The organism is Streptomyces sp. NPDC002566 (assembly GCF_042889585.1).
Taxonomy (GTDB): domain Bacteria; phylum Actinomycetota; class Actinomycetes; order Streptomycetales; family Streptomycetaceae; genus Streptomyces.
This window is the reverse complement of the sequence record NZ_JBIARD010000005.1, coordinates 412433-526475: the sequence shown is the minus strand read 5'-3', so window position 1 is coordinate 526475 and position 114043 is coordinate 412433. Positions and strand designations below refer to the sequence as shown.

At 72.0% G+C, this 114043-nt stretch carries 101 protein-coding genes, 2 tRNA genes, 1 pseudogene and 1 riboswitch (1 of these 105 only partly in view); of the genes and pseudogenes, 47 read left to right on the top strand and 57 right to left on the bottom strand.

Annotation, left to right across the window (positions count from 1 at the left end; genetic code table 11):
- The 4 genes from ACFYXA_RS23930 to ACFYXA_RS23915 all read right to left on the bottom strand — a co-directional run.
- Positions 1-456: the 5' end (the start) of a hypothetical protein gene (locus ACFYXA_RS23930; RefSeq protein WP_389036056.1), read on the bottom strand. Its footprint begins 804 nt before the window's first position; only the first 456 of its 1260 coding nucleotides appear in the window; the start codon lies at positions 454-456; its stop codon lies off the left edge, out of view.
- A gap of 41 nt (positions 457-497) precedes the next feature.
- Positions 498-1244 carry a peptidase gene (locus tag ACFYXA_RS23925; protein ID WP_389036053.1) on the bottom strand — a complete coding sequence of 249 codons (747 nt, stop codon included), beginning with the start codon at positions 1242-1244 and terminating at the stop codon, positions 498-500.
- A gap of 588 nt (positions 1245-1832) precedes the next feature.
- A complete protein-coding gene (locus ACFYXA_RS23920; RefSeq protein WP_130442496.1) occupies positions 1833-2315 on the bottom strand; it encodes an ATP-binding protein in 483 nt (160 codons plus the stop codon).
- Between the two features lie 427 nt (positions 2316-2742).
- Positions 2743-3120 carry an STAS domain-containing protein gene (locus ACFYXA_RS23915; RefSeq protein ID WP_130442494.1) on the bottom strand — a complete coding sequence of 126 codons (378 nt, stop codon included), beginning with the start codon at positions 3118-3120 and terminating at the stop codon, positions 2743-2745.
- Between the two features lie 248 nt (positions 3121-3368).
- Here ACFYXA_RS23915 and ACFYXA_RS23910 point away from each other — a divergent pair, with 248 nt between their 5' ends.
- Both ACFYXA_RS23910 and ACFYXA_RS23905 read left to right on the top strand, forming a co-directional pair.
- Positions 3369-4274: an RNA polymerase sigma factor SigF gene (locus ACFYXA_RS23910; protein WP_352247737.1), complete on the top strand. Its 906-nt coding sequence runs from the start codon at positions 3369-3371 to the stop codon at positions 4272-4274.
- Between the two features lie 250 nt (positions 4275-4524).
- Entirely contained in the window at positions 4525-6084 is a 1560-nt protein-coding gene (locus ACFYXA_RS23905; RefSeq protein ID WP_389036048.1) for an RICIN domain-containing protein, read from the top strand.
- Between the two features lie 46 nt (positions 6085-6130).
- Here the strand turns inward: ACFYXA_RS23905 and hutI are convergent, their stop codons facing one another.
- The 4 genes from hutI to hutU form a co-directional block, all read right to left on the bottom strand.
- Positions 6131-7426 carry an imidazolonepropionase gene (gene hutI, locus ACFYXA_RS23900; protein ID WP_389036045.1) on the bottom strand — a complete coding sequence of 432 codons (1296 nt, stop codon included), beginning with the start codon at positions 7424-7426 and terminating at the stop codon, positions 6131-6133.
- On the bottom strand, positions 7423-8802 hold the full coding sequence (locus tag ACFYXA_RS23895) for a formimidoylglutamate deiminase (protein ID WP_389036042.1): 1380 nt from the start codon (positions 8800-8802) through the stop codon (positions 7423-7425). Before ACFYXA_RS23895 ends, hutI begins: the two co-directional genes overlap by 4 nt.
- Positions 8799-10007 carry an allantoate amidohydrolase gene (locus tag ACFYXA_RS23890; RefSeq protein ID WP_352247790.1) on the bottom strand — a complete coding sequence of 403 codons (1209 nt, stop codon included), beginning with the start codon at positions 10005-10007 and terminating at the stop codon, positions 8799-8801. Before ACFYXA_RS23890 ends, ACFYXA_RS23895 begins: the two co-directional genes overlap by 4 nt.
- 74 nt (positions 10008-10081) lie before the next feature.
- A complete protein-coding gene (gene hutU / locus ACFYXA_RS23885) occupies positions 10082-11746 on the bottom strand; it encodes a urocanate hydratase (protein ID WP_352247741.1) in 1665 nt (554 codons plus the stop codon).
- 419 nt (positions 11747-12165) lie between these two features.
- On the opposite strand from hutU, the gene ACFYXA_RS23880 reads away from it, so the two are divergent.
- The 4 genes from ACFYXA_RS23880 to ACFYXA_RS23865 are packed head-to-tail and all read left to right on the top strand — an operon-like array spanning position 12166 to position 14303.
- Positions 12166-12555, top strand: a complete 390-nt coding sequence (locus ACFYXA_RS23880; protein WP_130442484.1) for a hypothetical protein — start codon at positions 12166-12168, stop codon at positions 12553-12555.
- On the top strand, positions 12552-13373 hold the full coding sequence (locus ACFYXA_RS23875; protein WP_352247742.1) for a transcriptional regulator: 822 nt from the start codon (positions 12552-12554) through the stop codon (positions 13371-13373). Before ACFYXA_RS23880 ends, ACFYXA_RS23875 begins: the two co-directional genes overlap by 4 nt.
- Positions 13374-13407: 34 nt before the next feature.
- Entirely contained in the window at positions 13408-13953 is a 546-nt protein-coding gene (locus ACFYXA_RS23870) for a roadblock/LC7 domain-containing protein (protein ID WP_389036037.1), read from the top strand.
- Positions 13929-14303 carry a hypothetical protein gene (locus ACFYXA_RS23865; RefSeq protein ID WP_352247744.1) on the top strand — a complete coding sequence of 125 codons (375 nt, stop codon included), beginning with the start codon at positions 13929-13931 and terminating at the stop codon, positions 14301-14303. Before ACFYXA_RS23870 ends, ACFYXA_RS23865 begins: the two co-directional genes overlap by 25 nt.
- Before the next feature lie 14 nt (positions 14304-14317).
- Here ACFYXA_RS23865 and ACFYXA_RS23860 read toward each other — a convergent pair whose 3' ends face one another.
- Both ACFYXA_RS23860 and ACFYXA_RS23855 read right to left on the bottom strand, forming a co-directional pair.
- Entirely contained in the window at positions 14318-14911 is a 594-nt protein-coding gene (locus ACFYXA_RS23860; protein WP_389036034.1) for a hypothetical protein, read from the bottom strand.
- A 130-nt stretch (positions 14912-15041) separates the two neighbouring features.
- Positions 15042-15920, bottom strand: coding sequence for a MurR/RpiR family transcriptional regulator (locus ACFYXA_RS23855; protein ID WP_352247746.1), 879 nt, complete (start codon positions 15918-15920; stop codon positions 15042-15044).
- Positions 15921-16103: 183 nt separating this feature from the next.
- Between ACFYXA_RS23855 and ACFYXA_RS23850 the strand changes: the two genes are divergently transcribed.
- Positions 16104-16532, top strand: a complete 429-nt coding sequence (locus ACFYXA_RS23850; RefSeq protein ID WP_352247791.1) for a hypothetical protein — start codon at positions 16104-16106, stop codon at positions 16530-16532.
- Between the two features lie 378 nt (positions 16533-16910).
- Here the strand turns inward: ACFYXA_RS23850 and ACFYXA_RS23845 are convergent, their stop codons facing one another.
- Positions 16911-18299, bottom strand: coding sequence for a cystathionine beta-synthase (locus tag ACFYXA_RS23845; protein WP_352247747.1), 1389 nt, complete (start codon positions 18297-18299; stop codon positions 16911-16913).
- 148 nt (positions 18300-18447) lie between these two features.
- Between ACFYXA_RS23845 and ACFYXA_RS23840 the strand changes: the two genes are divergently transcribed.
- The 3 genes from ACFYXA_RS23840 to ACFYXA_RS23830 all read left to right on the top strand — a co-directional run bounded on the left by ACFYXA_RS23840 (position 18448) and on the right by ACFYXA_RS23830 (position 22025).
- Entirely contained in the window at positions 18448-19476 is a 1029-nt protein-coding gene (locus tag ACFYXA_RS23840) for an SGNH/GDSL hydrolase family protein (protein WP_352247748.1), read from the top strand.
- Between the two features lie 251 nt (positions 19477-19727).
- On the top strand, positions 19728-20945 hold the full coding sequence (locus ACFYXA_RS23835; RefSeq protein ID WP_352247749.1) for an acetyl-CoA C-acetyltransferase: 1218 nt from the start codon (positions 19728-19730) through the stop codon (positions 20943-20945).
- 291 nt (positions 20946-21236) lie between these two features.
- Entirely contained in the window at positions 21237-22025 is a 789-nt protein-coding gene (locus tag ACFYXA_RS23830) for a hypothetical protein (protein WP_351098402.1), read from the top strand.
- Positions 22026-22036: 11 nt separating this feature from the next.
- On the opposite strand, the gene ACFYXA_RS23825 is transcribed toward ACFYXA_RS23830, so the two are convergent.
- The gene (locus tag ACFYXA_RS23825; protein WP_352247750.1) at positions 22037-22318 is read right to left on the bottom strand and encodes a hypothetical protein; all 282 of its coding nucleotides are present in this window, start codon (positions 22316-22318) and stop codon (positions 22037-22039) included.
- A 133-nt stretch (positions 22319-22451) separates the two neighbouring features.
- On the opposite strand from ACFYXA_RS23825, the gene ACFYXA_RS23820 reads away from it, so the two are divergent.
- The gene (locus ACFYXA_RS23820; protein WP_130442465.1) at positions 22452-22679 is read left to right on the top strand and encodes a DUF4287 domain-containing protein; all 228 of its coding nucleotides are present in this window, start codon (positions 22452-22454) and stop codon (positions 22677-22679) included.
- Positions 22680-22758: 79 nt separating this feature from the next.
- Here ACFYXA_RS23820 and ACFYXA_RS23815 read toward each other — a convergent pair whose 3' ends face one another.
- The 3 genes from ACFYXA_RS23815 to ACFYXA_RS23805 form a co-directional block, all read right to left on the bottom strand.
- Positions 22759-23652 carry a Bax inhibitor-1/YccA family protein gene (locus tag ACFYXA_RS23815; protein WP_130442463.1) on the bottom strand — a complete coding sequence of 298 codons (894 nt, stop codon included), beginning with the start codon at positions 23650-23652 and terminating at the stop codon, positions 22759-22761.
- Positions 23653-23879: 227 nt separating this feature from the next.
- A complete protein-coding gene (locus ACFYXA_RS23810; RefSeq protein WP_389036025.1) occupies positions 23880-25055 on the bottom strand; it encodes a 4-hydroxybenzoate 3-monooxygenase in 1176 nt (391 codons plus the stop codon).
- A 238-nt stretch (positions 25056-25293) separates the two neighbouring features.
- Positions 25294-25376, bottom strand: a tRNA-Leu gene (locus tag ACFYXA_RS23805).
- 393 nt (positions 25377-25769) lie between these two features.
- Here ACFYXA_RS23805 and ACFYXA_RS23800 point away from each other — a divergent pair.
- Both ACFYXA_RS23800 and ACFYXA_RS23795 read left to right on the top strand, forming a co-directional pair.
- Positions 25770-26540: an ABC transporter ATP-binding protein gene (locus ACFYXA_RS23800; RefSeq protein ID WP_352247752.1), complete on the top strand. Its 771-nt coding sequence runs from the start codon at positions 25770-25772 to the stop codon at positions 26538-26540.
- 75 nt (positions 26541-26615) lie between these two features.
- Entirely contained in the window at positions 26616-29144 is a 2529-nt protein-coding gene (locus ACFYXA_RS23795; protein WP_389036021.1) for an ABC transporter permease, read from the top strand.
- A 61-nt stretch (positions 29145-29205) separates the two neighbouring features.
- Here the strand turns inward: ACFYXA_RS23795 and ACFYXA_RS23790 are convergent, their stop codons facing one another.
- From ACFYXA_RS23790 to ACFYXA_RS23735, 12 genes are all read right to left on the bottom strand, one after another.
- Entirely contained in the window at positions 29206-30507 is a 1302-nt protein-coding gene (locus ACFYXA_RS23790; protein WP_389036019.1) for a class I SAM-dependent methyltransferase, read from the bottom strand.
- A 495-nt stretch (positions 30508-31002) separates the two neighbouring features.
- Positions 31003-32388: an NAD(P)/FAD-dependent oxidoreductase gene (locus tag ACFYXA_RS23785; RefSeq protein WP_352247755.1), complete on the bottom strand. Its 1386-nt coding sequence runs from the start codon at positions 32386-32388 to the stop codon at positions 31003-31005.
- 473 nt (positions 32389-32861) lie between these two features.
- Entirely contained in the window at positions 32862-33803 is a 942-nt protein-coding gene (locus ACFYXA_RS23780; protein ID WP_389036016.1) for an exopolyphosphatase, read from the bottom strand.
- The gene (locus ACFYXA_RS23775) at positions 33800-34345 is read right to left on the bottom strand and encodes a DUF501 domain-containing protein (RefSeq protein ID WP_351098345.1); all 546 of its coding nucleotides are present in this window, start codon (positions 34343-34345) and stop codon (positions 33800-33802) included. The genes ACFYXA_RS23780 and ACFYXA_RS23775 overlap by 4 nt, the downstream gene beginning before the upstream one ends.
- Before the next feature lie 21 nt (positions 34346-34366).
- Positions 34367-34843, bottom strand: coding sequence for a septum formation initiator family protein (locus tag ACFYXA_RS23770; RefSeq protein WP_130442447.1), 477 nt, complete (start codon positions 34841-34843; stop codon positions 34367-34369).
- 142 nt (positions 34844-34985) lie between these two features.
- Positions 34986-36272, bottom strand: a complete 1287-nt coding sequence (gene eno / locus ACFYXA_RS23765; RefSeq protein ID WP_130442670.1) for a phosphopyruvate hydratase — start codon at positions 36270-36272, stop codon at positions 34986-34988.
- A 315-nt stretch (positions 36273-36587) separates the two neighbouring features.
- Positions 36588-37298 (bottom strand): transglycosylase family protein, encoded by a 711-nt coding sequence (locus ACFYXA_RS23760; protein ID WP_389036013.1) that lies wholly within the window; start codon positions 37296-37298, stop codon positions 36588-36590.
- Between the two features lie 3 nt (positions 37299-37301).
- Positions 37302-37470, bottom strand: a riboswitch (cyclic di-AMP (ydaO/yuaA leader).
- Positions 37471-37699: 229 nt separating this feature from the next.
- Positions 37700-38761, bottom strand: a complete 1062-nt coding sequence (locus ACFYXA_RS23755) for a transglycosylase family protein (RefSeq protein WP_389036009.1) — start codon at positions 38759-38761, stop codon at positions 37700-37702.
- Positions 38762-38972: 211 nt separating this feature from the next.
- Entirely contained in the window at positions 38973-40259 is a 1287-nt protein-coding gene (locus tag ACFYXA_RS23750; RefSeq protein ID WP_389036006.1) for a cytochrome P450, read from the bottom strand.
- 84 nt (positions 40260-40343) lie between these two features.
- A complete protein-coding gene (locus ACFYXA_RS23745) occupies positions 40344-41348 on the bottom strand; it encodes a nucleoside triphosphate pyrophosphohydrolase (RefSeq protein ID WP_389036003.1) in 1005 nt (334 codons plus the stop codon).
- A 125-nt stretch (positions 41349-41473) separates the two neighbouring features.
- Positions 41474-42124, bottom strand: coding sequence for a SurA N-terminal domain-containing protein (locus ACFYXA_RS23740; protein ID WP_389036000.1), 651 nt, complete (start codon positions 42122-42124; stop codon positions 41474-41476).
- Positions 42125-42270: 146 nt separating this feature from the next.
- A complete protein-coding gene (locus ACFYXA_RS23735; RefSeq protein ID WP_389035997.1) occupies positions 42271-43101 on the bottom strand; it encodes a glycoside hydrolase domain-containing protein in 831 nt (276 codons plus the stop codon).
- A gap of 110 nt (positions 43102-43211) precedes the next feature.
- On the opposite strand from ACFYXA_RS23735, the gene ACFYXA_RS23730 reads away from it, so the two are divergent.
- Positions 43212-43604, top strand: coding sequence for a hypothetical protein (locus ACFYXA_RS23730; RefSeq protein ID WP_389035994.1), 393 nt, complete (start codon positions 43212-43214; stop codon positions 43602-43604).
- Positions 43605-43617: 13 nt separating this feature from the next.
- On the opposite strand, the gene ACFYXA_RS23725 is transcribed toward ACFYXA_RS23730, so the two are convergent.
- Entirely contained in the window at positions 43618-44361 is a 744-nt protein-coding gene (locus ACFYXA_RS23725; RefSeq protein WP_352247764.1) for a GNAT family N-acetyltransferase, read from the bottom strand.
- Between the two features lie 90 nt (positions 44362-44451).
- Positions 44452-45237 carry an HNH endonuclease family protein gene (locus ACFYXA_RS23720; protein WP_352247765.1) on the bottom strand — a complete coding sequence of 262 codons (786 nt, stop codon included), beginning with the start codon at positions 45235-45237 and terminating at the stop codon, positions 44452-44454.
- Positions 45238-45468: 231 nt separating this feature from the next.
- Between ACFYXA_RS23720 and ACFYXA_RS23715 the strand changes: the two genes are divergently transcribed.
- The gene (locus ACFYXA_RS23715) at positions 45469-45654 is read left to right on the top strand and encodes an antitoxin (RefSeq protein ID WP_352247766.1); all 186 of its coding nucleotides are present in this window, start codon (positions 45469-45471) and stop codon (positions 45652-45654) included.
- A 58-nt stretch (positions 45655-45712) separates the two neighbouring features.
- Here ACFYXA_RS23715 and mfd read toward each other — a convergent pair whose 3' ends face one another.
- The 6 genes from mfd to ACFYXA_RS23685 all read right to left on the bottom strand — a co-directional run bounded on the left by mfd (position 45713) and on the right by ACFYXA_RS23685 (position 58916).
- On the bottom strand, positions 45713-49246 hold the full coding sequence (mfd, locus tag ACFYXA_RS23710) for a transcription-repair coupling factor (protein WP_389035989.1): 3534 nt from the start codon (positions 49244-49246) through the stop codon (positions 45713-45715).
- Between the two features lie 234 nt (positions 49247-49480).
- The gene (locus tag ACFYXA_RS23705) at positions 49481-52060 is read right to left on the bottom strand and encodes an ABC transporter permease (protein ID WP_389035986.1); all 2580 of its coding nucleotides are present in this window, start codon (positions 52058-52060) and stop codon (positions 49481-49483) included.
- Complete coding sequence (locus tag ACFYXA_RS23700) at positions 52057-52845, bottom strand: ABC transporter ATP-binding protein (RefSeq protein ID WP_351098331.1); 789 nt, start codon at positions 52843-52845, stop codon at positions 52057-52059. The genes ACFYXA_RS23705 and ACFYXA_RS23700 overlap by 4 nt, the downstream gene beginning before the upstream one ends.
- 1372 nt (positions 52846-54217) lie before the next feature.
- Positions 54218-55111, bottom strand: coding sequence for a cellulose-binding protein (locus ACFYXA_RS23695; protein WP_352247769.1), 894 nt, complete (start codon positions 55109-55111; stop codon positions 54218-54220).
- Between the two features lie 204 nt (positions 55112-55315).
- Positions 55316-57895: an SUKH-4 family immunity protein gene (locus ACFYXA_RS23690; RefSeq protein WP_389035982.1), complete on the bottom strand. Its 2580-nt coding sequence runs from the start codon at positions 57893-57895 to the stop codon at positions 55316-55318.
- A 7-nt stretch (positions 57896-57902) separates the two neighbouring features.
- Entirely contained in the window at positions 57903-58916 is a 1014-nt protein-coding gene (locus ACFYXA_RS23685) for an SMI1/KNR4 family protein (RefSeq protein WP_389035979.1), read from the bottom strand.
- 307 nt (positions 58917-59223) lie between these two features.
- Between ACFYXA_RS23685 and ACFYXA_RS23680 the strand changes: the two genes are divergently transcribed.
- Positions 59224-59739, top strand: coding sequence for a YwqJ-related putative deaminase (locus ACFYXA_RS23680; protein ID WP_130442417.1), 516 nt, complete (start codon positions 59224-59226; stop codon positions 59737-59739).
- A gap of 83 nt (positions 59740-59822) precedes the next feature.
- Positions 59823-60320: an SUKH-3 domain-containing protein gene (locus ACFYXA_RS23675; RefSeq protein WP_351099992.1), complete on the top strand. Its 498-nt coding sequence runs from the start codon at positions 59823-59825 to the stop codon at positions 60318-60320.
- Positions 60321-60393: 73 nt separating this feature from the next.
- Here ACFYXA_RS23675 and ACFYXA_RS23670 read toward each other — a convergent pair whose 3' ends face one another.
- Positions 60394-61680, bottom strand: a complete 1287-nt coding sequence (locus tag ACFYXA_RS23670) for a histidine kinase (RefSeq protein ID WP_352247771.1) — start codon at positions 61678-61680, stop codon at positions 60394-60396.
- A 166-nt stretch (positions 61681-61846) separates the two neighbouring features.
- Between ACFYXA_RS23670 and ACFYXA_RS23665 the strand changes: the two genes are divergently transcribed.
- From ACFYXA_RS23665 to ACFYXA_RS23635, 7 genes are all read left to right on the top strand, one after another.
- Complete coding sequence (locus ACFYXA_RS23665) at positions 61847-62695, top strand: hypothetical protein (protein WP_389036203.1); 849 nt, start codon at positions 61847-61849, stop codon at positions 62693-62695.
- 14 nt (positions 62696-62709) lie between these two features.
- Positions 62710-62785 (top strand) — tRNA-Gln (locus ACFYXA_RS23660).
- 110 nt (positions 62786-62895) lie between these two features.
- Complete coding sequence (glmU, locus tag ACFYXA_RS23655) at positions 62896-64344, top strand: bifunctional UDP-N-acetylglucosamine diphosphorylase/glucosamine-1-phosphate N-acetyltransferase GlmU (RefSeq protein ID WP_352247773.1); 1449 nt, start codon at positions 62896-62898, stop codon at positions 64342-64344.
- Positions 64345-64479: 135 nt separating this feature from the next.
- A complete protein-coding gene (locus tag ACFYXA_RS23650; protein WP_130442412.1) occupies positions 64480-65454 on the top strand; it encodes a ribose-phosphate diphosphokinase in 975 nt (324 codons plus the stop codon).
- A gap of 187 nt (positions 65455-65641) precedes the next feature.
- The gene (locus ACFYXA_RS23645) at positions 65642-66241 is read left to right on the top strand and encodes a 50S ribosomal protein L25/general stress protein Ctc (RefSeq protein WP_352247774.1); all 600 of its coding nucleotides are present in this window, start codon (positions 65642-65644) and stop codon (positions 66239-66241) included.
- A gap of 84 nt (positions 66242-66325) precedes the next feature.
- Positions 66326-66922, top strand: coding sequence for an aminoacyl-tRNA hydrolase (gene pth / locus ACFYXA_RS23640; RefSeq protein ID WP_352247775.1), 597 nt, complete (start codon positions 66326-66328; stop codon positions 66920-66922).
- A gap of 65 nt (positions 66923-66987) precedes the next feature.
- Positions 66988-67536, top strand: coding sequence for a hypothetical protein (locus ACFYXA_RS23635; RefSeq protein WP_352247776.1), 549 nt, complete (start codon positions 66988-66990; stop codon positions 67534-67536).
- Positions 67537-67614: 78 nt separating this feature from the next.
- Here ACFYXA_RS23635 and ppc read toward each other — a convergent pair whose 3' ends face one another.
- Complete coding sequence (gene ppc / locus ACFYXA_RS23630; RefSeq protein WP_352247777.1) at positions 67615-70344, bottom strand: phosphoenolpyruvate carboxylase; 2730 nt, start codon at positions 70342-70344, stop codon at positions 67615-67617.
- A gap of 298 nt (positions 70345-70642) precedes the next feature.
- On the opposite strand from ppc, the gene ACFYXA_RS23625 reads away from it, so the two are divergent.
- Both ACFYXA_RS23625 and ACFYXA_RS23620 read left to right on the top strand, forming a co-directional pair.
- Positions 70643-71653 carry an acyl-CoA desaturase gene (locus tag ACFYXA_RS23625; RefSeq protein WP_389035972.1) on the top strand — a complete coding sequence of 337 codons (1011 nt, stop codon included), beginning with the start codon at positions 70643-70645 and terminating at the stop codon, positions 71651-71653.
- Positions 71650-72330 (top strand): TetR/AcrR family transcriptional regulator, encoded by a 681-nt coding sequence (locus ACFYXA_RS23620; RefSeq protein WP_352247779.1) that lies wholly within the window; start codon positions 71650-71652, stop codon positions 72328-72330. The genes ACFYXA_RS23625 and ACFYXA_RS23620 overlap by 4 nt, the downstream gene beginning before the upstream one ends.
- A 64-nt stretch (positions 72331-72394) precedes the next feature.
- Here ACFYXA_RS23620 and ACFYXA_RS23615 read toward each other — a convergent pair whose 3' ends face one another.
- Positions 72395-72568, bottom strand: a complete 174-nt coding sequence (locus tag ACFYXA_RS23615) for a CsbD family protein (protein ID WP_352247780.1) — start codon at positions 72566-72568, stop codon at positions 72395-72397.
- 119 nt (positions 72569-72687) lie between these two features.
- Here ACFYXA_RS23615 and ACFYXA_RS23610 point away from each other — a divergent pair, with 119 nt between their 5' ends.
- Entirely contained in the window at positions 72688-72930 is a 243-nt protein-coding gene (locus tag ACFYXA_RS23610) for a type II toxin-antitoxin system prevent-host-death family antitoxin (protein WP_352247792.1), read from the top strand.
- Between the two features lie 64 nt (positions 72931-72994).
- Here ACFYXA_RS23610 and ACFYXA_RS23605 read toward each other — a convergent pair whose 3' ends face one another.
- Positions 72995-73798 (bottom strand): trans-aconitate 2-methyltransferase, encoded by an 804-nt coding sequence (locus tag ACFYXA_RS23605; RefSeq protein ID WP_352247781.1) that lies wholly within the window; start codon positions 73796-73798, stop codon positions 72995-72997.
- Between the two features lie 89 nt (positions 73799-73887).
- On the opposite strand from ACFYXA_RS23605, the gene ACFYXA_RS23600 reads away from it, so the two are divergent.
- Positions 73888-74385: a MarR family winged helix-turn-helix transcriptional regulator gene (locus ACFYXA_RS23600; protein WP_130442390.1), complete on the top strand. Its 498-nt coding sequence runs from the start codon at positions 73888-73890 to the stop codon at positions 74383-74385.
- Here ACFYXA_RS23600 and ACFYXA_RS23595 read toward each other — a convergent pair.
- Positions 74344-75132 carry a response regulator transcription factor gene (locus ACFYXA_RS23595; protein ID WP_352247782.1) on the bottom strand — a complete coding sequence of 263 codons (789 nt, stop codon included), beginning with the start codon at positions 75130-75132 and terminating at the stop codon, positions 74344-74346. The two genes, ACFYXA_RS23600 and ACFYXA_RS23595, sit on opposite strands and share 42 nt — an antisense overlap.
- A 261-nt stretch (positions 75133-75393) precedes the next feature.
- Between ACFYXA_RS23595 and ACFYXA_RS23590 the strand changes: the two genes are divergently transcribed.
- Positions 75394-75849, top strand: a complete 456-nt coding sequence (locus tag ACFYXA_RS23590; RefSeq protein ID WP_389036199.1) for a GNAT family N-acetyltransferase — start codon at positions 75394-75396, stop codon at positions 75847-75849.
- Between the two features lie 68 nt (positions 75850-75917).
- On the opposite strand, the gene galK is transcribed toward ACFYXA_RS23590, so the two are convergent.
- The 3 genes from galK to galT are packed head-to-tail and all read right to left on the bottom strand — an operon-like array spanning position 75918 to position 79122.
- The gene (gene galK / locus ACFYXA_RS23585) at positions 75918-77072 is read right to left on the bottom strand and encodes a galactokinase (RefSeq protein ID WP_389035967.1); all 1155 of its coding nucleotides are present in this window, start codon (positions 77070-77072) and stop codon (positions 75918-75920) included.
- Positions 77072-78064, bottom strand: a complete 993-nt coding sequence (galE, locus tag ACFYXA_RS23580; RefSeq protein ID WP_351099948.1) for a UDP-glucose 4-epimerase GalE — start codon at positions 78062-78064, stop codon at positions 77072-77074. The genes galK and galE overlap by 1 nt, the downstream gene beginning before the upstream one ends.
- Positions 78061-79122 (bottom strand): galactose-1-phosphate uridylyltransferase, encoded by a 1062-nt coding sequence (galT, locus tag ACFYXA_RS23575; RefSeq protein WP_389035963.1) that lies wholly within the window; start codon positions 79120-79122, stop codon positions 78061-78063. Before galT ends, galE begins: the two co-directional genes overlap by 4 nt.
- Before the next feature lie 119 nt (positions 79123-79241).
- Between galT and ACFYXA_RS23570 the strand changes: the two genes are divergently transcribed.
- Positions 79242-80945, top strand: coding sequence for a sodium:solute symporter family protein (locus ACFYXA_RS23570; protein ID WP_389035960.1), 1704 nt, complete (start codon positions 79242-79244; stop codon positions 80943-80945).
- Positions 80946-80981: 36 nt separating this feature from the next.
- The gene (locus tag ACFYXA_RS23565) at positions 80982-81380 is read left to right on the top strand and encodes a hypothetical protein (RefSeq protein WP_389035957.1); all 399 of its coding nucleotides are present in this window, start codon (positions 80982-80984) and stop codon (positions 81378-81380) included.
- Between the two features lie 73 nt (positions 81381-81453).
- On the opposite strand, the gene ACFYXA_RS23560 is transcribed toward ACFYXA_RS23565, so the two are convergent.
- The 5 genes and pseudogenes from ACFYXA_RS23560 to ACFYXA_RS23540 form a co-directional block, all read right to left on the bottom strand.
- Entirely contained in the window at positions 81454-81783 is a 330-nt protein-coding gene (locus tag ACFYXA_RS23560; protein ID WP_352247786.1) for a hypothetical protein, read from the bottom strand.
- A gap of 179 nt (positions 81784-81962) precedes the next feature.
- Complete coding sequence (locus tag ACFYXA_RS23555; RefSeq protein WP_352247787.1) at positions 81963-82670, bottom strand: response regulator transcription factor; 708 nt, start codon at positions 82668-82670, stop codon at positions 81963-81965.
- A gap of 227 nt (positions 82671-82897) precedes the next feature.
- Positions 82898-84895, bottom strand: a pseudogene (locus ACFYXA_RS23550) (PQQ-binding-like beta-propeller repeat protein); the annotation flags it as partial.
- A gap of 909 nt (positions 84896-85804) precedes the next feature.
- Positions 85805-87709 carry a PQQ-binding-like beta-propeller repeat protein gene (locus ACFYXA_RS23545; protein ID WP_389035953.1) on the bottom strand — a complete coding sequence of 635 codons (1905 nt, stop codon included), beginning with the start codon at positions 87707-87709 and terminating at the stop codon, positions 85805-85807.
- Positions 87710-88008: 299 nt separating this feature from the next.
- Positions 88009-89814, bottom strand: a complete 1806-nt coding sequence (locus tag ACFYXA_RS23540) for an ABC-F family ATP-binding cassette domain-containing protein (protein WP_352246366.1) — start codon at positions 89812-89814, stop codon at positions 88009-88011.
- A gap of 157 nt (positions 89815-89971) precedes the next feature.
- On the opposite strand from ACFYXA_RS23540, the gene ACFYXA_RS23535 reads away from it, so the two are divergent.
- Positions 89972-90562 (top strand): Uma2 family endonuclease, encoded by a 591-nt coding sequence (locus ACFYXA_RS23535; protein WP_389035950.1) that lies wholly within the window; start codon positions 89972-89974, stop codon positions 90560-90562.
- A 36-nt stretch (positions 90563-90598) separates the two neighbouring features.
- Here the strand turns inward: ACFYXA_RS23535 and ACFYXA_RS23530 are convergent, their stop codons facing one another.
- Positions 90599-90958 carry a hypothetical protein gene (locus ACFYXA_RS23530; RefSeq protein ID WP_389035947.1) on the bottom strand — a complete coding sequence of 120 codons (360 nt, stop codon included), beginning with the start codon at positions 90956-90958 and terminating at the stop codon, positions 90599-90601.
- Positions 90959-91236: 278 nt separating this feature from the next.
- Between ACFYXA_RS23530 and ACFYXA_RS23525 the strand changes: the two genes are divergently transcribed.
- On the top strand, positions 91237-92166 hold the full coding sequence (locus tag ACFYXA_RS23525) for a LysR family transcriptional regulator (RefSeq protein WP_352246369.1): 930 nt from the start codon (positions 91237-91239) through the stop codon (positions 92164-92166).
- 42 nt (positions 92167-92208) lie between these two features.
- Here the strand turns inward: ACFYXA_RS23525 and ACFYXA_RS23520 are convergent, their stop codons facing one another.
- The 6 genes from ACFYXA_RS23520 to rsmI form a co-directional block, all read right to left on the bottom strand.
- Positions 92209-93102 (bottom strand): 4-(cytidine 5'-diphospho)-2-C-methyl-D-erythritol kinase, encoded by an 894-nt coding sequence (locus ACFYXA_RS23520; protein ID WP_389035944.1) that lies wholly within the window; start codon positions 93100-93102, stop codon positions 92209-92211.
- Complete coding sequence (gene rsmA, locus ACFYXA_RS23515) at positions 93099-93971, bottom strand: 16S rRNA (adenine(1518)-N(6)/adenine(1519)-N(6))-dimethyltransferase RsmA (RefSeq protein ID WP_351340490.1); 873 nt, start codon at positions 93969-93971, stop codon at positions 93099-93101. Before rsmA ends, ACFYXA_RS23520 begins: the two co-directional genes overlap by 4 nt.
- A gap of 72 nt (positions 93972-94043) precedes the next feature.
- A complete protein-coding gene (locus ACFYXA_RS23510) occupies positions 94044-95615 on the bottom strand; it encodes a ubiquitin-like domain-containing protein (RefSeq protein WP_389035940.1) in 1572 nt (523 codons plus the stop codon).
- A gap of 120 nt (positions 95616-95735) precedes the next feature.
- Positions 95736-96623: a TatD family hydrolase gene (locus ACFYXA_RS23505; protein ID WP_351091310.1), complete on the bottom strand. Its 888-nt coding sequence runs from the start codon at positions 96621-96623 to the stop codon at positions 95736-95738.
- Positions 96624-96663: 40 nt separating this feature from the next.
- Positions 96664-97062: a hypothetical protein gene (locus tag ACFYXA_RS23500; RefSeq protein ID WP_352246372.1), complete on the bottom strand. Its 399-nt coding sequence runs from the start codon at positions 97060-97062 to the stop codon at positions 96664-96666.
- A 225-nt stretch (positions 97063-97287) separates the two neighbouring features.
- Positions 97288-98145 (bottom strand): 16S rRNA (cytidine(1402)-2'-O)-methyltransferase, encoded by an 858-nt coding sequence (gene rsmI / locus ACFYXA_RS23495; RefSeq protein ID WP_352246373.1) that lies wholly within the window; start codon positions 98143-98145, stop codon positions 97288-97290.
- Positions 98146-98218: 73 nt separating this feature from the next.
- Here rsmI and ACFYXA_RS23490 point away from each other — a divergent pair, with 73 nt between their 5' ends.
- The 3 genes from ACFYXA_RS23490 to ACFYXA_RS23480 all read left to right on the top strand — a co-directional run bounded on the left by ACFYXA_RS23490 (position 98219) and on the right by ACFYXA_RS23480 (position 103739).
- The gene (locus ACFYXA_RS23490; protein ID WP_389035936.1) at positions 98219-99979 is read left to right on the top strand and encodes a dolichyl-phosphate-mannose--protein mannosyltransferase; all 1761 of its coding nucleotides are present in this window, start codon (positions 98219-98221) and stop codon (positions 99977-99979) included.
- Between the two features lie 220 nt (positions 99980-100199).
- Positions 100200-101840: a penicillin-binding transpeptidase domain-containing protein gene (locus ACFYXA_RS23485; protein WP_389035933.1), complete on the top strand. Its 1641-nt coding sequence runs from the start codon at positions 100200-100202 to the stop codon at positions 101838-101840.
- Positions 101841-102068: 228 nt separating this feature from the next.
- Positions 102069-103739, top strand: a complete 1671-nt coding sequence (locus ACFYXA_RS23480) for a penicillin-binding transpeptidase domain-containing protein (RefSeq protein WP_389035930.1) — start codon at positions 102069-102071, stop codon at positions 103737-103739.
- Between the two features lie 40 nt (positions 103740-103779).
- Here the strand turns inward: ACFYXA_RS23480 and ACFYXA_RS23475 are convergent, their stop codons facing one another.
- Complete coding sequence (locus tag ACFYXA_RS23475) at positions 103780-104136, bottom strand: SsgA family sporulation/cell division regulator (RefSeq protein WP_389035927.1); 357 nt, start codon at positions 104134-104136, stop codon at positions 103780-103782.
- Positions 104137-104318: 182 nt separating this feature from the next.
- Between ACFYXA_RS23475 and ACFYXA_RS23470 the strand changes: the two genes are divergently transcribed.
- The 6 genes from ACFYXA_RS23470 to ACFYXA_RS23445 all read left to right on the top strand — a co-directional run bounded on the left by ACFYXA_RS23470 (position 104319) and on the right by ACFYXA_RS23445 (position 109360).
- Complete coding sequence (locus tag ACFYXA_RS23470) at positions 104319-105374, top strand: energy-coupling factor ABC transporter permease (RefSeq protein WP_389035924.1); 1056 nt, start codon at positions 104319-104321, stop codon at positions 105372-105374.
- Between the two features lie 2 nt (positions 105375-105376).
- Positions 105377-106138: a cobalt ECF transporter T component CbiQ gene (gene cbiQ, locus ACFYXA_RS23465; protein ID WP_352246378.1), complete on the top strand. Its 762-nt coding sequence runs from the start codon at positions 105377-105379 to the stop codon at positions 106136-106138.
- Complete coding sequence (locus tag ACFYXA_RS23460) at positions 106135-106920, top strand: ABC transporter ATP-binding protein (protein WP_352246379.1); 786 nt, start codon at positions 106135-106137, stop codon at positions 106918-106920. Before cbiQ ends, ACFYXA_RS23460 begins: the two co-directional genes overlap by 4 nt.
- A 149-nt stretch (positions 106921-107069) precedes the next feature.
- On the top strand, positions 107070-107504 hold the full coding sequence (locus tag ACFYXA_RS23455; protein ID WP_352246531.1) for a MarR family transcriptional regulator: 435 nt from the start codon (positions 107070-107072) through the stop codon (positions 107502-107504).
- Between the two features lie 197 nt (positions 107505-107701).
- Positions 107702-108106: an organic hydroperoxide resistance protein gene (locus ACFYXA_RS23450; RefSeq protein ID WP_389036195.1), complete on the top strand. Its 405-nt coding sequence runs from the start codon at positions 107702-107704 to the stop codon at positions 108104-108106.
- An 84-nt stretch (positions 108107-108190) separates the two neighbouring features.
- A complete protein-coding gene (locus ACFYXA_RS23445; protein WP_389035919.1) occupies positions 108191-109360 on the top strand; it encodes a serine hydrolase domain-containing protein in 1170 nt (389 codons plus the stop codon).
- A gap of 8 nt (positions 109361-109368) precedes the next feature.
- On the opposite strand, the gene ACFYXA_RS23440 is transcribed toward ACFYXA_RS23445, so the two are convergent.
- A complete protein-coding gene (locus tag ACFYXA_RS23440) occupies positions 109369-109644 on the bottom strand; it encodes a DUF1876 domain-containing protein (protein WP_130442344.1) in 276 nt (91 codons plus the stop codon).
- 230 nt (positions 109645-109874) lie between these two features.
- Here ACFYXA_RS23440 and ACFYXA_RS23435 point away from each other — a divergent pair, with 230 nt between their 5' ends.
- From ACFYXA_RS23435 to ACFYXA_RS23415, 5 genes are all read left to right on the top strand, one after another.
- Complete coding sequence (locus tag ACFYXA_RS23435; protein WP_352246382.1) at positions 109875-110273, top strand: VOC family protein; 399 nt, start codon at positions 109875-109877, stop codon at positions 110271-110273.
- 252 nt (positions 110274-110525) lie between these two features.
- Positions 110526-110951, top strand: a complete 426-nt coding sequence (locus ACFYXA_RS23430) for a hypothetical protein (protein ID WP_356680050.1) — start codon at positions 110526-110528, stop codon at positions 110949-110951.
- Positions 110952-111004: 53 nt separating this feature from the next.
- Complete coding sequence (locus tag ACFYXA_RS23425) at positions 111005-111871, top strand: ATP-binding cassette domain-containing protein (RefSeq protein WP_389035915.1); 867 nt, start codon at positions 111005-111007, stop codon at positions 111869-111871.
- A 5-nt stretch (positions 111872-111876) separates the two neighbouring features.
- Complete coding sequence (locus tag ACFYXA_RS23420; RefSeq protein ID WP_389035912.1) at positions 111877-113205, top strand: hypothetical protein; 1329 nt, start codon at positions 111877-111879, stop codon at positions 113203-113205.
- Complete coding sequence (locus tag ACFYXA_RS23415; protein WP_352246385.1) at positions 113202-113852, top strand: hypothetical protein; 651 nt, start codon at positions 113202-113204, stop codon at positions 113850-113852. The genes ACFYXA_RS23420 and ACFYXA_RS23415 overlap by 4 nt, the downstream gene beginning before the upstream one ends.
- Positions 113853-114043 lie beyond the last annotated feature (191 nt).

Below are 114043 nucleotides of genomic sequence, written 5' to 3'. Positions count from 1 at the left end.
GGCCTTCGCCCCGGTGGTGGTGGCCACGTGCACCACGCAGGGGCACGGCGCGGGCGGCGCGGACACCGGCAGCGCGCGGCTGAACCGGCCGTCGGCGTCGGTGGTGACGGCCCGGCCGTCGGCGTTGGCGCAGGAGTTGGTGCCGCCGAGGACGCCCCTGGCCGGGGTGGCCTGTCCGCAGATCAGCAGCGTCAGCAGTGCGTGCGGCCGCCAGCCGCCGCCGGTCACGGTGAGCGAGCCGCCCGCGCCCGCCTGGGGCAAGGACAGCCGCACGGTGGGCTGTCCGGCCGCTGCGGCCGCTCCAGCCCGGGCGGGCGGAAGCAGGGAGGCCAGCAGCAGGGCCAGCGCCAGGGCGGCCAGGGCCGACACCGTGCGCTGCGGCGTGCGGCGCGATGTCCGGCGCGGCGTGCGCGGCTCGCCGTTCACGCCGGCTCGCCCTCCGTCTTCGTACGGCATCGGCGGCTCCAACGGTCGTACGGGGGCACGTGCGCGTGGGATCAGGGTGTGCGGGTCCGCCGGGTCAGCCAGAGGGCGCCCGCCGCGCCCGTGAGGAGGACGGTGCCGCCGAGGGTGGCGAGGGCGATCGCGGAGTCCTCGGGGCCGGTCTGCGGGAGGGAGCCGCCGCCCGTCGATCCGCCGCCGGCGCTGCCTCCGCCCGTGCTTCCGCCGCCTGTGCTGCCTCCGCCCGTGCTTCCGCCGCCTGTGCCGCCTCCGCCCGTCGATCCGCCGCCGTCCTTCGCCGTCACGTCGAGGGTGAGGGCCGGCGGGGGGCTGTTGGTGGGGGTGCAGGTGGTGGTCGTGCCGAGGGCCTTGATGGTGAGCACCCCGGGCGTGAAGGTGACCTTGCCGGTCTTCTTCGGGGTGTACGTGCCGCTCAGGTCGTTGATCTTGATGGGGGTCTCGGCGGGGATCGCCGCCTGGTTGGCGGGCCCGGTGACGGTCATCGTGCCGCTGTCGGCGCCGCCCAGTCTGATCGTGGCGCTCGGCTTCATCGCGCCCTTGCCGAGCTCGACGGGGCTGGAGGAGACGCCCTTCTGCCAGGACATGGTGATCTTGTAGGCGCCGCCGCTCGCCACGCCCTTGATGTCGATGGGCGAGAGGGCGCTCTTGTCGCCGATGGGCGTCTTGCAGGCGTAGTTGACGTCCACGACCTGCGCACTGGCCGCGGGGGCGGCCGCCCACACCGCCGGGCCGGCCAGAGCCGCGACAGTCGCGAGCGCGGCGGTTCGCTTCCGGTACGACACGGTCCCCTCATTCCCGACAGGCGCTCGTCGTTCGTCTTCCGCCATTTGCTGACGGCGCATCAGACAGGGCCGTCAAGGTACGCCGGGCACCGTGAGGAAGGAAGGGGAGGAACACACCGGAGTTACGCCCGCCCCGCGCGAGGGCACGAGGGGCGTGACGTGACGGAACCGCGGGCGGGGGCGGGCCCCGTAACGGCCCGGGACCGCAGGCCGGGGCGCTTCCCGTAACGGCTCGGGAGCGCAGGCGGGGGCGGGGGCGGACGGCTCGGGACCACGGCGGGGCTCGCCTCCCGCACCGGCCCGGGACCGCAGGCCGGAGCGGCTTCACGCACCGGCCCAGGACGGCAGGCGGGGCGGCTTCCCGTAACGCCCCCGGACCGCGGGCGGGGGCGGGGGCGGGCGGCCCGGGACCACGGCGGGGCTCGCCTCCCGCAACGGCCCGGGACCGCAGGCCGGAGCGGCCTCACGCAACGGCCCGGGACCGCAGGCCACGGCTTCCCGTAACCCCGGAACTACGGGCGGAGCCCCCGCACCGGCGCAGGGCTCGTGCCGGCGGTCGTCCGGAGGGCCGGGCGCCGGGCGGGTGTGTCAGGCGGGGGCGCCCAGTTCCGCCCAGACCGTCTTGCCGGCGACGCCGGGCGCGCGTACGACTCCCCAGTCCAGGCACAGGCGCTGGACGATGAACATGCCGTGGCCGCCGGGGCGGCCGGCGCGGTGCGGGGTGCGGGGGGCCGGCTGGCCCGTGCCGCGGTCGGAGACCTCGACGCGGATCACCTTGTTGTCGCACCCGATCAGCAGTTCCTCGGGCCCCTCGGCATGGAGGCAGGCGTTGGTGACCAGTTCGGAGACGACGAGCAGCACGTCCTCGGCGGCCGCCCGCTGGTCGGCGGTGGCGGCGGGCAGCCAGCCCCACGCGTACAGCGCCTGGCGGGCGAAGTCCCGCGCCATCGGGACGACCCCGCTCGCGCCGTCGAAGCTCAGCCTGCGGACCTCGCGGCCCGTCGACGCCCCGGAAGCGCCGCTGGGCTCAGGGCCGCGGTCGCCCGGCGAGCAAGGCCGGGTGGTGCTCATCAGCGCTTCACCTCACCGATTCACCAATACATGGTTCACACGATTCACTTCACTCACACGGTTCACACGACTCACATGGCCCCCATGAATCACACGGCCGGCAGGGCCCGTATGACTCACGCGGTCTCCGACTTCGAGCGTGCAGGAACCAGTACACACGCTCAGCGGCCGCCGCACGGTCGGTCTGCGCATCCCGCCCCCGTCCCCTTCTCGTACCGTTGCCGCCTACATCCACGTTCAGGATGTCTCCTGCCCGACGGAACCGGCGGAACACCCCCTGTTCGCCCGGAGGTGACCCGGCCCGTCCCTCACACGGCGTCGAGACGCACGCAACGGCACCCGATCGGCCGGTCGTGCGAACTCCCGGGAGACGGCCGGAACCGGGCCCGGGCCGCCGTCGACCTCGGACCGTCCCGGCGCGGGCGGGTCAGCCGTCCCCGTCGGCGAGGGCCGCCTCGACCGTGTCGTGCACGGTGAAGACGGCGTCCGCGCCGGTGATCTCGAAGACTCTGGCCACCACGGGCAGCATGCCCGCGAGGTGCACCCCGCCGCCGGCGGCCTCCGCCTTCAGGCGGGCGCCGAGGAGGACGTTGAGCCCCGTGGAGTCGCAGAACTCCAGCCTCGAGCAGTCCACCACCAGCCGGCTGACACCCTTGGCGAGGCAGTCGTCGAGTGGCTCACGCAACAATTCGGCCGTGTGGTGATCCAACTCACCGGCCGGGGTCACGACGGCGCTGGAGCCCTCTTCCCGCACCTCCACCAGAAGTCGGCCAGACTGTGCGCTGCCGACCGTCCCGTGGTCCATGCCGTGTCTCTCCCGAGGTCGTGACTGCTACCTGACGCCCTCGAACACTACGCCTTCGATACGCACTCCAACAGCCGAACAATCACCCACAAACGGACATAACCGACCAGATCGCACTTGCGATCGGTCGAGTAAAGCCGATAGGGCTAGAGGAGCACGTATCCGACACGGCCGGCTTTGGAGGCGCCGCACACCGCAGTGCACGCACAGGCTTCGGCAGCCGTATGCCGAGAACGATGGAGGACATCATGTCACCCCGGCTCGACGCACCGCATACCCCCAACGCGACGTCGACACTCCCTCTGGATGGTCCGAATTCCCTCGCGCCGGGTCTGGAGCCCGCCGACGCGCTCGCCGGACTCCCGGAGATCCCCCCGTACGACGAGGTGGGCGCCGTCGACGCACGCGCTCTGTCCAAGACCCTCTTCGAGCGCCTCGAGTCGCTGGAGGAAGGGACGCACGAGTACGCGTACGTCCGCAACACCCTCGTCGAACTGAACCTCGCGCTGGTCAAGTTCGCCGCCTCCCGCTTCCGCTCCCGCAGCGAGCCCATGGAGGACATCATCCAGGTCGGCACGATCGGCCTGATCAAGGCGATCGACCGCTTCGAGCTCAGCCGGGGTGTGGAGTTCCCCACCTTCGCGATGCCAACCATCGTCGGCGAGATCAAGCGCTTCTTCCGGGACACCTCGTGGTCCGTGCGCGTGCCGCGCCGGCTTCAGGAGCTGCGGCTCGACCTGGCCAAGGCCGGCGACGAACTGTCCCAGAAGCTCGACCGCGCCCCCACGGTGGCCGAGCTCGCGGAGCGCCTCGGCATCTCCAACGACCAGGTCGTCGAGGGCATGGCCGCCTCCAACGCCTACACCGCCGCCTCGCTGGACGCCCAGCCCGAGGAGGACGACACCGAGGGCGCCCTCGCGGACCGCATCGGCTACGAGGACCACGGCATCGAGGGCATCGAGTACGTCGAGTCACTGAAGCCGCTGATCGCCGAGCTGGCGCCCCGCGACCGCCAGATCCTCTCCCTGCGCTTCGTGGCCGGCCTGACCCAGTCGGAGATCGGCGAGGAGCTCGGCATCTCGCAGATGCACGTCTCCCGGCTGCTCTCGCGCACCCTGGTCAAGCTCCGCAAGGGCCTGACCGTGGAGGAGTGAGCTCCCTCCCCAGCGCTGGAAAACCTCCCCGCACGCACTCGTGCCCGGGGCGCCCGTCTGTGGGGCGCCCCGGGCACGGTCGCGTCCGCACCGGCACGCACCCGCGCCCGCGCGAAAGCGCCCCGGAAAGACCCGCCGACGCCTGCCCATCGGGCCCCCTTCGCCACTAGGGTCACCCTCACCACAGACTGACCAGTACGTCAGCAACCGGAGCGCCGACCACGACGCGTCCGGCGAGGAGGCGACCACCATGGTCCGTGCCGAGGGGAACGGCCGGGGGACGGACGACGACACCGGGACCGGGGCCGACGAGCGGCTGGCCGGGCTGTTGCGCGCGGATCCCGCAACCGCCTACCCGGCACTGCGCGCGCTCCGCGCCCGTCACCAGCCCGCCGTCCTCGCCTACGCCCGACTGTGCACCACCGGCGAGCCCGGCGCCCGCCAGCTCGCTGCCCAGGCCTTCACGCTCGCCGCCCGCGAGACCGCCCGCGGCAACGACCCCGGCGGCCCCTGGCGCCACCAGCTCCTCCTGCTGACCGCGCGGGTCGCGGGCAGCTGGGCCGCGGACGACCGGGCCGGCGGCCTGGACGCGGGACTGCTCCTCGTCCTGAACACGGCCGGGCCCCACGGCCCCGTACCGCCGCTGCTCAGCGCCTTCCGCTCGCTGCCCTCCAGCGCGCAGGGCCTGCTCTGGTACGGCGTCGTCGAGCGGGAGCCCGCCGACCGGACGGCCGCGCTGCTCGACCTGACCCCGCAGGACGTCGCCCACGGCACCGCACCGGCCCTCCAGTCCCTGGCCCGAGCCTCCCTGCGGCTGCGCCTCGCCGCCTCCGAGGACCCGCGCTGCGGCGACTTCCACCGGCTGATCGAGGAGTCCGTACGACCGGACGCCCCGCGCCACAGCGCCGACCTGGAGACGCACCGGGCGCACTGTCCGCACTGCGCGACCGCCTACGAGGAGCAGTGCGCCCTGCGGGACGACCCCCGCGGCACCCTCGCGGAAGGCCTGCTCCCCTGGGCGGGGACGGCGTACGCACGGCACACCCACGCACCCCGGCCCTCCGCACGGAACACACGGAACGCACAGCGCGCCCGGAACGCCCGGAACAGCTCCTGGCCGCCGTCCCGCCGCTTCATACTGACCTCGGCGGCGCTGGGAGCGGCACTGGCGCCGCTGCTGACACTGCTCCTGTCCCCCGGAGACCCGCCCGCCCCGTCCAGCCAGGACACGGCGGTCATCGGCCCGCCGGCCGTCCCGCAGGTCACCGTGACGACGACGGCGACCGCGACGGCGACCGCGACCGCCCCGGCCCCCACCCCGAGCGCCGGCTCCCCCACGCCCAGCCCGTCCCCGCCCCGCACCACCACACCCCCGCTGCCCCGCCCCACGCCCTCCCCCGCGCGGCCGCCCGGCGCGGCCTACGCCCAGATCGTGAACGTCGCCACGGGCCGTTGCCTGGAGGTGGCCGGCGACTTCGACAAAGGCACGGACGTGGTCACCGTCCCCTGCTCCGCCTCCCCCAGTCAGCGCTGGCGTGTCGACTCCGCCCGCGGGGTGGTCCAGTCGTACGCGGCCCCCGACTTCTGCCTGGACAGCCGCGGAGCGACCGACAAGGGCGTCGGCGTCTGGCCGTGCTCCTCCGTCGACGGACGCAACGGCCGCAACCTGACGTTCACCGTCGACGACGCCGGCGCCATCCACCCGGCGATCGCCGTCGAGACGGCCCTGACAGCGACGGCCGACGGCGCCCTCTCCCTGGACGCACAGAGCGGGGCCACGACCCAACGCTGGCGCGCCGGCTCGGCCTGACCGCGCCGGTCGCCCGGAGGACGAGGCGGGCGGCCGGCGAGCCGGGTCAGGCCACGCGGGCGCCTCGGCGCCAGACCTGGGAGGCCAGCGGCACTCCCGGGCGGTAGGCCAGGTGGACGTGGCTGGGGGCGTCGAGCAGGACGAGGTCGGCGTAGGCGCCGGGCGTGAGGCGGCCCACGTCCGTGCGGCGCAGCGCCGCCGCTCCGCCGGCCGTGGCCGACCAGAGGGCCTCGTCCGGGGTCATCCGCATGTCCCGCACGGCGAGCGCGATGCAGAAGGGGACGGACGAGGTGAACGACGAGCCCGGGTTGCAGTCCGTGGAGAGCGCCACGGTGACGCCGGCGTCCAGGAGGCGGCGGGCGTCCGGCCAGGCGGCGCGGGTGGAGAACTCGGCGCCGGGCAGGAGGGTGGCGACGGTGTCGCCGGCGGCGAGCGCGTCCACGTCGGCGTCGGTCAGGTGGGTGCAGTGGTCGGCGCTTGCCGCGTCGAGCTCCACGGCGAGCTGCACGCCGGGGCCGTGGGTGAGCTGGTTGGCGTGGACGCGGGGGTGCAGTCCCCTGGCCTTGCCGGCGGTGAGGATCGCGCGCGCCTGGTCGCCGTCGAAGGCCCCCTTCTCGCAGAACACGTCGATCCAGCGGGCGTGCGGGGCGCACGCGTCGAGCATCTCGCCGGTGACGAGGGCGACGTAGGCGGCCGGGTCGTCTGCGTGCTCCGGGGAGACGACGTGGGCGCCGAGGTAGGTGACCTCGTCGGTGTGGCGGGCGGCGAGGCGCAGGGCGCGGGCCTCGTCCTCGACGGTCAGGCCGTAGCCCGACTTCGTCTCGAAGGTCGTCGTGCCCTGGCGGAGCGCCTCGGCGAGATGGCGGGTGAGGTTCGCCTCCAGTTCCGCGTCGGTGGCGGCGCGGGTGGCGGCGACGGTGGTGCGGATGCCGCCGGCCGTGTAGGGGCGGCCGGACATGCGGGCGTTGAACTCCTCGGTGCGGTCGCCCGCGAAGACGAGGTGGGAGTGGGAGTCCACGAAGCCGGGGATCACCGCCCGCCCGCCGGCGTCGACCCGATTGTCAGTGGTGGGTGCTTTGCTTGATTCACCGGTCCACACGACACGGTCGCCTTCGATGACGACGGCCGCGTCCTGGATCAGTCCGAGGGGAGAACTGTCACTCAGGGAGGGGTCGTTGGTGACCAGGGCGGCGATGTTGGTGATGAGCGTGCTCGCGGTGCTCGCGGAGTGGGCGGGGCTGACGGTCGTCGCGTTGCTCATGGCGTCCTTGCTGGCCTGGTCGGCGGTGGGATGGGGGTCGGGGGCGGAAGCGGAGCGCGGGAGCGGTCGGCGGGGCGTCATCCGCGCAGGGCTGCGACGGCGTCCGCGAGGGCCCGCGGCACATCCGGTACAAGCCGGTGCACCCCGTCGCGCACGATGTGCCGCCCTGCCACGACCGTGTGCGTCACATCCGCTGCCGACGCGGCGAATACGGCCGTCTCGGCGCCGAGTCGCGGAAGCGGCCCTGCCGTTCTGACCGAGTCGAGGGCGATCGTCGTGAAGTCGGCCGCCGCGCCCGCCTCCAGCGTGCCCGCGTCGTCGCGGCCCAGGGCCGCGTGACCGTCGGCTGAGGCGGCGCGCAGCAGGGCGGCGGCGGTCCAGTGGCCCCGGGTGCGGGTGCGCAGGCGCTCGTTCAGCTCCATCGCGCGGGCCTCTTCGAGCAGGTCGATCACGGCGTGGCTGTCGGAGCCGAGGGAGAGCGGCGAGCCCGCTTTCTGCAGGGCGGCGGCCGGGCCGATGCCGTCGGCGAGGTCCCGTTCGGTGGTCGGGCACATGCAGGTGCCGGTGCCGGAGCGGCCGAGGAGGGCGATGTCCTCGTCGGTGAGGTGGGTGTTGTGGACCCCTGTGGTGCGCGGGCCGAGGACGCCGTGCTCGGCGAGGAGCTGGGTCGGCGTGCACCCGTGGGCCTCACGGCAGGCGTCGTTCTCGGCGGTCTGCTCGGACAGGTGCACGTGCAGCGGAGCCCCGCGCTCCTCGGCCCACCGGGCCACGGTCGCCAGCTGGTCGGCTGGCACGGCCCGTACGGAGTGGACGGCCGCACCGATCCGTGCGTGATCCCGTTCCTTGAGAAGTGAACAGCGTTCGGCCCAGGCGTCCGCGCTGCCGTCGCGGAAGCGGAGCTGGTGGGCGTTGGGCGGCTGTCCGAAGCCGGAGGAGAGGTAGACGGTGTCGAGGAGGGTGATGCGGATGCCGGCGTCGGCGGCGGCCTCTATGAGGGCCTCGCCCATCGCGTTCGGGTCGGCGTAGGGGGTGCCGCCGGGGGCGTGGTGGACGTAGTGGAACTCGCCGACGGCGGTGATACCGGCGAGGGCCATCTCGGCGTACACCGCGCGGGCCAGCCGGTGGTAGGTCTCCGGGGTGAGCCGGTCGGCCACGGTGTACATGACCTCGCGCCAGGTCCAGAAGGTGCCGGAGCCGACCTGGACGGTGCCGCGCAGGGCGCGGTGGAAGGCGTGGCTGTGGGCGTTGGCCAGGCCGGGCAGGGTGAGGCCGCGCAGAATCTCCGCGCCGGGCGGCGGGGCGGGGGTGTCGGTGCGGACGGCGGTGATCCGTCCGTCCCGCGTCTGGAGGACGACGCCCGGCTCGACGCGCGTGTCGAGCCAGGCGTGCTCCAGCCAGTACGTCTTTGTCGGCTGTGCGGGGGTCGGCTGTCCGGGGGTCGGCTGTGCGGGGGTCACGTGTGGGCCAGCCCTTCCAGTACGTCGGCGAGTGCGCGCACCCCGGCCACGCAGTCGTCCTCGGCGGCGAACTCGGCCGGGGAGTGCGAGACGCCCGTGGGGTTGCGCACGAACAGCATGGCGGTCGGGACGCTCCCCGAGAGGATCCCGGCGTCGTGTCCCGCGCCGGTGCCGAGGACGGGCACCTTGAGGTCGGGCTCCGCCTTCTCGCCGAGGATGCGGGCCAGTTCGTCGCGCAGGGCGTGGTCGAACTCGACGACGGGTGTGAACGACTCCCGGACGACGTCGAGGTCGACGCCGTGGGCGGCGGCGTGCTCCCGGGCCGCCTTCTCGACGCCGGCGAGCACCTGGTCCAGGCTCGTCTGGTCGGCGGCGCGGGAGTCGAGCCAGCCGCGCACCAGGGAGGGGATGGCGTTGACGCCGTTGGGCTCCACGGCGATCTTGCCGAAGGTGGCGACGGCTCCGGCGAGCCGCGCCTCGCGCCGGGCGGCGAGCACGGTCTCGGCGTACGGGAGCATCGGGTCGCGCCGGTCCGTCAGCCGGGTGGTGCCGGCGTGGTTGGCCTCGCCGCGGAAGTCGAACCGCCAGCGTCCGTGCGGCCAGATGGCGGCGGCGATGCCGACCGGGTCGCCGCTGAGGTCGAGGGCGCGGCCCTGCTCGACGTGGAGTTCGACGAAGGCGCCGATGCGGGCGAGCCGCTCCGGGTCCGGTCCGATGGCGTCGGGGTCGTAACCGGCCGCCTCCATGGCGCGCGGGAGCGTGACGCCGTCGCCGTCGGTCAGCCGGTGGGCCTGCTCGACGCCGAGGTGCCCGGCGGCGAGCCGGGAGCCGACGCAGGCCAGGCCGAAGCGGGCGCCCTCCTCGTCGGCGAAGTTGACGATGGCGAGGGGCTTGCCCAACCGGGCGTTCCGGCCGCGCAGTTCGTCGAGCGCGGCGAAGGAGGACACCACGCCCAGGGGACCGTCGAAGGCGCCGCCGTCGGGCACGGAGTCGAGGTGCGACCCGGTCACGACGGCGTCCCCGGCGGCGGGGTCGCCGAGCCACGCCCACTGGTTGCCGTTGCGGTCGAGCTCGTACGTCAGGCCGCGCGTCTCGGCCTGCGCCCGGAACCAGGCCCGGCATTCTGCGTCGGCACCGGTCCAGGCGTAACGGCGGTAGCCGCCGGACCCGGGGTGCCGCCCGACGGCGGCCAGCTCCCGCCACATGTCCTGGAAGGAGGCGCCGGTGCCCGCGTCCGGGGACGGGGGCCGGGCTTCTGACAGGGAGTCGCCGCGCTCCGTCACGAGGGATCACCTTCACGCATCGGAACCCGCACGCCGCGATCGTCGGCGACCGACTCCGCGATGTCGTACCCGGCGTCGACATGCCGGATGACGCCCATCCCGGGGTCGTTGGTCAGCACGCGCCGGATCTTCTCGCCGGCGAGCTTCGTGCCGTCGGCCACGGAGACCTGCCCCGCGTGGATGGACCGGCCCATGCCGACGCCGCCGCCGTGGTGGAGGGAGACCCAGGAGGCGCCGGAGGCGACGTTCACCATGGCGTTCAGCAGCGGCCAGTCGGCGATCGCGTCGGAGCCGTCGAGCATGGCCTCGGTCTCGCGGTAGGGGGAGGCGACGGACCCGCAGTCGAGGTGGTCGCGGCCGATCGCCAGCGGCGCCGCCAGCTCACCGCTCGCGACCATGTCGTTGAACCGCTCGCCGGCCTTGTCGCGCTCGCCGTAGCCGAGCCAGCAGATACGGGCGGGCAGGCCCTGGAAGTGCACGCGCTCGCCGGCGAGCTTGATCCAGCGGGCCAGGGACTCGTTCTCCGGGAAGAGGTCGAGGATCGCCTTGTCGGTCTTGGCGATGTCGGAGGCCTCGCCGGACAGGGCCGCCCAGCGGAAGGGGCCCTTGCCCTCGCAGAACAGCGGGCGGATGTAGGCGGGGACGAAACCGGGGAAGGCGAACGCCCGCTCGTACCCGGCGAGTTGCGCCTCGCCGCGGATGGAGTTGCCGTAGTCGAAGACCTCGGCGCCGGCGTCCTGGAAGCCGACCATCGCCTCGACGTGCCGTGCCATCGACTCCCGCGCGCGGGCGGTGAAGCCGGCCGGGTCCTTGGCGGCGGCGTCGGCCATGTCCTCGAAGGCGATCCCGGTGGGCAGGTAGGCCAGCGGGTCGTGGGCGGAGGTCTGGTCGGTGACGATGTCGATCGGGGCGCCCATGGCGAGGAGCTGCGGGACCAGTACGGCGGCGTTGCCGAGGACGCCGATGGACAGCGGGCGGCGGGCGTCGCGCGCCTCGGTCGCCAGCTGGAGGGCGTGGTCGAGGGAGTCGGCCTTCACGTCGAGGTACCGGTGCTCGATGCGGCGCTCGATGGCGCGCGGGTCGCAGTCGATGCAGATCGCCACACCGTCGTTCATCGTGACGGCGAGCGGCTGGGCGCCGCCCATGCCGCCGAGGCCGGCGGTGAGGGTGACGGTGCCGGCGAGGGAGCCGCCGAACTTCTTGGCGGCGACGGCGGCGAAGGTCTCGTAGGTGCCCTGGAGGATGCCCTGGGTGCCGATGTAGATCCAGGAGCCGGCGGTCATCTGGCCGTACATGGTCAGCCCGAGCTGCTCCAGGCGGCGGAACTCCTCCCAGTTGGCCCAGTCGCCGACGAGGTTGGAGTTGGCGATGAGGACGCGCGGGGCCCACTCGTGGGTCTGCATGACGCCGACGGGGCGGCCGGACTGGACGAGCATGGTCTCGTCCTGCTTGAGCGTCCTGAGCGTGCGGACCATCGCGTCGAAGGAGCGCCAGTCGCGGGCCGCCTTGCCGGTGCCGCCGTAGACGACGAGCTTGTCGGGGTGCTCGGCGACCTCGGGGTCGAGGTTGTTCTGCAGCATCCGCAGGGCGGCTTCCTGCTGCCATCCCAGGGCGCTCAGTTCCGTACCGCGGGGCGCTCGTACGGGGCGGGGTCCTGACATGGTCTGCCTCCTTGCGGATGGGATGGTCCCGGCGGAGTGTTGCTGTGTCTATTCACATCCTGGACGTCTGAATAGGACTAGTCAACACACCGGCGGCATGACGGAGCCCCCGGGCCGGGCAGGAAGGAGCCGGGAAGCACGAAGCCCGGAGACGGGAAATGGGTGGCGCCGAAACCGGGGCGCACGGAAACAGGGGGCGCGCGGCACCGCCACTCACCACCCGCAGTACCCTCGCAACCCCCTTGGCGCACGCCCCGGGCGCGGTGTTGAACGGGCGGGGAGAAATCGGGGTCAGTCGACCCACACTAGTCACCGGGGCGCATGTTCCGCTGGAAAATGCCAGAACACTCCCTCAACGCGGACACGTTGCGTAGCTTCTTCCTCACTCAGCCGAACCGCAGGCGGGAGGGGAGCCAACGGTGCCCGGAATCGACGAGTGTCTCCTGGAGGCCATGCGCCTGCCCGGAGCCCGGGGGGCCGCACTGGTCGACTGGACCAGCGGGCTGGCCCTGGGCGCGGTCGGAGAGTTCCCGGGCGGCGACCACGAGGCGGCGGCCGCCGAGGCCGCGGAGGTCGCACGGCTCACGGCCGAACAACGGGCGTTCACCCCGGAGACGGACGCGGACGCGGACCCCCCGGTGGAGGACCTGATCATCAGCAACCGGGACAGCTACCACGTCCTGCGGTTCGTGCCGACGTCCTTCGACAGCAGTGTGTTCCTGCACGTGTGGCTGGCCCGGCCGGACGGCAATCTCGCCCTGGCCCGGATCCGGCTGGGCGAGATGGCCGGACGGCTGGTGCTGGGATGACGGTCGTGGACACCACCCCGCCGCCCCGGCTGCCGGTGCGGGACAGAGCGGCGGCCCGCGACCACGCCGGCGGTGTCTCCCCGATGCTGAGCCGGCTCGCCGCCGAGCGCGCCACCGGCGTCCTGGAGCGCGAGCGCGGCGCGATCTATCTCGCCGACGGCTGGGTGGTGCACGCCGAGAGCTCCCACTCCCCTGGTCTGGAGGTGCTGCTGCTGACCCACGGCACGCTCGATCCCGGCGTCTGGCGGGATGCGGTGGAACACGCCGACGAGGAGCGGGGCGCCGCCGGGCTGCTGCTGGAGGCCGGCCTGATCGGCCGGGGCGCGCTGGAACTGTGCCATCTGGGAGCGATGTTCGACGCGGCGTACTTCGCCCTCGCCCCGAGCAGCACACCGGGCCGCTTCCGCTACGGCCCCGGGAACTGGTTCGGCGTCCTGCGGCCGGTGCCGGTGGCCGCGGTGGAGCGGGAGACGCTGCGCCGCCGCGAGCTGCTGGACCGGCTGTGGCCCGACCCGCTGCCGGACAGCGCGCCGCTGCTGCCTGCCGAGCCCGTCGCCGCACCGGGGCTCACCGCCCGGCAGCGCGCGGTGCTGGCGCTGGTGGACGGGGCGCGCACCGCGTCGGACATCGCCCGCGAGCTGGGCCGGCAGGCCTTCGCGACGCTGGTGGACGTCCGCCGGCTGGCGGCGGCGGGGCTGCTCACCGCCCAGTTCCCGCCGCCCGTCCCGCTCCCCGCGCCGGGCCTGGCCCTGCCGCGCGTCAACGACCCCGACATCACGTTGCTGAAGAGGCTCAGGGATGCGCTGGAGGCCCTTTGAACGGCAGCGACCGCGCGCCGAGAGGAGCGAGCTGATGGCGGCGGAGCCCGACATCCGCGCCGAGCTGCGTCGGCTGCGGGCCCGGGTGCCCCAGCTGACCGGGGCGCTCGCGGCGGGCGTGGACGGGCTCGTCCTGGCCCACGACACACCGGGCGTGGAGGCCGAGAGCGTGGCCGCGCTCACCTCCACGGCCCTCGGGGTGGCGGTGCGGATGGCCGACGCGACCGGGCAGGGCGACTTCCGCGAGCTGCTCGTGCGCGGGGTGTACGGCTACGTCGCCACCTACGCGGCGGGCAAGAGCGCCGTGCTGACGGTGCTCGCGCAGGACCGCGTCAACGTCGGCCGGCTGCACCTGGAGGCCCGCCGGGCCGGCGTCCGCATCGGGGAGCTGGTCGACGCCGGGCCCCCCGCTCCGAAGGGGACGGCGGCGCCCCCCAGGAGCCGGAACACGCGCCGCCAGACCACCGGCCGGCCGGGCCGACCGCCCGGTGACCCCGGCCCGCACAGCCAGCACAGGCAGAACCCACAGATCACGGACAACGAGGAGATCCAGCCATGGCCAACACCGAAACCGCGCTGAAGGAAGCCCTGGCCACCATCGAGGGCGCCAACGGCGTCGCGCTCGTCGACTACACCAGCGGCATGGCGCTGGGCACCATGGGCGGCGGGAAGACCTTCGACCTCAATGTGGCCGCCGCGGGCAACACGGACGTGGTGCGCGCCAAGATGCGCACCATGGAGCACCTGGGGCTGAAGGCGCAGATCGAGGACATCCTGATCACGCTGTCCGACCAGTACCACCTGATCCGGCTGATCAGCGGTCGCGGCGGCAACGGTCTCTTCCTCTACCTGGTGCTGGACGCCAAGCGGGCCAACCTGGCGATGGCCCGCCACCAACTGCGCAAGATCGAGGAGGACCTGGAGGTCTGAGCGGCGCGCAGCGCCTACACGAGTGCCGCGGTGCGGCGGCGGGCTCCACCGGGGGCCGCGTCGCCCGCCGCGATGCCCGTGCTGCGGTAGACCTCGACCGCCTTGCCGGCGGGACGGCCGCCGTTCGCGGAGAGCCGGTCGACCCGCACCCACAGCAGCAGGTCCCCGGCCCGCTCCCGTCGCCCGAGCCAGGCGGCCTTCAGCCGGAGCCCCGCACCGCACCCGGCGAGCAGCAGCCCGCCGGCGGCGGGCACGGCGAACGCGCTGCCCAGCGCGGCGGCGAAGGCGAGCAGGAGCCACCAGCGGTGCCCGCGGCGCCACACCCGTGCGGTCACCGCGCGGTCCTGGAGGACGTCGTGCCGGCCCGCGCGGACCGCGCCGCGCGCGAGTTCCGCGTACCGCCCACGCCGCGTCAGCGCCACGACCGCGGCGGCGACGAGGAACAGCGCCGCCCCGGCCAGCACCCCGATCCGCCGGCCCGTGAAGCCGGGCGGCAGGACGCCGGCCCCGGCCGCGATCACACCGGCCCACCACAGCGGGCCGGCCCCGGCCCGTACGACGACGGCCACCCGAGCCAGACCCTGAGCTCTGTGATCCCCGCGTGCCACGTCCCGCCTCCTCGTCGCCTCGACAACTCCCGTACGCATGACGCTGGTCGAGCACGGTAGCCAGGAAACGTGAGACGGACATGAGAACGACGGCGCCGGTTCGTCACTCCAGGACGGCCCGGCGATGCCGTCAGTCCACGAACAGCCCTCGCGCCGCCGCCCTGGCGTCGAACTCCTCCAAGCGGGCCTGGGCCTCCGGCAGGCCGTCGCACATCGCCTCCAGCAGCACCCGCCCGAGCAGCATCGGCGCGCACGCCGTGTCGAAGGCGAGGCCGGTGCCGACGGCGGCCGGCAGCAGCAGGTCGGAGACCTTGGCGACGGGCGCGAAGGCGGAGTCGGCGACCGTCACCACGGTCAGCCCCGCCTCCTTGGCGTAGGCGAGGGCGTCGACGACCTCGCGGGGGTGGCGTGGCAGCGCGAAGCAAAGCAGGGCGGTGGCGCCCGCGTGTACGGCCGCGTCGACCCGGTCGTGCAGCATGGTGCCGCCCTCGTGCAGCAGCCGTACGTCCGGGTGGACCTTGGCGGCGAAGTACGCGAAGCCGTGGGCCTGGGCGGCGGCGGCGCGCAGGCCGAGCACCGGCAGCGGCCGTGAGGCGGCGAGGAGCCGCCCCGCCCGCTCCACGGGCCTCGGGTCGGCGAGCACCTGCGCGAGGTGCCGCAGGTTCTCGATCTCGGCCTCGACGGCCTGCTGGTACTCGTTGTACGGGACGCCGCCCGCGGGCTGTTCGGCCGGCGCGACCTCTCGCAGGTGCCTGCGCAGGGCGGGGTAGCCGTCGAAGCCGAGGGCGACCGCGAAGCGGGTGACGGAGGGCTGGCTGACCCCGGCCAGCTCGGCCAGCTCGACGCTGGACAGGAACGGCACGTCGGCGGCGCGCCGCACCATGCTGTGCGCGATGCGCCGCTGGGTCGGGGTCAGCCGGTGCCCCTCGAACAGCGCCTGGAGCCGCCCGGCGGGACTCTCCCCCACGCCGCCTCCCGTCCCCCGGTCCGCGCCGCCGCCCTCGCCCATGCCGCTCCCCCTCCGCACCCGGTCGTCTATTCACTCACCCAGAACTCTGCATGACGCTATACAGCCAGGCAAGGCGACGGACGCCGGTGCTCCCGCCCGCTTCGGGCGAAGACGGGGGACAGCCCCAGTGCCACCGGCCCGGCCCGTTCCTACCGTTGAGGCATGACGGGACGGGAGACCAGCATGGACGCACAGGACACCGAGCTGAAGAAGGAGCTTGACGCCGCCCTCAAGGCGCGCAGGGAGCTGGGTGAGGAGTACGAGTCGGCGCTGGTGGACTCGTTCCTGGAGAAGGTGGACCTGCGGATCGACGGCGCGGTCGAGCGCCGGGTGCGCCGTCAGTTCGCGGAGCAGCAGGTGGCGACGGCCCGGGGCGGTCGGGCAGCCGAGGAGCGGGACTCCTGGGGTGAGCGTTTCGGCTTCGGCATCGTCTCGCTGGTGCTGGCGATCCCGCTGTCGGCGATCGGCGCGGCCAACGCCGGCCTGCCGGGCCTGATCGTCGCCTGGGCGGGCATCGTGGGCGTCAACGTGGTCCAGGCCGCCCGCGCACATCCGAACCTGTTCGGCGGGCGCCTGCGCGGCAGGTCGCGCGAGGGCGGCTGGGAGGACTGAGCGAGCCGCGGGCTCGCGAGAGGTGTGCGCGGGGACCGCCGCACCCCCGTATCGGGGGGCGGGACGACGGCGGTCCCCGCGAGGGACGCGGGCCGGGTCGGGCCGGGCCCCCGCGTCCGTGGCGTCCATGGAGGTCCGGGAGCCGCTCCGGAGGTCCTTGACGCCGTTCGGGTGCCGGCCGGGGCCGGGAGCCTTCCCGGTGCTCTGCGCCTGGGAGGTGTCTCCGCTGCCCTGCCGACACCCACCAATGTGCCGGACGCGTGTTAAGCGGGTGCTGCGCGGACGTGACGCGCTCGTACCACTTCCGCGAAGTCCGCCGGCTCGGCGAATGAACGCGAACGTCCGCCGCGGAACCGGCGGTTCACCGGACGTTCGCCGTCACTTGCCGCCCTTGGCCAGGAAGGCCAGCAGGTCCTGGCGGCTGACGACGCCGGTGGGCTTGCCCTCCACGAGGACGATCGCCGCGTCCGCCGAGCCCAGCACGGACATCAGGTCGCCGACCGGCTCACCGGAGCCGACCTGCGGCAGCGGGGCCGACATGTGCTTCTCCAGCGGGTCCTCGAGCGAGGCCTTCTTGCTGAACAGGGCGTCCAGCAGCTCGCGTTCGACGACCGAGCCGACGACCTCGGCGGCCATGACGTCCGGGTGACCGGCGCCGGGCTTGACGACGGGCATCTGCGAGACGCCGTACTCGCGCAGCACCTCGATGGCCTGGCCGACCGTCTCGTCCGGGTGCATGTGCACGAGGGAGGGCATGGCGCCGTGCACCTTGTCGTTGAGGACGTCGGCGACGCGGGCGCTGGGGCCCTCGTCCTCGAGGAAGCCGTAGTCCGCCATCCACTCGTCGTTGAAGATCTTGCTCAGGTAGCCGCGGCCGCTGTCGGGCAGCAGGACGACGACCACGTCGTCGGGGCCGAGCCGTTCGGCGACCCGGAGCGCGGCGACGACGGCCATGCCGCAGGAACCGCCGACGAGCAGCCCCTCCTCCTTGGCCAGACGGCGCGTCATCTGGAAGGAGTCCTTGTCGGACACGGGCACGATCTCGTCGGCGACGGTCCGGTCGTAGGCGGTCGGCCAGAAGTCCTCACCGACGCCCTCGACGAGGTACGGCCGCCCGGAGCCGCCCGAGTAGACGGAGCCCTCGGGGTCCGCGCCCACGACCTTGACCTTGCCGTCGCTGGCTTCCTTCAGGTAGCGGCCGGTGCCGGAGATGGTGCCGCCCGTGCCGACGCCGGCCACGAAGTGGGTGATCCGCCCCTCGGTCTGCTCCCAGAGCTCCGGGCCGGTGGAGTGGTAGTGGGAGAGCGGGTTGTTGGCGTTGGAGTACTGGTCGGGCTTCCACGCGCCCGGCGTCTCGCGCACCAGCCGGTCGGAGACGTTGTAGTACGAGTCCGGGTGCTCGGGGTCGACGGCGGTGGGGCAGACGACGACCTCGGCGCCGTAGGCGCGCAGTACGTTGATCTTGTCGGTGCTCACCTTGTCGGGGCACACGAAGATGCACTTGTACCCCTTCTGCTGGGCCACGATGGCCAGCCCCACGCCGGTGTTGCCGCTGGTCGGCTCGACGATGGTCCCCCCGGGCTTGAGCTCTCCGCTCTGCTCGGCCGCCTCGATCATGCGCAGCGCGATGCGGTCCTTCACGGAGCCGCCGGGGTTGAAGTACTCCACCTTGGCCAGGACGGTGGCCTTGATGCCCTTGGTGACGTTGTTGAGCCTGACCAGCGGGGTGTTGCCGACGAGGCTGATCATCGAGTCGTGGAAATGCACCGTTGTCTCCGGTTGCTTGCAAAGACTGTGTCGAAGTGGTCCCGCCAGCCTAAGGCGTGCCCCGCACGTTCACTCACCGTCGAGATTGGCCGACGGTCCGTACGGGGCAAGGAGTGGGTGTACGGACACGAGGAGGTGGCGTCGAGGCATGACGAGCATGTCCAGGGCAAGGGTGGCCCGGCGCATCGCGGCCGGCGCGGCCTACGGCGGAGGCGGGATCGGTCTGGCCGGCGCGGCGGTGGTCGGGCTGCTGCTGGCGGAGGCGCAGTTGGCGCGACGCCACGTGAACGGCAACGGGGCGCATCCGCGTGTTCCGCACGCGGACGGTCTGTACGGCAGGGCGTACGCGGTCCCCGGCGAGGAGGCGCTGCGGCTGACGCTGCTCGGCGACTCCACGGCGGCGGGCCAGGGCGTCCACCGGGCGGGGCAGACGCCGGGGGCGCTGCTGGCGTCGGGGCTGGCGGCGGTGGCGGAGCGGCCGGTGAAGCTGCGGAACGTGGCGCTGCCCGGCGCCCAGTCCGACGATCTCGACCGGCAGGTCGCGGCGGTCCTCGGCAACGCGGGCCGGGTGCCCGACGTGTGCGTGATCATGATCGGCGCGAACGACGTCACCCAGCGCATGCCGCCCACCCGTTCGGTACGGCATCTGTCCGCGGCGGTACGGCGGCTGCGCACCGCCGGTGCGGAGGTGGTCGTCGGCACCTGTCCCGACCTGGGCACGATCGAGCCGGTCGGGCAGCCCCTGCGCTGGCTGGCCCGGCGCGCCTCCCGTCAGCTGGCGGCGGCCCAGACGATCGGCGTGATCGAGCAGGGCGGGCGCACGGTGTCGCTGGGCGACCTGCTGGGGCCGGAGTTCGAGGCGAACCCGCGGGAGTTGTTCGGGCCGGACCACTACCACCCTTCGGCGGAGGGGTACGCCACGGCGGCGATGGCGGTGCTGCCGACGGTCTGTGCGGCGCTGGGGCTGTGGCCGGCGGAGGAGGAGCGGCCGGACGCCTTCCGCCGCGAGGGTTTCCTGCCGGTGGCCCGGGCCGCGGCGGAGGCTGCGGCGGAGGCCGGCACCGAGGTCACGGCGGCGATGCCGACGGGGCCTCGGGGGCCGTGGGCCCTGCTGAAGCGACGCCGCCGCCGCAGGGTCCCCGAACAGGAACCCACCCCAGCCACCCCGTCCCCGTGACGGGGGGCTCGGCCCCGCCACCCCCTGGGGGCTCCGCCCCCAGACCCCCGACCTGTGCCCACCCACCACCCGACTCGCTCGGCAGAAAAGCGGGACCGACCCAGCCGGTCCGGCGTCCGAAGGCCAAAGCAAGCGCTTAGTAAATTGCGGTCAGGGTCACACCGGCATCCTCGTGACCCGGGCCATACGTACCGGTAACTTCCCAACCAGCCAACCGGTACGAAGAATCCCCGCATGCCAATGGAGCCGTGATGCCCGAAGCCGTCATCGTCTCGACCGCCCGCTCCCCCATCGGCCGCGCCGTCAAGGGCTCCCTCAAGGACCTGCGCCCGGACGACCTCACCGCCACGATCATCCAGGCGGCGCTCGCCAAGATCCCAGAGCTGGACCCGAGGGACATCGACGACCTGATGCTCGGCTGCGGCCTCCCCGGCGGCCAGCAGGGCCACAACCTGGGCCGGATCGTCGCCGTGCAGATGGGCATGGACCACCTGCCCGGCTGCACGATCACCCGCTACTGTTCCTCCTCGCTGCAGACCAGCCGCATGGCCCTGCACGCCATCAAGGCCGGCGAGGGCGACGTCTTCATCTCGGCCGGCGTCGAGATGGTCTCCAGCTACGCCAACGGCACCTCCGACATGCCGGGCACCCACAACCCCCTCTTCGCCGAGGCCGAGGCCCGCACGGAGGCGACCGCGCAGCAGGAGGGCACCTCCTGGCACGACCCGCGCGAGGACGGCCTGCTGCCCGACCCGTACATCGCGATGGGCCAGACCGCGGAGAACCTCGCCCGCGCCAAGGGCATCACCCGCCAGGACATGGACGAGTTCGGCGTCCGCTCCCAGAACCTCGCCGAGGAAGCCATCAAGAACGGCTTCTGGGCGCGCGAGATCACCCCGGTGACGCTGCCCGACGGCACGGTCGTCAGCCAGGACGACGGTCCGCGCGCCGGCGTCACCCTCGAAGGCGTCCAGGGCCTGAAGCCGGTGTTCCGCCCCGACGGCCTGGTCACCGCCGGCAACTGCTGCCCCCTCAACGACGGCGCCGCCGCGGTCGTCGTCATGAGCGACACCAAGGCCCGCGAGCTGGGCCTCACCCCGCTCGCCCGCATCGTGTCGACCGGTGTCTCCGGCCTCTCCCCCGAGATCATGGGCCTCGGCCCGGTCGAGGCGTCCCAGCAGGCCCTGCGCCGCGCCGGTCTCACCATCGACGACATCGACCTGGTCGAGATCAACGAGGCGTTCGCCGCCCAGGTGATCCCCTCCTACCGGGAGCTCGGCATCGACCTGGACAAGCTGAACGTCAACGGCGGCGCCATCGCCGTCGGCCACCCCTTCGGCATGACGGGCGCCCGCATCACCGGCACGCTCATCAACTCCCTCCAGTTCCACGACAAGCAGTTCGGCCTGGAGACGATGTGCGTCGGCGGCGGTCAGGGCATGGCGATGGTCATCGAGCGCCTCAGCTGAGGCTCGTGACGACCTCTCGGTAGCCGCCGAGGCACCCACCGTGAGCCGATGGCCCGGAGTCCGGGAAACCCCTGGATTCCGGGCCGTTCTGTGATCCAATCTCCCCCAGGATGTGACCTATCTCCCTCGCCGTAGGGATTTACGCAGCTCAGAGCAGATTCACCCACGGGCGCCGGGCCAAAGTCCTGTCCGTTTCGTGACGTTACGCACTGACAGCTGGATAGTCCGCCCTTCAAGCTGATGTAGGAAGTCGGGGGTCGACTTGAAACCGGGAGTACGTCAGTGAGCGCCTTGCCGATCGCCTTGCTGGTCACCACGGCCGCCACGGGCGCCGTGGGTGTCGCCGTCCTGCGCACCCTCTTGCAACTGCGCCGTGATGTCGCGGCCCTGCACGTCCAGCTCGCCGAGAACGGCCGGAACACCGCCGGGACGCAGGGTCTCGTACCGGCCGCCCGGACCACGGCGGACACGGACGGGATACGCGCCGCGGTCGCCGAGGCGCTCGCGGAGGAGCGGGAGCGGGAGCTGGCCGAGGCGCGCGCGTTCTGGGCCGCGCAGGAGGCCCGTGACGCCTCCGACGCGCCCTCCCTGCTGGGCCTGCCCGACAGCGAGCTGTTCCTGCCCCGGCAGGCGGACCTGGTGGGTCTGGAGCACCTGGAGCCGGTGAGCGAGCCGACCGGGGAGAACGACGAGTTCGCCGGGGAGTCCGCCGAGCTGGCCGCGGCCCGCCGCCGTCACCCCTCCCACCCGGACTTCGTCCCGGTGCAGTCGCCGGTCGTCGACGACCACGAGCGCACGGTCGCGGCGCTGGAGGATCTGGCCGCCTCCCGCACCGAGCTGACCGACGTCCGCCCGGGCCCGCTGGGCACCCTCGACGTGTACGTCTTCGCCGACGGCACCACGCTGTGCATGACCCCGGGCCACCGTGAGACGGCGGACCGGCTCTCCACGGCCCTCGCGGCCGGCGAGACCCCGTACCTCCTGGGCGGCTCCGGCATCTCCGGCGCGTACACGCTGACCTTCGCCTGCGGCGGGGAGAGCGTCTACATCCTGGCGGACCGGGTCATAGCGAGCCTCTGAGCGACCCTTCCTCAGACGCCGGCCCGTTTCTGGGCCTCCTCCACCAGCCGCACCGCCTCCGCGATGTCGTCGGCGTCCGTCAGCGCGACGGCCAGGTCGTGACCCGCGACGGTGATCTGGTCGGCGGCGGCGAACATGCCGGCGTCGGGCATCTCGCGGGGCTCTGTGCCGGGTTCCTCCACGCGTTGCGTCCAGCGGGCCAACTCCCTGGCCAGCGCCAGCGCCTCCGCGGCGGCGCCCCGCTGGAGCCGGGACTGCGGCGCCGCCCGCAAACGATCGGCAAAGTGATCCACCGCACGGATCAAAGGCGTCGTATCAACCACGCGGTGAGCGTACAGCGCCGTGCCCGGACTGTTGCCAACCGGCGAACGCTCAGGCACGGTGACCTGTAGGACCGGCTTACACCCATGCGTACCGGAGGCGCCGATGTCCCAAGTCTTCTCCGAGGAGACCCATCGCAACCTGCTAGCCCGCATCCCCCACTGCACCGGTCGTGAAGTCGCCGACTGGCTGCGCACCGTCGACGAAGGCCCTGCTCTCCGCTTCGAGGAGAAGGTCAGCTGGCTGCGCTACGAGCACAACCTCTCGTACGGCCATGCCAAGGCGATCATCCATGAGTACGACCTGAGGAGGGCGGCGCGCAAGCTGCTCTGAGAGCGGCCCCTCACCAACGCGAGGCGCCCGGCCGGAGATTCTCCGGCCGGGCGCCTCGGGCGTTCTCGAGGGGGGTTCGTCAGTCGCTGTTCAGGATGGACAGCAGCCGCAGGAACTCCATGTAGATCCACACCAGCGTCAGCGTGAGACCGAAGGCCGCGAGCCAGGCCTCCTCGCGCGGGGCGCCGTAGGCCACGCCGTCCTCGACCTGCTTGAAGTCGAGGGCGAGGAAGCAGGCGCCGAGGATGATGCCGATGACGCCGAAGACGATGCCGAGGGCGCCGCTGCGGAAGCCGAGACCGTCACCGCCGCCGAAGACGGCGAACAGCATGTTCACGGCCATCAGCAGCACGAAGCCGAGCGCGGCCGCCATCACGAAGCCGTAGAAGCGGCGGTTGACGCGGATCCAGCCCGCCTTGTAGGCCACCAGCACGCCGGCGAAGACCGCCATGGTGCCGAGGACCGCCTGGGCGACGACGCCGTCCGCGATGTACGTGGACACCGCGCTGGAGATCACGCCGAGGAAGACGCCCTCGAAGGCGGCGTACGACAGGATCAGCGCGGGCGTGGGACGGCGCTTGAAGGACTGGACCAGCGCCAGCACCATGGCCACCAGGCCGGCGCCGACGCCGATGGCGTACGACTTGCCGAGGTTGGCCTCGTCGACCGGCAGCAGCAGCCACGACAGGACGGCGGTGACGACCACCGTGCCGAGGGTCATGGCGGTGCGCGCGACCACGTCGTCCATGGTCATCACGCCGCGGGCGGTGACCGGGGTCTGCGGGGCGCCGTACTGCAGATCCTGCTGGGCGTAAGGGTTCTGCGCGTACGGGTTGCCGGCCGGCTGGGCGTAAGGATTGCCCTGCTGCGTACCGCCAGCGGGACCCCCGGCCTGCGGCGCGGCGTTGAAGCCCGCGTAGCCGTTGTCGCGGCTGAACCCCCGTCGCGAGAAGACCGGGTTGTTGCTCCTCATTTCACTCCTCCATGGCCACACAGCGTGGCCTTGGCTCAAGAGTAATAGGTAGGCAAAGGATTGACCCTACTGCTTGGGGAGGATCTTTCCCTCGTCGTGCTGCGCAACACGCTATGTCCCCGCTTGATTCCCGGCATCGCCCGGCGTCATTCATGACCGTTCCGGTACACGTCCGGAACCGGTCGGAGATCACACACGCGCGCGTGGTCCGCGTCCGGCTGCCGGCGTCACTCGAACGGGAAGCCGGTGTACGCCTCGGCGAGGTCGGTATCGGCGGCGCGTGAGGAGGCGAGGCGCTCCAGGCGGGCGAGCTGGAGGCGGTCGTCGAAGGGGTCGCCGCCGGGGGCGCGGTGGAGGAGCGTCGTCATGTCGTGGGAGAAACGCTCGGCCTGCCAGACGCGGCGCAGGCAGGTGGCGGAGTACGCGTCGAGCAGTTCCGCCGAACCGGTGAGCCGGCGGTGGGCCAGGGCGCGCGCGAAGGTGACGACGTCGCCGACGGCCAGGTTCAGGCCCTTGGCGCCGGTCGGCGGCACGATGTGCGCGGCGTCGCCGGCCAGGAAGAGACGGCCGTACCGCATGGGCTCGTGGACGAAGGAGCGCATGGGGGTGACCGACTTCTGGGTGATGGGCCCGCGCTCCAGCCGCCAGTCGTCGTCGGTGGCAAAGCGGCGCTCCAGCTCCGCCCAGATCGCGTCGTCGCTCCAGGACCGGGCGTCGGTGTCCCGCGGCACCTGGAGGTAGAGGCGTGAGACGACGGGGGAGCGCATGGACAGCAGGGCGAAGCCGCGGTCGTGGCGGGCGTAGACCAGTTCGTCGTGGAAGGGCGGCACGTCGGCGAGGACGCCGAGCCAGCCGAAGGGGTACGTCCGTTCGAAGACGCGGCCGGTTCCGGCGGGGACGGCCCGGCGGGAGACTCCCCGGAAGCCGTCGCAGCCGACGACGTAGTCGCAGACGAGGACGTCCTCGCGGCCCTCGTGCCGGAAGGGGACGCGGGGGCGGTCGGTGCCGGCGTCCTCGACGGCGAGCGCCTCCGCCTCGAAGAGCAGCGGGCCGCCCTCCTTCGACTGGAGGGCGATGAGGTCCTTGCACACCTCGGTCTGCGCGTAGACGGTCACCGACCGGCCGCCGGTCAGGGCGGGGAAGTCCACCCGGTGGCGCCGCCGGGCGAACCGCAGCTCGACGCCGTCGTGGCGCAGCCCTTCCCGGTCCATGCGCTCGCCGGCGCCGGCCGCGCGCAGCACGTCCGTCGTGCCCTGCTCCAGGATCCCGGCGCGCTGACGCTGCTCGACGTAGGCGCGGTCGCGGCTCTCCAGGACGACGGAGTCGATGCCGGCGACGTGCAGGAGGCGGGCGAGAAGCAGGCCGGCGGGGCCGGCGCCGATGATGCCGACGGTGGTGCGCATCGGGCGTTCCCTTCGACGGGGCGTCGCCGCCACGGCGGTCGGTGTTCACGCGCTTCATCGTTCACGCGTTGCACACGGTTCGCACAGTGAAGTTTTCTTCACTTATGCTGGACGCGAGTCTGGGCGCGGAGTCAGCCGGTGTCAATGGTTGTGCGCACGGACGGCCCGTCGGCGGGTGAGGCGGTCAAGGCCTCCATGGAGGATGCAACGACACGGACGTGTCGGCAGGCGTCGGAGATGCCCGGAACCGGACTTGAACCGGTACGCCCGCGAGGGGCAGCGAGGTTTAAGCTCGCCGTGTCTGCATTCCACCATCCGGGCAGGCCATGGGCTCCGCGCTGAAGCTCCGACCCTATCGGGACGCGCCCCTCGAACACCGGCCCAGCGAACCGATGTTGTCTTATTTTATTGACGTCTGAGGGTGCATCAGCCCCGTGAACTGTCCATCCGCACTTGCCAGTAGCGTCCCCTGCGAGCATCGGCCCTGTATGCGGAATGACGGAATTTCACCGTACGAACGAGGGTGCTCCACCGGTTCTTGACGTTTGACCCCGTCGGGGTCGCGTGTCATCCCCAGGTATGACGTGGCGTGCTCCGGTCCGACCGGAGTCGGCCTTCGGAACCGGAACAACGGGTGACTACACGGCGGCAGGGGGCCGCGACGATGGATCACGTAAACCCGGCACCACCCTCGTCCCGACAGGAGCCCCACCCGTGACCACTGCCCCCCTCGCCGACCGGACCACCGACGTGGCCGCACGCGCCACGGACCTGTCGAAGACGTACGGGGAGGGCGAGACCCGGGTGGTCGCCCTGGACCGGGTCTCCGTCGACTTCCGGCGTGCCGAGTTCACCGCGATCATGGGGCCCTCCGGCTCGGGCAAGTCGACGCTCATGCACTGCGTCGCCGGCCTCGACACCTTCTCCTCCGGCTCCGTGCGCATCGGCGACACCGAGCTGGGCTCCCTGAAGGACAAGCACCTCACCAAGCTGCGCCGGGACAAGATCGGCTTCATCTTCCAGGCGTTCAACCTGCTGCCCACGCTCACCGCCCTGGAGAACATCACCCTCCCGATGGACATCGCGGGCCGCAAGCCGGACAAGCAGTGGCTCGACACGGTGATCGAGATGGTGGGCCTGTCCGGCCGGCTCGGCCACCGGCCCTCGCAGCTCTCCGGCGGCCAGCAGCAGCGCGTCGCCGTGGCCCGCGCCCTCGCCTCCCGGCCGGAGATCATCTTCGGTGACGAGCCGACCGGAAACCTCGACTCGCGCTCCGGCGCCGAGGTGCTGGGCTTCCTGCGCAACTCGGTGCGCGAACTGAAGCAGACGGTGGTGATGGTGACCCACGACCCGGTGGCCGCCGCCTACGCGGACCGGGTGGTCTTCCTCGCGGACGGCCGGATCGTCGACGAGGTCCACGGGCCGACCGCCGAGTCGGTGCTGGACCGCATGAAGCGGTTCGACACCAAGGGCCGCACGAGCTGACGAAACGTCACTCCCCTTGCCTCAGGGCGACTTGATCGCCTTCCGACCTCCGGACCACCTGGACTGAAGAAACCCATGTTCCGTACCGCCTTGCGCAATGTCTCCGCGCACAAGGCCCGGCTCCTGATGACCGTGCTCGCCGTGATGCTCGGCGTGGCCTTCGTGTCGGGGACCCTGGTCTTCACCAACACCATCTCCGAGGCGCTCCAGAAGAGCTCCGCCAAGGGCTTCGACCACGTCGACGTCGCCGTCACGCCCAGGGTCCCGGAGGACGAGGGCAACCGGATCAGCAAACTCCCCGACCTCACCGACGCGGTGCTCGACCGCAGCGCGCACGTGCCGGGCGCCGCCTCCGCCGTCGGCGTCGTACGCGGCTTCACCGCGATCGCCGGCAAGGACGGCAAGCTGGCCGGCGGCGGCTTCCAGTCGGAAGGCGGGAACTACTGGGGTGCGAAGGACGCGCGCTACCCGCTCGCGGAGGGGCGCGCACCGAAGGGCGACGGCGAGGTGCTCATCGACTCCGCGACCGCGAAGCGCACCGGGTACGAGGTCGGCGACACCGTACGGATCTCGGTGAACGGCCCCGTCCTCACCCCGAGGATCACCGGCGTGTTCACCACCGACGACGGCAACGTCGCGGCCGGCGGCAGCCTCGCCCTCTTCGACACCGCCACCGCGCAGAAGCTGTTCGGCAAGCCCGGCACCTACCACGAGATCGACGTGACGGCGAAGCCCGGCGTCAGCCAGGCCGCGCTGCGCGCCGAGCTGGACAAGGCGCTGCCGAAGGGTCTCTCGGAGACCGCCACCGGCGAGCAACTCGCCGCCGACCAGGCGGAGATGATCTCCCGGCAGATGTCCGGCCTCAAGCAGACGCTGCTGGTCTTCGCCGGCATCGCGCTCTTCGTCGGCACCTTCATCATCGCCAACACCTTCACCATGCTGGTCGCCCAGCGCACCAAGGAGCTCGCACTGATGCGCGCGGTCGGCGCCTCCCGGCGGCAGATCACCCGCTCGGTGCTGATCGAGGCGTTCGTGGTGGGAACGGCCGCCGCCGTGACCGGACTGGTCGCGGGCATCGGCATCGGGGCGGGGCTGCGCTCGCTCATCAGCTCGCTCGGCGCCGTCGTCCCGGCCGGACCGCTGGTGGTCTCCCCCTCCACCGTCGGCACGGCCTTCGCGGTGGGCGTCCTCGTCACCATGCTCGCCGCCTGGCTGCCGGGCCGCCGGGCCGCGAAGATCCCGCCGGTCGCTGCGATGAGCAGCGTGCACACCCCGGCCACCGGCAGGTCGCTGGTGCTGCGCAACACGCTGGGCGCGCTGTTCTCCGCCGCGGGGGCCGCCGCCGTCCTGGCCGCGACCACGATGAAGGGCAGCGACGGGCAGGCGCCCATGAGCATCGGTGCGATGCTCCTGGTCATCGGCGTCTTCATCCTGACTCCGCTGCTGTCGCGCCCGCTCGTCGCGGCCGCGGCACCGGCCCTGCGCGTGTTCGGCGTCTCGGGCAAGCTGGCCCGGCAGAACGCGGTGCGCAACCCGCGCCGCACGGCGGCCACCGCCTCCGCGCTGATGATCGGCCTCACCCTCATCACCGGTATGACGGTCATGGCGGGCAGCCTCCAGAGGTCGATCGACAAGATGGCGTCGGCGGCGATCCGCGCCGACTACGTGGTGTCCATGGCGAACGGCAACGAGCTCTCACCGGACGTCGAGAAGAAGCTGAAGGACGTCGAAGGCGTCACCGCCACCAGCCCGATGCGCAACGGCTACGCCCGGATCGACGAGGGAACCGAGTACCTCACCGGCGTCGACGGGCGCACGTTCGGCGAGCTGACCGACCTGAAGGTCGAGGGCGGCGCCTTCACGGTCCGCGGGGCGCAGGTCGTCGTCGACAGCGTCACCGCCGAGGCGCACGGCTGGAAGGCGGGCTCGGGGTTCACCGCCCACTACGAGGACGGCAAGTCGCAGCGGCTGACCGTCGCCGGCGTCTACGAGGGCAACGAGATGATCCAGGGCATCATCCTGGACAGCTCCGTCCTCTCCCCGCACCTGAGCGACCCGGCCGACATGCAGGTCTTCGTGAAGACCTCGGGCGGCGCGACGGACGCGGCGAAGGACCGGCTGGAGAAGGCCCTCGGCTCCAACCCTGCCGTGAAGGTCCGGGACAAGAAGGACCTCTCCGACGAGATCGCGAAGATGTTCACGCTGATGCTGAACATGGTCTACGGCCTGCTGGCCATGGCCGTGATCGTCGCGGTCATCGGCGTCGTCAACACCCTGGCCATGTCGGTGTTCGAGCGCTCCCAGGAGATCGGCATGCTGCGGGCGATCGGCCTGGACCGCACCGGCATCAAGCGGATGGTCCGGCTGGAGTCCCTGGTGATCTCCCTGTTCGGCGCGGTGCTCGGCATCGGGCTCGGTGTGTTCTTCGGCTGGGCGGCCGGTGAGCTGCTCGGGACGAGGATGGCGACGTACGAACTCGTCCTGCCGTGGGGCCGTATGGCCCTGTTCCTGGTGCTGGCCGCCGCGGTGGGCGTGCTGGCGGCGCTGTGGCCGGCGCGGCGGGCGGCGCGGCTGAACATGCTGGCGGCGATCAAGTCGGAGTGAGCGGTGCCCGAGGGACCCCGTCGCGGTGTGCGGCGGGGTCCCTCGTCGTCTCCCCGCGCCGTCAGTTCCAGGTGCGGGCGCGCAGGGGCATGCCGGAGGCGCCGGAGTCCGGGGTGCGGACGGCCAGGACCTGGTTGACGGAGATGCGGTTGCGCTCGAACGCGAGGGCGGACGCCGCCATGTAGAGGAGCCAGACGCGGGCCCGGCCGGGGCTGGTCAGGGCGGTGGCCCGCGACCATCCCGCGTCCAGGTTGGCGACCCAGCGGCGCAGGGTGAGGGCGTAGTGCTCGCGGATCGACTCCACGTCACGGACCTCGAAGCCGGCGCGTTCCAGGTGGGTGACCGTGGTGCCGACGGGGGAGAGCTCGCCGCCGGGGAAGACGTAGGCGTCGATGAAGGCGTCGAGGCGGTATTCGCTCTCGTCCTGCTGGGGGCGGCGGGCGATCTGGTGGTTGAGCAGCCGCCCGCCGGGGCGCAGGAGCGTGTGCAGGGCGGCCGCGTACTCCAGGTACTTCTCCGCTCCGACGTGCTCGGCCATGCCGATGGACGAGATCGCGTCGTACGGGCCGTCGGTGACGTCGCGGTAGTCCTGGACGCGGATCTCGACCACGTCGGTGAGGCCGGCGTCCGCGACGCGCTTGCGGGCGTAGGTCGCCTGCTCCCGGGAGAGCGTGACGCCGACGACGCGCACGCCGTGCTCGCGCGCCGCGTGGATCGCCATCGAGCCCCAGCCGCAGCCGACGTCCAGCAGCCGCTGACCGGGCGTCAGGGCGAGCTTGCGGCAGACGAGTTCGAGCTTGTCGTGCTGGGCCCGCTCCAGCGTGACCTCGGGGGATCGCTCGGGGGAATCCCAGTAGGCGCAGGAGTACACCATGGACGGGCCGAGGACGAGTTCGTAGAAGTCGTTGCCCACGTCGTAGTGGTGGCTGATGGCGCGGCGGTCGGAGCGGCGGGTGTGGAGGTGGCCGGGGCGGCGGACCTCCTCCGGCGGCGGGGCGGGCGGCAGCGGCGGGCCGGCGAGTGCGAACAGACCGCGGACGGCCTCGCGGAAGCGGGGGTCGCGCAGGGCCTCGGTGAGGGGTCTCGCGTCCTCGTCCCGCTGCCAGACGGGGCCGGAGATGCGTTCCAGGGCGGTGTAGAGGTCGCCCTCGATCTCCAGGTCTCCGGCCACCCAGGCGCGGGCCAGGCCCAGTTCGCCCGGCTTGAACAGGAAACGGCGCAGGGCCCTGCGGTTGTGTACGACGAGGGTCGGCGCGTCGGGCGGGCCGGCCTGCGAACCGTCCCAGGCGCGGATGCGGAGCCGGAAGGGGGCGGCCAGCAACTGTTCGACGAGGGCGTGGAGCCGCGGGGCGGCGTCAGCCATGATGCACACCTCCGTGAGGGGTGATCCCGGAATGTCCTGACACCACGAAAGCACTTGGGGGGCTGTGTGCCAGCGGTTGGCTCCGCCGGTTGTGAAGTTTTTTGCCCACCCACCCACCCGCCTCGCTCGGACATGGATGGCACCCCCCGCGGGGCTACGCCCCACACCCCCTGCGGACGCCCCCCGGTTGCGCAGATTTTTGCCCACCCACCCGCCCGACTCGCTCGGACGTGGACCGTACCCTCCGTGGGGCCACGCCCCACACCCCCGGCAGGCGCTCCGCCCGTCGCGCAGATTCCCGCCCGTCCGACTCGCCCGGACGCAGAACGCGCCCCTCCGTCGAGCTGCGCCCCGCAGCCCGGCGGGGGGCGTAGTCCCCACCGGGCCGCCGGGCTCGGTGGGGGCTGCGGTGCCCGGGGCACGTCCCCGGAGGGGGTATGCGGAAGGGCCGCCCGCACCACGGATGGCGGGCGGCCCTTTCGGGGGTGTGCGGGGTCAGGAAGCCTTGACCTCGGTCTTCTCCTGCTTGGGGGGCGCTGCGACCGGGGCCGGCTTCGCGGCCTCGTAGAACTCCTCGCGCGGGGACTCCAGCGCGCCGAGGGCGACGACCTCACGCTTGAGGAACATGCCGAGGGTCCAGTCCGCGAAGACACGGATCTTCCGGTTCCACGTCGGCATCGCCAGGCCGTGGTAGCCGCGGTGCATGTACCACGCCAGCCGGCCCTTGAGCTTGATCTTCATCTTGCCCATGACGATCATCGCGACGCCCTTGTGCAGGCCGAGACCCGCAACCGCGCCCTTGTTGGAGTGCGAGTACTCCTTCTGCGGGAAGCCCCGCATGCCGGAGACCACGTTGTCGCCGAGCACCTTGGCCTGGCGCAGCGCGTGCTGCGCGTTCGGCGGGCACCAGGCGTTCTCCACGCCGGCCTTGCGGGCGGCGACGTCCGGGACCTGGGCGTTGTCGCCGGCGGCCCAGATGTAGTCGGTGCCCTGCACCTGGAGCGTCGGCGCGCAGTCGACGTGACCGCGCGGGCCGAGCGGCAGGCCGTAGCGGCCGAGGACCGGGTTGGGCTTGACGCCCGCGGTCCACACGATCGTGCTGGAGTCGACCTCCAGTCCGTTCTTCAGGACGACGTGGCCGTCGACGCAGGAGTCCATCGAGGTGGAGAGGTAGACCTCCACACCGCGGCCCTCCAGGTGCTCCTTGCCGTACTGGCCGAGCTTGGGGCCGACCTCGGGGAGGATCTTGTCGGCGGCGTCCACGAGGATGAAGCGCATGTCCTCACGGGACACGTTCTTGTAGTACTTGGCCGCGTCGCGGGCCATGTCCTCGACCTCGCCGATCGTCTCCGCACCGGCGAAGCCTCCGCCGATGAAGACGAAGGTGAGCGCCTTGCGGCGGATCTCCTCGTCGTTGGTCGAGTCGGCCTTGTCGAGCTGCTCCAGGACGTGGTTGCGCAGGCCGATGGCCTCCTCGATGCCCTTCATGCCGATGCCCTGCTCGGCGAGGCCGGGGATCGGGAAGGTGCGGGAGACCGCGCCGAGCGCGACGACCAGGTAGTCGAAGGGCAGCTCGTACGCCTCGCCGACGAGGGGGGCGATCGTGGCGACCTTGCGGTCCTGGTCGATGGTGGTGACGCGGCCGGTGAGGACCTCCGCCTTGGGCAGCACGCGTCGCAGCGGGACGACGACGTGCCGCGGGGAGATGTTGCCGGCGGCGGTTTCGGGGAGGAAGGGCTGGTAGGTCATGTACGACCGGGGGTCGACGACCGTGACGGTCGCCTCGCCGTAGCGCATCTTCTTGAGGATGCGCCGAGCTGCGTACAGGCCTACGTACCCACCGCCTACTACGAGGATCCTGGGACGCTCCGTGGTGCTCATGCCATCGAGTATCCACCCGCCTCAGGGGGGTAGCTCGTGCGCCCCTTCACAAGCTCGCTCAGGGTGTGTGCTATCCTCCGCGGCCCACGTGATCCAGATCATGGCGGCGAAGGGGAACCAGCAGGCACCCCGCACCGTTGTCAATGCCGCGTGAGCTGCCTCTCCGATGGTGAACGGCCCGGGTGAGCCGTCCGAAACACCCCTCCTCCAGCCCTTCGCGAAACGTCCACCCACGCGCCTTTTGAACATGTTCACAGGGCCGTTGGGCCCCCGGAAGGGCCAACCGGGGTCGATCCACGCTCCCACCGGCCCCATTTCCTTGTGAAGAACTTCACGAAGTTTTTCGGGGCGGCTCCCCGGAGTGCGGAAAAGGGGCTCCGAAGAGCCCCTTCGACCCGCTCAAACGTTGTCCGCACTGCTCAGCAGAGTGCCACGGCAGCGTCGCCGCAACCCCCTCGCGGGCACGGTTCGGCTCAGGCCACCGACCATGCGATGCCGTCGAGGATGTCGTGCTCGCTCACCACGACCTCCTCCGCTCCGATCCGGTCCATGATCGAGAGCAGTACCAGGGCGCCGGCGGCGATGACGTCCACCCGGCCCGGGTGCATCGACGGGACGGCCGCGCGCTCGGCGTGGGTGGAGCGCAGCAGCCACTCGGCGATCTCGCGGACCCGCTCACGCGGGACACGGGAGTGGTGGATGGCCGCCGAGTCGTACTCCGGCAGCTCCTGCGCGATCGCCGACACCGTCGTCACCGAGCCCGCCAGACCCACCAGCGTGCGCGCCTCGCGCAGCGGGACCGTCTCCTCGGCGAGGTCGAGCGCGGCCTCGATGTCGGCGCGTATCGCCGCGATCTGCTCCGCGGTGGGCGGGTCGCTGACCGCGCCGTCCACCACGAGGTGCCGCTCGGTCATCCGCACACAGCCGACGTCCACCGAACGCGCCGCCCGCACCCGGTCGTCGCCGACCACGAACTCCGTCGAGCCGCCGCCGATGTCCACCACCAGGTAGGGCCTCGCCAGGTCGTCACGGCCCGTCAGTTCCCGCGTCGCCCCGGTGAAGGAGAACTCCGCCTCCTGGTCGCCGGAGATGACCTCCGGCTCCACACCGAGGATGTCCAGCACCCCGCGCACGAACTCGTCCCGGTTCTCGGCGTCACGGGAGGCGGAGGTGGCGACGAAGCGCAGCCGCTCGGCGCCGTGCTCCTTTATCACCGCCGCGTACTCCCGGCACGCGGCGAAGGTCCGCTCCAGCGCCTCGGGCGCCAGCCGGCCGGTGCGGTCGACGCCCTGCCCGAGGCGGACGATCGTCATACGCCGGTCCAGCTCGACGAGTTCACCGCTCGCGGGGTCCGCGTCGGCGACGAGCAGCCGGATCGAGTTCGTACCGCAGTCGACGGCGGCGACGCGGCTCACTGGGCCTCCCCCTCGCCGGACGGCGGCTCCGGCAGCGTCACGCAGGCGCCCTTGGCCCACCACTGGGGCAGCATCGCCAGCGCCTCGTCCCCGAGCGGGTTCACCCCGGGGCCCGCGGCCAGCGAGTGCGCCACGAGGACGTGCAGGCACTTCACCCGGTCCGGCATGCCGCCCGCGCTCGGGAAGCCCTTCAGCTCCTCGATCTCGTCGCGCCGCCGGACGTAGTCCTCGTGCGCGGCCCGGTAGGCGGCGGCGAGCTCCGGGTCCGTCCCCAGCCGCTCCGTCATCTCCTTCATCACGCCGTTCGCCTCCAGCGTGCCGATCGCGGAGTTCGCCTTGGGGCACGTCAGGTAGTACAGCGTCGGGAAGGGCGTGCCGTCGGGCAGACGGGGGGCCGTCTCGACGACGTCCGGCTGCCCGCAGGGGCAGCGGTGGGCGATCGCGCGCAGACCGCGCGGCGGGCGTCCGAGCTGCTGCCGGAAGGCCTCGACGTCCGCGTCGGTGGGCTCGGTGCGCTCGGTGGTCGGCGGGGGCGTTTCCATGACTGTCTTTCTATCGGTCATTCACTGGTCGGCGGCGTCGGACTTGTCGACCCCGTCCCAGACGTTCGAGTACCAGGGGCGGTCGGCGGCGCCGAGGTCGGTACGGGACTTCCTGGCGGCGCCCGGGTCGATGACGACGAAGCCCGTCTCCCCCGGCATCACGTAGTGCAGCCGCTCCCGGATCCGCTGCTCGGCATAGGCGTCGTCCTGCCACCGTGCCTTGAGGTCGCGCAGTTCCTCCACCCGCTGCCGGGCCTGCTCCCGCTCGCGCTGGAGGTCGGCGATCTCGGCGCGCTGGGAGACGTACTGGCGCATCGGGTAGGCGAGGGCCACCACGAGCGAGCACAGGACGAGCGCGAGCAGGGCGGCGCGGCCGGTGAGGCGGGAGCGGCGGGCCTGCCGTTTGGTCTGCGAGCGGTAGACACGGGCCGCCGTCTGCTCGCCGAGCAGCCTGATCCTGGTCGTGGTGGAGAACCGGTCCCGGTCCCTCACGGACATGTCCCCGCCTCCCGTCTCGTCCCGCGTGGCACGTGTTCCGTCCCGCGTCACACGCGCGTACGTCCCCGCACACGGTACGGGACCGGGTACGGGGACGTACGTACGACGCTGCCTGATGAGGACGTCAGGCCGTGGCCGCGTCTCAGTTCGTGAAGCGGAACCGGGGGAAGGCGCTGCGGCCGGCGTACACCGCGGCGTCGTCGAGGATCTCCTCGATGCGCAGCAGCTGGTTGTACTTGGCGACGCGGTCCGAGCGGGCCGGGGCGCCGGTCTTGATCTGACCGCAGTTCACGGCGACGGCGAGGTCGGCGATGGTGACGTCCTCGGTCTCGCCGGAGCGGTGGGACATCATGCACTTGAAGCCGTTGCGCTGGGCGAGCTCGACGGCGTCGAGGGTCTCGGTCAGCGAGCCGATCTGGTTCACCTTGACCAGCAGGGCGTTGGCGGCGCCCTCCTCGATGCCGCGGGCGAGGCGCTCGGGGTTGGTGACGAACAGGTCGTCGCCGACGAGCTGGACCTTGTCGCCGAGGCGCTCGGTGATGGTCTTCCAGCCCTCCCAGTCGTCCTCGAACAGCGGGTCCTCGATGGAGACCAGCGGGTACGCCTCGACGAGCTCGGCGTAGTAGTCGGTCATCTCGGCGGCGGAGCGCTCCTTGCCCTCGAAGACGTAGACGCCGTCCTTGTAGAACTCGGAGGCGGCGACGTCGAGCGCCAGGGCGATCTGCTCGCCGGGGGTGTAGCCGGCCTCCTTGACGGCCTCGAGGATGAGGTCGAGGGCGGCACGGTTGGAGTCCAGGTTCGGGGCGAAGCCGCCCTCGTCGCCGAGGCCGGTGCTCAGGCCCTTGCGCTTCAGCACCTTCTTGAGGGTGTGGTAGACCTCGGCGCCCCAGCGCAGGGCCTCGGAGAAGGACTCCGCGCCGATCGGGGCGATCATGAACTCCTGGATGTCCACGTTGGTGTCGGCGTGCGAGCCGCCGTTCAGGATGTTCATCATCGGCACCGGCAGCAGGTGCGCGTTGGGGCCGCCCAGGTAGCGGAACAGCGGCAGGTCGCTGGCCTCGGAGGCGGCGTGGGCGACGGCGAGGGAGACGCCGAGGATGGCGTTGGCGCCGAGGGAGCCCTTGTTGTCGGTGGCGTCCAGGTCGAACATGGCCTGGTCGATCAGGCGCTGCTCGGTGGCGTCGTAGCCGACGAGCTCGGGGCCGATCTGCTCGATGACGGCGAGGACGGCCTTCTCGACACCCTTGCCGAGGTAGCGGTCGGGGTCACCGTCGCGGAGTTCGACGGCCTCGAAGGCGCCGGTGGAAGCGCCGGAGGGGACGGCGGCACGACCCGTGCTGCCGTCGTCGAGGCCGACCTCGACCTCGACCGTGGGGTTGCCTCGGGAGTCCAGGATTTCCCGGGCTACGACGACGTCGATGGACGGCACGAGCATCTCCTTCATGGGATGTGACGCTGGTTCGACTAGAGCCTAACCGCCCCGGGGCCGTCGGCAGCCGACCGACCGTCCCGTGGACAGACAGACGGTACACATTGTTCCCGGCCGGAACAAAGAGGGGTGGCGAGGAAGGCGGGCGAACACCGGGAGAACGCCCGGCGGCGGGAAGAACGAACCCCGCCCCGGTGCGTACGGGGGAGAACGCACCGGGGCGGGGAGCCTGTGGGGACGGGGGCGGCCCTCACGAGGCCCCGGGTGTGCGGGCCTCGCTCGTGAGGACGCTGCGGCTTCGGCCGGAGCCGGGCGTCACTTCAGGTGAAGCTGCTGGCCCGGGTAGATGAGGTTGGCGTCCTCGACGATGTCCTTGTTCAGCTCGAAGAGCTTGGCCCAGCCGCCGGCGACCTTCTGCTTGGTGGCGATGGTGCTCAGGGTGTCGCCCTCGACGACCTTGTACTCGCCGTCGCCCTTCTTGACCTTCTCGCCGGTCGGCGTGGTGACCGTCTTCTGGCTCTTGACGGCCGGACGCTCGGTCGAGCGGGAGGCGCTCTGCTTCTCGGTGGAGCGGCTGCCCGAGTCCGAGGAGCCGGAACCGCTGCCGGAGGAGCCGGAACCGGAGCCGCTGCCGGAGGAGCCGCCGGTGTACGCGGCGCCGGACAGGCCCTTGCCGCAGACCGGCCATGCGCCCTTGCCCTGGCTCGACAGGACCTTCTCGGCGACCTGGATCTGCTGCGACTTGCTCGCCTTGTCGGCGGTGGAGGCGTACTGCGTGCCGCCGTACGCGGACCAGGTGGAGGCGGAGAACTGCAGCCCGCCGTAGTAGCCGTTGCCGGTGTTGATGGACCAGTTGCCGCCCGACTCGCACTGGGCGACGGCGTCCCACTCGGAGGAGGTGGCGGCGGAGGCGTTGCCCGCGGCCATCAGCGGGGCGGCGATGGCGACGCCGGTGACACCGGCCAGCGCGGCGGCACGGGTGGCCTTGGCGGGACGACGGTGCTTGCCCTTGGCGGAAAACAGCATGGTGGATCCCCTCACCGACGCCTACGAGGTGAGCTGTCGGGTTCGGGCCGGTTGGGTTGCCCGGCCACTCCTCCGTCGGAGGCGTGGCTTCACCCCTAGCCGGATCCAGCTGAACCGCTGGGCCCGGCGCTTACCTTGGGTCCCCCGCTCCTGCCCGCGGCGCATGATGCGACGACTGTTCCCGGGCGGCCGTCGGCAGGATTCGGCGTAGCGGCAGCCGGGGCTCGGGTTGCCGAGCGGTCACGACCGTAGGCACGGAACCGACGGAATATCAAAGACGAGAGGGGCCTCTGAGACTCATCCCACACTTTCACCGAAACGGACATTTATGAGCGAAATGTGACGTGAACTCCCCCCGTTTCGGGGGGTTTTCGGCCCTCTTGATCCACTCCTCCGCCGGGTCAGCCGACCACGGTGACCAGGGTCTGACCGGGTGCGATGTCGGCCGGGTCGGCGCCGATGGAGTCCCGGTTGGCGTCGTAGAGGGCGCGCCATCCGCCGTCGACGCCAAGGGAGTCGGCGATGGAGTCCAGGGAGTCGCCGTCGCGGACGGTGTAGGTGCCCGCGGCGCCGAGGGGATTGGCGGCGTGGCGGCCGGAGGAGGGGGTGGTGTCGCCGGCACTCTCCTCCGCGGTGGAGCCGCGGTGGCGTCCGGAGCCGAGGGCGTCGGCGCCGGGCGCCTCGGCGTCGGCGGAGCCCGCGGTGAGGGAGCCGGTGTCGACGAGGCTCCAGGAACCGGCATCCTGACCGGACTTGTCCGACTCGTCCAGTTTCGGGGACTCGGTGGGCGAGCTGTCACCCGCCTGTGCCCCACCGGAGCCGGCCGCGCTGCCCGGCTTCGACGAGCCGTCACCCGCAGGGGAGGGCGATTCGGATGAACTGGACGAAGGGGAGGAAGGAGACGAAGGTGACACGGAGGGCGAAGACTGCGAATCACCCGCACTCTTCTCCGATCCGGCGGAGCCGCTGCCGGACTCCTGGGAGGAGCCCGAGGAACCGGAGCCTCTGGAGAGGTCGGCCAGGCCGGAGGTGATCGAGGAGTCGGACGAGTCGTCCGCGAGGCCGGTGTCCACGTCGCCCGTGGCCGCGTCGGCGGTGAGCCCGGAGGTCAGGCCGCAGGTGCCCCACGCGCCCACACCCTCGCCGGCGAGGACCTTCTGGGCGACGGCGATCTGCTGGTTGCGGCTGGCCAGGTCGGGACGCGAGGCGTAGTCGCTCCCGCCGTACTTGTCCCAGTCCTCCTGACTGAGCGACAGACCGCCGTACTCGCCGCCGCCCTGGTTCGCGCTCCAGGAGCCGCCGCTCTCGCACTCCGCCACCCGGTCCCACACGGTGCCGTCGGCCGCGCTCGCCGCCGAGGCGCCGAGCAGGGGGATGGCGATGGCGGAGCCGGTCACACCGGCCGCGACGATGAGGGCCGGGGCCTGGCGGGGGCGACGGTGACGACCGTTCCCGGTGAGCATGCGAACGCCTTTCTCGAGACAGCAGTGCCCTCGCGGCGAGCGAAAGAGGGTCGCCGCGTTGACGAGTGAACGTATCGGCAGACGATCGCTTGTCACAAGTTAATGCCGCGTAGATCACGTGAAGATCACAGAGTTGAGAATCGGTCACCTTCGTTTCGCAATCCGGTCACACGCCATCAGGTTTGGGAGCCGGCGCGAGGTCTTCGCGGAGTCACCGTTCGACCGGGGTGAACTCCACGGGGAGGGTGCGCAGTCCGCGCATGATGAGGCCGCCGCGCCACCTCAACTCCTCGGGTTCCACGGCCAGTCGGAGGTCGGGGAGACGGGTGAGGAGGGTCGCCAGCGCGGTCTGCCCCTCCAGCCGTGCGAGGGGCGCGCCGAGGCAGTAGTGGATGCCGTGGCCGTAGCCGAGGTGCTGGTTGTCACGGCGGCTCAGGTCGAGGGTGTCGGGTTCGGTGAAGCGTTCCGGATCGCGGTCGGCCGCGGCGAGGACGACGAGGACGGGATCGCCGGCGGCGATGTCCTGGCCGCCGATGCTGAGCGGGCGGGTGGCGAACCGCCAGGTGGCGAGCTCCACCGGGCCGTCGTAGCGCAGGAGTTCCTCCACGCCGTTCTCCAGCAGGGCGCGGTCGCCCGCGGCGAGGGAGTCCTGCAGGCGGTGGCGCTGACCGGGGTGGGTGAGCAGGGCGTAGGTGCCGTTCCCGATCAGGTTCACGGTGGTCTCGAACCCGGCGAACAGGAGGATGAACGCCATGGCGGCGGCCTCGTTCTCGGTGAGGTGCTCGCCGTGGTCGGAGGCGCGGATGAGACCGGAGATGAGGTCCTCGCCGGGGACGGGTTCCGGTGTGAGGGCCTCGCGTTTGCGGTGGATGAGCTCGGCGAGATAGCCGCGCATCTTCTTCACCGACCGCGCGACTCCGCCGCGCGGCCCCCCGCCGTGCCGGATCATCATCCCCGCCCAGTCCCGGAAGTCGTCCTGGTCCTCGCGGGGGACGCCCAGCAGGTCGCAGATGGCGTAGATGGGCAGCGGGAAGGCGAAGTCGTGGATGAGGTCGGCGCTCCCCCGCGCCGCGAACCGGTCGATGAGGTCGTCGGTGAGCTCCTGGACGCGGGGCGCGAACTCCGCGACCCGGCGGGGGGTGAACGCCTTGCTGACGAGACGCCGCAGCCGGGTGTGGTCCGGCGGGTCGATGTTCAGCAGGTGCGTCATCAACTCGGCCTTGCGCTCACCGGGGATGCCGGTCTTGCCCTTGGCGTGGGCGGGCTCGGCGTGGTGCGCGGGGTTCTTGGAGAGCCGCTGGTCGGCGAGGGCCTGCTTGGCGTCGGCGTACCGGGTGACCAGCCACGCCTCCACCCCGCTGGGCAGCCGGGTCCGCCGCACCGGCGCGTGCTCCCGCAACCAGGCGTAGGCGGGGTAGGGGTCGCTGGCGAACTCCCAGCTGAAAAGCTCCGGAACGGGCCCGGGCCCGGAAACGAACGAATCGGTCTGGCTGCTCACCTCACGACGGTATCGGCACGGCGCACGACCGCGACACGAGGTCGACGAGCGGGCCGACCGGCCCCGGGGGAGCCGCCCCCTCCGTCAGTCCCGCAAGCCCTCTGTCGTGCGGATGGCCTCCCGGTAGGTGCGGGCGGCCGCTCGTAGGGAGGCTTCCGGGTCGGTGCCCTCTGCTTCTGCCCGGGCGGCCAGGGCCAGCAGTTCGTAGCCGATGCCCCCGGTGGCGGGCAGGGGGACCTCCAGGCCGGCCGAGCGCACCCGGGACGCCAGTTTGGCCGCGAGGGCCAGGGCCGGCTGATGGAGGGGGACGCCGTCCGTCACCGACTCTCGCCGCTTCTCGACCGCCTTCGTGCGCATCCAGTGCGCCTTGACCTCCTCCGGGGTCGCCGCCGTGGCGTCGCCGAAGACATGGGGGTGGCGGTGGATGAGCTTGGCGACGATCGTGGCCGCCACGTCGTCCACGGAGAAGGGCTCCTCCTCGTCCTCCTCGGCTATCCGCGCGTGGAAGACGACCTGGAGAAGGACGTCGCCCAGTTCCTCGCGCAGCTCGTCCCGGTCGCCGTCCTCGATGGCCTCGACGAGTTCGTACGCCTCCTCGATGCCGTACTTGGCCAGGCCCTTGTGGGTCTGGCGGGAGGCCCACGGGCACTCGGCGCGGATGCGGTCCATGACCTGGACGAGGTCCAGGAGGCGCGCGCCGGGGAGGTCGTAGGAGGCGGGCAGCAGCTCCAGCTCCGGCATCGCGAGGCGGCCGGAGCCCGCCAGCCGGGCCAGTCCGTCGGTGAGCGCGGGCTCGCCCTCGCCGGTGGCGACGACCACGGCCGTGTGCCCGCCGGCGCAGGCGGCGACGAGCTCCTCCGCGGTGGGGGACGCCTCCTCGACCACCACGCCCGCCTCGCGCAGGTACGGCAGCTGGGGGTGGGCGCCGTCCGCGCACAGCACGCGGTCGGCCGTGCGCAGGGCCTCCCAGGCCGGCCAGGACAGCAGGCCGGGGGCCACGCGGTGGCTGGTGGTGAGCAGGACGACCCGGCCCGGGGACGAGTCGGGACCGCCCTGGGAGGCCGCTGCGGAGCTGCTGATCGCGTTCACACCCCGAACGTAACCCACGCCGCCGACATCTCCCCGAGTCGTCCACAGGCGGCCGTACGACGATCCGACGATCCGTCCGCCGACCGACGGGCGCCCTCATGGCCTCAGCCGTGCCCCGCCCGGGGTCAGGTCGTCTGCCGTGCCCCGGCCGCCGTGACGTCGCGCACCCACGGCGTCTTGGCGTCGACGCGGCTGACCTTCTGCACGTCCCAGTCGCCGTAGCGCGGGTTGAGGTCGACGCCGAGGTCCTGGGAAGCCTTCGACAGCGCCTTCCAGAAGGCGGGCTGACTGGTGTCCGCGCCGAGCCGGGCGGCGAGCTTCTGCGCCTCCAGCTGGAGCCGCAGGTTGTCGTCGAGGCGCTGCGGAGGGATGCCGTACTGCTGGAGCCACGTCGTCTCCAGCCCCTTCGCGCCGCCGGCCTGCTGTTCCAGACCGGCCCGCATCGCCTGGACCTCCTTGCGGGAGACGGTGACGCCCGCGTCCGCGGCGGCGCGGTGCAGCACCTGGTCGAGGATCATGCCGTGCAGGGTGTCCCGGGCGAGGGTGCCGGTCCGGGCGACGACCTGGGCGTACCGGGCGTCGTCGGGGACGGCGGCGCGCTGGGCGGCGCGGACCTCGTCGACCCGTTCCTCCAGCTGGGAGACGGAGATCCGCTGCCCGCCGACGACGGCCGCCGCACCGGGGTGCGCCTCGTTGCCGCAGGCGGTGAGGAGGGGGCCCGCCGCGACGATCGCGGCGGACAGCAGGAGCGCGGTGCGACGACGGCGGCTGTGCAAGGAAGCCTCCCGAGGAGATTGTGCGACGGTGCACAAAGTCTTGCGGTGATCGATGGTAGGCAGTGGCGGGGCTGTGGCCAACCCATTCGACCAACGATTCACCGGGACTTACGGCACCGCCGCGCGGCACGGTCCCTCAGGGGGGCTCAGCCGACGATCGCCACCGGGGCGTCCCAGGAGTTGCGGTCCACGGTGATCGTGTAACCGGCGCGGGTCTCCTTGCTGTTGACCATGTACTGGTGGGCGCGGCTGTGGTTGGTGAACTGGGTGGCGGCCCAGGGCCAGTCGGCGGTGGTCGTCTCCTTGTTGTCCCACAGCGCGTACCAGAGGTTGCCCGGCAGGTCCGTCTTGTCGGCGGCCGTGGCGACCGCCTTGGCGCTGGAGCTGCTGAAGCCGTAGTAGCCGGCGCGGTAGGTCTTCGCGCGCAGCGTCTTGCTGAAGGAGCGGACGTACGTCAGCACGGCGTCGTTGCACGCCTTGTTGGTGATGTCGTACGGCTCCATGTCGAGGTAGATCGCGCTGCCGGCCTTCATGCCGAGCGCGCCGGCCTTGGCCACGGCGTCCGTGGCGTCCTGGGCGCCGAGGGAGGCGGCGGTGGCGGCGGTGAGCTTCTCGGGGCTGGAGCCGGTCTGGCAGTACGGCTGGGCGCCGACGTAGATCGGGATGAGCTTCCAGCCGGCGGCGTTGACCGACTTCACCCAGGACGCGGTGAGGTTGGGCTGGGCGCAGCCGCGGTTCTTGCCGCCGACGTAGACGGCGGCGGCGCCGTAGTAGTTCGTGGTCTTCCAGGCCTTCATCGCGGCGAGGGAGGGGGCCGTGCAGGTGTCGAAGGCGCGGCCGGTGTAGGTCTTCTGGGCGGGCCAGACGGTGGCCGCCATGGAGGTCTGGGCGGCGATGCCCGCCCCGGCGACGACGGCGGCGCCGGCGACTCCCCATGTGATGTATCTGCGCTTCCTGGACTGCCGGTGCTCCGCCATCCCCACCCCAAAGTCGATCTGCTTCTGTCTCAGGTCACAGTAGAGAACAGGAGACCCAATCATGCCCCGGGCGTGCTCTAACCTTGCCGTCTGGCTACCTGGGGGGCGATATGAGCACGGCGACGACGACGAGACCGGAGAAGCGGCTGGAGGGCGGCTGGTTCCAGCGGCTGGCCTGGAGTGCCCTGGTGTGGCTCTCGCTGGGCCTGCTGGCGTGGGTGCCGTTCCTGTACGTGGCGATCCGCCGGGGCCGCCCCTCGGACTGGGGCGCCCTCGCCGCCTTTGCGCTGTACGAGGCGGTGACGATTCCGTGGCTGTCGAGCACGAACGACCGGCCCACCGGTGACCCGTTCCTGGGGATCGCGCTCTTCGTGACCTGGGTGACGGCCACGTGCATGCTGCTGTTCGCGGTGTTCGACCCGAAGGCGCCGGCCTATGCCGCCGCCGGCCCCGGCCCCGGCCCCGGCTACCCGTACCAGCCGGGCACTCCGTACGGACGGTAGGCCCGGCGGACGCTCACAGCGGGTGCCGCATCCACACGTTGGGCTCGACGTACACCGCGTGGTCGCGTGCCGGCTCGCAGCGTACGGGCACCAGCGCGCCGGGCACCTCGACGTCTCCCTCGGCGTCGAAGGGCAGGCCGGTCCAGCGGCGCCACTCCGCCAGCGAGGCGGCCACCGTCATCGACGCCGGCGCGATCCGCTCGATGCGCGCGCCGGCCCGGGCGTGCACGCGCAGCCACGGGTCGTACGGCAGCCCGTCCTCCCGCACCCGGTGCGCGTACTCCTCGACGGGGGTGCGCGGTTCGCGGTGCTTGGCGTTGGGGCGGACCGGGGCGACCACCTCGGTGAAGCCCTTGGCGCGGGCGCTCTCCCGCATCGCCTCGAGCATGATCCGGGAGAGGCCCTTTCCCTGGGCGTGCGGGGCGATCACGATGGAGATCGCGCTGACCGTGTCCGGCGTCACCCCGCGCCTCCGGTCGGAGAAGGCCCACAGCAGCACCTGGTCCCAGCCCCGGGCGGGCAGTTCGCCGCGTCCCTCGGCGCCGAGGGCGAACGGCACGCTGAAGGCGTGGGCGACGACCTCGCCCCGCTCGTCCTGCGCGAACAGCACGTACTCAGGGAACTCCTCGGGGATCCGCCCGTAGTGGGCGTTGCCGACGAGGTCCTGGGTGGTGAACTCCGGCCAGGTGTCGGGCATGTCGAACACCGGGTCCAGCATCTCGGGGTGCTCGGCGATGGAGGAGATCTTCAGTTCCATGAGGCAACCGTAGGGGCGGCCTCCGCCGCCGGGAAAAGGGATTTCCGCCAGGTCGGGAACGTCGCCCGGTTCCGCCGGTCCGCCCTCGGCTCAGGCTCCGCACTGGGCGAGCATCGCGGTCTTGTCCGCGGTGGTCACCGGCAGTTGGTACTTCAGCGCCACCTGCGCGAACCGCACCGCGTACGCGCAGCGGATCACCTTGCTCGGCGGCAGCCAGGTCGCCGGCCCCGCGTCCCGTTTGGCGGAGTTCGTGGGGCCGGACACCGGCAGCAGGTTGAGCACGTCGTTGGCCAGCCGCTGCCGCTTCTTCTCGTCCCAGCGGGCGGCGCCCATCTGCCAGGCGTACGACAGCGGCACGACATGGTCGATCTGCACCTCGGCGGCCTTCGCCTTCTTCCAGGCGATGTCCTTGCCGGTGTACGGGTCGTAGAGGTTCATCGACACGACGACGCAGTCGGAGCCCTTGCGGAACGCGACGTCCTGACCGTCGCGCTTGAGCAGGTCGTTCCGTGTGTCACACCCGTTCCTCGCCAGCGGCACCCCGTCGGCCGTGTCCATCCAGGCGTGGCCGAACTCGTCCCGGTCGTAGCCGGTCTTGGGGCCGCGTCCCTTGGTGGGCACCTTGGCGATCAGGGTGCGCGCCGTCGCCTTGTCCCGGGCGGAGGTGAGCGCCCCCAGACCCGGTTTCGTGCCGTCGGGGTCGGTGAGGGGGCTGGTCCCGTGGGCCGCGGAGCCGCCGCCCGCGCCGCCGGCGGTGTCCGACGCGGTCGCGCCCGGCACACCGCTGCCGTCGGCGAGTTGCGAGCAGCCCGTCAGCAGTGCCGCGAGCGCCAGCGCCGCGCCGCCCACCGCCCGTCCGCCGACGCCTTTGGTCACAGCCTGATTCGCCGTCCCGCCCCTCAGACGCCTCACGTGCGCCCCTCCCCATCGCCCTGGCCCGTCACCGCCCCGCACAGGGGCGGATTCCCCCGACGCTCGCGCGTACACCGTAGGCGAGCGGCTGACAGCACCGGCGGGACAGGTTCAGACCATGCGTCTCACAAGTGGGCATTCCGGGTCGGGGGTGCCTATCGTCGAGGGTGAGTCACCTCCGGAAGGAGTTCCTCCATGGGCATCTTCGACAGGTTCAAGGGCCATGGGCGGGACAAGGCGAAGCAGATGTCCGACACCGCCGAACAGAAGGCCGACGAGAGGACGGGCGACAAGTACGAGTCGCAGATCGACTCGGCGCAGCAGCAGGCGCACCGGCGGCTCGGCATGGACGAGGAGCGCCCGCCCGAGCAGCAGCCTTAGCGTCACGCCCCGCACCCCGGGCCGGAGAGCCGACGGCTCCCCGGCCCGACGCCGCAGGCTACGACCCGAGCACGGTGGCCAGGAACTCCCCGACCCAGCCCAGCAGTTCGCGTCCGACCAGCGGCTTGCCGCCGACCTTCGCCGTCTTCGGGCGGGGCACGAGGAGCTGGTGGGCGGCCGGCTTGATGACCGAGCCCGGGTACAGCCTCTTGAGCCGCAGCTCCTGCGACTCCCTCAACTCCGCCGGCGCGAAGCGGATGTTGGCGCCCTGGAGGACGATCTCGCCGACGCCGCACGCCCGGGCCAGCATCCGCAGCCCCGCCACCAGCAGCAGGTTCTCCACCGGCTCGGGCAACTTGCCGTAGCGGTCGACGAGTTCCTCGCGGACGGCCTTGACGTCGTCCTCGGAGTTCGCGGAGGCGATCGCGCGGTACGCCTGCAGGCGCAGCCGCTCGCCGGGCGCGTAGTCGTGCGGGACGTGCGCGTCGACGGGCAGCTCGATCTTGACCTCCAGCGGCGGCTCCTCCTCGATCCCGCCGGTCTCCAGCTGACGCCGGTAGTCGGCGACCGCCTCGCCGACCATGCGGACGTACAGGTCGAAGCCGACGCCCGCGATGTGGCCGGACTGCTCGCCGCCCAGGAGGTTGCCCGCGCCGCGGATCTCCAGGTCCTTCATCGCCACGTACATGCCCGCGCCCATCTCGGTGTGCTGGGCGATGGTGGCGAGCCGTTCGTGCGCGGTCTCCGTCAGCGGCTTCTCCGGCGGGTAGAGGAAGTAGGCGTAGCCGCGCTCCCGGCCGCGGCCGACCCGGCCGCGCAGCTGGTGCAGCTGGGACAGGCCGAAGGTGTCGCCGCGCTCCACGATCAGCGTGTTGGCGTTGGAGATGTCGATGCCCGATTCGACGATCGTCGTCGAGACGAGCACGTCGAACCGCTTCTCCCAGAAGTCGACGACGACCTGCTCCAGCGCCGCCTCCGACATCTGTCCGTGCGCGGTGGCGATCCGCGCCTCGGGGACGAACTCCCGCAGCCTGGCGGCCGCGCGGTCGATGGACTCGACCCGGTTGTGGATGTAGAAGACCTGGCCGTCGCGCAGCAGTTCACGCCGGATGGCCGCGCCGATCTGCTTCTCCTCGTAGGGGCCGACGAAGGTGAGCACCGGGTGGCGCTCCTCCGGGGGCGTGGTGATCGTCGACATCTCGCGGATGCCGGTGACCGCCATCTCCAGGGTGCGCGGGATGGGCGTGGCGGACATGGTCAGGACGTCGACGTTGGCGCGGAGCTTCTTCAGCTGCTCCTTGTGCTCGACGCCGAAGCGCTGCTCCTCGTCGACGATGACCAGGCCCAGGTCCTTGAACTTCGTCTCGGACGAGAACAGGCGGTGGGTGCCGATGACGACGTCCACGGAGCCTTCGCGCAGGCCCTCGAGGACGGCCTTCGCCTCGGTGTCGGTCTGGAACCGGGACAGCGCCCGCACGTTCACCGGGAACTGGGAGTAGCGCTCGCTGAAGGTGCCGAAGTGCTGCTGGACCAGGAGCGTGGTCGGGACGAGGACGGCGACCTGCTTGCCGTCCTGGACGGCCTTGAACGCGGCGCGGACCGCGATCTCCGTCTTGCCGTAGCCGACGTCGCCGCAGATCAGGCGGTCCATGGGGACCGTCTTCTCCATGTCGTCCTTGACCTCGGCGATGGTGGTGAGCTGGTCGGGCGTCTCCGCGTAGGGGAAGGCGTCCTCCAGTTCGCGCTGCCAGGGGGTGTCCGCGCCGAAGGCGTGGCCGGGGGCGGCCATGCGGGCGCTGTAGAGCTTGATGAGGTCGGCGGCGATCTCCTTGACGGCCTTCTTCGCGCGCGCCTTGGTCTTCGTCCAGTCCGCGCCGCCGAGGCGGTGCAGGGTGGGGGCCTCGCCGCCGACGTACTTGGTGATCTGCTCCAGCTGGTCGGTGGGGATGTAGAGGCGGTCGCCGGGCTGGCCGCGCTTGGCGGGTGCGTACTCCACGACGAGGTACTCGCGGGTGGCGCCCTGCACGGTGCGCTGCACCATCTCGATGTAGCGGCCCACGCCGTGCTGCTCGTGGACGATGTAGTCGCCCGTCTCCAGGGTGAGCGGGTCGATGGTCTTCCTGCGGCGGGCGGGCATGCGCGCGCCGTCCTTGCCGGCCGCCTTCTGGCCCGACAGGTCGGTCTCGGTGAGGACGGCGAGCCGCAGCGCCGCGTCGACGAAGCCGTGGTCGATCGAGCCGCAGGAGACGTGGACGACGGAGGGGGTCAGCTCGGTCAGGTCGCCGTCGAGGCGGGCGGCGACGCCCTCGCCGCCGAGCACCTCCACCGTGCGGGACGCCGTGCCGTGGCCCTCGGTGACGAAGACGACCCGCCAGCCGTCGGCGAGCCAGCCCTTGGTGTCGGCGAGCGCCTTCGCGGTGTCGCCGCGGTAGGTCTCGGGGGCGTGCATGCCGAACTCGAGGGTGTCGTCCTCCAGTTCGAGGTCGGCGGCGAACGGCGACACCGACCACCACATCATGTCCAGCTCGCGCGCGCGGTCGCGGACGTCGGCGATCGACCACAGGGAGGCCGCGCCGACGTCGATCGGCGCCTCGCCTCCGCCGGCGGTGGCCGCCCAGGACGCCTGGAGGAACTCCTGCGAGGTCGCCACCAGGTCGGCGGCGCGGGTGCGGACCCGCTCCGGGTCGCAGACGACGGCCATCGCGCCCTTGGGCAGGACGTCGAGGAGCAGCTCCATGTCGTCGACGAGGACCGGGGCGAGGGACTCCATGCCCTCGACGGCGATGCCCTCGGCGATCTTGCCGAGCAGTTCGCCGAGTTCGGGGTGCTGTTCGGCGAGGGCACGCGCGCGTGCGCGGACGTCGTCGGTGAGGAGGAGCTCACGGCAGGGCGGGGCCCACAGTCCGTGTTCGGCGACTTCGAGGGAGCGCTGGTCGGCGACCTTGAAGTAGCGGATCTCCTCGACGTCGTCGCCCCAGAACTCGACGCGCAGGGGGTGTTCCTCGGTGGGCGGGAACACGTCGAGGATGCCGCCGCGCACGGCGAACTCGCCGCGCTTCTCGACGAGCTCCACGCGCGTGTACGCGGCTGCGGCGAGGGCTTCGACCGTCTCGTTCAGGTCGGCGGTCCGCCCCGACCTCAGGGCGACCGGTTCCAGGTCGCCGAGGCCCTTGACCTGCGGTTGCAGCACCGAGCGGACGGGGGCGACGACGACGGACACCGGGCCGGTCTCGGGGTCGTCGGGGCTGGGGTGGGCCAGCCGGCGCAGGACGGCGAGGCGGCGGCCGACGGTGTCGCTGCGGGGGCTGAGGCGTTCGTGCGGGAGCGTCTCCCAGGAGGGGTACTCCACGACGCCGTCCGGGGGCAGCAGGGAGCGCAGGGCGGCGGCCAGGTCCTCGGCCTCGCGGCCGGTCGCGGTGACGGCGAGGACCGTGCGGGTCGTCTCGCGCGCGAGGGCAGCGATGGCGAAGGGGCGGGCCGCCGGGGGGCCGACCAGGTCGACGTGCATGCGGTTGCCGTCTGCGGCCGCGGGGATCGCTTCCGCGAGGGCGGGGTCCTTGAGTACGGCGTCGAGCAGACCGTGCAGGCTCATGGAGGGGGTTTTCCGTCCGGGGGTCCGAGGCGAGTTGATGATCAACGCGAAGGGCCCGACTCGTGTCACGGGCCGGGGGTGTTCCAGGGTACGTCGGGGCGGGGTGGTGTGCGGGGGCTGTGGACGACGGGTGGGGTGCGGGCAGGGGGATCCGCCCCGTGCGGGCAGCGGAAACCCCGGCGCCGAGGAGCCCCCCGTGGCTCCTCGGTGCCGGGGTCGGGAGTGGTTCGTCGGTCAGTCGGTCGCGATGGCGTTCAGGACGTTCATGCGTCCTGCCCTGAAGGCCGGGATCAGGGCCGCGAACAGACCCACGAAGGCCGAGGCGAGGAAGACCCCGATGATCGTCGGCCAGGGGATGTCCAGGACCTTCAGCCCCTCCAGGGCGAGGAGCTGCTGGGCGGTGGCGCCCCAGCCCATGCCCAGGCCCAGGCCGAGCAGCGCGCCGAAGAGGGCGATGACGACCGACTCCAGGCGGATCATGCGGCGCAGCTGGCGGCGGGAGAGGCCGATGGCCCGCATGAGGCCGATCTCCCGGGTGCGCTCCACCACCGACAGGGCCAGGGTGTTCACCACGCCCAGGACCGCGACGATGATCGCGAGCGCCAGCAGGCCGTAGATCAGGTTGAGCAGCTGGCCGATCTGGTCCTTCAGGGCCTGCTTGTAGTCGGTCTGGTCGCGGACCTTGTACTGCGGGTACGCGTGCATGGACGACTTCAGCGCCTTGTAGGCGGCGTCCTGCTGCCCCTCCTTGGCGGTGGCGAAGACCAGCGTGTCCAGCGGCATCCGGTCGGCGGGCACGTACTTGGCGACCGTCGCGATCGACACGTACATCGCGCCCTTGTCGACCACCATCTCGTCGCTGGTGATCGCGCGGACCGTGAGCGCCGCCCTGCCGCCGTCCTTGAAGGCCACGTCGACCTTCGAGCCGAGCTTGAGACCGTGGTCCTCGGCGAATCCCTCGAACACGGACATCGAGTCGGGCTTGTAGGCGTCGGCGAGGTCGCCGGCGACGGTCTCGACGTTCAGGTCCTTCGCGTAGGACGGGTCGGCGGCGTTGAGCGTCTCCTTCTTGGCCGTCGTGCCGTCGGGGGTCTTGAGGTCGACGTCGAGGATCTTGTACTCGGTGACGCGTTCCAGTCCCGGCGCCGCCTTGACGGCCTGGACCGCCTGCGGGGTGATGAGCTGGCCCCGGTCGTTCTGGATGATGAAGTCCGTGCCGACGGTCTTGTCGAGCTGGTCGGTCGCGGAGGCGACCATGGAGGAGCCGACCACCGACAGACAGGCGACCAGGGCGAGGCCGATCATCAGGGCGGCGCCGGTGGCGCCGGTGCGGCGCGGGTTGCGCAGGGCGTTGCGCTCGGCCATCCGGCCGACCGGGCCGAAGACCCGCAGCAGCATCGCGCCGAGGACCCGCACCACGCCGCTGGCGAGCAGCGGGCCGATGACGACGAAGCCGATCAGGGTGAGGACCACGCCGAGACCGAGCCACAGCGAGCCCTCGCTCGCCTTGGCGGCTGCGGTGGCCAGGTAGAGGCAGAGGCCTCCGCCGGCGGTGAGGACGGCGCCGACGACGGCGCGGATCCGGCCGGACTTGGCGTCGGCGGGGGCGCCCACGTCCCGCAGGGCGGCCATCGGGGAGACCTTGCCGGCGCGGCGGGCGGGCAGGTAGGCGGCGAGGACGGTGACGATCACGCCGAGGGCTATGCCGACGACCGGGGTCGTCCAGGCCACCGTCAGATCGTCCGTGGACAGGTTCATGCCGGTCATGCCCATGAGCTTCATCAGGCCGACGGCGATGCCGACGCCCGCGCCGACGCCGAGGATCGAGCCGACGACGCCGAGCAGCAGCGCCTCGGCGAGGACCGAGCGGTTGACCTGCTTGCGGGAGGAGCCGATGGCGCGCATCAGGCCGATCTCGCGGGTGCGCTGGGCGACCAGCATGGAGAAGGTGTTGATGATCAGGAAGATGCCGACGAGGAAGGCGATCCCGGCGAAGCCGAGCATCGCGTACTTCATGACGTTGAGGAACTCCCCGACGTCCTTGCGGTTGGCGTCGGCGGCCTCCTTGGCGGTCTGCACCTTGTACTGGCCGCCGATCGCGGCCGCGACGTCCTTCTTCAGCTGGTCGTCGCTCACTCCGGCCGCGGCCGTGACGCTGACGTTGGTGAAGACGCCCGGCTTGCCGACCAGCGTCTGCTGGGCGGTCCTGGTGTCGTAGTAGAACACCGCGGCACCGGGGTTGGTGACCTCGAAGGCGGCGATGCCGGAGATCTTCGAGGTGTGCGTGCCGACCGCGGTGATCACGCCGAGCTCGTCGCCGAGCTTCAGGCCGTGGTGGTCGGCGGTGTCCGCGTCGACCATGATCTGACCGGGGCCCTGCGGCGCCGCACCCTCGGTGATCTTCATGGTGCGGGCCTCGTTGGCGCTCCAGCTGCCGACGATGGTGGGGGCGCCGCTGGACGGCGACAGGTCGTCCTTGTCGGCGTCGACGACGGTGACGGAGGTCGAGAAGACGGAGCCCTCCGCCGACTTCACGCCGGCCGCCGCGCGAACCTTGGTGAGGACGCTGTCCGGCATGACCGGCGGTCTGCCGTTGGCGGAGGTGGTCTCACCGGTGTCGGAGGCGTTCTGCGCGCTCACCGTCACATCGGAGGAGGTGGCCGCGAACAGCTTGTCGAAGGTGGTGTTCATCGTGTCGGTGAACACCAGCGTTCCGCAGACGAAGGCCACCGACAGCAGGACCGCCACGGCCGACAGGGCCATGCGTCCCTTGTGCGCGAAGAAGTTGCGCATCGAGGTCTTCAGGACGGTCATGACGTGCGCCCCCGGGCGTCGAAGTCCTTCATCCGGTCCAGGACCTGGTCGGCGGTCGGCTGGTGCATCTCGTCGACGATCCTGCCGTCGGCGAGGTAGAGGACGCGGTCGGCGTAGGAGGCGGCCACCGGGTCGTGGGTGACCATCACGATGGTCTGGCCGAGCTCGTCCACGGAGCGGCGCAGGAAGCCGAGGACTTCGGCGCCGGCGCGCGAGTCGAGGTTTCCGGTCGGCTCGTCACCGAAGATGATCTCCGGTCGGGCCGCCAGCGCCCTTGCCACGGCGACGCGTTGCTGCTGGCCGCCGGAGAGCTGGGTGGGGCGGTGCTTGAGCCGGCCGGCGAGGCCGACGGTCTCGACGACGCGGTCCAGCCACTCCTTGTCGGGCTTGCGCCCGGCGATGTCCATGGGCAGCGTGATGTTCTCCAGCGCGTTGAGCGTCGGCAGCAGGTTGAACGCCTGGAAGATGAACCCGATGCGGTCCCGGCGCAGCTTGGTGAGCTTCTTGTCCTTCAGGCCGGTGATCTCGGTCTCGTCCAGGTAGATCTGCCCGGACGTGACGGTGTCGAGACCGGCGAGGCAGTGCATCAGGGTGGACTTGCCGGACCCCGAGGGGCCCATGATCGCGGTGTAGTGGCCGCGGGCGATGTCCACGTCGACGTGGTCGAGAGCGACGACACGGGTCTCCCCCGACCCGTACGCCTTCACGACCTGCCGCGCCCGCGCGGCTACGGCCGTACGCCCTCCAGTGCCCCCGTCCCTGGGAATGGTCACAGCCGAAGTCACGGTATGTCTCCTATGTCGGTCAAGGAACGGAACGCGTGGGCGCCCCGGGTGCGGGGTGCGTCCCGCGGTTCACGGTCGTGCAGGTGAGCTGGTGAGCCGGTGGCTCGTGGGCCTGCGCCGCCAAGTCTGTCGGCGTGGACCGGTCCGGCGCGCTGGTGCCCGGACCCGTCCTGGCGGGGGGTTAACCCCACCTTCCCCCCGTGGGGTTGGCCCTCCCCCGTGGCGTAAAGCCAGGTTAAGGAGCAGAGGGGGTCCGTCTCGTCCTCCGTCGGTACGACCCCTCCCCGACCCGTAAGGGGGAGACACCCCTAGGGGGAGTCACCCGCCAGACGGAGCGACTCTCGGGGTCACCTCCTCCTCCGGCCCCACCCAAGGGTCCACCCTGCCGCCACGTCAGGGTCAAACGACAAGGTGCGCCCGCAACCTGACCGCCCGACACAGCAGGTCACCCCTGTGCGCGCAGCGCAACTCTGCTGAACTGAGGACGGGTTGACGACGAACGCCGGGCCGCCCAGCGCTGGCGGACGCACAGGGGACGGGTTTCCCACTGCGGGGAGCGTGGCCGGCGCACGGCTGAGCGGGGAGAGGGCTGGCCCGCGTCAGCCGACGGCTGCAACCGGGGCTCTCGACCGAGCCGGGAGCAGGCGCGGACCGACGTACGACTCCGGGCTGAGGAAGGACCGGCGGACCTCGCGCCACACACGCGTGCGGCGGGGTCGCCAGGGCAGCGCCCCCCACCGACGGACGCGCGGCGGAAGCCAGCGCGGAGGCCGGGGCGCGGGAATCCCGCCGGCGGTGCGCCCCCGAGGGGGGCGAGGCCATGCCGGCGGGTCACCCACCGCGGAGCGGTGGAGCTGGAACCGAGACGCGGGGCCAGCCAAGCGGGCGTCCCACCCGGTGGGCGGGGGGACGGGAGCCGGGGGCAGAGGCCGGGGTGCGGGGCCCTCCACCGCGGGCGGACGCCGCCAGGGCGGAGCCGGGGCAGCGGGCACCCCGTCTTAGGGCGTTTGGCGACATCCCAGGGAGCGGGGCCGCGCCGACGCGCGCCAAGCTGCGGAGACGCCGACGGGCCACCCACCGTGGGGCGGGTGGCCAGGACGGCGGCTTCCCGTCGCAGGGCGGAAGCCAGGGCGGAGCCCGGGGTGCGAGCCTCCCGCCCCGTGGAGCGCGGGGCTGGAGCCGGGGGCCGAGTGCGGGCCTCCCACCGTGGGGCGCGGGGTCAGCGCCGGACGCGGAGGCCGGGGTGAGGGCGGGCCCTCCGGCCGTCGGGGGCGGTGAGCGCCGGACACGGAGGCCGGGTGTGGGCCCTCCGCCGTCGGGTGCGGGATTCCGCCGCTGAGCGCGGGCCTCCGCCGTTGGGCGCGGGGCCGGGTTACTCGACGGGTTGGCCTGTGAGGACCTTCAAGGTGTCTCGCATTTGGTCCATGTGGGTCTGGATCTCGTCGCGGCGTTCGCCGTGCTGGCGGAGGACTCGTTCCGTCTCCCGGGCGATGCGGTCCTCTCGGAGGTGGGCCTCGGCCACGATCTGGGCGGCACGCGCGCGTGCCTCGTCCTGGCGACGCCGGGAGGACTCCTCGGCCTCGGCCAGCTCCCGCTGCGCCTCGGCGAGGGCCTCCTCCGCGCGGGCCATCGCCCGGGCGTGGTTGGCGTCGAAGGCGGTGACCCGCTCGGCGTCCTCCCGCTCCGCCGCCGCCAGCCGCTCCGCGTACTCCCGCTTCGGCTCGACGAGCAGCCCCGCGGTGCGGTGACGCACGTCCCGCAGCGCCGTCACCTCCTCGCCGCGGAACTCCTTCACCTTGCGCCGCGCGCCGGCCCGGATCCCGTGCGCCTCCGCGCGGGCGGCCAGCAGCCGACGGCGGACGTACTCCTGGGCCTCCGCGCGCACCGCCTCCGCCTGCTCCTGCGCACTCCGGCGCACGGCGAGGGCGCGGGCCTCGGCCTCCTCGACCTCCTCCTGCGCCTCCTGCCGCGCCTGCTCGCGCACCTGAGCCGCCTCCTCCTGCACGAGCTGGAAGACGCGCCGCGCACGCTCCCCGAGCGCGTCGTACGCCTGCGGCGCGAGCCCCTTCACGGCCTCACGCAACCGCTCGGACTCCGCCAGCATCTCCTGCGCGAGCCCGGTGAGCCGCGTGACCCGCTCCCAGGCGGCGTCGCGTTCGGCGGAGAGCGCGGCGGTGAACGCGTCGACCTCTTTGGGCCGGTAGCCGCGCCCGCGAACGGTCACGAACCCCGGCGGCGACACCTGTGCGCTGTGCGCGCTGCTCATTTGTAGCCCCTCTCCACCAGACGGACTTCGAAAAAATGATTTCGCGCATATCTTGATGTATCGGACTTAAGGGTTCATAACGCGACACTCCGGGCACAGGTGGCGGTCGGCACCGAACGATCCAGGACACGAACACAGAAGGGCCGGACCGGTCATACGACCGGTCCGGCCCTCGACACCCACCGCGTCAGCGGCGCGCACGCCTCACAGCAGCCCGTCCCACATCTGCTCCAGCAGCACCGACCACCAGCTGTCCGCCGACCCGAGCGCCGCCGGGTCCAGCGAGGCCAGCTGGGCCTGGAAGTCGACGGTCCAGCGGCCCGCCCGCTCCTGGTTCAGCCCGAACCGCAGCCGCCACATCCGCCCGAGCAGCGCGAGACAGCGCACGAACTCCGGCAGCCCGGTGTTCACGAACTGCGGCGGCACAGGCCCACCGCCCGGCCCCGCCTCCACCGGCACGGCGACGATGTTCGCCGTCCCGTACTGCACACAGACCGCCTTGCCGAAGTCGCTGCCCATCACGAGGTACGACCCCGCGTCCGACGACGGCTGCACCCCCCGCTCGGCCGCCAGCTCCGCCAGCGTCGGCACCGGCCGCCCCGGCTGGGGCTGCGCCCAGAAGAACGGGCCCATGTCCACCGGCAGACCCGCCGTCACCAGCGTGTGCGCCACGACCGGCGGCACCCCCTGCCGCGCCACCGCCGCCTGCTCGAACCGGAACACCCCCGGACCGAACGCCGCCGCCAGCTCCTGCGCGACCGCCTCCGGCGGTACCGGCGGCGCCGGCTGCACCGGCGGCAACGGCGCACGCACCGGCGCGGGACGCGCGGGACCGTCGGCGACCTGGTGCAACTCACCCTGGTGAGCAAGCAGTTGCCGCATCCCCTGCTGACGGCTCGCGTGATCCGTGCCGTACGGCGCGATGCTCGTGATCCGCGCCTGCGGCCACTGCTCCCGGATCATCCGCGCACAGTACGCACCCGGCAGCTCACACGACTCCAGCTCCGTGTGCAGCTCCAGCACCTGGTCCGGCGGCACGTTCATCGCGCGCAGCTCGTGGAAGATCTGCCACTCCGGGTGCGGGGTGCCCGGCGCGGAACGCCGGATCAGCTGCTGCTCCGAACCGTCCTGCGCCCGATAGCGCAGCACGGCCTGGTAGCCGGGGCCGACCGTCGGCTGCCCCTGCGGATACCCGTACGCCGACGGCTGCCCCGGCACGGGCGCGCCCGGCGGCGGCATCGCGCCCGGAGGCATCGGCTGCGGGCCGCCCTGAGCGAACGGCGGCGGAGGCGTGCCGGGAGGACCGGGCGGCGGGCCCGCCGGAGGGCCGGCGGGAGGACCCGCCGGGGGACCCGACAGCACCGTCGCCGCATGGTGGACGGCGCCCTGCGCACCGCCCGCCGAGCCGTGAGCACCGGGCGGGTTGGCCGGGGGCAGCGGGGCGCCGGGAGCACCGGGAGCACCCGGGGGCTGCGGAGGCTGCGGCACACCGCCACCGCCCGGACCCTGCCGACCGGGGTCGGCGAGCATCGTGGCCGCGTGATGGACCCCGCCCGGAGGCGTACCGCCGGGCGCGTTCCCCCCGCCAGGCCCACCGGGGCCGGTGCCGGGAGCAGCGGGAGCGCCGGGCGGCTGCGGCGCGCCCGGACCCTCGGGTCCCAGCGCGGACACCAGCTGCGTGGGCACATACCCGCCCGCCGGCCCACCGGGCGCACCCGGACCGGGCGGAGGCTGCGGCGCAGCGCCCGGCCGCGCACCGGGAACGCCCGGCGCACCCGGCGGGGGCGGCGGCGTCGACCCGCCGCGCGGACGACGCGGAGGCGGAGCCGCCTTGCTGGTCGCGGCGTCGGCGATGTCCCCGGCGTTCGGCGCGAGCGGCCGCCCGGGAGCCGCCGGCGCACCCGGAACACCCGGCGGCTGCGGCGCGCCCGAGCCCTGCGACGGCGCAGGCGGCTGCGGCGCACCCGGCCCCTGCGGATCGCCGAGCGCCGGCGAGACCGCCGTCGGCGGCAGCTGACTGCCCCCGGCGATCAGCGCCGTCTTGGCGTCCGGACGGGAGGAAGGCGGCGTCGGCGCCTCGTCGTCCGAACCGCTCAGCGGCGGCGCGAACACCGTCGCCGGCAGCGGGACGGAACGGTCGTCGCCGGCATCGGCGTTGGTGTCCGTGCCCGCCCAGGGCGTCGCCCCCACCGGCGCGGACGGCGCACCAGGACCCGCACCCCCGCCCGCGGGCACCCCGGCCTGCGTCTGCGGAAGCGAGGCGTCCGGCGTCACGGCCCCGCCACCGGCGGAACCCGCACCGGCAGAACCGGAAGCACCCGAACCCGAGCCAGAGCCCGAACCCGTCCCGGACGCAGAAGCAGAACCGGAATCGGCCCCCGCCTCATCCCCCTCTCCCCGCCGCCCCGGAATCCCCATCCGGTCCGCCGCCTCCTGCAACCACTCCGGCGGCGACAACAAGAACGACGTCTGATTCAGATCCACCCGCGCCGCGACCGCCGGCTCCGGCTCCGGCTCACCCTGCGGACGCCCGTACTCCTCCTCGTACCGCCGGATCACCTCGCCCACCGGAAGCGACGGCCACAACGTGACCTCCCCGCCGTCCCGCGCCAGCACCAACCGCTGACCGCCACCGTCCGACCGCGGCCCCTCCGCACGGTCCTCGGCCCACACCACGAACCCGAGGCCGAACTCCCGCACCCGCACCTCACGATGCTGGTACGCCGGGACGTCCCCGTTGATCCACTCCTCGCCGCGCTCCTGCGCCTGAGCGAACGTCACCATCGCCGGATCACTCCCCCACGCCGACGGACGACACGGACGAACCCGCGGCCGCCGGAACAGCCCGCGCGAAACCGCCGTCCACCATCAGATTCGCCACCGTCTCCAACTCCGGCGGCCTGCCCGCCAGTCGGGACAGGAACACGTCGAAGTCCTCACCGCACGGCAGCAACAACCGCTCCACCCGCTCCGCCGGCGACCACGCCGGATCCACGTCCCGCGCGTCGTCGTACGCGCAGAACCACACCGAACCGATCCGCGCGCCCTTCACCTTCACCGCCAGCAGACCGCCCTGCACGAACCCGACACCCAGGAAGTCCTTCGTCAGATGGTCCCGCAGACACTTGTTGACGTACACGAGATCGTTGACCGCCGCCTCGTCCCGCACCGTGAAGAACGGCTGGTCCACCAGCAGCCCCAACTCCGCGTCCAGCGCAGCCCCCACCGGCGCGCAACCGCCCGCCGCCTTCAGGAACGACCGGTACGCGCCCGGCAACCGGTAGCCGAGATCCTCCTCGACCCCCTGCACCTGCGACTCCGACACCGCCACACCCGACTTCGGCAGACCGAAGTGCGCCGGACGCGTCTCCTGCAACGGCCGCGTCCCCCGCTTCGCATGGTCCACCGCCGCCGTCGCCACCCCGCCGTGATGCCGCAGCAACGCCTTCACCTCGACCGGCACCAACTCCAGCCGCCGCGAGCCCGCCACGTGATGCCACGTCCAGCCGTGCGGCGTCGCCACACTCTCGACCGTGTCCCACAACTCATGACCCGACGCCGCCAACGCGGCGTTCGCCGACACGTAGTCCGTCAGCCGCAACTCGTCGACCCCGAAACCCTCCGGCGGATCCGCGATCTCCGCCGCCGCACGCGCATAGGGCGAAAAGTCCGGGTAACCGCGCTCGTCCACCCGCACCCCCCTCGGATGGCGCGCCGCCCGGACCGGATCCGGGAAGTGCACGACCTGCCCGGCGTAGGCCGCGTTCGGCGGCGCGGCTTGCTGCCCGAGCCGACCTGTCGTCATGGCGGTTGCCCCCTGCGGCACTCTGTACGAACCGAAGCGACCGGCCCGCTCACGGCACCGACCACCACGCCCCGTATCCGACTGTCTCCAACGGTCTCCGACGCGCGTCAACCGCACGCCAAGCGGTGCCGACAGCCTATGCGGTACGACGACACCGGTCACCGGGCCTCCGCTTCCGTGACCAGCCGTCACCCCACCGTGACGACGCGCCCCCAACCGGGCGTGTCGCAACGCCCCAGCTTCCCCAGCAGCCTCGCCATTTGGCACCCTGTGACCTCCGGGGGACGCACGGGAGGGGAAGACCACCATGAACGGCACGCAAACGGGACCGCACGCCGGCCACTCCGGCGACCCCCGCATCGGCTGGAGCCACGCCGACACCCCCCACGTCCCCACCCTCCTGCACCGCCGCGACGGCATACTCCCCACCATCGCCGCCGCCCTCTCCGTCCGCGGCGAAACCCTCACCTGCACCGCCGCCCGCGGCGACCAGCCGCCCACGCTCCACCCCCTCGTGCAGGACTTCCTCGACACCCTCCCCACCGCCCAGCGCAACCGCTTCACCGGCCGCTGCGCCGAAGCCCTCCTCATCTCCCGCCACATCGCCGCCGTCGACGCCACCCGCAGCAGACGCGCCGCCCGCAAACCGATGACCAACGGCGAAGCCCGCAAAGCCCTCAAGCAGGCCAAACTCACCGCCCGACGCATCCGCGAGGACGGCGACCCCCTCCACGGCAGCTTCGCCACCCCCTGCCGCGCCTGCACCGCCCTCAGCGACCACTTCGGCGTCTACATCGTCGACCCGGCACGCACCGACGGCTGACCCCCTCCACACACACCGCGACACCCGCGACAGAGCGCGAAGCACCACCGCACAACCGCACGATCTCGACGGACGAAGGGCAGATGCACCCCGATCACCGCACCCCCACCACCCGCTTCCCCGCCCCCGTCGACGCCGCCCTGCGCGCCGCCGGATGGCGCCCCGGACGCTGGGACATCAAACAGGCCGAACTCTGGGCCGACCGCCTGCGCGACCACACCTCACCCGCCGGCCACCGCCACGCGGTCTTCCCCGCCGCCGTCGAAGCCTGGGCCGAGTTCGGCGGCCTGCGCGTCGCCCCCACCGGCCCCGGCCGGCAGGTCGCCCCCGCCACCGTCGACCTCAACCCTCTGCACGGCCTCCACATGGCCCGCACCCTCGCCGACCTCAGCCGCGCCCTCGACACCGACGTCAGCCCCCTCGGCGCCGAAACCGACCACAACGGGCTCATCGCCATCGACGCCGAAGGCCGCGTCTACGCCCTCGACCACACCGGCGACTGGTACGTCGGCCCCGACATCGACCAAGCCCTGGGCGCCCTCGTCTCCGGCATAGAACCCACCCGCCTCACCACAGGCTGACCAACCCGCCCCACCGCAGCCGACAGGCACCCCACCGACCCGCCCCACCGCAAGCCGGCCGGCGCACGGCAGCTCACCCCGCCGGGATCACCGCCGACACCCGGAAGCCGCCCGCCTCCGTCGGCCCCGACACGAACACCCCGCCCAGCGCCACCACCCGCTCCCGCATCCCCACCAGACCGTTGCCCCCAGACGGCAACCGCGCCGACGCCGCCGAACCCGCCTCCGGCGGCGGCTCGTTCTCCACCTGCATCGCGATCTCCGCCACCCGGTGCGCCAACCGCACCCGCGCCTTGGCGCCCGCCGCGTGCTTGTGCACGTTCGTCAACGCCTCCTGCACCACCCGGTACGCCGTCTGCTCGATCTCCGGCGCATACCCCCGCACCTCACCCTCCACCGACAGCTCCACCACCATCCCCGCCGCCGCGGACTGCCCCACCAACTCCTCCAACTCCTCAAGGCACGGCCCCTCGCCCTCCTCCACGACCCGCGCCACCGCCACCGCCGCGACCGCCTCCACCGCCGGACGACGCTCCCCCTCACCACCGCTGCGCAGCACCCCGAGCATCTCCCGCAGCTCCATCAACGCCTGCCGCCCCATGTCCCCCACCAGCGCGGCGTTCCTCACCGCCTTCTCCGGATCCTTCCGCGCCACCGCCTGCAACGCCGCCGCGTGCACCACCATCAGACTCACCCGGTGCGCGACCACGTCATGCATCTCCCGCGCGATCCGCGTCCGCTCCTCGTTGCGGGCCCACTCCGCCCGCTCCTCCGCCCGCTCCGCGAGCAACTGCAGCTCCCGCTCCAGATCGTCCGCCCGCTCCCGCAGGCTCTCCATCAACCGCCGCCGCGCCCCCACGTACAGGCCGAGCAGCAACGGCGGCGCGGTCAGACCGAGCGAGATCGCGATGGAGGCGAACGGCACGAACCAGTCGCCCAACGTCAGATCGCCCCGCGCGATGTCCTGCCGCACCCGGACGAACGTCACGATCAGCGTCCCCACCAGCTGCATCCCCGCGAGCGACGCGATGATCCGCCGCGGCAGCTCCGTCGCCGCCAGCGTGTAGAGGCCGACGGTCCCCATCAGGAAGCCCATCTCGGCCGGTGTGATCGCGATCGCCACCAGCACCACGGCGATCGGGTACCTGCGGCGCACCAGGAGCACCGAACCGGCGAGAAACCCGAACACCACCCCGACGCCCAGCGGGATACCCGCCTCCCGCGCGAACGGAACCCCCTCCGCCGCGCACTCCAGCGCGGACGCCACCGCGAGACACCAGTCGAACACCGCACTACGGCGCCTGCCCCACCACCAAGGCCCTCCCCGAGCCGTGGCGGTCTCTTCCCCCGTCGTGGTCATGCCTCCACCCTACGGGCGCAACCCCCGCTTTTCCCGCCCCATTTCCCCACCCGCCCTACAGCACGGCAGGTAACCGAACACCTACGAAACCCGCCAACATCCCTCGAACTGCTGAACCAGGGCCGTTCGACTCCGGAACCTGACATTCCGGCCGGACGGTATGCGCATGGCACATTCCCACGGCAAGTACGCGGACTTCGAGGACCTGCGCGAGCAGGCGATCACCCTGCGGCGGGCGGGGCTCAGTCGCCGCCAGATCCGCGACCGGCTGCACGTCCACAACAGCGACATCCTCAACCGACTCCTTGACGGCGAGGCCGCTCCCGAGTGGACGAAACGGCCGAACGCGAAGGACGACCTGAGGGACAGGGCGAGGGAGCTGCGGCTGCAGGGCTGGACGTACGACCAGATCCAGGTGGAACTCGGGTGCTCCAAGAGCTCGATCTCACTCTGGGTACGGGACCTGCCGAGGCCGGAGCGCCCCCGCCCCAACACGCAGGCAGCACGGCTCGGCGTGCAGCGTGCGGTCGAGAATCGCGCTGTCGCGCGAGCCGAGCTGCAGGCGAAGGCATGCGCCGAGATCGGGCCGATCACCAGCCGTGAGCTGTTCCTGGTCGGCGTCGGGCTCTACTGGTCCGAGGGAGCGAAAGCCAAGCCGGGCTCACACCGGCGCGTCATCTTCGTGAACAGCGACGCAGACATGATCAAACTCTTCCTGGCATGGCTGGACCTGTTGGGCGTCGAGCCCGAGCGCCGACGGTTCTCGGTGAACATCCACGAATCGGCCGACGTACCAGCGGCCGAGGCCTACTGGGCCAGCCAGGTCGGCATCGACATCGATGACCTTCTGAAGACGAGCCTCAAGAGGCACAACCCCAAGACCAACCGGACCAACACCGGCGCGAGCTACCACGGTTGCCTCAGGGTCGCCGTGCTTCAGAGCGCCGACCTACACCGTCGCATCGAGGGATGGTGGTCTGGCATGGTGGTGGAGGCGAGGCGCGGAACCGCGTAGGCTGCACTCGGTAATCCCCCGTGGTGTAATCGGCAAGCACTGTGGCTTTTGGTGCCATCTGTCCGGGTTCGAGTCCTGGCGGGGGAGCCATATCGTTCGGGTCCTGACCTAGACAAGGTCAGGACCCGTTCTCATGCCCCCCGGAAACCGCCCCGGTATCCTTCGGATGTCCCACCTCTCCACAGCCGAAGGGCAATTCCGTGAGCGCCATTCGCCCGGCAGCCGTCGTCGTTCTCGCAGCGGGTGAGGGCACCCGTATGAAGTCCGCCACCCCCAAGGTCCTCCACGAGATCTGCGGTCGCAGCCTCGTCGGGCATGTGCTGGCCGCCTCGCGGGAGCTGGACCCCGAGAACCTGGTCGTCGTCGTCGGGCACGCGCGCGAGAAGGTCACCGCCCACCTGGGCGAGATCGACCCGGACGTACGCACCGCGATCCAGGCGGAGCAGAACGGCACCGGGCACGCCGTGCGGATGGGCCTGGAGCAGCTCGGCGGGACGGTGGACGGCACGGTGGTCGTGGTGTGCGGGGACACCCCGTTGCTGACGGGTGAGACGCTCGCGCGGCTCGCGGCCACGCATGACGCGGACGGCAACGCGGTGACCGTGCTGACGGCGGAGGTGCCGGACGCGACGGGGTACGGCCGGATCGTGCGGGACGCGTCCACGGGTGCGGTGACGGCGATCGTGGAGCACAAGGACGCGACGGAGGAGCAGCGGGCGGTCCGGGAGATCAACTCGGGGGTGTTCGCGTTCGACGGGGCGCTGCTGGCTCAGGCGTTGAAGCAGGTGCGTACGGACAACAGTCAGGGCGAGGAGTATCTGACGGACGTGCTGGGGATCCTGCGGGAGGCGGGGCACCGGGTGGGTGCGTCGGTGGCGGGGGATCACCGTGAGATCGCGGGGATCAACAACCGGGTGCAGTTGTCGCAGGCGCGTCGGATCCTGAACGAGAGGTTGCTGACGTCGGCGATGCTGGCGGGTGTGACGGTGGTGGACCCGGCGACGACGTGGGTGGACGTGTCGGTGACGTTCGGGCAGGACGCGGTGGTGCAGCCGGGGACGCAGTTGCTGGGGTCGACGCATGTGGGTGAGGGCGCCGAGGTGGGGCCGAACTGCCGGCTGAGGAACACGTCGGTGGGGGCCGGGGCGCGGGTGGACAACACGGTGGCGGACGGGGCGCAGATCGGTGCGGGTGCGTCGGTGGGTCCGTTCGCGTATCTGCGGCCGGGTACGCGTCTGGGTGCGAAGGGCAAGATCGGTACGTACGTGGAGACGAAGAACGCGTCGATCGGCGAGGGTACGAAGGTGCCGCATCTGTCGTACGTGGGTGACGCGACGATCGGCGAGTACTCGAACATCGGTGCCGCGAGCGTGTTCGTGAACTACGACGGGCAGGACAAGCATCACACGACCGTCGGGTCGCACTGTCGTACGGGTTCGGACAACATGTTTGTGGCTCCTGTCACTGTCGGGGACGGCGCGTACACCGCCGCCGGTTCGGTGATCACGAAGGATGTGCCGCCCGGTTCGCTGGCCGTGGCCCGTGGTCAGCAGCGCAATATCGAGGGCTGGGTGGCTCGTAAGCGTCCGGGCAGCGCGGCGGCGAAGGCGGCGGAGGCGGCCTCGCGGCAGGGCGAGGGCCAGGACTGACCGGAAACGAGTGCGTCGAACACGGCGTACCGTGATAAGTGCACACCCGCACCCCCACCAGCTGAGACGGCCGCGTCGCGCCCAGTGGCGAGGTCTGTCGGCATCCAGTTGAGACACCTCTTAGGAGACAGTGCTGTGACCGGGATCAAGACGACCGGCGAGAAGAAGTTGATGTTCTTCTCCGGCCGCGCCCACCCCGAGCTTGCCGAGGAGGTCGCCCACCAGCTGGGTGTCGGGGTCGTCCCGACGAAGGCCTTCGACTTCGCCAACGGTGAGATCTATGTCCGTTACCAGGAGTCGGCGCGTGGTGCGGACTGCTTCCTGATCCAGAGCCACACGGCTCCGATCAACAAGTGGATCATGGAGCAGCTGATCATGATCGACGCGCTGAAGCGCGCGTCGGCGCGTTCGATCACCGTGATCGTGCCGTTCTACGGTTATGCGCGGCAGGACAAGAAGCACCGTGGGCGTGAGCCGATCTCGGCGCGTCTGATCGCGGATCTGATGAAGACGGCGGGTGCGGACCGGATTCTCACGGTGGATCTGCACACGGACCAGATCCAGGGTTTCTTCGACGGTCCTGTGGACCACCTGTTCGCGCTGCCGCTGCTGGCGGACTACGTGGGCAGCAAGGTGGACCGCACGAAGCTGACGGTGGTCTCGCCGGACGCGGGCCGGGTGCGGGTCGCGGACCGCTGGTGCGACCGGCTGGGGGCGCCGCTGGCGATCGTGCACAAGCGGCGTGACAAGGACGTGGCGAACCAGGTCACGGTTCACGAGGTCGTGGGTGAGGTCAAGGGCCGGGTGTGTGTCCTGGTCGACGACATGATCGACACGGGTGGCACGATCTGTGCGGCGGCGGACGCGCTGTTCGCGCACGGTGCGGAGGACGTCATAGTGACGGCCACGCACGGTGTGCTGTCGGGTCCGGCGGCGGACCGGCTGAAGAACTCGAAGGTGAGCGAGTTCGTGTTCACGAACACGCTGCCGACGCCGGGTGAGCTGGAGCTGGACAAGATCACGGTGCTGTCGATCGCTCCGACGATCGCGAGCGCGGTGCGTGAGGTGTTCGAGGACGGTTCGGTGACGAGCCTGTTCGACGAGCAGTAGGCGTCGTCGGCCGCGTTCCGCGGTGATCGATTTCTGTGCGGCCTCTTTCGCCGAGTAGACTTCTGAAGTTGCTCGGCGAGGGAGGCCGCACTGCTGTGCGGTTGTCCGTTATCGACGCGCTCTTCGTAGCAGGCCGTTCGTGGCCGGGTGACCCCGTCCGTTCCGCTTACTGCGAGGAGTGATCGTTATGTCCGAGGTGAAGATCTCCGCCGAGTCGCGCACCGAGTTCGGCAAGGGTGCCGCCCGTCGTATCCGTCGTGCCGACAAGGTTCCCGGTGTGCTGTACGGCCACGGCGCCGACCCGCTGCACCTGACGCTGCCGGGCCACGACCTGCTGCTGGCGCTGCGTACGCCGAACGTCCTGATCTCGCTGGACATCGACGGCAAGACCAACGAGCTGGCGATCCCGAAGGCTGTGCAGCGCGACCCGTTGAAGGGCTTCCTGGAGCACGTCGACCTGCTGCTGGTCAAGCGTGGCGAGAAGGTCACGGTCGAGATCCCGGTGCACGCCGAGGGCGAGCTGGCGCCGGGCGGCAACCTGCTGGAGCACGTCCTGAACGCGCTTCCGGTCGAGGCCGAGGCCACGCACATCCCCGAGTCCGTCACGGTGTCCGTCGAGGGCCTGGAGGCCGGCGCCTCCGTCCTCGCCAAGGACATCAAGCTGCCGAGCGGTACGACGCTGGCCGTCGACGAGGACGCTGTGGTCCTCCAGGTCCTGGCCGCGCAGGCCGAGGAGGCCGCTGAGGGCGAGGAGTCCGAGGCGGGCGACGAGGCCGCCGAGGCCTGATCAGCCGTCCGGCCGCCGTCGGCGGTTTTGGCTCCAGCCGCCGCTCTCCTGTGAGAGCGGCGGCTGTCGTGTAGGGAGAGAGACGTGACGAGCGATCCGAACGCCCCCTGGCTGATCGTGGGGTTGGGCAATCCGGGCCCGGAGTACGCGATGAACCGGCACAACGTGGGGTTCATGGTGGCCGATCTGCTGGCCGAGCGGATCGGGGGGAGGTTCAAGCGGGCGGGCAAGGCGCAGGCGCAGGTCGTGGAGGGCCGGATCGGGCCGCCGGGGCCGGGGAGCCGGCGGGTGGTGCTGGCGAAGCCGATGTCGTACATGAACCTGTCGGGCGGTCCGGTGAACGCGCTGCGGGACTTTTACAAGGTGCCGTTGGCGAACGTCGTGGCGGTCCATGACGAGCTGGACATCGACTTCGGGGCGCTGCGTTCGAAGCTGGGCGGCGGGGACAACGGGCACAATGGTCTGAAGTCGATGACGAAGGCGATGGGCGCGGACTACCACCGGGTGCGGTTCGGGATCGGGCGGCCGCCGGGGCGGATGCAGGTGGCGGACTTCGTGCTGAAGGACTTCGCCTCGGCGGAGCGCAAGGAGCTGGACTACTTCGTGGACCGTGCGGCGGACGCGGTGGAGTGTCTGGTGATCGACGGTCTCGAGCGGGCGCAGAGTACGTACAACTTGTGACTTGTCGGTCGGTGAAACGCCCGATGAGTTGACTGTTCGTGGCGGCATGGCCAAGGATCCCGGCCATGCCTGCCATCGCCGTCTCCTCCCGTAGGCGTCCCACCCGCCGGGCTCACCGGGCCTCCTCCCGCCGGGCCGCCGCCTCCCGCAAGGCTTCTGCCGCCGCGCTGCGGTTCGGCAGAGCGGCGGCGACGGCGGTGGTGTCGGCGCTGATCCTGGTGGCGGGGGTGTGGGGTTCCTGGGGCACCGCGCAGCACGTGATGCTGACGAAGGGGCGGGAGCAGGGCACGGTCGAGGTGACGCGGTGCGGTGAGGTGTCGTGCTCGGGCCCGTACACGCCGTTGTCGCCGGGGTCGACGCCGCGCCCGCGTGTGGTGATCGAGAAGACGGTGGCGGTGCGGTCGGGGCAGACGTACACGGTGGTGATCAAGCCGGCCAGCGACGAGGTGGTGCGCTCGGGTCCGGCGGGGGTGCTGTACTCGTGGGTGCCGATGGGCGGCGCGCTGCTGCTGGCGTCGGTGGTGGTCGCGGGCGGTCTGCGGCGGGTCCGGGCCGGCTGGGTGCTGGCGGGCGCGGGGGTGACGCTGCTGACGGCGGCGTTCCTGGCCGTGTAGGACGAGCCGCCGTACAGGACGAAGGGCGCCTCCGGGGTCGTACGACCCTGGAGGCGCCCTTCGTCGTGTGCGTGCGGGTCAGCCGGTGTTGCGCAGGCCGGCTGCCACGCCGTTGACGGTGAGGAGGAGGGCGCGGGCGAGCAGGGGGTCGGGTTCCTCGCCGGCGGCCGCGGCGTCGCGCTGGCGCTTGAGGAGCGTGACCTGGAGGTAGGAGATCGGGTCCAGGTAGGCGTCGCGGATGCCGAAGGTCTGCTTGAGGGCGGGGGTGGCGTCCAGCAGCTCACGCTCGCCGGTGATCTTGAGGACTTCGGCGACGGTGAGGGCGTGTTCGGCCTTGATGCGGTCGAAGACGTGCTTGAGCTCGTCGGGGACGAGTGTGTCGACGTAGTGCTGGGCGATCCGCAGGTCGGTCTTGGCGAGGGTCATCTCGACGTTGGAGATGAAGTTGCGGAAGAAGTGCCACTGCTCGTGCATCTCGTCGAGGACGGTGTCGAGGCCGGCCTCGCGCAGGGCCTTCAGGCCGGAGCCGACGCCGAACCAGCCGGGGACGATCTGGCGGGACTGGGTCCAGCCGAAGACCCACGGGATGGCGCGCAGTCCGTCGAGCGAGACGCCCGAGCCGGGGCGGCGGGAGGGCCGCGAGCCCAGGTGCAGGTCGGCGAGCTGGTCGACCGGCGTGGAGGCGAGGAAGTACGTCGGCAGGTCGGGGTCCTCGACGAGTGCGCGGTAGGCGGCGTGGGCGGCGTCGGAGACGACGTCCATGGCGGCGTCCCAGCGGGCGAGGGCCTCGTCGGACTGGCGGGGCGCGGTGTGCAGGGCGGAGGCCTGGAGGGTGGCCGCCACGGTCAGTTCCAGGTTCTCCCTGGCCAGGGAGGGGATGAGGTACTTGTCGGAGATGACCTCGCCCTGTTCGGTGACCTTGATCTCGCCCTCCAGGGTGCCCCAGGGCTGGGCGAGGATGGCGTCGTGGGAGGGGCCGCCGCCGCGGCCGACGGTGCCGCCGCGGCCGTGGAAGAGGCGCAGCCGCACGCCGTAGCGGTGGGCGACGTCGCGCAGCCGGCGCTGGGCGCGGTGGATCTCCCACTGGCTGGTGGTGATGCCTCCGAACTTGGAGGAGTCGGAGTAGCCGAGCATGACCTCCTGGACGTCTCCGCGCAGGGCGACGAGCCTGCGGTAGGAGGGGTCGGAGAGCATGTCCTCCAGGATGGTGTCGGCGGCCTTGAGTTCGTCGGTGGTCTCCAGCAGCGGCACGATGCCGATCTTGGCCCAGCCGGCGTGGAGGTCGATCAGGCCGGCCTCGCGGGCGAGGACGGCGGCGGCGAAGACGTCGTCGGCGCCCTGGCACATGGAGATGATGTACGACTCGACGACCTCGGGGCCGAAGACCTCCAGGGCGCGCTTGACGGTGAGGAAGACGCCGAGGGTCTTCTCGCCGGCCGCGTCGACGGGGGCCGGGGTGGGGGCGAGCGGCCGCCTGGACCTGAGCTCCTTGGCGAGGAGCTTGGTGCGGTACTCGCGGGGCATGTCGGCGTAGCGCCAGGACTCCTCGCCGAGGCGGTCGAAGAGCTGGCCGAGGGCGTGGTGGTGGGCGTCGGCGTGCTCGCGGACGTCCATGGTGGCGAGCTGGAGGCCGAAGGCGGCGAGGGTGCGGATGGTGCGGTTCATGCGGCCGTCGGCGAAGAGGGCGCCGCGGTGCTCGCGCAGGGAGGTCTGGATGAGGACGAGGTCCTTCAGGAGCTCGTCGGTGCCGAGGTAGTCGCGGCCGGGCTCGTGCGGGATGTTGCGGGCGAGGCGCTGCTTGGTGTTCTCCAGCTTCTGCCGGATGCAGGTGGCCTTGAGCCGGTAGGGCTCCTCGGCGTTGAGGCGCTTGTAGCGGGGGCTGATCTCGGGGAGGCGTTCGAGGTCGGCGCGCAGGGATTCCAGGAGTTCCTCGGTGGCCCCGGTGTACCTGATCGAGTTGGACAGGAAGCCGCGCAGCTCGTCGATCATCTCCAGGGCGTCGTTGATGCCGTGCTCGTGCTGGAGGATGAGGACGTCCCAGGTGACCTGGGGGGTGACGTTGGGGTTGCCGTCGCGGTCGCCGCCGATCCAGGTGCCGAAGGTCAGCGGGCGGGTGTCGTCCGGGAGGGTGACGCCCACGCGTTCGAGTTCGGCGGTGAGGTCCTCGAGGACGTCCCCGACGGCGTTCGCGTGGAGTTCGTCGAGGTAGTAGATGGCGTTGCGGGCCTCGTCGGCGGGCTCGGGGCGTACGACGCGCAGTTCGTCCGTCTGCCAGACCAGGTCGATGTTCTCGGCGAGACGGGTGTCGTAGCGGCGGCGGTCCGACTCGATGACCGGGGTCTCCAGCAGCGCGGCGATCCGCCGCAGCTTGTTGAGGACGGACCGGCGCGCGGCCTCGGTGGGGTGGGCGGTGAAGACGGGCCGGACGTTGAGGTTGCGGACGGTCTCGCGGACGTGGTCGGGGTCGGCGTCCTTGAGGCGGTCGGCGGTGCGGGCGAGGAGGCCGCCCTCGGCGGCGCGCCGGGCGCGCAGTTCACGGCCGCGGTGCACCTGCTCGGTGACGTTGGCGAGGTGGAAGTAGGTGGAGAAGGCGCGCACCAGCTTGGCCGCGGTCTGCAGTTCGGTGCCGCGCAGCAGTTCGGCGGCTGCCTCGCCGTCCTCTCTGGTGAGGCGGCGGACCTTCTCGACGAGGTCGAGGAGCTCGGGGCCCTCCTGCCGGACGAGGGTCTCGCCGAGGAGGTCGCCCAGTCGGCGGATGTCGGCGCGCAGCTCGGTGCTGGTGGTCGTCTGGTCGTCGGCACTGCTCACAGGTGCGGCTCCTTGCAGTGTTGAAGCTCATCCGGGAGGGGGAACCCCGCCATGTCCCGGTCCCACGGCGGCTGCGCCGCTCACGGGCCGGGCATCGGGGTGGAAAACAGAGCGGACCGCGCTGTCCGACCGCCTCCAAGGATAGGTGTCGGTGCGGACGCGCAGTCTGGCGGGCTCTTGCCGCCGGGCGAGGCACTGCCATACTTACGATGCCGTAGGTTACGGAACCGTAGGGAACAGCCCGTGGTTCGCGGCCTGCCGGCTCTGTCGTCAGTCCACCACCCCACAGGGGACGCGCATGAGCACACCATCCGACGTGATCGAAGACCCTTCGAAGGCGCCCGTCGACTCCGCCGCGCTCTCGGCCACCCTGGGTGGCGAACAGAAGCGCTCGATCGAGCAGGTCACCCTGCTGCTCTTCATCATCGTGCCGTTCCTGGCGCTGCTCGCGGCGGTGCCGCTGGCGTGGGGCTGGGGGGTGAGCTGGCTGGACCTCGGACTCATGGTCTTCTTCTACTTCCTCGGGTGCCACGGCATCACGATCGGCTTCCACCGCTACTTCACGCACGGTTCCTTCAAGGCGAAGCGGCCGCTGCGGATCGCGCTGGCGATCATGGGTTCGATGGCGGTGGAGGGTCCGCTGGTGCGCTGGGTGGCCGACCACCGCAAGCACCACAGGTTCTCCGACGCCGAGGGCGACCCGCATTCGCCGTGGCGGTTCGGGGAGACGGTCCCGGCGCTGATGAAGGGCCTGTGGTGGGCGCACATCGCCTGGATGTTCGACGAGGAGCAGACGCCGCAGGAGAAGTACGCGCCGGATCTGGTGAAGGACCCGGCGATCCGGGCGATCTCACGGCAGTTCGTGCTGTGGACGGCGCTGTCGCTGGCGCTGCCGGCGCTGATCGGCGGGCTGGTGACGATGTCCTGGTGGGGCGCGTTCACCGGCTTCTTCTGGGGTTCGCTGGTCCGGGTCGCGCTGCTGCACCATGTGACGTGGTCGATCAACTCGATCTGCCACGCGGTGGGCAAGCGGCCGTTCAAGTCGCGGGACCGCTCGGGCAACGTGTGGTGGCTGGCCGTACTGTCGTGCGGGGAGTCCTGGCACAACCTGCACCACGCCGACCCGACGTCGGCGCGGCACGGGGTGGAGCGCCTGCAGGTGGACTCCTCCGCCCGTTTCATCCGGATCTTCGAGAAACTCGGGTGGGCGTACGACGTGCGCTGGCCGTCACGCTCGCGTATCGATTCACGCCGGAACGCGGGGGAGGACGGCTCCCGACGCCGGAAGGCCACCGCCGAAGCGGCATGATGGACGCCGTGTCGACCGACTCCAGCAGCACCCCGAGCAACGAGGCCAAGCCGAGGCGCACGCGCCGCACGCGGATGACCGGCGCCGAGCGACGCCAGCAGTTGCTGGAGATCGGCCGGACGCTGTTCGCGGCGCGGGGCTTCGAGGGCACGTCGGTAGAGGAGATCGCGGCGAAGGCCGGGGTGTCCAAGCCGGTGGTGTACGAGCACTTCGGCGGCAAGGAGGGGCTGTACGCGGTGGTCGTCGACCGCGAGATGCGCCGGCTCCTCGACATGGTGACGAGTTCCCTGACCGCCGGTCATCCGCGGGAACTGCTCGAGCAGGCGGCGTTCGCGCTCCTCGACTACATCGAGGAGTGCACGGACGGCTTCCGCATTCTGGTCCGGGACTCCCCCATCCCGCAGTCCACGGGTTCCTTCGCCTCCCTGATCTCGGACATCGCCACCCAGGTGGAGGACATCCTCGGCCGCGAGTTCAAGAGCCGCGGCTTCGATCCCAAGCTGGCGCCGCTGTACGCGCAGGCGCTGGTGGGGATGGTGGCGCTGACGGGGCAGTGGTGGCTGGACGTGCGCCGGCCGAAGAAGGCGGAGGTGGCGGCGCATCTGGTGAACCTGGCGTGGCACGGCCTGGACGGCCTGGAGGCCAGGCCGCACCTGATAGGGCGCCGCAAGAGCTGACACGGGGAGGGCCCCCGCCTCACTAGGCGGGGGCCCTCCCTGAAACCTTGCGCTCTCAGCGCTCTCAGCGCTTGAAGACGTCCTTCGCCTTCTCCTTGGACTGCCGGGCGTCACCCTTGGCCTGCTCGGCGCGGCCCTCGGCCTCCATCCGCTCGTTGCCCACGGCACGGCCGACCGTCTCCTTGGCCTTCCCCTTGGCCTGCTCCATCTTCGCCTTGGACTTCTGCTCGCCTGCCACTACTGATCACTCCCAGTCAGGTCTGCGGTCTGTCTTGTGACAACGGGTGACCCGACCGTCCCGCTTCAAACCCCGACCCGCCGGATCGGTCCTGTGGCAGAGTGCCGCGCATGGCATAGATCCCGGTCGACGAGGCCGGCCGCCGGCTCGGCGAACTCGTTCGCCGCATAACCCATGACGGCGAGACCATCGCGCTCACCGAGCACGGCGATGTGGCGGCGCTGCTCGTCTCCCCGCAGGTGCTGGAGGACCTCGAGGACGCCTTGGCCGTGGCCGACTACCGGCGGCGCAAGGCGGAGGGCGAACTCACGGCGGGCATTCCCCACGAGGAGGTCCGACGCCTGCTGGGGCTGGACCACTGACGTCAGCTGTCAGCCCGTCCGGCCACCGGGCCGGCCGCCGCCGTCCGCGACGGCGGCGATCACCTCACGCCCCCTTTCTCGCCACCGCGAACAGGCGGCGGAAGGGGAGGACCGTGCCGTAGTCGTGGGGCGGGTAGGCCTCGCGGAGCAGGGTTCGGTATTCGGCGAGGAAGGCGTCCCGGGCTTCGGGGTCGTCGGCCAGGGCGGCGAGGACGGGGCGCAGGCCGGTGCCCTTGACCCAGTCGAGGACGGGGTCGGGGCCCTTGAGGACGTGGTGGTACGTCGTCGTCCAGACGTCGGTGTCGCAGCCGAGGCGGGCGAGGCGGTCGAGGTAGACGCCGGGGGCGTGGACGGAGTCCTCGTGGCGCAGGACGTGGGCGAGGCGGCCCTTCCAGCGGGGGGTGTTCCCGAGTTCGCGCATGAGGGCGTGCAGGGGCGCGTCGATGTTGTGGGGGACCTGGAAGGCGAGGACGCCGCCGGGGGCGAGGCCGTCGAGCCAGGCGGGGAAGGCGTCGAGGTGGCCGGGGACCCAGTGCAGGGCGGCGTTGGAGACGATCACGTCGTAGGTCTCGGCGGGCGTCCAGGCGGTCAGGTCGGCGTACGCGAAGTCGAGGCGCGCGCCGGCGTGCGCCTGGGCTTCGGTGAGCATCTGCTCGGAGTTGTCGTAGCCGGTGACGTGGGCGTCGGGCCAGCGCTCGGTGAGGTGGGCGGTGACGTTGCCGGGGCCGCAGCCGAGGTCGGCGACGCGCAGCGGCCGTGCCGGGTCCCCGGGCGGGTCGGGGACCCGGGCCAGGAGGTCGCCGAAGGGGCGGGCGCGGTGGTCGGCGTGGCGCAGGTACTGGGCCGGGTCCCAGGCGGTGTCGGTCATGACGTCCACTGTCCACCCCGCACTATCTTGATGTCAAGAGACTCGACATCAAGAGACTTCACGTCGACACAACCACTACACTGATCGTCATGGAGGACGAGGTCGATCGACTGGTCTCAGCGTGGCGCCGCGAGCGCCCGGACCTCGACGTGGAGCCGCTCGAGGTGCTCAGCCGGGTGAGCCGGCTGGCCCGTCACCTGGACCGGGCGCGCCGTCTGGCGTTCTCCGAGCACCAGCTGGAGCCCTGGGAGTTCGACGTGCTGACCGCGCTCAGGCGCGCGGGCGCCCCGTACCAGCTCTCGCCCGGCCAGTTGCTGACGCAGACGCTGGTCACCTCGGGCACGATGACGAACCGGATCGACCGGCTCGCCAAGAAGGGCCTGGTGGAGCGGCTGCCCGACCCGAGCGACCGGCGCGGCGTCCTGGTCCGGCTCACGGACGACGGCAAGGACCGCGCCGACCAGGCGCTGGCCGGCCTGCTCGCCCAGGAGCGGGCGATCCTCGCCGAGCTGTCCCACGCCCAGCGCGGTGAACTCGCCGGTCTCCTACGCCAGTTGACCGCCCCGTTCGACAACATCCCCGGCTAGGGGCCGGCCGGCGGCCCCCAGGTCGGCGGGTCCCACTCCCGCCCGGCGGGCCAGGGCGACGGCGGCCAGGGTGGAGTGGACGCCCAGCTTGCCGAGGACGTTCTGCATATGGGTGCGGACCGTGTGCGGGGAGAGGAACAGCCGCTCGGCGACGGCCTTGCGGCCCAGGCCCGCCACCATGCAGCGCAGCACCTCCCGCTCCCTCGGCGTGAGGGACTCCACCAGCCGCTCGCTCTCCGTGCGGTGCCGGCGCGCCGCCGTCAGCTCCCGCAGTACGCCCGTCAGCAGCGCCGGCGGCAGATGCGTCTCCTCGCGCAGCACTCCGCGGATCACGCTGAGCAGCCGCGACAGCGAGCAGTCCTTGGCCACCCACCCCGACGCCCCGGCCTGCAGGGCGAGGGCCGCGCGCCGCGGGTCGTCCTTCTCGGCGAGGACGACGATCCGTACGGCCGGCTGCGCGGAGCGGACACCGGCGACGAGGGAGATCCCGTCGACGAGCCCGTCCTCGTCGCCGTCCTGCACCGGTACCGCCGGCCGCATGCCCGGCAGGTGGCCGCCCAGGTCGGCGTCGACGAGCAGCACGTCGTACCGGCGGCCCTCGGCGGCCGCGCGCTCCATGCTGCGCAGCGCCGCCGGGCCGCTGCCGGCCGCCGAGACGTCGACGTCGGGCTCGGCGGCCAGGGCCGCGGCGAGCGACTCGGCGAAGATACGGTGGTCGTCGACGACCAGGACTCGGATACGAACCACGAAACCCCCTTCCCCACACTCCTCGCGGAGCAGGGGATACCCCAGGTCCGGAGAACGACGACCGGCGCGGGCACGGCGCCCGCGAGGTGGTGCGCGTCGGCACGGCCGCCGCCGTGCCGACATCGATACCCCCACCGCGAGCGTCGTACCCGACTGTCTCGCCCCCTGATCGGCGCCGGCCCCCACCGGCGCTGTCTCACAGGGTAGGGCCGCGGGCGAACAGCGGAAGACAAATGACAGAACTGGTTGGCCGCCGCGTTTATGGTGTGCCGCATGTTCCGCCTTGAGACAGAAGTCGACAGGACACGCCGTGATCTGCTCCGTTCCCGGCTCCGCGAGACGGACACGGCGGCCTCCCCCGTCCTGCGGGCGCTGCGCGGCACCCCGGGCGAGCGGGAGGCGCCGCTGCACGTGTGGGCGGTGGACGGCGGCGGCGAGCTGGCGGGCGGCGTCGTCGGCCACACCTGGACGACCTGGCTGCACATCGCCCACCTCTGGGTCGACGCCCGGCACCGCGGCTCCGGACTCGGCAGCGCCCTGCTGAAGGAGGCGGAGCGCGTCGCCCGCGAGGAGCGCGGCTGCCGCCGGGCGCGGCTGGAGACCTGGGACTTCCAGGCGCCGGGGTTCTACCGGCGGCGCGGGTACGAGGTGGTGTGCGTGATCGAGGACTATCCGCCGGGCGTCACGGAGTACACGCTGACCAAACGGCTGGCCTGAGACCGGGACACGGCGAAGGGCCGGGAGCCCTTGCGGGGTCCCGGCCCTTCGCCGTACGCGGGCGTGGTTCAGGCGAGTCGCGTGGCCCCCGCCGCCGGGACCGCCTCGAACACGCGCGGCGCGGTGAAGTCCGCGGCGGCGAACGCCTCGCCGACCGCCTTGGTGATGGTCTCCACGTCGGCCGCCTCGGCCAGCACGATCGCCGAGCCGCCGAAGCCGCCGCCGGTCATCCGCGCGCCGAGCGCGCCCGAGGCGAGCGCGGTGTCGACGACCAGGTCCAGCTCGGGGCAGGAGATGCGGAAGTCGTCCCGCAGCGAGGCGTGCCCCTCGGTCAGCACCGGGCCGATCGCCCGCGTGTCGCCCGACCGGAGCAGCGAGACGACCCGCTCCACCCGCTGGTCCTCGGTGACGACGTGCCGCACCAGGCGGCGGACCTCCTCCTCGTCGCCCAGCCGGTCCAGCGCCGCGTCGAGCTCGCCGTAGGGGACGTCCCGCAGGGCGTCGACGCCCAGCAGGGCAGCGCCCTTCTCGCAGCCGGCCCGGCGCTTGCCGTATTCGCCGTCGCTGTGGGCGTGCTTGACCTGCGTGTCGACGACGAGCAGGCGCATGCCCTCGGCGGCGAGGTCGAAGGGGATCTGCCGCTGGGAGAGGTCCCGGGTGTCGAGGAACAGGGCGTGGCCGGCCTCGCAGCAGGCGGACGCGGTCTGGTCCATGATCCCGGTGGGCGCGCCGACGTAGACGTTCTCGGCGCGCTGGCACAGCCGGGCGAGCTGCCAGCGCTGGAGCCCGAGGTCGTACAGGTCGTTCAGGGCGAGGGCGACGACGACCTCCAGGGCCGCCGAGGACGACAGGCCCGCGCCCGAGGGGACGGTCGAGGTCAGGTGGACGTCGGCGCCGGTGACGGCGTGGCCGGCCTCGCGCAGGGCCCAGACCACACCGGCCGGGTAGGCCGTCCAGCGTGTGTCCGACTGCGGGGCCAGCTCGTCCAGGCCCAGCTCCACGACGCCGCCCTCGACGTCCGCGGAGTGCAGCCTGAGCCGGCCGTCGTCACGGCGCGAGACCGCGGCCAGCGCGGTGTGCGGCAGCGCGAAGGGCATCACGAAGCCGTCGTTGTAGTCGGTGTGCTCACCGATGAGGTTGACGCGGCCGGGCGCCGCCCAGACGCCCTCGGGCTCAGCGCCGTACAGCTCGGCGAAACCGTCCCGGACCTGCTGTGCCCCCACTACTGCTCCTTCGCGCCGGCCGGCGTGCCGCCGGCCGCGATGTGCTGGGCGAACGCCCACGCGTCCGCGACGATCCCCGCGAGGTCCGCGCGGGACGGGGTCCAGCCGAGCCGCTCGCGGGCGGCGTCCGCGGAGGCGACCAGGACGGCGGGGTCGCCGCCGCGGCGGGGGGCCACGATCTCGGGGATCGGGTGGCCGGTGACCTTGCGGACGGTCTCGACGACCTCGCGCACGGAGAAGCCGTTGCCGTTGCCGAGGTTGCAGACGAGGTGCTCGCCGGGCTCGGCGGCCTTCAGCGCGAGGAGGTGGGCCTCGGCGAGGTCGGCGACGTGGATGTAGTCGCGGACGCAGGTGCCGTCGGGGGTCGGGTAGTCGTCGCCGTAGACGGAGATCGCGTCCCGCTTGCCCTGGGCGACCTGGAGGACCAGGGGGATGAGGTGCGACTCGGGCTCGTGCCGCTCGCCCTGGGCGCCGTACGCGCCGGCCACGTTGAAGTAGCGCAGGGACACCGCGCCGAGGCCGTGGGCGGCCGCCTCGCCGCTGATCATGTGGTCGACGGCGAGCTTGGACGCGCCGTAGGGGTTGGTGGGCCTGGTGGGCGCGGTCTCGACGATCGGGACCTGCTCGGGCTCGCCGTAGGTCGCGGCCGTGGAGGAGAAGACCAGCTTGCGCACGCCGGCCTCGCGCATCGCGCCGAGCAGGGCCATGGTCCCGCCGACGTTGTTGTCCCAGTACTTCTCGGGCTTGGCGACCGACTCGCCGACCTGCGAGAACGCGGCGAAGTGCAGGACCGCGTCGAAGGAGGCGTCGAGCCACTTGGCGGCGTCGCGGATGTCGCCCTCGACGAAGTCGGCGCCGGCCGGGACACCCTCACGGAAACCGGTGGAGAGGTTGTCGAGGACGACGACCTCGTGACCCGCCTCCAGCAGGTGCTGGGCGACGACGCTGCCCACGTACCCCGCGCCGCCCGTGACCAGATACTTGCCGCTCATGAACTCGCTACCTCTCGCAGTCGCTCGGCCGCGCGCTCCGGGGGCACGTCGTTGATGAACACGCCCATGCCGGACTCGGAGCCCGCGAGGAACTTCAGTTTGCCGGACGTACGGCGGATGGTGAAAAGCTCCAGGTGCAGGGCGAAGTCGTCGCGGCTGACCCCGTCGAACTCCTCCAGCTGGCCGAACGGCGCCTGGTGCCAGGCGGCGATGTACGGCGTCGGAGGCTCACCCGGGCCGAAGATCCGGTCGAAGCGCCTCAACAGTTCCAGATAGACCTCGGGGAACTCCGTGCGCGCCGCCTCGTCGAGGCCGAGCAGGTCGGGGACGCGCCGTCGGGGGTAGAGGTGCACCTCGTACGGCCAGTGCGCCGCGTAGGGCACGAAGGCAACCCAGTGTTCGGTGGCCAGGACCACCCGCTCTTCGGCGAGTTCGCGCTCCAGGACGGCGTCGAAGAGGTTCTCCCCGCCGGTGGCGTCCTTGTGGGCGGCGGCCTGGCGCAGCATCAGGGCGGTGCGGGGGGTGGTGAAGGGGTAGGCGTAGATCTGCCCGTGCGGGTGGCCGAGGGTGACGCCGATCTCGGCGCCCCGGTTCTCGAAGCAGAAGACCTGCTCCACCGACGGCAGGTGCGACAGTTCCGACGTCCGGTCCGTCCAGGCGTCGAGCACCAGCCGCGCTTGCTCCTCGGTGAGGTCGGCGAAGGAGGCCTCGTGGTCGGAGGTGAAGCAGACCACCTCGCAGCGCCCGGAGTCGCCGGCCAGCGAGGGGAAGCGGTTCTCGAACACGACGACGTCGTACGACGAGTCGGGGATCTCGCTCAGCCGTTCGCCCTGGGACGGGCACAGGGGGCATTCGTCGGCCGGCGGATGGTAGGTGCGGCCCTGCCGGTGGGAGGCGACGGCGACCGCGTCGCCGAGGAGCGGGTCCCGGCGTACCTCCGAAGTGGTGACGGTGCGCTCCAGGGGGCGGCGGTCCACCGCGTCGCGCACCGCATCGTCCCGCAGGTCGTAGTAGATGAGCTCACGACCGTCGGCCAAGCGGGTCGAGGTCTTCTTCACCGCGACTCTCCATCCCTACCGAACAAAGCTTCAAACAGAACCGAACACATCAAACCACAATCCCCCATGCGCGTCACCATCACGACCGCGCAGAGCACCCCGACCGAAGCGAGCAGTGCATGCCTATCCCCATGTATCCGGCGCATCCGGCGGCCGTGCCGCTGGCGGCGGAGCTGCGGCTCCCCACCAACTGGCTCGACTACACGATCCTCGGCATCTACTTCGTCGTCGTCCTCGGCATCGGCTTCGCGGCCCGCCGCTCCGTGAAGACCAGCCTCGACTTCTTCCTCTCGGGCCGCTCCCTGCCCGCCTGGATCACCGGCCTGGCGTTCGTCTCGGCCAACCTGGCGGCCACGGAGATCCTCGGCATGGCGGCCAACAGCGCCCAGTACGGCGCGTACACCGTCCACTGGTACTGGATCGGCGCCATCCCGGCCATGGTGTTCCTCGGCCTGGTGATGATGCCGTTCTACTACGGCTCCAAGGTCCGCTCGGTCCCCGAGTTCCTGCTGCTGCGCTTCGACCGGTCGGCGCATCTGCTGAGCTCGGCGCTGTTCGCCTTCGCCGCGATCCTGATCTCGGGCGTGAACCTGTACGCGCTCGCGATCGTCGTCGAGGCGCTGCTGGGCTGGCCGCAGTGGGTGGCCATCGTGGTCGCGGGCTTCTTCGTGCTGGCGTACATCACGCTGGGCGGTCTGTCCTCAGCGATCTACAACGAGGTGCTCCAGTTCTTCGTGATCCTGGCCGCGCTGATCCCGCTGACGGTGCTGGGCCTGCGGAAGGTGGGCGGCTGGGGCGGTCTGACGGACAAGCTGACGGCGAGCCGCGGGGGTGACTTCGTGACCGCCTGGGGCGGCACCGGCATCGGCAGCGACAACCCGCTGGGCGCGAACTGGCTGACGATCGTGCTGGGCCTCGGCTTCGTGCTGTCGTTCGGCTACTGGACGACGAACTTCGCGGAGGTGCAGCGCGCCCTGTCCGCGCGCAACCTGTCCGCCGCGCAGCGCACACCGCTGATCGCCGCGTACCCGAAGATCTTCATCGTCTTCCTGGTGATGATCCCGGGTCTGGTGGCGGCGGTCCTGGTGCCGCGGATCGGCACCGCCGAATCCGACCTCCAGTACAACGACGCCATCCCCTACCTGATGGAGCAGCTGCTGCCGAACGGCGTGCTGGGCATCGCCGTGACGGGTCTGCTGGCCGCGTTCATGGCGGGCATGGCGGCGAACGTGTCGTCCTTCAACACGGTGTTCACCACCGACATCTGGGCGAAGTACGTGGTGCGGGGCCGGGAGGACGGGTACTACGTCCGCTTCGGCCGGCTGATCACCGCGATCGGCGTGCTCGCGTCGGTCGGCACGGCGTTCCTGGCCTCGTCCTTCTCCAACATCATGAGCTACCTCCAGACGCTGTTCTCCTTCTTCAACGTGCCGATGTTCGTCGTCTTCATCGTCGGCATGTTCTGGAAGCGGGCGTCGATGAAATCGGGCTTCTGGGGGCTGCTGGCCGGCACGACGGCCGCGATGGTCAACTACTTCGTCCTCTACAAGCAGGACGTCGTCTCCATCCCCTCCGACCAGGGCGCCAACTTCGTCTCCGCGATCGCGGGTTTCGTGGCCGGCGCGGTGGTGATGTTCGCCGTGTCGCTGTTCACCGCCCCCAAGCCGGAGGAGGAGCTCCAGGGCCTGGTCTACGGCACCCGCTCCCCCGGTATGGCCGAGCCGGCGGCCGAGGGCGACGACGCCTGGTACCGCAGGCCGGCGCTGCTGGGCTGGGGCGCGATCGTCCTGGCCGCCGTCTGCTACATCCCGTTCTCGTTCTGAGCCCGCCGACCCCGATCGCGGGAGGATGGAAAGACCATGTCCGAGCGACCCGAGCAGTATGAACCCGACGAGCGCGCCGCGGCAGCCGAGCGGCTGCGCCGGGCGGGCTGGTCCGAGGCCGACGTCCAGCGGGAGGTCACCGAGCTGGAGGAGAAGTCCGCGACCGCGGCCCGCATCTTCGACCTGCGCCGCATCATCGGCGGCCTGTTCGTCCTCTACGGCGTGATCCTCATGATCACCGGCCTGACCGACACGGACGCGGAGATCGACAAGGCCCAGGGAATCAACATCAACCTCTGGACCGGCCTGGGCATGCTGCTCCTCGGCCTCTTCTTCCTGGCCTGGCTCTGGCTGCGCCCCGCGTCCCACCCGACCCCGACCCTGCCGCCGGAGGCACTGGGGGACGAGGGGGGAGGCGCTCCGCGGGGCGAATAGAGGGAGGGGCGTCGGGCACAGCGCAGCGCCGGGTCCGCGGGGGCGGATCCCGGCGCTGCGGGGGTTTCAGGCGTCAGCCCCCGAGAACGGGCAGGAGGCCGAGGTCGAGGTAGCCGTTGCCCGCCTGGAGCGACTCCTCCCTCGAGCCGGTGAAGGCCAGGCCGTCGTCGACGCAGGTCTGCTGCAGCGTGTTCTGCTTCGACAGCGCGCCCAGGAGCGGCACCTGGTTGAGGTTGAGGAGCCCGATCTGGAAGTTCGGGTCGCCCTGCTCGGCGCCCTGGACGCACTGCTTGCTGTGCTCGTCGCCGTTGCGACCCTCGCCCGCGGAGGCGGTGCTCGTGCCGACGAAGCCGAGGGTGCCGATCATGGCGGCCACCAGAGCGGCCTTCCGAAGGTTGCGCATTACATCCCTTTTCGTCCGAGAGTGGCATGCTGGGGGTGACGCAGCGTCACGCTTGATGACCGTATGCTACGATCACACCTTTTGCACCCCAACACGCGGAGCCCTCACCGGCAACCGAGGCCGCGCCACCCGGGGGATCCAATGCCTCGACCGGACGAACTCACAGCAGCTGGAGCCCTCTACGCTCCCGGGGGCGTCTCGGTGTGGGCGCGGGTGTGCGGGAGGGGGCCAGCCCGGTCCAGGAGACCGGTGCGGGCGGCGAGCGCCGCCGCCTCCAGCCGGGAGCCGACGCCCAGCTTCATCAGGACCCGCTGGACGTGGGTGCGGGCCGTGGAGGGCGCTATGCCCATGCCGGCCGCGATGACCCGGGTGTCCTCGCCCTCGGCGACCCGGACCAGGACCTCCACCTCACGGGGCGTCAGCATCTGCAGCAGGCGCTGCCCCTCGTCGTCGGGCTGGGCCGCCGGGTTGAGGAGTTCGCCGAAGGCGCCCTGGAGGAGCTGGGGGGCCACCGCCGCCTCGCCGGCCCGGGCCTTCATGATGGCCCGCTCCACGCCCTCGATGCGCTCGTCGTGCCGTACGTACCCCGAGGCGCCGGCCGCGAAGGCCGCCGCGATGCCGCGCGGGCTCGGCACCGGGCCGAGGACCAGGACGGCCACCTGCGGCCGCTCCCGCTTGATCCGCACCACCGGGTCGAAGACGCCCGGCTCGGCCGGCGCCGCCGTGCCCAGCAGGCACACCTCCGGCGCCCGCGTGATCACCAGCTCCGCCGCGCCCGCGGCCGGCGCCGCCGCGGCGAGCACCCGGTGCCCGCGCAGTTTCAACGCCGAGGCCAACGCCTCCGCGAGCAGTCGGTGGTCGTCGACCACCATCAGCCGCACTCCCATTGGGCAACCCCCCAAAGAAGGTGCCCCCCGGCACCTCGTCCCCTCATGCCTCCCGGAAGCTACACGCTTGTTCGACGTCGCGCTCCCCCTACCGTGAGAACTGCCCCGGATCGCCGGAATTCCCCTCCTGCGCCGGTGATCAGCGGTACGCGAACGGCCCCGTCCCCCTTCCGAGTGAAGGGAGGCGGGGCCGTTGACGAACGGGCCGCGGGATCAGCCGGCGACGGTCATCCGGCGGCGCCGAACGCCAGCACCAGGTACTCCTCGTCACCGGAGCCGCCGTCGTCGGCGTACACCGCGGACATGTACAGCCGTCCCTGGGAGTAGATGAGTTCGGAGTACTCCGGGGACATGCTCGACTCCGCGTCCCGCACGCTCTCCGTCGCCGGGTTGCGCAGCAGCGTCGTCTGCTTGAACGAGCCGCCGTCGATGCTGACGACCTGCCCGCCCTCGTCGTACGGCGCGCTCTTGTACGCGATCACGTTGCCGCCGTCCGTGCGCAGCGGGGTGAGCTCGTAGCCGTCGCCGGCGTCGGCGCGCTGGCCGGTCTGCTTGCCGGTGTTCAGGTCGAAGGCGACGATCTCGTTGGTGCGGCTGTACTCGCCGGTGCCGTCGTGCTCCTCGGTCGGGAGGTAGAGGCGGTCGGCGCCGACGGCCAGGCCCGAGCAGTGCTCGACCCTGGTGATGCCGTCGCAGCGGGCCGCGAACTGCTCGCCGGGCGCGGAGATCCGCGTCTTCAGCTTGCCCGTCTTGTTGTCGATGGAGAAGAAGTCCGAGATGCCGCTGCCGTCCTGGGCACTGTCGCCGACGTCGGCGGCCACGACCAGCGGTTCCGTCGACACGACGCTGGCGTACTCGATGCCCTTCGCGAGCTTGTACTCCGAGATCACCTTCCCGGACGCCGGGTCGATGGTCTGGATCTGGAGCTGACGGGCGTCGTAGGTGCCGCACTTGCGCACGGCGACCAGCTTCGCGCCGCCGCCGTAGCCCGCGTCGTAGCAGGTGTCGGACGTCTTCGGGGCCCACAGGGCCTTTCCGCTGTCGATGTCGAAGGCCGAGCCGCCCTCGGTGGCGCCCAGGGCGACCGTGCGTCCGCTGACGGTGACGTTGTCGAAGGTGACCGGGTAGTCACCGGAGGAGACCGTCTTCGTCCACAGCTGCTTGCCCGCGACGAGGTCGATCGCCGCGACCTGGCTGCAGCCGGCGGAGGAGTCCTTGGGGGGCATCTTCGGCTGGAAGACGACGGCCGTCTTCCCGTCGTCGGTGGCGTGCTCGCTCGCCGTGCACACCGGGCCGGGGAGCTTGACGGTCCACAGCTTGGAGCCCTTGACCGGGTCGTAGCCGACGATCTCGGCGACGCCGGACTTCACGTACGCCTTCTCCGTCAGCCACGAGCCCGAGACGATGACGCTGTCGTCCTTGGCGACCTTCGGCGAGGGGATCTGGAAGAGCAGCTTCGACGCCGGGTCGGAGGGCGCCTTCTCGGACCCGCCGGAGGAGGTGCCGCCGGTGCCGCCGCCCTTCTCGCCGCTCTTGCCGCCGGTTCCGCCGGTGCTCGCGGTCTCGTTCTTCTTGCCGCCGTCGGCGGAGTTCGCGTACCAGACGCCCCCGCCGACGATCAGCGCGATCGCGACGACGGCGGCGACGATGATCCACAGCTGCGCGTTGGACTTACGGGCCCCTCCCGCCGGCTGGGGGTACATGGGCACGGTGGGCTGGCCCGGGTATCCCTGGGCGGGGAAACCGGGCTGCCCGCCCGGCTGGCCCGGGTAGCCGTATCCCGGCTGCTGCCCGTACGCGGTCTGCTGCCCGTAGGGGCCCGGCTGCCCCGGCTGCCCGGGATAGCCGTACCCGGGCCCCGTAGGGGGCTGAGGCTGCTGCCCCGGATAGCCGTACCCGGGCCCCGAGGGAGCCTGCGGGTAGCCGTAACCGGGCGGAGGCTGCGGCGGCTGAGACACGGCAGCGGCGGCCGCCGCCGGCGGGGAGGCGGGCGCGGGGTGCGCCGGGGTGGCCTGGGGGGCGGCCGGGGGCGCCTGGGGCGGCTGGCCGGGGGCCGCCGCCGGCGGGCTCTGGGGCGGCTGACCGGCGGAAGGCGCGGGGTGATTGTGCCCCGGCTGCGGGTCCTTGCTGAGCTGCGGGCCCCCGGGCTGGGCAGCGGGCGGCTGGGGCGCGCCGAAGGCGCCCTGCGGGGGCGCGGCGGGCGGCGTCTGCGGTGCCTGCGGATGCGTGGCCGGCGGGCTCTGGGGCGCCTGACCGGCGGAAGGCGCGGGGTGATTGTGCCCCGGCTGCGGGTCCTTGCTGAGCTGCGGGCCCCCGGGCTGGGCAGCAGGTGGCGCGGCAGGCGGCGCGGGCGGCTGAGGCGCGCCGAAGGCGCCCTGCGGGGGCGCGGCAGGCGGCGTCTGCGGTGCCTGCGGGGGCGCGGCGGGCGGCGTCTGCGGGGGCTGCGGAGCGCCGAAAGCGCCTTGCGGCGGGGCATCCTGCTGCGGGCTCGGCGACTGCCGGGCTGCGGGCTGCGCAGCCTGCGGCGGCTCGGGCGCACCGAAGACACCCTGCGGCGCGGCGTCCTGCGGCGGCTCGGGCGCACCGAAGACACCCTGCGGCGCGGCGTCCTGCGGCGGCTCGGGCGCACCGAACTCACCCTTGGGCGGGGCGTCCTGCGGGGCCGCGTCCTCGGAGGCGTCGCCCTCGGGGCGTGCGTCCTGCGGTTCCGGGGTCGCGCCGGAGGCGTCCTGCGGCGCGACCCCGGAACCGTCCTCCTGTGGCGGCCGGTCCTCGGGGGCGTCGGAAGCTCCCCCGTGCGGAGGCTGGTTCGGCGGCTGGGTCATGGCGTGGGCACCTCGGAAAGCACTCGTGAAGACGGGGACAGGAACGGGAGAGGGGGACACGGCCGGGTCGACCGGCGACGGGCTGGTGGGACTACGGAATCGGCGGGGTCCGGACGGTGACGGCGGCCGAAGCAGGGGCAGCCGCCGCGAGCGGATCGCCCTGCCGGCACGGTGGCCGCCCCCGGGCGTCGGCTCCCGCCGGGCCGCCCGGGAGCCGGCGTCCTCCCTGGGCGAGGACACCTCCGACGGCCGCAGAGCCCGCGTCGCCGACGCGCCGCACGCCCGCGCCGCGCACCGCGGCCTTACGGCTCACTTGCCGTACGCGAGCATCAGCTTCTCCTTCGCGTCGTCCTTGCCGGACAGCCGCGTGGAGGAGATGTAGAAGCGGCCGTCGGTCCAGGCGACGTCACGGGAGAAGAAGCTGTCCTCCAGGTCGACGGTGCTCTCGGGCAGTTGGAGCAGCGTGGACGGCGTGTGGGCGGCGCCGGCCGTCGGGATCGACACGACCTTGCCCGCCGCGTCGTAGGACGGCTCGACGTAGGCGACGAGGTTGCCGCCCTCCACCTTCAGCGGCAGCATCGACTCGTCCGTGGGCGACTTGACGCGCCACTTCTCCTTGCCGGTGGCGAGGTCGATGGCGACGATCTCGTTCGGGCCGGTGGTCGCCTCGGTCGGCAGGTAGAGCGTGCCGGCGTCGGCGGCCGTGCCCTCGCAGCCGCTGAGGTTGCGCTGGAGGAGGGCCCAGCCGCACTCGGGCGCGAAGTCCTCGTCGAAGGCGACCTGTGAACGGAAGCCGCCGGCCGGCTTGAACGACGCGATGTTCCAGGCGTTCTTGTCCTTGTTGGTGCTGTAGACGACCAGCGGGTCCACGGAGTACGTCCGCCCGACCGTCCAGCCCTTGTCGAACTTCTGCGTCCACTTGACCTTGCCGGTGGCCGGGTCGAGTTCCTGGAGTTCGTCGTGCTCGTTCGCTCCGGTCGCGTCGCAGGACGCCACGGAGATCAGCTTGCCGCCGCCCGCGAAGGCGGTCGGGAAGCAGGCGTCGCCGTACTTCGTCTTGTCCCACATCTTCTTGCCGGTGCGCACGTCGTACGCCGTGCCCGACTGCGAGCGGCCCACCATCAGCGTGTTGCCCGTGACCGACAGCTCGATGGTGATCGCGCTGTCGAACAGCGCGCCGTCCGCGACCACGCCGTTCCAGCCCTTGGCGCCGGTCTTCAGGTCGAGCTGCTGGAGCTGGTTGCACTTGGCGCGGTCGCTGGTGCCGCTCATGTACGCGACGACGATCTTGTCGTCCGCCGTCTTCTGCGGGGTGACGGCGCAGATCTTCTGCGGGAACGCGACGGTCGGCCAGGTCGGCTTGCCGTCGGTGACGTTGTATCCGGCGACCTCCTTGTAGGCCGCCTTCACCGCCGTCGAGGAGGTGATCCACATGCCGGGGGCCTCGGCGCCGGACGCGGGGGCGTCGGGCGCCTCCTTGTACCAGAGCACCTTCGCCTCGCCGGACTTGCGGTCCGCGTTGAAGTCGGCTTCCTCGCCGCCGTCGCCGCTGCCGTCGCCGGGGTTGACGGGCTTGTCGCTCGCGGCCGGCCCGGCGCTCTTGCTCTGCCCTGCGACCGGCGGCTTGTCCTGCTTGCCGTCGTCCCCGTTCGCGACCACGAACACCGTGCCGCCGATCACCGCGAGCGCCGCCACCGCCGCGCCGACGGCCACGGCGGGCTTGCGGAAGGGGCCGCGCGAACCGTTCGGCGGGGTGCCGGGCGCGCCCGGAGCGCCGGGGAACTGCGGCGGGGGCGGGTAGCCGCCGTAGCCGGGCTGCTGACCGTAGGGGCCGGGGCCCGGCTGCCCGTAAGGGGCGGCGCCCGGCTGCCCGTACGGCCCGGGCGGGGTCCCGTAGGGGCCGCTGGGCTGACCGTAGGGGCCCGGCTGCGCCGGCTGTTGCTGCTGCGGGTAGCCGTAACCGGGCTGCGGCTGCGGAGGACCGGGCGGGGCCTGCGGCGGCTGGGCCGGCATCTGCGGCGCCCCTGGTCCGCCACCCTGCGGGGCCCCGAACCCGCCGCCCTGCGGAGCGCCGAACCCGCCGCTCTGGGCGGGCGGTTGCGCCTCCCCCGCCGGAGCGGGCTGCCCTGCCTGCGGCGGGTGCGGCGGCTGCGGCTGATCCTGCGGTGCTCCGAAACCGCCCTGCGGCGGCGGTTGGTTGGGCGGCTGAGTCATCAGCGTGCTCCCCCTCGTCACTGATTTTTAGCCACGCCCTGAGGCTCGTGACGGACCCAGAGTCGTACTCAAAAAGTTCTCGAACGGCTCTTTCTATCACCCGCCGCCGACAGCGAACGGGCCCGTATCCACCCCTGTTCCCAAGGGAGGACCGGGCCGTGATGCCGTCGTTACGCGCCTTCACGCCCCCTTCACGCGACGCGCGCGCCGTCCTCGCCCGCCGGGCGTGCAGGGCCCGGCGGGCGGATGTTTCACGCCGGGGCGCAGCCGCCGGAAGCGAAGCGGCCCCTCGGAGTCCTCTACGCGTCCTCGGCCAACTCAAGCCACTTGAGCTCCAGTTCCTCCCGCTCGCCGCCCAGCTCCCGCAGTTGCGCGTCGAGTTCGGCGACCTTCCCGAAGTCGGTGGCGTTGTCGGCGATCTGGGCGTGCAGCTTGGCCTCCTTCTCGGAGATCTTGTCCAACTGCCGCTCGATCTTCTGGAGTTCCTTCTTCGCGGCGCGCTGGTCGGCGGCGCTCCGCTCGGGGGCGGCCTTCGCGGCGACGGGCGCCGCCGTGGCGGCCACGGCCTCCTCCATGCGCTGCCGGCGCTCCAGGTACTCGTCGATGCCGCGCGGGAGCATCCGCAGGGTGGCGTCGCCGAGGAGGGCGTACACCCGGTCCGTCGTGCGCTCCAGGAAGAAGCGGTCGTGGGAGATGACGATCATCGAGCCGGGCCAGCCGTCGAGGACGTCCTCGAGCTGGGTCAGCGTCTCGATGTCGAGGTCGTTGGTGGGCTCGTCGAGGAAGAGGACGTTGGGCTCGTCCATCAGCAGCCGCAGGAGCTGGAGCCGCCGCCGCTCACCTCCGGAGAGGTCGCCCACCGGCGTCCACTGCTTCTCCTTGCTGAAGCCGAAGGTCTCGCACAGCTGCCCTGCGGTCATCTCGCGCCCCTTGCCGAGGTCGACGCGCTCACGGACGCGCTGGACGGCCTCCAGCACCCGCAGGTTCGGGTCGAGTTCGCCGACCTCCTGGGAGAGGTAGGCGAGCCTGACGGTCTTGCCGACGGCGACCCGCCCGCCGGCGGGCTGCGTCTCCCCCTCGGTGCGGGCGGCCTCGGCCATGGCCCGCAGCAGGGACGTCTTCCCGGCGCCGTTGACGCCGACGAGGCCGATGCGGTCGCCGGGGCCGAGCTGCCAGGTGACGTGCTTGAGCAGCACCTTGGGTCCGGCTTGGACGGTCACATCCTCCAGGTCGAACACCGTCTTGCCGAGCCGCGAGGAGGCGAACTTCATCAGCTCGCTGCTGTCGCGCGGCGGCGGCACGTCCTTGATCAGCTCGTTGGCCGCCTCGACCCGGAAGCGCGGCTTGGAGGTGCGGGCGGGGGCGCCGCGGCGCAGCCAGGCGAGCTCCTTGCGGACCAGGTTCTGCCGCTTGGTCTCCTCCGTCGCCGCGATCCGCTCGCGCTCGGCGCGCGCGAAGACGTAGTCGGAGTAGCCGCCCTCGTACTCGTGGACGTCGCCGCGCTGGACGTCCCACATGCGGGTGCAGACCTGGTCGAGGAACCAGCGGTCGTGGGTGACGCAGACGAGCGCGGAGCGGCGCTCGCGCAGGTGGCGGGCGAGCCAGGCGATGCCCTCGACGTCGAGGTGGTTGGTGGGCTCGTCGAGGACGATCAGGTCCTGCTCCTCGATGAGGAGCTTGGCGAGCGCGATACGGCGGCGCTCGCCGCCGGAGAGCGGGCCGATGACGGTGTCGAGGCCCTGCGGGAAGCCGGGGAGGTCGAGTCCGCCGAAGAGGCCGGTGAGGACGTCCCTGATCTTGGCGTTGCCCGCCCACTCGTGGTCGGCCAGGTCCCGGATGACCTCGTGCCGGACGGTGGCCGCGGGGTCGAGGGAGTCGTGCTGCGTCAGCACCCCGAGCCGCAGGCCGCCCGAGTGGGTGACGCGCCCGGTGTCGGCCTCCTCCAGTTTGGCCAGCATCCGGATCAGGGTGGTCTTGCCGTCGCCGTTGCGGCCCACCACGCCGATGCGGTCCCCTTCGGAGACGCCGAGGGAGACGCCGTCGAGCAGGGCACGGGTGCCGTACACCTTGCTGACGTTCTCGACATTGACGAGATTGACGGCCATTTCACTCCTGCGCGTGTGGGTCGGTCAGCCTTCTAGCCTAGGGCCTGCGAGGTGAGCGACGCGGCGCGAGGTGTTGGTCACTCTTTGTGATGACGTGATCGGGATCCGGCCGCTACCGTGGAGGGCAGGCGCCAGGATCTTGTCCATGGGAGGAACCATGACAGCCCAGCCCGCTGAGCAGTCCGGATGGCGGATGCCCCCGTTGGACGGCTACACAGTCGACGACCTGCTCACACTGCCGGATCTCCCGCCACACACCGAGTTGATCGACGGGAGCCTGGTCCTCGTGAGCCCGCAGCGCTGGTTCCACTTCGCCGCCATCGACCTGCTGGTGACCGGCCTGCGCCGCACCCTGCCGCCCGATTTGAAGGTCGCACGCGAGATGACGGTGGTGCTGGATCGGCGTAACGGGCCCGAGCCTGACATCTCCGTGATCAAGGCCGCCGCCAGGAAGGGCCCGGACCAGACATACTTCGAGGCAGAGGACGTCATCCTCGCCGTCGAGGTGATCTCGCCCGAGTCCGAAGCCCGCGACCGGCTGACCAAGACGCACAAGTACGCCGCGGCCGGCATCCGGTACTACTGGCTGGTCGAGATGACCGGATCCAACAGGCATCCGGCCATCGAGGTCTTCGAGCTGTCAGACGACACGGGCTCGTATCGGCAGACGGGCTCCTACGGCGATCGCATCAAGCTCGACCAGCCCTACCCCATCGACATCGACCTGACGGAGATCGACAACCTCTGACTCCGGTCGACTCACCCGATCCAGGAGAACGGCCCGTCACACCGTGCCGCAGTCCGGCAGGTCGTCGGTGTTCTCACGGATGTCGAGGTCCCAGATGTAGCCGACCGTGTTGGCCCACTGGACCCCGTCGCGTCCCGGCCGGTCGATGCCGAGAACCATGCGGTTGCCACGGTTGTCAGTGGTCCTGCAGATGCCTGCCACGTTGTCACCCGCCTTCGCGGTTCCGGTCCGCGGTGTGCTCAGGCCGGGGGCGGAATACAGGCCGGTGTCGATCCGCGGGTGGATGGCCCGGCCGATGCCGAGGGGGCCGGTTGCGGATGCGGGCGCGGCGGCGGCGCTCAGCGCCACAGCCGCGCAGGCCGCGATGACGACAGACAGTGGTCGTGAGATGCCCATGGTGGTTCCTCCCGTTTGGGTGCCCTGGCCGTACCGGCCGGGACACGTGTGCCGTTCCTGGATGGGACATGGCGTCCGGCAGAAATCGGCTCAGCACGCAGTGACGACGGCCACCTGTCCTGCCCTGAGGTGGTGGGCTGCTGCCATGCTGATCGTGACGCCGTCGACTATCACACGGCCCGCACAGGGATGTCAGGGAACCAAGGGCACGGAATAGCTGGTGATCGATAACGTGCTTGCTATCGCAGCAGGTTGGGCGCGGAAAAGGGGGCTTCTCCGTGGGGGCGTCCGTATCGAAGGAGCCGAGCATCCATCAGCTTCGGCTCTATCTCACGCTGAGCGAGGAGCTCCATTTCGGGCGGGCCGCCGCGCGCTTGTTCATGACGCAACCGGCGTTGAGCCAGCAGATCCGAGAGCTGGAAAGGCGTCTGGGGGTACGCGTGGTGGAGCGCACGAGCCGGACGCTCACTCTGACCGAGGCAGGGCAGGCATTGCTCCCCGAGGCCCGAGCGGCAGTCGCGGCGGTCGACCGGTTGCGGCGTGTCGCCGACGCTCAGTTGCGGCAGGTCCGTGGACGGCTCGTCGTGGGAACCATGGGAGCCGAGGCGTCCATGGCGCACACCCGTGCCGTACTCAGCCTGCTGCAGGATCGTCACCCCGGGACGACTGTGCAACTGGTCAACCTCGGCTTCGGTGATCACATGGCCGCGCTGGCGCAGCAAGAGGCCGATGTGGTCTTCCTCCGTCCTCCGGTGACGGACGACATCGAACTGCACCACCTGGCCACCGAGCCGAGAGTGGCCTGTCTCTCCGCCGGGCATCCCCTGGCGATCCTGCCTCGGCTCACCCTGGCTCAACTCTCCGGCGTCCCGGTGGTCGACATGCCTGCGGAGGTTCCGCGGCTCTGGTGGGACTTCTGGGCGGTCGATCCCCGTCCCGACGGCAGCCGTGTTCGATATGGACCGGTGGTCACCGACATGGAATCGTTGCTGCACACGGTGGCCGCCGGAGAAGCAATGTGCTTCCTGCCGGCGGCCGCCCGGGAGTACTTTCCACGCCCCGGCATCAGATACCTCGACGTGGTCGACCTCGTTCCCTCCACGTCCGCCCTCGCCTGGCTGCGGCGAAGACGCTCCGAATTCACCATCAGAGCCATTCGGCAAGCTGCGCAAGAGGCCACAGACCTGGGCTTCGAGGAAGTCGTCTGACACAGAGAGAACAGCCGGTCAGGAATCCTGTGCAGGGCCCCCTCAGAGCACCGTCGCCCCCGCCGCCGGTGACGTCGCCACGCGCACCGTGCGGCAGGTGCCGGAGGTCCGCAGGGCCTCGGCCACCGCTGCCGCGGACCCCGGGTCGCGTGCCAGGAAGGCCGTCGTCGGGCCCGAGCCGGAGACCAGGGCCGCCAGGGCGCCCGCCGCCCGTCCTGCGGCGAGGGTGTCGGCCAGTTCGGGGAAGAGGGAGAGGGCGGCGGGCTGGAGGTCGTTGGTGACGGCGGCCGCGAGCGCGTCGGGGTCGCCCTTGGCGAGGGCGGCCAGGACGTCCGGGGAGGCCGCCGGCTCGGGAATGTCGCGCCCCTCCGCCAGCCGGTCGAACTCGCGGAACACCGCCGGCGTCGACAGCCCCCGCTCGGCGATCGCGAACACCCAGTGGAACGTGCCGCCCACCTCCAGCGGCGTCAGCTTCTCGCCGCGCCCGGTGCCCAGTGCCGCCCCGCCGATCAGGCTGAAGGGCACGTCGCTTCCCAACTCGGCGCAGATGTCGAGGAGTTCGTCACGGCTCGCGCCGGTGCCCCACAGCGCGTCGCAGGCGAGCAGCGCGCCCGCGCCGTCCGCGCTGCCGCCCGCCATGCCGCCGGCGACGGGGATGTCCTTGGCGATGTGGAGGTGCACGTCGGCGACGCGGCCGTACCGCTCGGCGAGGGCGAGGGCCGCGCGCGCGGCCAGGTTGGTGCGGTCCAGGGGGACCTGGGCGGCGTCCGGGCCCGCGCAGGTCACGCGGAGCTCGTCGGCCGGGGTGACGGTGACCTCGTCGTACAGGCCGACCGCGAGGAAGACGTTCGCCAGCTCGTGGAAGCCGTCCGCGCGGGCGGCGCCCACCGCGAGCTGCACGTTGACCTTGGCGGGCACGCGCACGGTGACGCTCACGCGGCGTCCTCCCGCTTGTTCTCCGCGATCCGGGCGAACTCCTCCACGGTGAGCGACTCCCCGCGGGCCTGCGGCGACACCCCGGCGGCGACCAGCGCCGCCTCGGCGGCCGCGGGGGAACCGGCCCAGCCGGCGAGCGCCGCCCGCAGCGTCTTGCGGCGCTGCGCGAAGGCCGCGTCGACGACGGCGAAGACCTCGCGCCGGGACGCCGTGGTCTTCACCGGCTCGGTCCGGCGGACCAGGGAGACCAGCCCGCTGTCGACGTTCGGCGCGGGCCAGAACACGTTGCGGCCGATGGCGCCGGCCCGCTTGACCTCGGCGTACCAGGCGGCCTTCACGGACGGCACCCCGTACACCTTGGAGCCGGGGGCGGCGGCGAGGCGGTCGGCGACCTCCGACTGGACCATGACGAGGGTGCGCTCGATGCTCGGGAAGGTCTCGAGCATGTGCAGCAGCACCGGAACGGCCACGTTGTACGGCAGGTTGGCGACCAGCGCGGTCGGGGCGGGGCCGGGAAGCTCGGCGACGTGCATGGCGTCGGAGTGGACGAGCGCGAAGCGGCCTGCGCGCTCGGGCATGCGCGCGGTGATCGTCGCGGGCAGCGCGCTCGCCAGCACGTCGTCGATCTCGACGGCGGTGACGTGGTCGGCGGCCTCCAGCAGCGCGAGGGTGAGCGAGCCCAGGCCCGGCCCCACCTCCACGACCACGTCGTCCGGGCGGACGCCCGCGGTGCGCACGATACGGCGGACCGTGTTCGCGTCGATGACGAAGTTCTGGCCGCGCTGCTTGGTGGGGCGGACGCCGAGGGCTGCCGCCAGTTCGCGGATGTCGGCGGGGCCCAGGAGGGCGTCGGGGGTGGGGCTGGTCACGGGACAAGGGTACGGGGGCCGCCGGGCGCGGCCGTCCGGGAGCCGCCCCGCGCCCCGACGGCTCACGCAGGTTCAGCCCTCCAGCCTGGTCCCGCAGTGGGGCCAGGGGGCCGCGCCCCGTCTGACGTACAGCTTCTTCGCGCGGAAGGTCTGCTCCGCCGCGGGGGCGTCCTGGGGGCGGCCGGCGCCGCCGAGGCTGTGCCAGGTGCGGGTGTCGAACTGGTAGAGGCCGCCGTACGTGCCGGACGAGTCCACGGCGTCGGCGCGGCCGCCGGACTCGCAGGCCGCGAGGCCCCGCCAGTTCAGGCCGTCGGCGCCGCGCACGGACGCCGGCAGCGGTTTCGTGCCCACCTTCACCAGCCGCGCCCGGGGCTCGCGCACGATCTCGCTCCTGATCCGCCTCGGCTTCTGCCGCACGCCGTTGACGGTCCGCAAGGCGTAGGTGATCCGCCGCAGCCCCGGCTGACCGGGCTGCTCCACGACCTGCGTGCCCCGGAACAGGGAGGGGTCCTCGGCGCGGCGCACGGCGAACGGGATCGCCTCCTCGCGCACCTCCTCGGCGCCGGTGATCCGCAGCACGGTGACGGTCTGCCCGTCCCTGGGGAAGCTGCCGGAGGGCACGGAGGTGGCGTCCTGACCGCGCAGGGTGATCCCGGCCTGTTCGACCGCCTCGCCGACGGTCGCCGCGTTGGTGCGGACGGTGCGGGCTCGGCCGTCCGCGAGGATCGTCACGGCGCGTTCGGTGCGGACGTCCAGCGCGAGTCCCCCGTGCCCGATGCGCCGGGTGCGCGCGACGGAGAGGTACGCGCCCTCCGCGCGCACCCCGATCTCCCGGAGCGCGCCCTCCACCGTGTCCGCCGTCGTCCACACCTCGCGCCGCTCACCGTCCAGGGTGAGCCGCAGGGGGCGTCCGTAGCGCACCTCGATCTCGTCGCCGCTGGTGAGGGGCGTGCCGGGGCCGGGCGTGACGACGTCGTGCGCGCCCAGCGGCACGCCCTGGTCGGCCAGCAGCTCGGTGACGTCGTCGGCGAAGGTGTGCAGGGTGCGCGGCTTGCCGTCGACGGTCAGCTCGACCGCCTTGTCCTTGGCGACGAACGCGGCGGTCCCGCCGGCGAGGAACGCGACGACGAGCGCCTGAGGAAGCAGCCGGCGCACCGCCGACTCGGGTCGCTCGGAGCGCTCGCCCCGGTCGGGCCGCTCGAGTCGTTCAGGGGTCCGCGCCCTGCGCCGCCGCCCCGCCCGTCGTCCGGCCTCCGGCTCGGTGCGGGGTCCGGTGAGCGTCACGGTGGGCGCCTCGGCCGTGGCGGCCGCCGCCCAGTCCACGAGCGTGGGCGACTCGCCCGCCGTCGCGTAACCGGGCCGGTAGGTGTCGGTGTACGGGACGTCGAAGGGGACGTCGTACACCTCGGGCGTCCCGTAGAAGCCGGGCGTCCCGTAGAGGCCGGGCGTCCCGTAGAGGCCGGGCGTCCCGTAGAGGCCGGGCGTCCCGTAGAGGCCGGGCGTCCCGTAGAGGCCGGGCGTGCCCTGCTGGCCGGGGGGCACGTACACGCCGTACGCCAGCGTCTGCGCGCTGTGCAGATCGGCGCCGGGGTGCTCGGGGTACGCGGGGTGCGGTGCGTACCACGGATGGTGCGAGATGCTCACGCCGACACGCTCCAGGGGGCCTGGGGGTCCGAAAGAAGCCCGGATCGGGCCCCCAGAACCTAGCGGAGCGGCCGTCACTCTCCAAAGCGGCTCGGCTACGCAGCGTCGTGTTCGAGTGGTTCAGTAGTCGAACGCGCGGGCGGTGTTGGCGGCGAGAGCCGTCGCCATGACGTCCTCGTCGACGCCGCGCACGGCGGCCATCGCACGGACCGTCACCGGGACGAGGTACGGGGCGTTCGGCCTCCCCCGGTACGGGGCCGGGGTGAGGAAGGGCGCGTCGGTCTCCACCAGCACCAGCTCCAGCGGGGCGACGGCGAGGGCGTCGCGCAGGTTCTGGGCGTTCTTGAAGGTGACGTTGCCGGCGAACGACATGAAGTACCCGGCGCGGGCGCAGATCTCCGCCATCTCGGCGTCGCCGGAGTAGCAGTGGAAGACGGTCCGCTCGGGGGCGCCCTCCTCCTTCAGGATCCGCAGGACGTCGGCGTGGGCGTCGCGGTCGTGGATGACGAGGGCCTTGCCGTGCCGCTTGGCCATCTCGATGTGGGCGCGGAAGGAGCGCTCCTGCGCCTCCTTGCCCTCGGGGCCGGTGCGGAAGTGGTCGAGCCCGGTCTCCCCGACGCCCTTGACGTGGGCGAGCCCGGCCAGGCGGTCGATCTCGGCGAGCGCCTCGTCGAGCGCCGCCGCGCCGCCCGGCTGCCGTGCGCCCTGCCGCGACCAGCCGTCCGGGTCGCCGTGGACGATGCGCGGCGCCTCGTTGGGGTGGAGGGCGACGGCCGCGTGGACGCACTCGTGCGCGGCCGCCGTCTCGGCCGCCCACCGGGAGCCGCGCACGTCGCAGCCGACCTGGACGACCGTCGTCACCCCGACCGACGCGGCTTTCGCGAGGCCCTCCTCCACCGTGCCGGACTGCATGTCGAGGTGGGTGTGGGAGTCGGCGACGGGCACCGCCAGGGGTGCCGGGAGCGGCGGCGCGGTGTTCTTGTCGGCCTTGTCGGCGTTCGAAGGCATGCCCCGATCCTACGAAAGGACCGGGGCCGCGCCGTCCGGGTCAGCTGGCCCGGCGCTGGAAGGGGTGGAGGAGGTCGGACAGCTGCCAGTGGTGGCGCTGCTCGCGGGCCACGCCCGCCACCTCGCCCACCGGCTCGGCGCCCTCGTCCGGCGGCTGCCGCCGTGCCGCGCTGAGCACCGAGGAGACCTGCCCCGCCCGCATGATGCGCACGATGTGCGCGTCGCAGTTCTGGCACACGGGGCGGCTCAACGGCGACGGCACGACGCGTCCGTCGGCGACGTACCGGACGAACTCGTGGCCGTCGGCGTCCGTGTGGTGCTCGATCTCGTACGACTGTTCCCAGCCGTGCCCGCAGCGCATGCAGGCGAAGGAATAGGACTCGTGCACGACGGGAACCCCCGCGGCGCGCAGGCCGGACCACCCTGTGATCTCACCCATCCCGGCTCCTTTGATCCACTGGTCGAGGACGAAGTGCCCTCAGCCCAGTGGACTGCTCGCAACCTGCGAACGCAGCACACATGCCGAGTAATTGGCCCCGATTTGGCCATGCCTTGAAACGGACGCAGGCGCAGCCGACCCAGGGGCGCGGGGAACTGCGCGACCAGCCACGCACCACCCGCACCCCGGACACGACGGCCCTCGATCGGCGCTACCGCATCCTGCTCATCCAGCGGTGCGCTTCGCCGCCACGACCGCGTCGAACACCACCCGCTTGGCCAGCCCCGCCTCCACCGCCACCGCGGCGATCGCCTCCTTGCGCCGCTCGCCGGCCTCCTCCCGCACCCGCACCCGCCGCACCAGCTCCTCCGCGTCGAGTTCCTCGGGCCCGGGCTCGGGCGCACCGGAGACGACGACGGTGATCTCGCCGCGCACGCCCTGTGCCGCCCACTCGGCCAGCTCGGCCAGCGGCCCGCGCTTGATCTCCTCGTACGTCTTGGTCAGCTCGCGGCAGACGGCCGCCCGCCGCTGACCGCCGAACACCTCGCTCATCGCGGCGAGGGTGTCGTCGAGCCGGTGCGGGGCCTCGAAGTAGACGAGCGTGCGCCGCTCCTCGGCGACCTCCCGCAGCCGGGACAGCCGCTCGCCCGCCTTGCGCGGAAGGAACCCCTCGAAGCAGAAGCGGTCGACGGGCAGGCCGGACAGCGCGAGGGCGGTCAGGACGGCGGACGGTCCGGGCACGGCGGTGACCCGCACGTCGTGTTCGACGGCGGCGGCGACGAGCCGGTAGCCGGGGTCGGACACCGACGGCATCCCGGCGTCGGTCACCAGCAGCACGCGCGCGCCGCCGAGGAGCGCCTCGACGAGTTCGGGCGTGCGGGCGGACTCGTTGCCCTCGAAGTAGGAGACGATCCGGCCCGTGGTCGTCACCCCCAGCGCCTGCGTGAGCCGGCGCAGCCTGCGGGTGTCCTCGGCGGCGACGACGTCGGCGCCGGCCAGTTCCTCGGCGAGTCGTGGCGGTGCGTCGGCGACGTCCCCGATGGGCGTGCCGGCGAGGACCAGGGTTCCGGGTGCGTCTGTCACCTTTCCAGTCTCCCAAGACCACGAGAACCCCGGTGCACGGGACTCCCACAGACGGGTTCCCTACGATGGCGCGGTGACCAGTACCGCGTCCTCCATGGACTCCACGGACTACCGGCAGGACCAGGCGCCGCAGGATCAGCGGCCGGCGTGGCGGCAGCGGCTGCGCCGTTTCGGATACGCGGCGGAGCCGGGAGGCGACGTCCGTGAGCGGTTGTCGCCGCCGTTCGCCGAGCCCGGTCCGCGGCTGTGGGCGGTGCTGGGGATCGGACCCGTGTGGGCGGGGCGGATCACGCGCTGGTCGGGCTGGGGCGGGCCGCTGCTGGTGACGCTGATGGCGGGTGTGCTGCGGTTCTGGAACCTGGGCAGCCCGAAGGCGGTGATATTCGACGAGACGTACTACGCGAAGGACGCCTGGGCGCTCGTCCACCGGGGTTTCGAGGTCAACTGGGAGAAGAACGCCAACGATCTGATCCTGTCCTCCGGCGGCCATGTCACGGTCCCGTCGGACGCGGCGTACGTGGTGCATCCGCCGGTCGGCAAGTTCGTCATCGGGCTGGGCGAGCTGATGTTCGGGTTCGATCCGTTCGGCTGGCGGTTCATGACGGCGCTGCTGGGGACGCTGTCCGTCCTGATGCTGTGCCGGATCGGCCGCCGGCTGCTGCGCTCCACGCTCCTGGGCTGTCTGGCGGGTGCGCTGATGGCGCTCGACGGGCTGCACTTCGTGATGAGCCGGGCCGCGCTGCTCGACGGGGTGCTGATGTTCTTCGTGCTGGCGACGTTCGGCTGTCTGCTGATCGACCGGGACAAGGCGCGCGAGCGGCTCGCGGCGGCGCTGCCGGCGTTCGACGACCGGGAGGGCGGCCCGCGCCGTCCGGACGCGCACGTCGCCGAGACGACGCGGCTCGGCCTTCGGCCGTGGCGCTGGGCGGCCGGTCTGATGCTGGGTCTGGCGATCGGCACCAAGTGGAACGCGCTGTACGTGATGGTGGCGTTCTGCCTGATGGCGGTCCTGTGGGACGTCGCCGCGCGCCGGGTGGCCGGTGCGCGCCGCCCCTACCTCGCGGTGCTGCGGCGGGACACGGGTCTTGCGTTCCTGGCGACGGTGCCGGTCGCGCTGGTGACGTACGTGGCGTCGTGGACGGGCTGGATCCTGTCCGCCCGCGACGGCTCGGGCGGCTACTACCGCGACTGGGCCGAGGGCGACGGCAAGGGCGGCAGCTGGACGTGGCTGTTCCCCGACTGGTGGCGCAGCCTGTGGCACTACGAGACGCAGGTGTACGAGTTCCACACCCACCTGACCTCGCCGCATCCGTACCAGTCGAACCCGTGGAGCTGGATCGTCCTGGGGCGCCCGGTGTCGTACTTCTACGAGTCCCCGGCGCCCGGCAAGGACGGCTGCCCTGCGGACGCGGGCGAGAAGTGCGCGCGGGAGGTGCTGGCACTCGGTACGCCGCTGCTGTGGTGGGCGGCCTGCTTCGCGATCCTGTTCGTGCTGTGGCGCTGGTTCTTCCGCCGTGACTGGCGGGCGGGCGCGATCGCCTGCGGCATCGCCGCCGGGTACCTGCCGTGGTTCCTGTACCAGGAGCGCACGATCTTCCTGTTCTACGCCGTGGTCTTCCTGCCGTTCCTGTGCCTGGCGGTGGCGATGATGGTCGGTGCGCTCGTCGGACGGCCGGGAGGCGGCGACACCCGGCGGGTGGCGGGCGCGACGGCGGCGGGCGTGCTGGTGCTGCTGATCGCGTGGAACTTCATCTACTTCTATCCGCTGTACACGGGCCAGGCGATCCCCATCGACTCCTGGCGTTCACGCATGTGGCTCGACACCTGGGTGTGAGGCGGTCGTCCGGGGTCGCGTTCAGATCCTTGACCGGCGTTGCGGTTGCCCGTTTTTTCACCATGCGTCGATCGCCCTTCGGCCAACTTCCGTCAACTCCTTTCCCCGTGGCCCCCGGTTGCGCTTACAGTGCGACCGAGACCCGCCTTTCTGAACGCGTTCAATCGCGTGCGGAGGGGCTCACGGGACCAACGGGGAAAGAACGGGGAGGGGTGCGGCCATGCACAAGGGGGCCAAGACGGCGATCGTCGGTTCGGTGTTAGCCGTGATGGTGGGAGGGGCCGGATACGGCGCCTTCAACATCCTGAACGCGCTGAACTCGGACGGCGGCGGCACCACGGGGGCGAACGGGCCGGTGTCCGTGAAGAAGAGCGGGCCGCCCGACGCGTCGGAGGTTGCGGACACCACGGCCGCGTTCTTCGCCGCCTGGGAGAAGGGGCAGGCCGCGGCCGCCGCGGCGCTCACCAACAACGACCAGAAGGCGGAGCCCCTGCTCACCGCCTACGGCGGGACCGCGCACATCACGGGCGTGCGGATCACGCCCGGCAAGGCGAACGGCGCCACCGTGCCGTTCAGCGTCGCAGCGACGGTGTCGTACGAGGGGAAGTCCAAACCGCTCGCCTACAAGAGCTCCCTCAAGGTGGTGCGCGGGCTGACCACCGGCAAGGCGCTCGTGGACTGGCAGCCCTCGCTCGTGCACCCCGGCCTGAAGGAGATGGACGACACCCTCGTCACCGGCGAGTCGGCGACGCCGCCCATCGAGGCCGTCGACCGCGAGGGCAAGGTGCTCACGAAGGAGGAGTACCCCTCGCTCGGGCCGATCCTCGACCAACTGCGCGCCACCTACGGCGAGAAGGCGGGCGGCACCGCCGGCGTCGAGCTGACGATCCGGCACGCCACGCCCGACACCGCCGACACCCCGCTGCTCACCCTCGCCGAGGGCAAGGCGGGCCGGCTGCCCACGACGATCAGCGCGACGGCGCAGGCGGCGGCCGAGAAGGCGGTGGGCAAGTTCGCCAACGCCTCGGTGGTGGCCGTGCGGCCGAGCACCGGCGAGGTCCTCGCGGTCGCCAACCACCGCGCCGACGGCTTCAACGCGGCCTTCCTCGGCCAACGGGCGCCCGGCTCCACCATGAAGATCGTCAGCGCGGCTGCTCTCATCGACGCCGGGCTGACCACGGCGAACGGCCCGGCCCCCTGCCCCGCCGAGGCCGTCTGGCAGAGCCAGACCTTCCACAACCTCGCCGACCTGCCCGCGGACGAGAGCGCCACCCTGGCGCAGAGCTTCGCCCGCTCCTGCAACACCGCGTTCGTGAAGTTCGCCGACGAGCTCGGGGTCGACTCCCTCACCAGGGAGGCGCAGCAGCGTTTCGGCGTCGGACGCGACGACTGGAAGACCGGCATCCCGTCCTTCGACGGCTCCGTCCCCGCCGCCGGCGGCCCCGACACCGCGGCCAACCTGATCGGCCAGGGCAAGGTCCAGATGAACCCGCTGACCATGGCCTCCGTGACGGCCACCGCGGCGACGGGCGACTTCCGCCAGCCGGTCATCGTCCCCAGGAGCCTCGACGGGCGGACGCTCGCCCGGGCCGAGGGGCTCCCCGACGAAACCGTGACCCAGCTGCGCTCGATGATGAACCGCACCGCCACCAGCGGCACCGCGGCCGGCGTGATGTCCGGCCTGCACGGCAAGATCGGCGCGAAGACCGGCTCCGCCGAGACCGACGGCAACGCGACCTCCGACAGCTGGTTCACCGGCTACCGTGACGACGTCGCCGCCGCCGCGATGGTCGAGGACGGCGGCCACGGCGTCGACGCGGCCGGCCCGGTCGTCGCCACGGTGCTGCGCGCGGGCGGCTGAACCGGCGCGGGGCGGCCGAGCCGTACGCCGGCTGAGCCGTAGGCCAAGTGAGCTGTACGACGGCTGAGCCCTACGCCCGCTGACAAGAAGCAGCCGAACGGGGGCGTGGTTGACGTCACACGTGATGTCACCCCCGCCACCGGGGACTCTAGGCTGGTTCCCCTCGTTGGGATCGGTGACGGCAGTGGGGCGAGGGCGGCCTCGGACAAGCTTGGAGGATCTCGGGCTGTGGGCAACAGAAGGCGCGTCGCCGAGCGACGGAACAAGCGGCCCGTCGTGGTCGGCGGTGTGATCGCCGCGGTCGTCGGCGGCGCCGGCATCGCCGGGTACGCGCTGTACGGCGGCGGCGCGGCGGCCGAGGACGGCTCGTCCCGGGCGCCCGAGCGCAAGCCCGCGGTGAAGACGGGTCCGCTGTCGGCCGCCGAGGTGACCTCCGCGGCGCAGGCGTTCCTGACCGCCTGGCAGCAGGGCAAGGTCGCGCAGGCCGCCGCCGCCACCGACGACCCGAAGGCCGCCGCCGCGCTGCTCACCGGCTACACCAAGGACGCCCACGTCACCGGCGCCGCCCTCACCGCCGGCGCGCGCTCGGGCGACAGGCTGGCCTTCTCCGTCAAGGGCACGGTGACGTACAAGAAGACGGCGAAGCCGCTCGCCTACGACAGCGCGCTGACCGTCGTACGGCGGGCGTCGGACGGCAAGCCGCTGGTCGACTGGCACGCCTCCGTCGTCCACCCCGACCTCGCCGACGGGGACACCCTGGTGACCGGGGAGGCCGGCGACCCGCCGGTCAAGGCGTTCGACCGGGACGGCGGCGAGCTGACCGCGAAGAGGTTCCCGTCGCTGGGCACGGTCCTGGACGGGCTGCGCGAGAAGTACGGGAAGAAGGCCGGCGGCACGGCGGGCGTCGAGCTGCGGGTGGTGCGCGGCAAGGACTCCAAGGCGAAGAAGGTCTCCGACAAGACGCTCCTGGAGCTGAGCGAGGGCACGCCGGGCTCCGTGAAGACGACGCTGAGCCCGGCCTTGCAGGCCACGGCGGAGAAGCAGGTGGCGAGCAGGGCGCGGTCATCGGTCGTCGTCGTACGCCCGTCGACCGGCGAGATCCTGGCCGTCGCCAACAGCAACCCGAACTTCAACACGGCCTTCCAGGGCTCCCTCGCGCCCGGCTCCACCATGAAGGTCGTCACCGCCTCGCTGCTGATCGAGAAGGGGCTGGCGTCGGCGGATAAACCGCACCCGTGCCCGAAGTACTTCACGTACGGGGGGTGGAAGTTCCAGAACGACGACGAGTTCGAGATCAAGAGCGGCACGTTCAAGGCGAGCTTCGCCCGCTCCTGCAACACGGCCTTCATCAGCCAGGCCGGCAAGCTCGACGAGAACAGCCTGACCCAGCAGGCCCAGCAGGTCTTCGGCCTGTCCCGGGACGACTGGTCGGTCGGCGTGCCCAGCTTCGACGGCGCGGTCCCGGTGCAGTCGGCGGCCCAGATGGCGGCCGAGCTGATCGGCCAGGGCGGGGTGCGGATGAACCCGCTGAACATGGCGTCCGTCTCGGCCACCATCAAGTCGGGGACGTTCCACCAGCCGTACCTGGTGGCCCCGTCGGTGGACGACCGCACGCTGGCCACCGCCGCTCGCAAGATGTCGCCGTCCACGCTCTCTCAGCTGCGCGAGCTGATGAACTACACGGCCGCCTACGGCACCGCGGCCAAGGCGATGACGGGCCTCGGCCCCGACTACGGCGCGAAGACCGGCTCGGCGGAGGTCGACGGCCAGAAGCAGCCCAACGGCTGGTTCACCGCCTACCGCGGCGACCTCGCGGCCGCCGGCGTCGTCCAGGCGGGCGGCCACGGCGGCGACACGGCCGGCCCTATCGTGGCGACCCTGCTGAAGGCGGGCCGCTGAGGACAGGCGAGCCGCGGGGCCGTGACGCCGGCGGCCGGCCTCAGCGGCTGACCGGCCGGCCCGTGGCCGTGTAGGTGCGGCGCAGGAAGCGGAGCAGGGTCTTCGATTCGAACTGGACGACCGAGACGCCCTGCACGGAGTGGAACTCCACCACCGCCTGCACCCGGCCGCACGGCCACACCCGTACCTCGCCGCTGCCCGCCGGGGTGCGCAGGCCCTGTTCGAGGAGTGTGCGGGCGATGGTGCGCTCGTGGGCGCCGGGCAGTGCGACGCGGACCGAGCGCGGGTCGTCCTCGGGGTCGTAACGCAACACGACCGGGACGGCCGCCCACCCCTCCTCGACCAGGTCGGCGTCGGTGACGATATGGGCTCGCGCGTACTGTTCGACTACAGACATCGGCCGCCCCTTCACGCTGCGTGACCAGTGCGGAATCTATGCGTCCGCCACCCCTCCAATGTCGCATATTTTCCGGACGCCGCCCCCTGAGACCGGTCGATCTCATATGTGCGATAGGTGACCGCAAGAAACGAGACACTCGCTCTTGCGAACGGTTCGCATCTGCCCCCTACAATCGGACAGTGCACGTACCTGACGGATTCATCAACGCCCCGACCTCCGCCGTCGCCGGAGTCGTAGCCGCCGGCGCGGTCGCCGTGAGCCTTCGCGGGGCGCGCCGCGAACTCGACGAGCGCACGGCCCCGCTGGCCGGCCTGGTGGCGGCGTTCATCTTCGCCGTGCAGATGCTCAACTTCCCCGTGGCCGCGGGCACCAGCGGCCATCTGCTGGGCGGCGCCCTGGCCGCGATACTCGTGGGCCCCTACACAGGGGTCCTGTGCGTGTCCGTGGTGCTGCTGATGCAGGGCGTCCTCTTCGCCGACGGCGGTCTGACCGCGCTCGGCGTGAACATCACCGTCATGGCCGTGGTGACGACGGTCGTCGCGTACACCGCCTTCCGCGCCCTGGTGAAGGTGCTGCCCAACAGCCGCCGCTCCGTCACCGTCGCCTCCTTCGTCGCCGCGCTGCTGTCGGTGCCTGCCGCGGCCCTCGCCTTCACCCTCGTGTACTGGATCGGCGGCACCACCGAAGTCCCGATCGGCAAGGTCGCCACCGCGATGGTCGGCGTGCACGTGCTGATCGGCATCGGCGAGGCCGTGATCACCTCGCTGACCGTCGGCGCGGTCCTCGCCGTGCGCCCGGACCTCGTCCACGGGGCGCGCGGACTGCGGCAGAAGCTGCGGCTGCGGGTGAACGGCGAACTCGTCGACGCGCCGGACGCCGAGGAGGAGCGCACGGCCCCCGTCCCGGCGGGCGCCTCCCGCCGCACACTGTGGGTGAGCGGCCTCGTCACCTCGCTCGTCCTCGCCGGGTTCGTCAGCTTCTACGCCTCGGCCAGCCCCGACGGCCTGGAGAAGGTCGCCGCCGACAAGGGCATCGACGCCAAGGCGCGCGAGCACGCCGCCGCCGGCTCCCCGCTCGCCGACTACGGCGTCAAGGACGTCGCCGACGCCCGGCTGTCCGGCGGCCTCGCCGGGGTCATCGGCGTCGGGGTGACCGTCGTCGCGGGCAGCGCCGTGTTCTGGGCGGTGCGCAGGCGTCGTACGGACGACGCCTCCCCGGCGAACACGGGGGTCTAGGCATGGGCGCCGGACACGCCCACCGGCTCTACCGGGCCGGCCACTCCCCCGTGCACGCCCTGCCCCCGCACACCAAGCTGGCGGCGGCGTTCGCCTTCGTGGCGGTCGTGGTGTCGACCCCGCGCGAGGCGATGTGGGCGTTCGGCCTGTACGCGGTCCTGCTCGGCGTGGTCGCGTTCCGCGCGCGCGTGCCGGCCGGCTTCCTGCTGAAGCGGCTGCTGATCGAGGTGCCGTTCGTCGCGTTCGCGGTGCTGATGCCGTTCGTGGCGGAGGGCGAGCGGGTGGACGTGTGGGGCCTGTCGCTCAGCGTCGAGGGGCTGTGGGGCGCCTGGAACGTGCTCGCCAAGGGCACGCTCGGCGTCGCCGCGTCCGTCCTCCTCGCCTCCACCACCGAACTGCGGGAGATCCTCCTCGGCCTGCAACGGCTCAAACTCCCGCCGCTGCTGGTGCAGATCGCCTCCTTCATGATCCGCTACGGCGACGTCATCACGGACGAGCTGCGGCGCATGCGGATCGCGCGGGAGTCGCGCGGCTTCGAGGCGCGCGGGGTGCGGCACTGGGGGGTGCTCGCGAAGACGGCGGGCGCGCTGTTCATCCGCTCCTACGAACGCGGGGAACGCGTGCACCTGGCCATGGTGAGCCGCGGGTACGCCGGTTCGATGCCGGTGATCGACGAGGTGAGCGCCTCCCGGGCGCAGTGGTCGTACGCCTTCACCCTGCCGTTGGCCGCGCTGGCGGTGTGCGTGCTGGGATGGACCCTATGACCGCCGTGACGCCCGCGCCCGACCCCGCTTCCGCCCCGCCCTCGCTCCAGGTGGCCGGCCTCGCCTTCGCCTACCCCGACGGGCATCAGGCGCTGTTCGGCGTGGACTTCTCGATCGCGCGCGGTGAGCGGGTGGCGCTGCTCGGCCCGAACGGCGCCGGCAAGACCACCCTCGTCCTCCACCTCAACGGCATCCTCACCGGCGGCGCGGGCGCGGTCAGCGTCGCGGGACTGCCCGTCGGCAAGCGGCACATGGCCGAGATCCGGCGCAAGGTCGGCATCGTCTTCCAGGACCCCGACGACCAGCTGTTCATGCCGACGGTCCGCGAGGACGTGGCGTTCGGGCCCGCGGCGGCCGGGGTGAAGGGGGCCGAGCTGGAGGAGCGCGTGGACCGCGCGCTCGCCCGGGTCGGCATGTCGGACTTCAAGGACCGTCCGCCGCACCATCTGTCCTTCGGGCAGCGCCGCCGGGTGGCCGTGGCGACGGTCCTCGCGATGGAGCCGGAGATCCTCGTCCTGGACGAGCCGTCCTCCAACCTCGATCCGGCCTCCCGCCGCGAACTCGCCGACATCCTGCGGTCGTTGGACGTCACCGTCCTGATGGTCACCCACGATCTGCCGTACGCGCTCGAACTGTGCCCGCGCTCGCTGATCCTCAGCGAGGGCGTGATCGCGGCGGACGGACCGACCGGCGAACTGCTGTCCGACGCGGAGCTGATGCGCGCCCACCGCCTGGAGCTGCCGTTCGGGTTCGACCCGCGCTCCGTGACAATGGGCGCGTGACGAACGAGCGATCCGACGTGACCGGGGCGGCCGGAGGGCCCGCACGGGCCGGCGCCCGACCGGCGGCCGGTGCGCCCGCGCAGGCAGGTGCGCCTTCGGGGGCCGGTGCGCCTTGGGGGGCCGGCGCGTCTTCGGGGGCCGAGGCGTCGCTGCAGCTGGACCAGCAGCTGTGCTTCGCGCTGTACGCCGCCCAGCGCGCGGTGACGGCCGCCTACCGGCCGCTCCTGGACGAGCTGGGGCTGACCTATCCGCAGTACCTCGTCCTGCTGGTGCTGTGGGAGCGCGGCGAGATCACCGTGAAGGAGCTGGCCGAGGCCCTGCGGCTGGACTACGGCACGGTGTCGCCGCTGCTGAAGCGGCTGGAGTCGGCGGGGCTGGTGCGCCGGGAGCGCTCGGCGCGCGACGAGCGCTCGGTGCTCGTCGCGTGCACCGGGCGCGGTGAGGAATTGCGGGGGCGCGCGGAGCGCGTGCCCGGCGCGCTGCTCGCGGCGACGGGGGTCGACGAGGCGGAGGTCGCGCGGTTGCGCGAGGAGCTGTGGCAGCTCGCGGGGCGGGCGCAGGAAGCGGCGGACCGCGCCCGCTGACCCCTGCGCAGCGGCGGACCGCGCCCACTGGCCCTGGGGCGCACGCGCCCACCTGCTGTTACCCGCGGTTGCGACCCCCTGATGGACAAGCGGTTTCATACCGGCCGGTACCTTGTGCACGATGTAATTGCACACTGTCCGGGGGAGGGACCGCCGTGACCGAGGACGCCGAAGTCGACACCCGTCCGACGAAGATCATGTACGTCGCCGAAGCCACCGCGCACGGGGGCCGGGACGGGTATGTGACCAGCCAGGACGGCCATATCCAGCTGAAGGTGGCGATGCCGCAGGCGATGGGCGGCGACGGCGCCGGCACCAACCCCGAGCAGCTCTTCGCGGCCGGCTACAGCTCCTGCTTCCACAACGCGCTGATCCTCGTCGGCAACCGCGCGGGCTACGACCTCACCGGCTCCACGGTCGCGGCGAAGGTCGGCATCGGCCCCAACAGGACCCGCGGCTACGGCCTCGCGGTCGCCCTGAGCGTCTCGCTGCCCGTCCTCGACGCCGACCTCGCCGCGAAGCTGGTCGACGCGGCGCACCAGGTGTGCCCGTACTCCAACGCCACGCGCGGCAACATCGACGTGACGATCCTGCTGGGCTGACACCCCCCAGGAATCGCAGGCGGGGGGCCGGTGTTCCATGGGAGTCGAAGGTCGGCCGACAGGCAGTCGAGAGGATGTGCGGGCGTGGACGTGAGCGGTGCGGTGGCCGAGGGCTTCGAGCCGGTCCGGGAGGCGTTCGCACGGAACTTCACGGCGCGCGGCGACCGGGGCGCGGCGGTGGCCGTCTACCGGGACGGGCGCAAGGTCGTCGACCTGTGGGGCGGCGTCCGGGACGTGGACGGCGAGGCGCCGTGGGAGCGGGGCACCGCGCAGATCGTGCGCTCGGCGACCAAGGGCGTGGCCGCCGCCGTCCTCCTGCTGCTGCACCAGCGCGGGGAGCTGGACCTGGAGGCGCCCGTCGGCGCGTACTGGCCCGAGTACAAGGCGGCCGGCAAGGAGCGGACCCTCGTACGGGACCTGCTCTCGCACCGCGCGGGCGTGCCCGTGCTGGACCGGCCGCTGACGCCCGCCGAGGCCGCCGACCCCGACCTCGGCGCGGCGGCCGTCGCCGCCCAGGCGCCGGCGTGGGAGCCGGGCGCCGACCACGGCTACCACGCGCAGACCTACAGCTGGCTGACCGGCGAGCTGGTGCGCCGGGTCACCGGGCGCACCATCGGCGCGTGGATCGCCGAGGAGATCGCCGGGCCGCTCGGCGCCGACCTGTGGCTCGGACTGCCGGCCGGCGAGAGCGCGCGCGTGGGGCGCGTCGGGCCGGTCGAGGCGCCCGTCCCCGCCGGCGCCCTGAGGACCCGGCCCAAGCGGGCCGTCTCCGACGCGTACGCCGACCCCGCCTCCCTCACCCGCCGCGCCTTCGCCGCGATCACCCCGCTGCCCGACGAGAACGACCCGGCCTACCGTGCCGCCGCCCTCCCCGCCTCCAACGGCATCGCCACCGCGGAGGGGCTCGCCCGCTTCTACGCCTCGCTGATCGGCGAAGTGGAGGGCGGGACGCGGCTGTTCCTCCCGGAGACGGCACGGGCGGCGCGCGGTGAGCGTGCGGCGGGGCCGGACCGGGTGCTGGTGGTGAACACCCGGTTCGGCCTCGGCTACATGCTGCACGGCACAGCGTCCCCGCTGCTGTCCCCCACCTCCTTCGGTCACCCCGGCCGCGGCGGCGCCCTCGGCTTCGCCGACCCCGACTCCGGCCTCGCCTTCGGCTATGTCACCAACGGCTTCCGCAAGAGCGTGACGGCGGACCCGCGGGCACAGGCGCTGGTCAGGGCGGTGCGGGAGAGCGCACAGCAGGTCCCGTGACCCGCCGCTCAGACGTTGATCGGGTGCGACGTGCGCCCCGACGCGTCGTCGATCTCCATGTGGGCCTTGGTGAGGAGCTGCATGGCGATCTCGTTCAGCGCGCGGGCGCCCGCGATCTCCTCGCCGACCCGGGGCTGGTTGGCGTCGACGCGGTGACGGCTCGCGTGCCCCTGGGCCCGGACCTCGGTCCCGTCGGGCAAGCGGACCATCGCCACCGCCCGCGTGTGCTGCTCGTCCTCCTGGAACTCCAGCTCGACATGCCATCCCACAGCGGTACGCATCATGACGATCACCTCCGGAACTTCTGCTTCCAGGGTGCGCCTCCCGGCCCGGGATTGCACCGGGCCGCAAGATCGCGCTAGCGTCACCCGGGTGACTGCCGGGTCGGCCATGGGCCATACACGAGTGAGGCGCCCGGCCTCGGCGTGAGCCCGGGGCGGGGGAGAGACCCGCCCGGCCTCCGTGTCCTTCGACAGCCCTTCACGCCGTCAACGACCCGGAGAAACCACCTCACATGTCCGCCAGCACAGCGCTGCCCCAGCTGAACCACACCGCCGTCTACGCCTCCGACCGCCGGCTCTCGGCCGAGTTCCTCGCCGCGATCCTGGGCGTCCCGGTCGGCGCGCCCTTCGGCCCGTTCCTGCCGGTCGACCTCGGCAACGGCGTCACCCTCGACTACTACGAGCTGCGAGACGAGCCGATCCAGTCCCAGCACTACGCGTTCCTCGTGCCGGACGAGCAGTTCGACACGATGATCGCCCGCCTGGAGGCCGTCGGAGTCACGTACTACGCCGACCCCCGCCACACCGAACCGGGCCGCGTGAACGGCCTGTTCGGCGGCCGCGGCGCGTACTTCGCCGACCCGGACGGCCACAACATGGAGATCATCACCCGCCCGTACGCCAGACCCTGAGCCACACCGGCCCTCAACCGGCGTGCAGCATCAGCCCGGCTCCGCGCGGACGCGGCTCACGTCCGCGCGGATGACAACCGTTCGACAGGGCAACGCAGACGGACGCGGCCGGAAGCCCGTCGAGGAAGAGAGCACTCTCGGCCACTCGGGTGATCGCAAGTGGATATCGCGTGATCTTGTGCACAGACAAGCCACAGTCGACGCCCATAGTGTCGTCAGCGACCAATTGGCCCTGCAGAGGGGGAAGTTCACATGCAGAAGCGTCTGACGACGTTCAAGCGCAGGTCGGCTGTAGTGGCGGCGATCGCGGCGTTCACGGTAGCCGTTCCGACCGTGAGCGCACTGGCAGCGGAGATCTCCGGAAGCCGTTTACCGTTCGCGGTCGCCACCGCCGGCAGCGCCGAGGACAGCAACCGCTGGTCCGGCCCGGGCTCCGGCCACGTCAAGGCTTGCGGTGACGTGCCCGTCAACGACTCGCGTACCTTCACCGCCTCCGTCTGGCGGGACGTCTCGTTCTCTCCCGACCCGCAGATAACCTCTACCTCGCGCAGCTACTCGCAGGGGTACGGGTGCGGTTCCTACAAGGGCACCAGCAGCTCGAACAAGTACTACACGCAGGTGAGCTGGGCCGCCGTTCCGGGCAGCCGCGGCGTTGGCTTCGCCGCCGCCGAGAACTGACCCGGCCGAGAACACGAGCAAGACAAACGGTACCGACGGAACCAGAGAACACTGTGTCCCTTGGCAACGAGCCCGCCGCGGCCGACTCCCCGTCGTCCGCGGCGGGCGCCCAGCCGACCGAACCCGGCGAGCCGGGTCGACCCGCTGCGGAAGCCGGTCCGCCCCCATCGATTCAGACCATCGCGGCAGTCGAGAAGGTCACCGTCCGCTACGGGAGCCTGACCGCGCTCGACGAGGTCTCGCTCGGATTCCCGACCGGCGTGACGGGACTGCTCGGCCCCAACGGTGCCGGCAAGAGCACCCTGCTTTCCCTGCTCAGCACTGCGAACCGTCCGGACGAGGGCACCGTCACGCTGCTGGGCGCACTGGCCGCGACGGGTGGACGGAAAGCCGTGCGGCGCATCCGCGAGCGGATCGGCGTCCTCCCGCAGTCCTTCGGCCACTACCCGCGCTTCACCGCGCTGGAGTTCGTCGAGTACGCGGCCTGGCTGCGGAAAGTCCCGTCCCGAGAGCGACGCGATCGGGCTCGTGAGGCGCTGCGGCAGGTAGGCATGGACAAACACGCCGACCGGCGGATGGGGGACCTCTCCGGCGGCATGCTGCGACGCGTCGGCATCGCGCAGGCGGTGGTCAACCGTCCCGCGCTGGTGCTGCTCGACGAGCCGACCGTGGGCCTGGACCCGGCGCAACGCGTCGGCTTCCGCGAGCTCATCAAGGGGCTCGGGGAGCACTGCGCCGTCGTGATGAGCACGCATCTCGCCGAGGACGTCGCCCACACCTGCGACCGGATCTCCGTGCTCTTCGAGGGCAGGGTCCGCTTCGACGGCACGCTGGGCCAGCTGTGCGCGCTGACCGGCGAGGACGGCACCGTGGAATCGGGCTATCTGCACCTGGTCGACGCCGAGGGGACGGCGCTGTGATCCGCATGCTGTGGACAGAGATGCGACGCGGCGAGTCCAAATGGATCGCCGCGTTGATGACGGCGATCGGCGCCTGGTACTTCCTCTCCCCGGACGCGGAGACCAGTGACTGGATCGGCTGGTGGACGCAGAGCGCCGTCGAGGTCCAGATCTTCGCCGTGATGGTGATGGGACCGCTGACGAGCACCGGCGCCGCGTGGACCGCAGGCCGCGTACGCCGCCACCGCACGCTCGCCTGGGCGGAGACGACGGCCCGCAGCGGCTGGGAGCAGACCACGATGGTGTGGCTGTCCGCCATGGCCTGGGCACTTCCCGTGTACGCGCTCTTCGCGCTCATGGCCTTCTCCCGCACCGCCGAGGTGAGCGCCGTGACCGCGCCCACCTGGTCACCGCTCGTCATCGGCGCAGCCATGGTCGGACTGCAGACCGCGATCGGGGTCGTGGTCGGCGTCCTGTCCCCGTCCCGCATCGCCGTTCCCTTCGTGGGCCTCGGCTGGTACGCCGCGCTGGTGGGTCTCGCGCTGTTCGCCGGCGAGCAGCGGTCCTCGATGCCGTGGGCGCTCGTGCCCGTACTCGACGTGCACTGGGACGTGGCCTTCCAGCCGAACGCAGGCCGTTTGCTGATCGGCGCCGTGTGGTGTCTGGCCTTCGGCTTGCTGATCCTCGCCGCACCGGGCCTGCTGCGCGGGCGGGCGGCGCGCCCCGCGCTCGGCACACTGTTGCCGGTGACGCTGGCGGCGGCCCTCGCCGCCGGGGCCCTGTTCACGTTCCGTGCCCCCTTGCCCGAGCTGTACTGGGCCGTGAGGACTCCTCAGCCGACGGAGCCGGTCTGTGTCACCGAGAGCGGTGCCACGGCCTGTCTGTGGCCGGCCGACCGGCACCTTCTGCCGGAGGCCGAGATCGCGCTGCAACGAGTCCAGCGCTCCGTCGGCTCGGTCCCCGGCCTCACACGCATGTTCTACGAGCGCGGCCTCGCCACGCCGTCCGGGAGCGCACCGACCGCCGAACTGCCGGTGTACGTACCGGGCATGGACCGGGAAGCGATGACTCAGGACATGCTCGCGGCCTCCTTGCCGCAGCCGCCCGACGGCTGCTCCCCGCACCCGCTGAAGGACATCGGCGGCTACCCCGACACCTTCCTCTTCGAAGCCGTGGTCCGCGACCGTGCCCGGGTGCAGAGCACCTACTGGGGTGACGCGTTCGCCACCGGTCTCGAGAGATTCCTGAAGGCGCCGAAAGCCGACCAGGACCAGTGGCTGAAGGCCGCGGCCCAAGACATCCGAGCCTGCCGCCCCGTCCCCGCGCCGCCGCAGAGAACGGCGCCGACCAAGTGAAGACCGCGTCCTCCTGCGCCTCGCCGGGCCTGCGCGCCCTCCTTGCCTACGGCCGCAGCCGCAACGTGCCCCGCGCAGCGCTGGTCGCGCTGGTCGTCGCCGTCGCGGCCACCGTGTACGCCGGACAGCAGGTGCCGCTTCCTCAGCTGCGCCATCTGACGGACTACAGCGTGCCGTTGGCGGCCGTCGTGCCCGTCGTCCACGCGGTGGTCCTCGCCACCACGACGTTCTCGCCGATGGCCGACCTCGAGCACACCGCGGCGCAGCCGATGCGCCGTCACCGAGCGGTCCACATGACGGTCGTCCTGCTCTACGCGATGCTGCTGGCCGTCCTGCCCATGGCCGCCGGTGCGTCCGCCGGGGTCACCGCAGCCGCCGTCCGCAACGTCGCGGGCTATCTCGGGCTCGCGATGATCGGGGCCCGCGTGTTCGGCAGCGGTCTGGCCTGGCTTCCGCCGCTGGCGATGTTCGGTCCCACCCTGCTGGCCGGCGTGCGCTGGGACAACTCCCCGGAACCATGGGCGTGGTCCATCCACGGACCGCACAGTGTCCCGGCCGCCGTGACAGCCGCCGCGCTGTGCGCTGTCGGCCTGTGCCTGGCAGCCACCACGACACCACGCCGCGCGGAGCGGGAAGAGCAGGGCTGACGCGGCTCAGGGAACGGCAGGTCTCCGTCCGAGTCGGGCACCGTGTCGTCATGCGACGCGCCACGACCGGCAGACACGAACGAGCGGCGGGGGGGGCCCCCCCGGGGGGGGGGGGGCGGGGGGGGGGGGGGGGGGGGGGGGGGGTCGCCCCGCCGGCCGCCGCGGGGGCGGGCGGCCCCCGCGGGGGGGGC

Bases quoted from the DNA above. Each gene is read 5' to 3' on its own strand.
- ACFYXA_RS23505 (WP_351091310.1), bottom strand. From the start codon at position 96,623: ATGCCTTCGAACGCCGACAAGGCCGACAAGAACACCGCGCCGCCGCTC.
- mfd (WP_389035989.1), bottom strand. From the start codon at position 49,246: ATGAGCCTGCACGGTCTGCTCGACGCCGTACTCAAGGACCCCGCCCTC.
- cbiQ (WP_352246378.1), top strand. From the start codon at position 105,377: ATGGGCGCCGGACACGCCCACCGGCTCTACCGGGCCGGCCACTCCCCC.
- ACFYXA_RS23870 (WP_389036037.1), top strand. From the start codon at position 13,408: ATGGCGGCGGAGCCCGACATCCGCGCCGAGCTGCGTCGGCTGCGGGCC.
- ACFYXA_RS23875 (WP_352247742.1), top strand. From the start codon at position 12,552: ATGACGGTCGTGGACACCACCCCGCCGCCCCGGCTGCCGGTGCGGGAC.
- ACFYXA_RS23485 (WP_389035933.1), top strand. From the start codon at position 100,200: ATGCACAAGGGGGCCAAGACGGCGATCGTCGGTTCGGTGTTAGCCGTG.
- ACFYXA_RS23500 (WP_352246372.1), bottom strand. From the start codon at position 97,062: ATGGGTGAGATCACAGGGTGGTCCGGCCTGCGCGCCGCGGGGGTTCCC.
- ACFYXA_RS23540 (WP_352246366.1), bottom strand. From the start codon at position 89,814: ATGGCCGTCAATCTCGTCAATGTCGAGAACGTCAGCAAGGTGTACGGC.
- ACFYXA_RS23620 (WP_352247779.1), top strand. From the start codon at position 71,650: ATGATGGACGCCGTGTCGACCGACTCCAGCAGCACCCCGAGCAACGAG.
- ACFYXA_RS23685 (WP_389035979.1), bottom strand. From the start codon at position 58,916: ATGACGACAGGTCGGCTCGGGCAGCAAGCCGCGCCGCCGAACGCGGCC.
- ACFYXA_RS23865 (WP_352247744.1), top strand. From the start codon at position 13,929: ATGGCCAACACCGAAACCGCGCTGAAGGAAGCCCTGGCCACCATCGAG.
- ACFYXA_RS23835 (WP_352247749.1), top strand. From the start codon at position 19,728: ATGCCCGAAGCCGTCATCGTCTCGACCGCCCGCTCCCCCATCGGCCGC.
- ACFYXA_RS23810 (WP_389036025.1), bottom strand. From the start codon at position 25,055: ATGCGCACCACCGTCGGCATCATCGGCGCCGGCCCCGCCGGCCTGCTT.
- ACFYXA_RS23795 (WP_389036021.1), top strand. From the start codon at position 26,616: ATGTTCCGTACCGCCTTGCGCAATGTCTCCGCGCACAAGGCCCGGCTC.
- ACFYXA_RS23560 (WP_352247786.1), bottom strand. From the start codon at position 81,783: ATGCGCAACCTTCGGAAGGCCGCTCTGGTGGCCGCCATGATCGGCACC.
- ACFYXA_RS23920 (WP_130442496.1), bottom strand. From the start codon at position 2,315: ATGAGCACCACCCGGCCTTGCTCGCCGGGCGACCGCGGCCCTGAGCCC.
- ACFYXA_RS23715 (WP_352247766.1), top strand. From the start codon at position 45,469: ATGGGCATCTTCGACAGGTTCAAGGGCCATGGGCGGGACAAGGCGAAG.
- ACFYXA_RS23695 (WP_352247769.1), bottom strand. From the start codon at position 55,111: ATGAGCAGCGCGCACAGCGCACAGGTGTCGCCGCCGGGGTTCGTGACC.
- hutI (WP_389036045.1), bottom strand. From the start codon at position 7,426: ATGACGCCCCGCCGACCGCTCCCGCGCTCCGCTTCCGCCCCCGACCCC.
- ACFYXA_RS23915 (WP_130442494.1), bottom strand. From the start codon at position 3,120: ATGGACCACGGGACGGTCGGCAGCGCACAGTCTGGCCGACTTCTGGTG.
- ACFYXA_RS23625 (WP_389035972.1), top strand. From the start codon at position 70,643: ATGAGCACACCATCCGACGTGATCGAAGACCCTTCGAAGGCGCCCGTC.
- ACFYXA_RS23905 (WP_389036048.1), top strand. From the start codon at position 4,525: ATGGTCCGTGCCGAGGGGAACGGCCGGGGGACGGACGACGACACCGGG.
- ACFYXA_RS23890 (WP_352247790.1), bottom strand. From the start codon at position 10,007: ATGTGGCGGGAGCTGGCCGCCGTCGGGCGGCACCCCGGGTCCGGCGGC.
- ACFYXA_RS23820 (WP_130442465.1), top strand. From the start codon at position 22,452: ATGTCCCAAGTCTTCTCCGAGGAGACCCATCGCAACCTGCTAGCCCGC.
- ACFYXA_RS23600 (WP_130442390.1), top strand. From the start codon at position 73,888: ATGGAGGACGAGGTCGATCGACTGGTCTCAGCGTGGCGCCGCGAGCGC.
- ACFYXA_RS23555 (WP_352247787.1), bottom strand. From the start codon at position 82,670: ATGGGAGTGCGGCTGATGGTGGTCGACGACCACCGACTGCTCGCGGAG.
- ACFYXA_RS23690 (WP_389035982.1), bottom strand. From the start codon at position 57,895: ATGGTGACGTTCGCTCAGGCGCAGGAGCGCGGCGAGGAGTGGATCAAC.
- ACFYXA_RS23725 (WP_352247764.1), bottom strand. From the start codon at position 44,361: ATGGAACTGAAGATCTCCTCCATCGCCGAGCACCCCGAGATGCTGGAC.
- ACFYXA_RS23815 (WP_130442463.1), bottom strand. From the start codon at position 23,652: ATGAGGAGCAACAACCCGGTCTTCTCGCGACGGGGGTTCAGCCGCGAC.
- ACFYXA_RS23735 (WP_389035997.1), bottom strand. From the start codon at position 43,101: ATGGCGGAGCACCGGCAGTCCAGGAAGCGCAGATACATCACATGGGGA.
- ACFYXA_RS23535 (WP_389035950.1), top strand. From the start codon at position 89,972: ATGACAGCCCAGCCCGCTGAGCAGTCCGGATGGCGGATGCCCCCGTTG.
- ACFYXA_RS23675 (WP_351099992.1), top strand. From the start codon at position 59,823: ATGCACCCCGATCACCGCACCCCCACCACCCGCTTCCCCGCCCCCGTC.
- ACFYXA_RS23605 (WP_352247781.1), bottom strand. From the start codon at position 73,798: ATGACCGACACCGCCTGGGACCCGGCCCAGTACCTGCGCCACGCCGAC.
- ACFYXA_RS23430 (WP_356680050.1), top strand. From the start codon at position 110,526: ATGCAGAAGCGTCTGACGACGTTCAAGCGCAGGTCGGCTGTAGTGGCG.
- ACFYXA_RS23705 (WP_389035986.1), bottom strand. From the start codon at position 52,060: ATGACCGTCCTGAAGACCTCGATGCGCAACTTCTTCGCGCACAAGGGA.
- ACFYXA_RS23530 (WP_389035947.1), bottom strand. From the start codon at position 90,958: ATGGGCATCTCACGACCACTGTCTGTCGTCATCGCGGCCTGCGCGGCT.
- ACFYXA_RS23910 (WP_352247737.1), top strand. From the start codon at position 3,369: ATGTCACCCCGGCTCGACGCACCGCATACCCCCAACGCGACGTCGACA.
- ACFYXA_RS23450 (WP_389036195.1), top strand. From the start codon at position 107,702: ATGTACGTCGCCGAAGCCACCGCGCACGGGGGCCGGGACGGGTATGTG.
- ACFYXA_RS23565 (WP_389035957.1), top strand. From the start codon at position 80,982: ATGTCCGAGCGACCCGAGCAGTATGAACCCGACGAGCGCGCCGCGGCA.
- ACFYXA_RS23770 (WP_130442447.1), bottom strand. From the start codon at position 34,843: ATGTCCGTGAGGGACCGGGACCGGTTCTCCACCACGACCAGGATCAGG.
- ACFYXA_RS23850 (WP_352247791.1), top strand. From the start codon at position 16,104: ATGGACGCACAGGACACCGAGCTGAAGAAGGAGCTTGACGCCGCCCTC.
- ACFYXA_RS23855 (WP_352247746.1), bottom strand. From the start codon at position 15,920: ATGGGCGAGGGCGGCGGCGCGGACCGGGGGACGGGAGGCGGCGTGGGG.
- ACFYXA_RS23730 (WP_389035994.1), top strand. From the start codon at position 43,212: ATGAGCACGGCGACGACGACGAGACCGGAGAAGCGGCTGGAGGGCGGC.
- ACFYXA_RS23680 (WP_130442417.1), top strand. From the start codon at position 59,224: ATGAACGGCACGCAAACGGGACCGCACGCCGGCCACTCCGGCGACCCC.
- ACFYXA_RS23840 (WP_352247748.1), top strand. From the start codon at position 18,448: ATGACGAGCATGTCCAGGGCAAGGGTGGCCCGGCGCATCGCGGCCGGC.
- ACFYXA_RS23670 (WP_352247771.1), bottom strand. From the start codon at position 61,680: ATGACCACGACGGGGGAAGAGACCGCCACGGCTCGGGGAGGGCCTTGG.
- ACFYXA_RS23420 (WP_389035912.1), top strand. From the start codon at position 111,877: ATGCTGTGGACAGAGATGCGACGCGGCGAGTCCAAATGGATCGCCGCG.
- ACFYXA_RS23790 (WP_389036019.1), bottom strand. From the start codon at position 30,507: ATGGCTGACGCCGCCCCGCGGCTCCACGCCCTCGTCGAACAGTTGCTG.
- ACFYXA_RS23570 (WP_389035960.1), top strand. From the start codon at position 79,242: ATGCCTATCCCCATGTATCCGGCGCATCCGGCGGCCGTGCCGCTGGCG.
- ACFYXA_RS23440 (WP_130442344.1), bottom strand. From the start codon at position 109,644: ATGATGCGTACCGCTGTGGGATGGCATGTCGAGCTGGAGTTCCAGGAG.
- ACFYXA_RS23435 (WP_352246382.1), top strand. From the start codon at position 109,875: ATGTCCGCCAGCACAGCGCTGCCCCAGCTGAACCACACCGCCGTCTAC.
- ACFYXA_RS23755 (WP_389036009.1), bottom strand. From the start codon at position 38,761: ATGCTCACCGGGAACGGTCGTCACCGTCGCCCCCGCCAGGCCCCGGCC.
- ACFYXA_RS23545 (WP_389035953.1), bottom strand. From the start codon at position 87,709: ATGACTCAGCCGCCCAACCAACCGCCGCCGCAGGGCGGTTTCGGAGCA.
- ACFYXA_RS23635 (WP_352247776.1), top strand. From the start codon at position 66,988: ATGCCTGCCATCGCCGTCTCCTCCCGTAGGCGTCCCACCCGCCGGGCT.
- ACFYXA_RS23645 (WP_352247774.1), top strand. From the start codon at position 65,642: ATGTCCGAGGTGAAGATCTCCGCCGAGTCGCGCACCGAGTTCGGCAAG.
- ACFYXA_RS23475 (WP_389035927.1), bottom strand. From the start codon at position 104,136: ATGTCTGTAGTCGAACAGTACGCGCGAGCCCATATCGTCACCGACGCC.
- hutU (WP_352247741.1), bottom strand. From the start codon at position 11,746: ATGTCAGGACCCCGCCCCGTACGAGCGCCCCGCGGTACGGAACTGAGC.
- ACFYXA_RS23460 (WP_352246379.1), top strand. From the start codon at position 106,135: ATGACCGCCGTGACGCCCGCGCCCGACCCCGCTTCCGCCCCGCCCTCG.
- galE (WP_351099948.1), bottom strand. From the start codon at position 78,064: ATGAGCGGCAAGTATCTGGTCACGGGCGGCGCGGGGTACGTGGGCAGC.
- ACFYXA_RS23775 (WP_351098345.1), bottom strand. From the start codon at position 34,345: ATGGAAACGCCCCCGCCGACCACCGAGCGCACCGAGCCCACCGACGCG.
- ACFYXA_RS23665 (WP_389036203.1), top strand. From the start codon at position 61,847: ATGGCACATTCCCACGGCAAGTACGCGGACTTCGAGGACCTGCGCGAG.
- ACFYXA_RS23760 (WP_389036013.1), bottom strand. From the start codon at position 37,298: ATGCTGTTTTCCGCCAAGGGCAAGCACCGTCGTCCCGCCAAGGCCACC.
- ACFYXA_RS23590 (WP_389036199.1), top strand. From the start codon at position 75,394: ATGGTGTGCCGCATGTTCCGCCTTGAGACAGAAGTCGACAGGACACGC.
- ACFYXA_RS23785 (WP_352247755.1), bottom strand. From the start codon at position 32,388: ATGAGCACCACGGAGCGTCCCAGGATCCTCGTAGTAGGCGGTGGGTAC.